This window comes from Amycolatopsis dendrobii, from assembly GCF_014145675.1.
In the GTDB taxonomy this organism is placed as follows: domain Bacteria; phylum Actinomycetota; class Actinomycetes; order Mycobacteriales; family Pseudonocardiaceae; genus Amycolatopsis; species Amycolatopsis dendrobii.
Genome location: NZ_JACGZW010000011.1, coordinates 340,458 through 425,113 on the forward strand (window position 1 = coordinate 340,458; position 84,656 = coordinate 425,113).

The 84,656-nt window shown below is 69.2% G+C and carries 93 protein-coding genes (1 of these 93 only partly in view); 22 read left to right on the forward strand and 71 right to left on the reverse strand.

The window, feature by feature from the left end; all coding sequences use genetic code 11:
- On the forward strand, positions 1-660 hold the 3' portion of the coding sequence (locus H4281_RS32100) for an SDR family NAD(P)-dependent oxidoreductase (protein ID WP_182894610.1). Its footprint begins 81 nt before the window's first position; only the last 660 of its 741 coding nucleotides appear in the window; the start codon falls outside the window, past its left edge; the stop codon is at positions 658-660.
- Positions 661-881: 221 nt separating this feature from the next.
- On the opposite strand, the gene groL is transcribed toward H4281_RS32100, so the two are convergent.
- Both groL and groES read right to left on the reverse strand, forming a co-directional pair.
- The gene (gene groL / locus H4281_RS32105; RefSeq protein ID WP_182894611.1) at positions 882-2,495 is read right to left on the reverse strand and encodes a chaperonin GroEL; all 1,614 of its coding nucleotides are present in this window, start codon (positions 2,493-2,495) and stop codon (positions 882-884) included.
- A 98-nt stretch (positions 2,496-2,593) separates the two neighbouring features.
- The gene (gene groES, locus H4281_RS32110) at positions 2,594-2,887 is read right to left on the reverse strand and encodes a co-chaperone GroES (protein ID WP_009072407.1); all 294 of its coding nucleotides are present in this window, start codon (positions 2,885-2,887) and stop codon (positions 2,594-2,596) included.
- Positions 2,888-3,234: 347 nt separating this feature from the next.
- Between groES and H4281_RS32115 the strand changes: the two genes are divergently transcribed.
- Positions 3,235-5,151, forward strand: a complete 1,917-nt coding sequence (locus H4281_RS32115; protein ID WP_182894612.1) for a peptidoglycan recognition protein family protein — start codon at positions 3,235-3,237, stop codon at positions 5,149-5,151.
- A 46-nt stretch (positions 5,152-5,197) separates the two neighbouring features.
- Here H4281_RS32115 and H4281_RS32120 read toward each other — a convergent pair whose 3' ends face one another.
- A complete protein-coding gene (locus H4281_RS32120) occupies positions 5,198-6,583 on the reverse strand; it encodes an XrtP-associated glycosyltransferase (RefSeq protein WP_512699001.1) in 1,386 nt (461 codons plus the stop codon).
- Positions 6,580-7,086 (reverse strand): exosortase P, encoded by a 507-nt coding sequence (gene xrtP, locus H4281_RS32125; protein WP_182894613.1) that lies wholly within the window; start codon positions 7,084-7,086, stop codon positions 6,580-6,582. The genes H4281_RS32120 and xrtP overlap by 4 nt, the downstream gene beginning before the upstream one ends.
- A 391-nt stretch (positions 7,087-7,477) precedes the next feature.
- On the opposite strand from xrtP, the gene H4281_RS32130 reads away from it, so the two are divergent.
- The 3 genes from H4281_RS32130 to wecB all read left to right on the forward strand — a co-directional run bounded on the left by H4281_RS32130 (position 7,478) and on the right by wecB (position 9,664).
- Positions 7,478-8,230, forward strand: a complete 753-nt coding sequence (locus tag H4281_RS32130) for a choice-of-anchor protein CoaP (RefSeq protein WP_304504537.1) — start codon at positions 7,478-7,480, stop codon at positions 8,228-8,230.
- A 21-nt stretch (positions 8,231-8,251) separates the two neighbouring features.
- Entirely contained in the window at positions 8,252-8,431 is a 180-nt protein-coding gene (locus H4281_RS32135) for an LAXTG motif-containing small protein (protein ID WP_067588006.1), read from the forward strand.
- A gap of 69 nt (positions 8,432-8,500) precedes the next feature.
- Positions 8,501-9,664 carry a non-hydrolyzing UDP-N-acetylglucosamine 2-epimerase gene (gene wecB, locus H4281_RS32140; protein WP_182894688.1) on the forward strand — a complete coding sequence of 388 codons (1,164 nt, stop codon included), beginning with the start codon at positions 8,501-8,503 and terminating at the stop codon, positions 9,662-9,664.
- Here wecB and tsaD read toward each other — a convergent pair.
- The 3 genes from tsaD to tsaB are packed head-to-tail and all read right to left on the reverse strand — an operon-like array spanning position 9,645 to position 11,835.
- The gene (tsaD, locus tag H4281_RS32145) at positions 9,645-10,691 is read right to left on the reverse strand and encodes a tRNA (adenosine(37)-N6)-threonylcarbamoyltransferase complex transferase subunit TsaD (protein ID WP_182894614.1); all 1,047 of its coding nucleotides are present in this window, start codon (positions 10,689-10,691) and stop codon (positions 9,645-9,647) included. The genes wecB and tsaD overlap by 20 nt on opposite strands.
- Positions 10,691-11,173 carry a ribosomal protein S18-alanine N-acetyltransferase gene (gene rimI / locus H4281_RS32150; RefSeq protein ID WP_182894615.1) on the reverse strand — a complete coding sequence of 161 codons (483 nt, stop codon included), beginning with the start codon at positions 11,171-11,173 and terminating at the stop codon, positions 10,691-10,693. The genes tsaD and rimI overlap by 1 nt, the downstream gene beginning before the upstream one ends.
- Positions 11,170-11,835 carry a tRNA (adenosine(37)-N6)-threonylcarbamoyltransferase complex dimerization subunit type 1 TsaB gene (gene tsaB / locus H4281_RS32155; protein WP_182894616.1) on the reverse strand — a complete coding sequence of 222 codons (666 nt, stop codon included), beginning with the start codon at positions 11,833-11,835 and terminating at the stop codon, positions 11,170-11,172. Before tsaB ends, rimI begins: the two co-directional genes overlap by 4 nt.
- Positions 11,836-11,914: 79 nt before the next feature.
- Between tsaB and H4281_RS32160 the strand changes: the two genes are divergently transcribed.
- The 8 genes from H4281_RS32160 (at position 11,915) to H4281_RS32195 (ending at position 20,327) form a co-directional block, all read left to right on the forward strand.
- Positions 11,915-12,460, forward strand: coding sequence for a DUF3558 domain-containing protein (locus H4281_RS32160; protein WP_182894617.1), 546 nt, complete (start codon positions 11,915-11,917; stop codon positions 12,458-12,460).
- A gap of 113 nt (positions 12,461-12,573) precedes the next feature.
- Complete coding sequence (locus tag H4281_RS32165; protein ID WP_182894618.1) at positions 12,574-13,065, forward strand: hypothetical protein; 492 nt, start codon at positions 12,574-12,576, stop codon at positions 13,063-13,065.
- A 4-nt stretch (positions 13,066-13,069) separates the two neighbouring features.
- On the forward strand, positions 13,070-13,663 hold the full coding sequence (locus H4281_RS32170; protein WP_182894619.1) for a DUF3558 domain-containing protein: 594 nt from the start codon (positions 13,070-13,072) through the stop codon (positions 13,661-13,663).
- Positions 13,663-14,958 (forward strand): WXG100 family type VII secretion target, encoded by a 1,296-nt coding sequence (locus tag H4281_RS46385; protein ID WP_182894689.1) that lies wholly within the window; start codon positions 13,663-13,665, stop codon positions 14,956-14,958. The genes H4281_RS32170 and H4281_RS46385 overlap by 1 nt, the downstream gene beginning before the upstream one ends.
- 2 nt (positions 14,959-14,960) lie before the next feature.
- Positions 14,961-15,707 carry an ESX secretion-associated protein EspG gene (locus tag H4281_RS32180; protein ID WP_182894620.1) on the forward strand — a complete coding sequence of 249 codons (747 nt, stop codon included), beginning with the start codon at positions 14,961-14,963 and terminating at the stop codon, positions 15,705-15,707.
- 109 nt (positions 15,708-15,816) lie between these two features.
- Entirely contained in the window at positions 15,817-17,238 is a 1,422-nt protein-coding gene (locus H4281_RS32185) for an acyl-CoA synthetase (protein ID WP_182894621.1), read from the forward strand.
- The gene (locus H4281_RS32190; protein WP_182894622.1) at positions 17,235-18,551 is read left to right on the forward strand and encodes a carboxyl transferase domain-containing protein; all 1,317 of its coding nucleotides are present in this window, start codon (positions 17,235-17,237) and stop codon (positions 18,549-18,551) included. Before H4281_RS32185 ends, H4281_RS32190 begins: the two co-directional genes overlap by 4 nt.
- A 366-nt stretch (positions 18,552-18,917) precedes the next feature.
- Entirely contained in the window at positions 18,918-20,327 is a 1,410-nt protein-coding gene (locus H4281_RS32195; protein WP_182894623.1) for an MFS transporter, read from the forward strand.
- A gap of 135 nt (positions 20,328-20,462) precedes the next feature.
- On the opposite strand, the gene H4281_RS32200 is transcribed toward H4281_RS32195, so the two are convergent.
- Complete coding sequence (locus tag H4281_RS32200) at positions 20,463-21,530, reverse strand: neutral zinc metallopeptidase (protein ID WP_237597970.1); 1,068 nt, start codon at positions 21,528-21,530, stop codon at positions 20,463-20,465.
- 397 nt (positions 21,531-21,927) lie between these two features.
- Between H4281_RS32200 and H4281_RS32205 the strand changes: the two genes are divergently transcribed.
- Entirely contained in the window at positions 21,928-23,586 is a 1,659-nt protein-coding gene (locus tag H4281_RS32205; RefSeq protein ID WP_182894624.1) for a DUF2207 family protein, read from the forward strand.
- 21 nt (positions 23,587-23,607) lie between these two features.
- Here H4281_RS32205 and tsaE read toward each other — a convergent pair whose 3' ends face one another.
- The 8 genes from tsaE to glmS form a co-directional block, all read right to left on the reverse strand.
- Entirely contained in the window at positions 23,608-24,072 is a 465-nt protein-coding gene (gene tsaE, locus H4281_RS32210) for a tRNA (adenosine(37)-N6)-threonylcarbamoyltransferase complex ATPase subunit type 1 TsaE (protein WP_446680393.1), read from the reverse strand.
- Positions 24,060-25,148, reverse strand: coding sequence for an alpha/beta fold hydrolase (locus H4281_RS32215; protein ID WP_182894626.1), 1,089 nt, complete (start codon positions 25,146-25,148; stop codon positions 24,060-24,062). Before H4281_RS32215 ends, tsaE begins: the two co-directional genes overlap by 13 nt.
- Positions 25,145-26,266, reverse strand: coding sequence for an alanine racemase (gene alr, locus H4281_RS32220; protein ID WP_182894627.1), 1,122 nt, complete (start codon positions 26,264-26,266; stop codon positions 25,145-25,147). The genes H4281_RS32215 and alr overlap by 4 nt, the downstream gene beginning before the upstream one ends.
- A gap of 131 nt (positions 26,267-26,397) precedes the next feature.
- Complete coding sequence (locus H4281_RS32225; protein ID WP_182894628.1) at positions 26,398-27,498, reverse strand: ABC transporter ATP-binding protein; 1,101 nt, start codon at positions 27,496-27,498, stop codon at positions 26,398-26,400.
- 3 nt (positions 27,499-27,501) lie between these two features.
- Complete coding sequence (gene xylB / locus H4281_RS32230; protein WP_182894629.1) at positions 27,502-28,935, reverse strand: xylulokinase; 1,434 nt, start codon at positions 28,933-28,935, stop codon at positions 27,502-27,504.
- Positions 28,925-29,749 (reverse strand): DeoR/GlpR family DNA-binding transcription regulator, encoded by an 825-nt coding sequence (locus tag H4281_RS32235; protein ID WP_182894630.1) that lies wholly within the window; start codon positions 29,747-29,749, stop codon positions 28,925-28,927. Before H4281_RS32235 ends, xylB begins: the two co-directional genes overlap by 11 nt.
- 50 nt (positions 29,750-29,799) lie before the next feature.
- Complete coding sequence (locus H4281_RS32240; RefSeq protein ID WP_182894631.1) at positions 29,800-31,242, reverse strand: NAD(P)H-hydrate dehydratase; 1,443 nt, start codon at positions 31,240-31,242, stop codon at positions 29,800-29,802.
- A 17-nt stretch (positions 31,243-31,259) separates the two neighbouring features.
- Entirely contained in the window at positions 31,260-33,122 is a 1,863-nt protein-coding gene (glmS, locus tag H4281_RS32245) for a glutamine--fructose-6-phosphate transaminase (isomerizing) (protein ID WP_182894632.1), read from the reverse strand.
- 194 nt (positions 33,123-33,316) lie between these two features.
- Between glmS and H4281_RS32250 the strand changes: the two genes are divergently transcribed.
- Complete coding sequence (locus H4281_RS32250; protein WP_182894633.1) at positions 33,317-34,153, forward strand: dienelactone hydrolase family protein; 837 nt, start codon at positions 33,317-33,319, stop codon at positions 34,151-34,153.
- Here the strand turns inward: H4281_RS32250 and H4281_RS32255 are convergent, their stop codons facing one another.
- From H4281_RS32255 to rplM, 6 genes are all read right to left on the reverse strand, one after another.
- Positions 34,154-34,603, reverse strand: a complete 450-nt coding sequence (locus H4281_RS32255; protein WP_182894634.1) for a hypothetical protein — start codon at positions 34,601-34,603, stop codon at positions 34,154-34,156.
- 16 nt (positions 34,604-34,619) lie between these two features.
- On the reverse strand, positions 34,620-37,286 hold the full coding sequence (locus H4281_RS32260) for a WXG100 family type VII secretion target (RefSeq protein WP_182894635.1): 2,667 nt from the start codon (positions 37,284-37,286) through the stop codon (positions 34,620-34,622).
- Positions 37,286-37,600 (reverse strand): hypothetical protein, encoded by a 315-nt coding sequence (locus H4281_RS32265; RefSeq protein WP_312872217.1) that lies wholly within the window; start codon positions 37,598-37,600, stop codon positions 37,286-37,288. The genes H4281_RS32260 and H4281_RS32265 overlap by 1 nt, the downstream gene beginning before the upstream one ends.
- 128 nt (positions 37,601-37,728) lie before the next feature.
- Positions 37,729-39,066 (reverse strand): phosphoglucosamine mutase, encoded by a 1,338-nt coding sequence (gene glmM, locus H4281_RS32270; protein WP_182894636.1) that lies wholly within the window; start codon positions 39,064-39,066, stop codon positions 37,729-37,731.
- Positions 39,067-39,270: 204 nt separating this feature from the next.
- The gene (gene rpsI, locus H4281_RS32275; protein WP_009072362.1) at positions 39,271-39,759 is read right to left on the reverse strand and encodes a 30S ribosomal protein S9; all 489 of its coding nucleotides are present in this window, start codon (positions 39,757-39,759) and stop codon (positions 39,271-39,273) included.
- 11 nt (positions 39,760-39,770) lie between these two features.
- A complete protein-coding gene (rplM, locus tag H4281_RS32280; RefSeq protein WP_009072361.1) occupies positions 39,771-40,223 on the reverse strand; it encodes a 50S ribosomal protein L13 in 453 nt (150 codons plus the stop codon).
- Between the two features lie 291 nt (positions 40,224-40,514).
- Here rplM and H4281_RS32285 point away from each other — a divergent pair, with 291 nt between their 5' ends.
- Together H4281_RS32285 and H4281_RS32290 are read left to right on the forward strand one after the other, a co-directional pair.
- The gene (locus H4281_RS32285; protein ID WP_237597962.1) at positions 40,515-41,381 is read left to right on the forward strand and encodes a hypothetical protein; all 867 of its coding nucleotides are present in this window, start codon (positions 40,515-40,517) and stop codon (positions 41,379-41,381) included.
- 52 nt (positions 41,382-41,433) lie between these two features.
- Positions 41,434-42,123, forward strand: coding sequence for a DUF4333 domain-containing protein (locus H4281_RS32290; protein WP_182894637.1), 690 nt, complete (start codon positions 41,434-41,436; stop codon positions 42,121-42,123).
- A 161-nt stretch (positions 42,124-42,284) separates the two neighbouring features.
- On the opposite strand, the gene H4281_RS32295 is transcribed toward H4281_RS32290, so the two are convergent.
- The 5 genes from H4281_RS32295 to eccCa form a co-directional block, all read right to left on the reverse strand.
- On the reverse strand, positions 42,285-42,575 hold the full coding sequence (locus H4281_RS32295) for a WXG100 family type VII secretion target (RefSeq protein WP_182894638.1): 291 nt from the start codon (positions 42,573-42,575) through the stop codon (positions 42,285-42,287).
- Positions 42,576-42,639: 64 nt separating this feature from the next.
- Positions 42,640-42,963, reverse strand: coding sequence for a WXG100 family type VII secretion target (locus H4281_RS32300; RefSeq protein ID WP_009072357.1), 324 nt, complete (start codon positions 42,961-42,963; stop codon positions 42,640-42,642).
- 241 nt (positions 42,964-43,204) lie between these two features.
- Positions 43,205-43,564: a hypothetical protein gene (locus tag H4281_RS32305; protein ID WP_182894639.1), complete on the reverse strand. Its 360-nt coding sequence runs from the start codon at positions 43,562-43,564 to the stop codon at positions 43,205-43,207.
- Between the two features lie 14 nt (positions 43,565-43,578).
- Positions 43,579-45,630: a type VII secretion-associated protein gene (locus H4281_RS32310; RefSeq protein WP_182894640.1), complete on the reverse strand. Its 2,052-nt coding sequence runs from the start codon at positions 45,628-45,630 to the stop codon at positions 43,579-43,581.
- Between the two features lie 40 nt (positions 45,631-45,670).
- The gene (gene eccCa, locus H4281_RS32315; RefSeq protein ID WP_182894641.1) at positions 45,671-49,684 is read right to left on the reverse strand and encodes a type VII secretion protein EccCa; all 4,014 of its coding nucleotides are present in this window, start codon (positions 49,682-49,684) and stop codon (positions 45,671-45,673) included.
- A 328-nt stretch (positions 49,685-50,012) separates the two neighbouring features.
- Here eccCa and eccD point away from each other — a divergent pair, with 328 nt between their 5' ends.
- On the forward strand, positions 50,013-51,413 hold the full coding sequence (eccD, locus tag H4281_RS32320) for a type VII secretion integral membrane protein EccD (RefSeq protein WP_182894642.1): 1,401 nt from the start codon (positions 50,013-50,015) through the stop codon (positions 51,411-51,413).
- Between the two features lie 8 nt (positions 51,414-51,421).
- Positions 51,422-53,083: a S8 family serine peptidase gene (locus H4281_RS32325; protein ID WP_182894643.1), complete on the forward strand. Its 1,662-nt coding sequence runs from the start codon at positions 51,422-51,424 to the stop codon at positions 53,081-53,083.
- Positions 53,084-53,257: 174 nt separating this feature from the next.
- Here the strand turns inward: H4281_RS32325 and H4281_RS32330 are convergent, their stop codons facing one another.
- The 3 genes from H4281_RS32330 to eccB form a co-directional block, all read right to left on the reverse strand.
- Complete coding sequence (locus H4281_RS32330; RefSeq protein WP_182894644.1) at positions 53,258-54,283, reverse strand: WXG100 family type VII secretion target; 1,026 nt, start codon at positions 54,281-54,283, stop codon at positions 53,258-53,260.
- Entirely contained in the window at positions 54,280-54,588 is a 309-nt protein-coding gene (locus H4281_RS32335) for a hypothetical protein (protein ID WP_182894645.1), read from the reverse strand. The genes H4281_RS32330 and H4281_RS32335 overlap by 4 nt, the downstream gene beginning before the upstream one ends.
- 90 nt (positions 54,589-54,678) lie before the next feature.
- Positions 54,679-56,307, reverse strand: coding sequence for a type VII secretion protein EccB (gene eccB / locus H4281_RS32340; protein WP_182894646.1), 1,629 nt, complete (start codon positions 56,305-56,307; stop codon positions 54,679-54,681).
- A gap of 804 nt (positions 56,308-57,111) precedes the next feature.
- Between eccB and eccE the strand changes: the two genes are divergently transcribed.
- Together eccE and H4281_RS32350 are read left to right on the forward strand one after the other, a co-directional pair.
- Positions 57,112-58,344: a type VII secretion protein EccE gene (gene eccE / locus H4281_RS32345; RefSeq protein WP_182894647.1), complete on the forward strand. Its 1,233-nt coding sequence runs from the start codon at positions 57,112-57,114 to the stop codon at positions 58,342-58,344.
- An 82-nt stretch (positions 58,345-58,426) separates the two neighbouring features.
- Positions 58,427-59,146 (forward strand): hypothetical protein, encoded by a 720-nt coding sequence (locus H4281_RS32350; protein WP_182894648.1) that lies wholly within the window; start codon positions 58,427-58,429, stop codon positions 59,144-59,146.
- Between the two features lie 77 nt (positions 59,147-59,223).
- Here the strand turns inward: H4281_RS32350 and truA are convergent, their stop codons facing one another.
- From truA to H4281_RS32540, 38 genes are all read right to left on the reverse strand, one after another.
- Complete coding sequence (gene truA, locus H4281_RS32355; RefSeq protein ID WP_220508103.1) at positions 59,224-60,060, reverse strand: tRNA pseudouridine(38-40) synthase TruA; 837 nt, start codon at positions 60,058-60,060, stop codon at positions 59,224-59,226.
- Positions 60,061-60,132: 72 nt separating this feature from the next.
- On the reverse strand, positions 60,133-60,678 hold the full coding sequence (gene rplQ / locus H4281_RS32360; protein WP_182894649.1) for a 50S ribosomal protein L17: 546 nt from the start codon (positions 60,676-60,678) through the stop codon (positions 60,133-60,135).
- 42 nt (positions 60,679-60,720) lie between these two features.
- Positions 60,721-61,794, reverse strand: a complete 1,074-nt coding sequence (locus H4281_RS32365) for a DNA-directed RNA polymerase subunit alpha (RefSeq protein WP_009072342.1) — start codon at positions 61,792-61,794, stop codon at positions 60,721-60,723.
- A gap of 103 nt (positions 61,795-61,897) precedes the next feature.
- A complete protein-coding gene (gene rpsD / locus H4281_RS32370) occupies positions 61,898-62,503 on the reverse strand; it encodes a 30S ribosomal protein S4 (protein ID WP_009072341.1) in 606 nt (201 codons plus the stop codon).
- A 23-nt stretch (positions 62,504-62,526) separates the two neighbouring features.
- Positions 62,527-62,931, reverse strand: coding sequence for a 30S ribosomal protein S11 (gene rpsK, locus H4281_RS32375; protein WP_009072340.1), 405 nt, complete (start codon positions 62,929-62,931; stop codon positions 62,527-62,529).
- 18 nt (positions 62,932-62,949) lie between these two features.
- Positions 62,950-63,135, reverse strand: coding sequence for a hypothetical protein (locus H4281_RS32380; RefSeq protein ID WP_009072338.1), 186 nt, complete (start codon positions 63,133-63,135; stop codon positions 62,950-62,952).
- On the reverse strand, positions 63,132-63,512 hold the full coding sequence (rpsM, locus tag H4281_RS32385) for a 30S ribosomal protein S13 (protein ID WP_009072337.1): 381 nt from the start codon (positions 63,510-63,512) through the stop codon (positions 63,132-63,134). Before rpsM ends, H4281_RS32380 begins: the two co-directional genes overlap by 4 nt.
- A gap of 198 nt (positions 63,513-63,710) precedes the next feature.
- Positions 63,711-63,824 (reverse strand): 50S ribosomal protein L36, encoded by a 114-nt coding sequence (gene rpmJ, locus H4281_RS32390; RefSeq protein ID WP_004558882.1) that lies wholly within the window; start codon positions 63,822-63,824, stop codon positions 63,711-63,713.
- Between the two features lie 37 nt (positions 63,825-63,861).
- The gene (gene infA, locus H4281_RS32395) at positions 63,862-64,083 is read right to left on the reverse strand and encodes a translation initiation factor IF-1 (RefSeq protein WP_004558881.1); all 222 of its coding nucleotides are present in this window, start codon (positions 64,081-64,083) and stop codon (positions 63,862-63,864) included.
- A 229-nt stretch (positions 64,084-64,312) separates the two neighbouring features.
- Positions 64,313-65,089, reverse strand: coding sequence for a type I methionyl aminopeptidase (gene map, locus H4281_RS32400; RefSeq protein ID WP_182894693.1), 777 nt, complete (start codon positions 65,087-65,089; stop codon positions 64,313-64,315).
- A 44-nt stretch (positions 65,090-65,133) separates the two neighbouring features.
- On the reverse strand, positions 65,134-65,688 hold the full coding sequence (locus H4281_RS32405; protein WP_182894650.1) for an adenylate kinase: 555 nt from the start codon (positions 65,686-65,688) through the stop codon (positions 65,134-65,136).
- Complete coding sequence (gene secY, locus H4281_RS32410; RefSeq protein ID WP_182894651.1) at positions 65,685-66,992, reverse strand: preprotein translocase subunit SecY; 1,308 nt, start codon at positions 66,990-66,992, stop codon at positions 65,685-65,687. Before secY ends, H4281_RS32405 begins: the two co-directional genes overlap by 4 nt.
- Before the next feature lie 745 nt (positions 66,993-67,737).
- On the reverse strand, positions 67,738-68,184 hold the full coding sequence (gene rplO, locus H4281_RS32415; protein WP_009072329.1) for a 50S ribosomal protein L15: 447 nt from the start codon (positions 68,182-68,184) through the stop codon (positions 67,738-67,740).
- Positions 68,181-68,366: a 50S ribosomal protein L30 gene (gene rpmD / locus H4281_RS32420; RefSeq protein WP_004558875.1), complete on the reverse strand. Its 186-nt coding sequence runs from the start codon at positions 68,364-68,366 to the stop codon at positions 68,181-68,183. Before rpmD ends, rplO begins: the two co-directional genes overlap by 4 nt.
- Before the next feature lies 1 nt (position 68,367).
- Positions 68,368-69,009: a 30S ribosomal protein S5 gene (rpsE, locus tag H4281_RS32425; RefSeq protein WP_009072328.1), complete on the reverse strand. Its 642-nt coding sequence runs from the start codon at positions 69,007-69,009 to the stop codon at positions 68,368-68,370.
- A 31-nt stretch (positions 69,010-69,040) separates the two neighbouring features.
- Positions 69,041-69,442, reverse strand: coding sequence for a 50S ribosomal protein L18 (gene rplR, locus H4281_RS32430; RefSeq protein ID WP_037816260.1), 402 nt, complete (start codon positions 69,440-69,442; stop codon positions 69,041-69,043).
- Positions 69,442-69,981, reverse strand: coding sequence for a 50S ribosomal protein L6 (gene rplF, locus H4281_RS32435; RefSeq protein ID WP_182894652.1), 540 nt, complete (start codon positions 69,979-69,981; stop codon positions 69,442-69,444). The genes rplR and rplF overlap by 1 nt, the downstream gene beginning before the upstream one ends.
- Before the next feature lie 16 nt (positions 69,982-69,997).
- Positions 69,998-70,396 (reverse strand): 30S ribosomal protein S8, encoded by a 399-nt coding sequence (rpsH, locus tag H4281_RS32440; RefSeq protein ID WP_020662789.1) that lies wholly within the window; start codon positions 70,394-70,396, stop codon positions 69,998-70,000.
- 106 nt (positions 70,397-70,502) lie between these two features.
- The gene (locus H4281_RS32445; protein ID WP_009072321.1) at positions 70,503-70,688 is read right to left on the reverse strand and encodes a type Z 30S ribosomal protein S14; all 186 of its coding nucleotides are present in this window, start codon (positions 70,686-70,688) and stop codon (positions 70,503-70,505) included.
- Position 70,689: 1 nt separating this feature from the next.
- Positions 70,690-71,253: a 50S ribosomal protein L5 gene (gene rplE, locus H4281_RS32450; RefSeq protein ID WP_009072319.1), complete on the reverse strand. Its 564-nt coding sequence runs from the start codon at positions 71,251-71,253 to the stop codon at positions 70,690-70,692.
- 1 nt (position 71,254) lies between these two features.
- The gene (rplX, locus tag H4281_RS32455; protein ID WP_009072317.1) at positions 71,255-71,569 is read right to left on the reverse strand and encodes a 50S ribosomal protein L24; all 315 of its coding nucleotides are present in this window, start codon (positions 71,567-71,569) and stop codon (positions 71,255-71,257) included.
- Positions 71,569-71,937 (reverse strand): 50S ribosomal protein L14, encoded by a 369-nt coding sequence (rplN, locus tag H4281_RS32460; protein WP_004558867.1) that lies wholly within the window; start codon positions 71,935-71,937, stop codon positions 71,569-71,571. Before rplN ends, rplX begins: the two co-directional genes overlap by 1 nt.
- A 75-nt stretch (positions 71,938-72,012) precedes the next feature.
- Entirely contained in the window at positions 72,013-72,291 is a 279-nt protein-coding gene (gene rpsQ, locus H4281_RS32465) for a 30S ribosomal protein S17 (RefSeq protein ID WP_037816263.1), read from the reverse strand.
- The gene (gene rpmC / locus H4281_RS32470; RefSeq protein ID WP_009072314.1) at positions 72,288-72,533 is read right to left on the reverse strand and encodes a 50S ribosomal protein L29; all 246 of its coding nucleotides are present in this window, start codon (positions 72,531-72,533) and stop codon (positions 72,288-72,290) included. The genes rpsQ and rpmC overlap by 4 nt, the downstream gene beginning before the upstream one ends.
- Positions 72,533-72,949, reverse strand: coding sequence for a 50S ribosomal protein L16 (gene rplP / locus H4281_RS32475; RefSeq protein WP_009072313.1), 417 nt, complete (start codon positions 72,947-72,949; stop codon positions 72,533-72,535). The genes rpmC and rplP overlap by 1 nt, the downstream gene beginning before the upstream one ends.
- Before the next feature lie 3 nt (positions 72,950-72,952).
- Positions 72,953-73,798, reverse strand: coding sequence for a 30S ribosomal protein S3 (gene rpsC, locus H4281_RS32480; RefSeq protein WP_037360238.1), 846 nt, complete (start codon positions 73,796-73,798; stop codon positions 72,953-72,955).
- Positions 73,798-74,211, reverse strand: coding sequence for a 50S ribosomal protein L22 (gene rplV / locus H4281_RS32485; protein WP_009072309.1), 414 nt, complete (start codon positions 74,209-74,211; stop codon positions 73,798-73,800). The genes rpsC and rplV overlap by 1 nt, the downstream gene beginning before the upstream one ends.
- 28 nt (positions 74,212-74,239) lie before the next feature.
- A complete protein-coding gene (gene rpsS / locus H4281_RS32490) occupies positions 74,240-74,521 on the reverse strand; it encodes a 30S ribosomal protein S19 (protein WP_003102083.1) in 282 nt (93 codons plus the stop codon).
- A gap of 18 nt (positions 74,522-74,539) precedes the next feature.
- Positions 74,540-75,373, reverse strand: a complete 834-nt coding sequence (gene rplB, locus H4281_RS32495; RefSeq protein WP_037816266.1) for a 50S ribosomal protein L2 — start codon at positions 75,371-75,373, stop codon at positions 74,540-74,542.
- Positions 75,374-75,388: 15 nt separating this feature from the next.
- Positions 75,389-75,700: a 50S ribosomal protein L23 gene (gene rplW, locus H4281_RS32500; RefSeq protein WP_009072304.1), complete on the reverse strand. Its 312-nt coding sequence runs from the start codon at positions 75,698-75,700 to the stop codon at positions 75,389-75,391.
- The gene (gene rplD, locus H4281_RS32505; protein WP_037816268.1) at positions 75,697-76,386 is read right to left on the reverse strand and encodes a 50S ribosomal protein L4; all 690 of its coding nucleotides are present in this window, start codon (positions 76,384-76,386) and stop codon (positions 75,697-75,699) included. Before rplD ends, rplW begins: the two co-directional genes overlap by 4 nt.
- A 2-nt stretch (positions 76,387-76,388) precedes the next feature.
- The gene (gene rplC / locus H4281_RS32510) at positions 76,389-77,039 is read right to left on the reverse strand and encodes a 50S ribosomal protein L3 (RefSeq protein ID WP_037816269.1); all 651 of its coding nucleotides are present in this window, start codon (positions 77,037-77,039) and stop codon (positions 76,389-76,391) included.
- A 30-nt stretch (positions 77,040-77,069) separates the two neighbouring features.
- On the reverse strand, positions 77,070-77,375 hold the full coding sequence (gene rpsJ / locus H4281_RS32515; RefSeq protein ID WP_003102098.1) for a 30S ribosomal protein S10: 306 nt from the start codon (positions 77,373-77,375) through the stop codon (positions 77,070-77,072).
- A 401-nt stretch (positions 77,376-77,776) separates the two neighbouring features.
- On the reverse strand, positions 77,777-78,970 hold the full coding sequence (gene tuf / locus H4281_RS32520) for an elongation factor Tu (protein ID WP_037816270.1): 1,194 nt from the start codon (positions 78,968-78,970) through the stop codon (positions 77,777-77,779).
- A gap of 127 nt (positions 78,971-79,097) precedes the next feature.
- Positions 79,098-81,197, reverse strand: a complete 2,100-nt coding sequence (gene fusA, locus H4281_RS32525) for an elongation factor G (RefSeq protein ID WP_182894653.1) — start codon at positions 81,195-81,197, stop codon at positions 79,098-79,100.
- Between the two features lie 63 nt (positions 81,198-81,260).
- Positions 81,261-81,731: a 30S ribosomal protein S7 gene (gene rpsG / locus H4281_RS32530; RefSeq protein ID WP_009072291.1), complete on the reverse strand. Its 471-nt coding sequence runs from the start codon at positions 81,729-81,731 to the stop codon at positions 81,261-81,263.
- Positions 81,731-82,105 carry a 30S ribosomal protein S12 gene (gene rpsL / locus H4281_RS32535; protein ID WP_003102113.1) on the reverse strand — a complete coding sequence of 125 codons (375 nt, stop codon included), beginning with the start codon at positions 82,103-82,105 and terminating at the stop codon, positions 81,731-81,733. Before rpsL ends, rpsG begins: the two co-directional genes overlap by 1 nt.
- A 635-nt stretch (positions 82,106-82,740) precedes the next feature.
- Positions 82,741-82,893, reverse strand: a complete 153-nt coding sequence (locus tag H4281_RS32540) for a hypothetical protein (protein WP_101436018.1) — start codon at positions 82,891-82,893, stop codon at positions 82,741-82,743.
- 83 nt (positions 82,894-82,976) lie between these two features.
- Here H4281_RS32540 and H4281_RS32545 point away from each other — a divergent pair, with 83 nt between their 5' ends.
- Positions 82,977-83,456, forward strand: coding sequence for a GNAT family N-acetyltransferase (locus H4281_RS32545; protein ID WP_376771980.1), 480 nt, complete (start codon positions 82,977-82,979; stop codon positions 83,454-83,456).
- Here the strand turns inward: H4281_RS32545 and H4281_RS32550 are convergent.
- The 3 genes from H4281_RS32550 to H4281_RS32560 form a co-directional block, all read right to left on the reverse strand.
- Positions 83,449-83,940 (reverse strand): MmpS family transport accessory protein, encoded by a 492-nt coding sequence (locus tag H4281_RS32550; protein WP_182894655.1) that lies wholly within the window; start codon positions 83,938-83,940, stop codon positions 83,449-83,451. The two genes, H4281_RS32545 and H4281_RS32550, sit on opposite strands and share 8 nt — an antisense overlap.
- 67 nt (positions 83,941-84,007) lie before the next feature.
- Positions 84,008-84,241, reverse strand: a complete 234-nt coding sequence (locus H4281_RS32555; RefSeq protein ID WP_182894656.1) for a hypothetical protein — start codon at positions 84,239-84,241, stop codon at positions 84,008-84,010.
- A gap of 18 nt (positions 84,242-84,259) precedes the next feature.
- Positions 84,260-84,656: hypothetical protein (locus H4281_RS32560; protein WP_182894657.1), on the reverse strand; the 397-nt coding region annotated here is incomplete at its 5' end.

Genomic DNA, 84,656 nt, shown 5'->3' on the forward strand with positions numbered 1-84,656 from the left:
GAGGACGGCGCAGACGTCGCGATCACCTACGAACGCGCCGCGGACCGGGCGGCGGACGTGGTCGCGTCCATCGAAAAATTCGGCAGGCGAGGTCTCGCTCTCCAGGCCGACGCCGCGGACGCGGACGCGGTGACCAGCGCGGTCGACCAGACCGCGGCCGAACTGGGCGGACTGGACGTGCTGGTGAACAACGCCGGGGTCTTCCTGGCGGCACCGATCGACGAACTGACCACGGAGACGATCGACCGCACGCTGGCGATCCATGTGAAGGCACCGCTGGTGGCGGCCCGGGCGGCGGCACGGCACATGAAGCAGGGCGGCCGGATCGTGTCGATCGGCAGCGACCTGGCGGAGCGCATGCCGTTCGTCGGATTGAGCGTGTACGCGGCGAGCAAGGCGGCGCTGGTGGGGATGACCAAGGGCCTGGCGCGCGACCTGGGACCGCGCGGGATCACGGCGATGGTGGTCCACCCGGGCTCGACGGACACCGAGATGAATCCGGCGGACGGCCCGCACTCCGGGGACCAGCTGGCGCATATCGCGTTGGGGCACTACGGAAATCCGTCGGACATCGCGGCCGCGGTGGCGTACCTGGCAGGCCCGGACGGCCGGTATCTGACCGGAACGTCGATCACGGTGGACGGCGGCTTCACGGCCTGACCGGCCCAGCCCCCACCCTCCACGGGGGGACGCCCCAGCCCAATTCTATCGGCCCCTCGACCCTGGACCCGGTCCTCGACCGCAGTTGTCCACAGCACCGCGGAGTTGTGGAGGCCATGCGAAGCGGGGCGGCACCCCCACAGCACCGCGGAGTTGTGGAGGCCATGCGAAGCGGGGCGGCACCCCCCAAGGGAGTGCCGCCCCGCCAAAAACAACTTGCGTCAGTGCGAGTGCCCGTGGCCAGCGGCCTCCGGCTCTTCCTCGACCGGCTTCTCGACCACGGAGCTCTCCGTGGTGAGCACGAGCCGGGCGATGGACGCCGCGTTCGCGACGGCCGAGCGGGTCACCTTGACCGGGTCGACGATGCCGCCCGCGATCAGGTCGGTGAGCTCGCCGGTGGCGGCGTTGAAGCCCTGGCCCCAGCCCTGCTCCTGGACCTTGTTCACGATGACCGCGCCCTCGTGGCCCGCGTTCGTCGCGATCCAGTGCAGCGGGGCGGTGAGCGCGTCGCGGACGATGGCGACACCGGTCGCCTCGTCGCCGGTCAGGCCGAGGTTGCCCTCGAGCTCCTTGACCGCGTGCACCAGCGCCGAACCGCCGCCGGGCAGGATGCCCTCTTCGACGGCCGCCTTGGTCGAAGCCACGGCGTCCTCGATGCGGTGCTTGCGCTCGTTCAGCTCGGTCTCGGTGGCCGCGCCGACCTTGATCACGGCCACGCCGCCGCCGAGCTTCGCGAGCCGCTCCTGCAGCTTTTCGCGGTCCCAGTCGGAGTCGGTGGTCTCGATCTCCTTGCGGATCTGCGCGGTCCGCGCGGCGATGGCGTCCTTGGTGCCCGCGCCGTCGACGATCGTCGTGTCGTCCTTGGTGACGACGACCCGGCGGGCCTTGCCCAGCGAGCCGAGGTCGACCTCGGACAGCTTGCGGCCGATCTCCGCGGAAATCACCTCGCCGCCGGTCACAACGGCCAGGTCGTCCAGGAACGCCTTGCGGCGGTCGCCGAAGAACGGGGCCTTGACCGCGACCGCGGTGATCGTCTTGCGCAGCGAGTTCACCACGAGGGTGGACAGCGCCTCGCCGTCGACGTCCTCGGCGATGATGAGCAGCGGCTTCTTCGCCTCGACGACCTTCTCCAGCACCGGGAGCAGGTCGGCCAGCGCCGAGATCTTCTCGCGGTGCAGCAGGATGTAGGCGTCCTCGAGGATCGCCTTCTGGTCCTCCGGGTTGGTCGCGAAGTGCGCCGACAGGAAGCCCTTGTCGAACTGGACGCCCTCGGTGATCACGAGGTCGGTCGCCAGCGTGGACGACTCCTCGATGGTGATCACGCCGTCCTCGCCCACGCGCTCGACGGCCTCGCCGAGCAGCGCGCCGATCGTCGCGTCACGCGAGGTGACGGTGCCGACCTGGGCGATGTTGTCGCGGCCCTTGACCGGGGTGGCCTTGGCCTTGAGGACCTCGATGACCTTCTCCGCGGCCGCCTCGATGCCCTTGCCAACCGAAGTCGGGTTGGCGCCGGCGGCGACGTTGCGCAGGCCGTGCTTCACCAGCGACTGGGCCAGCACCGTGGCGGTGGTGGTTCCGTCGCCCGCGACGTCGTTGGTCTTGGTGGCGACGCTCTTCGCGAGCTGCGCGCCGAGGTTCTCGAACGGGTCGTCGAGCTCGATCTCACGAGCGACGGTGACGCCGTCGAGGGTGATCGTCGGGCCGCCGAACTTCTTGTCGAGGACGACGTGGCGACCGCGCGGGCCGAGGGTGACCTTGACCGCGTCGGCGAGCTTGTTCACCCCGCGCTCGAGCGCGCGACGAGCGTCCTCGTCGAAACTGATCTGCTTGGGCATAACGCTTTCCGCTTACCTTTCGGTTGTCGTGCGACGCAAAACGCCCCGCACCCCGGCATGAGCGGGGCCCGGGGCGTCCTTGCGCTGCGAGTGACGCGTCAGTTGATGACGGCCAGCACGTCGCGGGCGGAGAGGATCAGGTAGTCCTCGCCGTTGTACTTGACCTCGGTGCCGCCGTACTTGGAGTAGATGACGACGTCGCCGACAGCCACGTCCAGCGGAACGCGGTTGCCCTTGTCGTCGATGCGGCCCGGGCCCACGGCCAGAACCTTGCCCTCCTGGGGCTTCTCCTTGGCGGTGTCGGGGATGACGAGGCCGGAAGCGGTCGTCTCCTCGGCCTCGCTCGTCTGGACAACGATCTTGTCCTCGAGCGGCTTGATGTTCACGCTCACCGGGTTGACCTCCACGGTCGTCGAAAGCGTCGGCATGATGACTGGTTACGGCTCATACCACCCCCGCCGTCGCGGGTGCCGGGGCGTGTCCGGGCCGTTCGATTAGCACTCTAGCCATGTGAGTGCCAGCTTCGCAAGGAGGGTCCGCCGGACCTGGCGAAATGCCAGGCGGAAGCCGCTGACCGGCCACTTTGTTCCAGGGCGCGAGCGAGCGTCCGGCACGGGGCGGCAGGCGGCCGGGGCATCGCCGTGTGCCCGTTCGGCCGCATCCGGCGGATAAACCCCACTAACTCCCCCGGCAGCTGGTTGGATCCGCACAGACAGGCATCTCACCCCTGGAGCCCTCTATGCCCCGCTCACTCCCGTGGCGCCTGGCCGCTGCCACCACCGGGCTGCTGGCATTGGTCGCCGCCGCCGTGCCCGCCTCCGCTCAGCCCGCCAACGAAGCCCGCCAGCGCGCGTTCGCCGGCGCAGCCTCCGAATTCGGCGTCCCGGAGGACGTCCTGCTGGCCGTCTCGTACCTGGAATCCCGCTGGGATACTCATTCCGGTGCGCCCAGCACCGCCGCCGGGTACGGACCGATGCACCTCACCGACGTCCGCACCACCGGCCTGCGGACCAGCGAATTCGACAACCCCGACGAAGACCCGCGCGGCGACGACTCTCGCCCGGCCTTGCGCCTGCGGCCGCTCGAAGCCCCGACTCCCCCGCCCGGCAGCCAGACCATCGACAAGGCCGCCGAACTGCTGCACACCGACGCAGCGAAGCTCCGTACGGACGCCGAAGCGAACATCCGCGGCGGAGCGGCACTGCTGGCTGAGTACCAGCGAGAGTTGGGCGTCAAGAGCGACAACGCGAAGGACTGGTACGGGGCCGTCGCGCGCTACAGCGGCCCGGAGGACGTCACCGGCGCGCGTACGTTCGCCGACGAGGTCTTCGCCACCATCGCCAGCGGCGTCGCGCGTACGACCGATGACGGGCAGGCCGTCAAGCTCGCCGCGACCTCCGGCCTCACCCCGGACCGCGCGCAAGCGGACCGTCTCGGCCTGCGTGCCGGAAAGCCGCCGGCCACCGAGTGCCCGAGGTCGCTGTCCTGCGAATCGGTGCCCGCGCCGTTCCAGAAGATCGGCGACAGCTACGGCAACTACGACAAGGCCGACCGGCCGCGCGACCAGAAGATCGACTACATCGTCATCCATGACACCGAGGGCTCCTGGGACTCGGTGATGAAGCAAGCCCAGACCCCTGGCCAGACCGCGTGGCACTACACGGTCCGCTCCTCGGACGGGCAGGTCGCCCAGCACGTGCCGACCAAGGACGTCGGCTGGCACGCCGGGAACTGGTACGTGAACGAGAAATCACTCGGCGTCGAGCACGAGGGCTTCGCCGCGCAGGGCACCTGGTTCACCGAGGCGATGTACCGCCAGTCCGCGAAGCTCGTGCGCTACCTCGCGCACCGCTTCGGCGTTCCGCTCGACCGGGCGCACATCCTCGGCCACGACAACGTGCCCGGCCCGAACGCGGACAAGATCAAGAGCATGCACTGGGACCCGGGCCCGTACTGGGACTGGGCGCACTACTTCGACCTGCTCGGCGCCCCGCTGGAGCACAGCGGCGACCCGGATTCCGGGCTGGTCATGATCGCGCCGGAGTTCTCCGCCAACCGTCCGGCGTTCACCGGCTGCGACAAGATCGGATCCGGAACCCCTTGCCCGGAGCGGAGTTCGGGGGCGGTCGTGCTGCACACCGAGCCGAGCTCGTCCGCGCCGCTGCTGTCCGATGTTGGCATGCACGGGCCTGATCCGTCCACAATGGATGTCGCGGACATCGGCAGCCGCGCGGCCACCGGCCAGAAGTACGCCGTCGCGGACACCAAGGACGGCTGGACCGCGATCTGGTACCTCGGCCAGAAGGGCTGGTTCCGCAACCCGGGCGACGCGCCCACCGCGTATCCGGCGGACGGATTCGTCGCGACTCCCAAGCAGGGCAAGGCGACCGTGCCGGTCTACGGGAGCGCGTACCCGGAGGCCAGTGCGTATCCGAAGGACGTTCCGGTGCAGGAGCTCAAGCCGTTGCCGTACCAGCTCGGCGCGGGCCAGAAGTACTCGGTCGGCGGGCTGACCGGCTCGGAGTACTACTCGGCGTCCTTCGACGTCGCGACCAACAAGGTCGTGAAGGGCAAGGCGAAGTACGTGGAAATCCAGCTCGGCCACCGCGTGGCTTACGTCAGCCGCGACGACGTCGACCTCGAACCGGCGTCCTGACCGCGGACTCGTGAGTGGCTGTGCCGGTTAGAACCGGCACAGCCACTCACGAGTCCAGAGCCACCTTCACGCCCGCGCTGGCCTCGGTGTTGCGCCGGGTCTTGGCCCAGCCGTTGCGACCGCGCACCAGCCGGAACAGCGCGCGCCAGGACGTGATGTAGAAGGTGTAGATGTAGGCCGCGTACAGCAGGCCCATGCCGAGCCCGCGGAAGATATTCTTGCTGCGCAAGCATTTCATCTGATAGATCGGGCCCCACACCACGAACGGCAGCAGCCCGAACGAACCGTAGATCGCGAACAGGATCCAAGCGCCGCCGGTGAACCACGTCCACACCTGACCCGGATCGCCCGCGGTGCTCACGAGCAGCATGACGAACGGAACCGGGTACAGCAGCGAGCCGAGCAGCTGCATCCAGGGCTGCGCCAGGTAGTACATCATCTCGGCGGCGCCCAAAGTGGACACGTGCGGCGAGTCCCAGATCCGGCGCAGGTACCGCATGCACTGCATGGTCCCCTGACCCCAGCGCGTGCGCTGCACCAGGAAGCGGCGAAGACTGTACAGGCCTTCTTGCGCCACATGAGAATCCGGCGTGAACCCGGTGCGCCAGCCGGCGGTGAGCAGGTGCACGCCGAGTTCGAAGTCCTCCAGCAGCGAACCGCGCCACGGAGCGAGTTCGTCGCCCGCGATCGAGTCCAATGCGGACAGCCGGGTGAACTGTCCGTTGCCGCCCATGGAGATCGTGCCGGTGAAGCCGCGCGACGTCTGGATCGCCGCGATCGCGGTGCGGAACTCCAAGTCCTGCAACTGGGCGAGCTTGAGCCCGAAGGCGCGGGAGAACCACGTGCGACCGGGCGGTCGGCTGCGGAAGTTGCTCATCCGGACGTCGAGTTGAACGGCACCAACGGTTTCGTCGCCGAACAGATGGTCTGCCGCGCATACTTCGAGGCAGTTGGGCGCGGGACGGCCGTCCGCGTCGACCACCACGACCACTACCCGGTCCCGGTCCGCGTCGGGACCGAGCCAGTCGTCCAGCTCGCGGTAGGCGGCGTTGAGCGCGTCTCCCTTGCCCGTACGCGCTTCCGGGCGCTGGCGCGCGACGAGGTGCAGATTCGGGTCGTAGCCGCCGTTGCGCCGCCACACCGAGCGCACGACGCGGGCGGTGCGGTCGTCGGAGTCGTCGTCCACGACCCACACGTGCGCGCGGCGGAAGGTGCTGCGCAGGTACTTCACCGTCTCGCGGATCACCACCTCCTCGTCGCGGCAGGGGACGAAGAAGTGCCAGGAAAAGTCGGCCGGATCGCCGACCGGAGCGGGCTTGCGGCGCAGGTACGGCACGACGATCACCACGACGTACACGAGGAACGCGACGCTCATGGTGAGCGCGAACGCCTGCGTGACCGACAGCAGGATCTTCAGGCCGGAGCTGCTCACGCCGCGGCCCGTTTCTCAGCCTTCGTCTTCCGCGTCGCCAGCCACACGAACAGCACCAGCGAGATCGCGCCGCCGATGACGCTGACCAGCGAACCGAGCAGCGTGTGGCCCCAGTAGTAGCCCTCGTCGGTGCCGAGCCCGTTGACGAGCCCGACGATGGTGAGAATCCGTAACTGATTAACCAGAATCACCGTGATCGCGGAAATTCCCAGCGAGAAAAAGAGCCTGCGGGCATTCTGTGGCCGGAACCACAGAAGTGCGGCGGTTACTAAAAGCAACGGCAGCAGAAGGAATACCGACGAGCATTCCGGAGTCATCCGCAACCCGAATGGAGTATCGCCGGACAACCCGAAGTAGACCGATTCCCGGTTTCCGGCCACATAGACCCCCGATGAGGTGATGACCCGGAGGATGACCCCGGCCAATTGCACCTCCAGTTCCCGGTACCCGCGTTCCACGAGCACCAGCACCACCCCCGCGGCGAGCACCCCGAACACCGCCATACGCAGCGGAAACCGGGATGCGCCTGACACCGGCGCGTTGACTGCTGTCACGACGACCCTCTCGAGAAGAAACCCAGCGGAACCGGGGCGGACCCGGCCACGGTCGTGTCCGCGGCGGCTTCCGCCCTGCGCCGGGCAGTCCCATTCCGGGGACACCCGAGCAGCTTTCGGCATATTCTTACGCAAGCTTGCTACTCCGTTGGAGTGATGCTTCACGCAACCTGGGGAAAAGCGAATTCTTATCACCCGATGTGGTGATTGAGGGCAAAAACTGTGCTATTTCGGAAACCTCCGGCGATAACCGATCCGCGTGCCGACTCTTGCTCACCGGGATTCGTCCGTGCAGCGGCTCGCCCTGAGAAAAATCGGAGGACCAGTGAAGAGACACCTCGTGCGACGAGGCGGAATGCTCGCCGTTGTCGTGGCGAGCATCGCCTTGGCCGGAGCCGCTCCGGCCAGCGCCGCTCCCGGCGACGGGTCGGCCTACGGCGTCAACGTCGACGTGACGCTGCTCGGCCAGCCCGCGGTGCACCTCGGCCCGCTCGCGGCCGCGAACACCAACGGCCCGACGGAAAGCACCGCGGTCTCCGCGAACGTTCCCGGCGTGCTCACCACCGGCGTGATCAAGACGTCCGCCGTGCGCGACGACAACTCCGGCGCGGTCACGTCGAAGGCGTCCGTCGCCGACGTCGGACTGCCGCTGCTCAAAGCCGCCGTGGGCAATGTGGGTGCCAAGGCGGTCGAAGCCGTCTGCACCGCGACCCAGGAAGGCGTCAAGGGCAGCACGACGCTGGTCGGCGCGAACCTCGGCAGCCTCGGCAACGTCGACGCCACCCCGGCGGCGAACACCGAACTGAAGGTCCAGGTCGGCCCGCTGCACGTGGCGACGTTGATCCTGAACGAGCAGATCAAGAACAAGGACGGCAGCCTCACCGTCAACGCCCTGCACCTGAAACTGCTCGGCGGCGACGCGCTGGGCGCGCTCGGCTCGGGCGACGTGATCCTGTCCTCGGCGACCTGCGGCCCGGCCGCCCCGCCGATGCCGCTCGCCTCGGGCGCGGGCATGTGGATCGGGTTCGGCGTGGTCGCCGCGATCGCGGTGCCGGTCGGCCTGCGCTTCTCCCGGCGTCGTTCGGCTGCCTGACCCCGGTGAGGTGATGGAGCGATGTACAAGATGCCTGGCGCCGGGGTCGGCGTGGCCGGTGGCGGGGTGGGTACCCTCGCCGCCACTGGCGCTGACGTCGGCTGGTGGCTCGCGGTCGGCGTGGCGCTGGTGATCCTCGGGATCGCCGCTCTGATCGCCGTCCGCCGCCGGAATCGGCGGTTCTCCCGCCTGGACGGCTGAAGAATCCGGGCTGCCGGCCCGATCCCGCCGGCAGCCCGGATTTCCGGGACACTCGAAAGGGTGAAAACGTTGGACGTGATGCTGCTGGCCGGGACGCGCCCGGAGGCGGTGAAGCTCGCGCCGCTCGCGCTGGCCCTGGAGGCCCGGCCCGGGCTGCGGCCGCTGGTCGTGCACAGCGGTCAGCACCAGGGCATGGTCGAACAGGCGCTGGCCCCGTTCGAGGTTGGGATCGACGCGTGGCTCGACGTGCCGCCACGGGTGTCCGGCACGCAGGCGGAACTGGTGTCCGGCCTGCTGCCCGCGCTCGATGCCGCGCTGCGCCGCTACCAGCCGTCGGCGGTCGTCGTGCAAGGCGACACCACCACCGGACTGGCCGGCGCGCTCGCCGCGTTCTGGCTCGGCATTCCGGTGGTGCACCTCGAAGCCGGACTGCGTACGCACGACTTGGCGTCGCCGTTCCCCGAGGAGGGCACGCGGCAGATGATCTCGCGGATCGCCGCATTGCACCTTGTCCCGACAGCGGCCGCGGGCGCGGCATTGGCGGCCGAGGGCGTGCCTTCGGAGCGGATCACGCGTACTGGCAACACCGTCGTCGACGCTGTGCTCGCGGTGGCGGCGCGTGACCTGCCCGCCCGCGATCCGGCGCTTGCCTTGCTGGAGATGGGAATCGCCGAAGCGGGCGAGCAGTTGGTGCTGGTGACATCGCACCGCCGCGAGTCGTGGGGCGAACCGTTGAAACGCACGCTGACCGCCGTGCGCCAGATCGTCGACGCCCATCCACGCGTGCAAGTGCTGTTCCCGGTGCATCCAAATCCGGCCGTGCGGGAACAGGTCGAGGAAGTGCTGGGCGGGGTCGCGCGAGTGACCGTCACCGAGCCGTTGGAGTACCCGGACCTCGTGCGCGCACTGCGGTTGGCGTCGCTCGTGTTGACGGATTCCGGTGGTATTCAAGAAGAAGCGCCGACCTTCGGCACCCCCGTGCTGGTGCTGCGTGACACGACGGAACGCCCGGAGGCCGTCGAAGCCGGCTGCGCTTGGCTGGTCGGCACTGACACCGAGCTGATCACCGATACCGCCGCGCGCATTCTCCGCGGCGAGATCAGTGCTGCCGAGTCAACGAATCCGTACGGAAACGGTTCCGCGGCCGCACGGTCAGCTTCGGCGATCGAGGCGCTGCTAGGAGTGTCCCTTGATGCCGCTGCCCTGGTGAGTCCTAAAGGGACACAACATTGACCGGCAAGCCTGGGTTCGCCGAGAAGTCCAGCGGTGCCACGGATCGACCGGCCGCTACCACGTGCGCACCCAACGCCGCGATCATCGCGCCGTTGTCCGTGCACAGGCGCGGCCGCGGCACACGCAGCTCGATGCCTGCCTCCGCGCAGCGCTCCGCGGCCAGCTCGGAAAGCCGTGAATTCGCTGCCACGCCACCGGAAATGACCAACGTGCCGATGTTGTGTTCACGCGCGGCGCGGATCGCCTTCGCGGTGAGCACGTCCGCGACCGCTTCCTGAAAGGACGCCGCGACGTCGTTCACCGGCACCTGGTCGCCAGCTCGCTCGGCGTTCTCCACCCAGCGAGCCACTGCCGTTTTCAAGCCAGAGAAGGAAAAGTCGAACTTCGCGTCGCGCGGACCGGTCATCCCGCGCGGGAACGCGATCGCCTTCGGGTTGCCCTGTTTGGCTGCCTTGTCGATCGGCGGCCCGCCCGGGTACGGAAGATCCAGCACGCGCGCGACCTTGTCGTACGCCTCGCCCGCCGCGTCGTCCACAGTGGACCCGAGCTCGGTGATGCTCGACGCGATGTCGTCCACTCGCAACAGTTGCGTGTGGCCGCCGGAAACCAGCAACGCCAGCACCGGCGTCGGCAACGGACCGTGCTGCAACGTGTCCACCGCGATGTGCCCGGCAAGGTGATTCACGCCGTACAGCGGCACATCCAGCGCGGTCGCATACGCCTTCGCCGCCGAAACGCCCACCAGCAACGCACCAGCGAGACCCGGCCCGGCCGTCACCGCGATCGCGTCCACATCGGACAGTTTCAGCCCGGCCGTGGCGAACGCGCGCTCCGCCGTCGGCACCATCGCTTCGAGATGCGCGCGGCTGGCGACCTCCGGCACGACCCCGCCGAAGCGAGCGTGCTGGTCGACACTGGACGCGACCTCGTCGGCGAGCAGCTCCACCGTGCCGTCGTCGTGCAGCCGGACGAGGCCGACCCCGGTCTCGTCGCAGGAGCTTTCGATGCCCATGATGACGCGCGCCATCAGCCGGCCACCTCGTCTCGTGCCGGGGCCTGCGCGGGGCGGGCCATGGTGAACGCGTCCGCGCCGGAGGGCTGGTAGTAGCGCTTCCGGATGCCGAGCTTCTGGAAACCGTGCGCCTCATACAGGTTCACGGCGGGGTCGTTGTCCGTGCGCACTTCGAGGAAGACCGCCGCGTGCAGCTCGTCAGCGCGCGTCAGCAACGCACGCAGAAGGGCCTTGCCGATGCCTTGCCCCTGCGCCTCCGGCACGACGCCAATCGTGTGAACGTTCGCTTCGTAGTCCCCGCGGCGCCCGACCACCGCGAGCCCCGCGTACCCAAGCAGCGTCTCCCCGTCGTCCGACCGCGCCGCCAGGTAGTAATGCCCCTGGTCAAGCTCGGAATGAAACGCGCGCGCACTCCACGGGTCATCGCCGGGAAAGAGGATCTTCTCGATCTCCGCGCACCTCGCGACGTCAGCGCGGCGCAGTTGGTCGAGCTTCACAGCGCAGTCACCCTCTTGCGCGCCGTGGGCTCGACAGCGTCCGGACGACGCAGGTACAGCGGCGTCAACGGCTCCGGCTCCGCGCGTTTGAGAAGCGCCGTACGCGCCACGCGCACCAACCCAGCCGGCGACGGAAACCGCGGCTCGATCGGCACCACGCCCACCGCTGCCGCGTACTGCAACGCACCGTCGCCCGCCGCGACGCGAATGTCAGTCTCGATGTCCGCGGGCCGCTGTACGTGGGGACCGTCCGTGCGCGCGCCCGAAGCGTCGTACGCAGCCCAGTAGACCTCGCGGCGCCGCGCGTCCGTGAAGACGAGAAACGGCTTCTCCGTGCGTACGACGTCCGCCGCGATCGCGTCGAGACTGCACACCGGGTACGCCGGGATGCCGAGCGCGTGCGCGTACGCAGCCGCCGTGGCCATGCCAGCGCGCAGTCCGGTAAACGGGCCCGGCCCGACGCCGCACACGATCGCGTCGAGCTCGCGAAGCGTGACCCCAGCCTCCTCGGCAGCGGCCAGCGCATGCGGGGCGATCAGCTCGCCGTGCGCCCGAGGATCCACCGTGACGCGGTCCGCCCGGGTGACAAGCTCAGCCTCGTCGACGGCGACGATGCCCGCCGTCACCGCCGGAGTAGCCGTGTCGATCGCCAATACCAGCACGATTTCCCAGGATAGCTCTGGTCCGATGGGGACCGGGGAGCGGGCGGGTCGGTTTCCGAGGTCCGGAAAGATACGTTCCGTGACTAAGCTGTCTTACGCGGCCCTGGTGGGCATGGCGCTGGTTTTGGCTGGTTGTTCGGCCCCTCCGGCTCCTCCGGCGGAGTCTTCCGCCCCGCCCGAGGCGCCCCCGCTGCTCAACGTGCGGAAATACGAACAGGACCCGTGCGCGCTGCTCCCGCAGGCCGCGGAGGTCTTCAACGCGGTCCGCAATCGCGAGACCACCGGTGCCGTCATGCCGTCCTGCACCTGGACCGACAGCAAGAACAGCACCCTGACCATCGGCTTTGCGGGAGCAGTAGGCGGCCTCGCCGCCATCGGCCAAAACCGGAGCAGCACCGGCTACTTCGACCCAGCCCCCGCGATCGACGGATACCCGGCGGCTTACACCAACGTCCTCGACAACCGAGGGCAAGGCGGCTGCCAGGTCGCGGTCGGTGTCCGCTCCGACGAGACGTTCACCAGCTCAGTCGTCCTCCACCCGCGGTCCCCGTCCTACGACGACCCCTGCGCGGTCGCCCTCAAAGCAGCCACGGCGGTCGTCGCCACCCTCAGGTCAGCTTCCTGAGACCTGCCCGGCTTGGGGGATTTTGTCCACACGCGGAACCTCGACCGATTAAGCTCAGTCAGAGCATCGGCAGTCGCAGACAGTGCCGCCGGGAGCCGAGGGGGAGCGTCATCGTGGGCAATGGGCAGTCGTCCAGCAGCAGCGAGCCGTCGGACGGGCGTGCTGGGTACGTCGACCCGGAGGAACAGGCCAAACGCGACCGCCAGGACAAGCAGTTCGGCGAAGCGATGAACTCCACCGGCACGCGGGTCTACCAGCAGCGCGCGGCCGAAGACGCCAAGGTCAACGCGGCCGCGGCGGGCGGCGGGTTCAACATGGACGTCGACGCGATGCGGAAGCTGCAGCCCAAGTGGCAGGGAATCGCGGACAAGCTCAGCGACGCGACCCAACTGGCCACTCAGCTGCAAGCTGTGCAGAAGCCCGCCGACGACGACGCGAGCGGCCTTCAGAAACAAGCTGCCGACCGGCACGCCGCGGCGTACCTGGCCAGTCTCCAGCAGCAGCTGAAGTATGCGCAGGGTTACGCCGATCAGCTGAAGAACGCCATCGCGAAGTACGAAGGCCAAGAGCACGCCAACACGGCCGGCCTTCGTAAGCAAGGATGACCCGGTGAAACCGATCGCCACTGCCGCGGGCGCCGCGAGCATCCTGCTGGTCCTTACCGCGTGCTCCTCGCCTAACGGCGGCCAGCCTGCTCCGGCGTCGTCGAACCCGCCCGCGTCCTCCAGCAACGCCGCGTCAGACGTGCCCAAGGTGCCAAACCCGCTCGACGTCGCCAAGTACGAGCAGGATCCCTGCTCGGTTCTCACCCAGGCTCAGGCGGCACAAGCGTTCAACGCGGTCCGCAACCGCAAGATCGCAGGCAACGTCGCCCCGGTCTGCACCTGGAACGACAGCGAAAACAGCTCCCTGGCCATCGGTTTGCTCCCCGGACAGGGCGGCCTCGCCACCGTCTACAAAAACCGGAGCAGCACCGGCTACTTCGAACCGGCCCCCTCGATCGACGGGTACCCGGCGGTGTTCACCAACGTTCTCGACAACCGTTCGGACGGCGGTTGCCAGGTCGCGGTCGGCGTTCGCGCCGACGAGGCATTCACCAGTTCGGTCATCCTCTTCAAACAGTCGCCGTCGTACGGCGACCCGTGTTCGGTCGCCCTCAAAGCAGCCGGAGCGGCTTTAGCCACGATCAAGGCGGGTGCGTGATGGGAACGACTTACACCCCTCAGCAAATTGTCGATTTGGTCAAGCGCGGGAGCGGCTCCGGCGGCATGTTCGCCGGCGGCGGCACGAGCAGTCAGCTTTCGGAATTGCACCAAGACATCGCCAATGAAATGCGTCAGCTGCAAGGCTCGATGAGCGAATACTGGCAAGGAGACGCCGCCGGTCAGGCGTACACCGGCGCTGGACCGCTGGTCCAGGCCAGCCAAGTCAGCGGCCAGCACTTGCAGCAGGCCCAGAACTTGTACCAGGGGCAAGGCGAGTCGTTCAATACCTTGTACGCCAAGGTCCAGTCAGTCGGCGACGTCGGCGACAAACCCTCCGACGACTGGGTTTCCGGAACTCCTCTTTCCTTCCTCTCCAACCGGCAAGACGAGATTGACGACTGGAACCGGAAAGCGCAGGCGGTCACCGAAAGCTACAGCGCGTACCACCAGCAATCGACGGACAACTCGAGCCGCTGGGCGGACCCGTCGCAATACGGGCAGCTCGCGCTTCCCTCCGCCGGCGGTGACTTCACCATCACGCAGCCCGGCGGCACCGGCACGGCGCATCTGCCCACGCACTACACCCCGGGCGGGCCGGGCGGCACCGCTGGCACCTACTCCGAGGGCGGGTACGTCGGCGACAGCACCGGCAGTACCGGCGGCAACACCAGCCACGGCGACCACACCAACGATCGCACTGGGCCGCCGGGAACGCTGCCTCCCTCGGAGACTCACCGGTGGGATCCGGAGCGCTACACCCCGCCGCCCGGTAATCCGCCGGAGTCGGGGCATCATGTGCCGCCGCCGGGCAACCTGCCGGACGAGACTCGGACGTCCAGTTACGTCCCGCCGGATCTGACGAGCGTCAACAACCCCAACAGCACCAGCAATCCCCATTCCTGGTCGTTCAACAGCAGCAACCCCAACACCACCGGCGGGGGCGGCGGGTTGTACACGCCGGGGCTTCCGGGGATCGGCGGAGGCAGCGCGGGCAGCCTCGGCAACGGCGGCGGCAACGCGGGCAACGCGGGCAACAACGTCGGCCGAGGAGCGGGAACTGGCACTGGGACGTTCGGCAGCGCCGAAGCCGCCGGGCGAGGCGGGGCGGCAGCGGGGGCCAACGGGCGTGCCGGAGCACCGGGCATGGGTGCGGGCGCGATGGGCCGCGGGCAGAAGGGCGAAGGGGAAGAAGACCTCGTCCACGAGACCGCCGACTATCTGGTCGAACAGGACCCCGACGCCGCGCTCATCGGGGAGCTTCCGAAGGCGGTTCCGCCGGTGATCGGGCTCTGACGATGCTCGTGCTCGCCCGCGAGGTGGTGCTCCCTGCCGACTGCTTGCCCCTCGCGGCGGAACTGGCTGGGGTTTCGCTCCCGGCCTCGCTCGCGCCCGACCCGCTGTGGCGCGACCCGGAGGAGACGCGCGCGTATCGCGAAGCTGCGGTAAGCGCCATGGCTGACCAAGGCGTGTGGGGGCGCGGCGGTCTGGACGAGACGTTCGTCCGGACCATGACCGTGTTGTGTCGCGGGGCCAGCGAACTGTCGGCGACCGTCGAGAGCGGGCGGGATCGGCGGTATCAGCTGGTCGTCGCGGCGCTCAACAAAGACGCGGTGCTCGCCTGCCACATGCCGTCCACCAGCACGGTGGTGCTGCGGCCGGCCCGGGCGGATGCGCTGGCTGAGGATCTGATCCGGGAGTTGCCGCGCGTCCAGCCTGCGCGGGGGCAGGCGGTGTCGGTGCCGGAATCGGCGTTGAACCTGGCGATCGACGGCGGTCCGGCTCGGCAGGACGTCCGGCATTTGCTTGACGTCGCCGCACTCCCCCGCATCGGCGGCGGGCAGATCACCGCGGCCGTCCGGGACGGGCTCGGCGGGCGGCGGATCAGCGGGCGCGACATCTGCACGTATTACGACACCGAGCACGGCCGCTACCTGTTCTCGTTCTCCGAAACCGAGGGCGGCGAACGGTACGTGAACGTCGCCCCGGCCCGGCACGAAACGATGGTCGAACGCGTGCGCGCGCTGCTCGATAATCTCGCCTGAACCTGGGTACCCCTGACAATCAGGATCTGTGAATCGCGTCGCAGGTGGCGGCCGCCACAAGGCGGTACGGTGCGGTTCCAGGTGCCGGTGACGCAGGAGGTCCGCGAAAGTGCCCGATCCGCTGTTTCCCGCAGTCGCCGCCGGATCCGGCAAGGAAGCGCTGCGCTTCGGCGACCGAAAACTCACCTACGCCGAACTCGGCGCAGTAGCCGGGGCGCTGGCCGCCGAACTGCCCGCTGACCGCCGGGTCGCGGTGTGGGCGACGCCGACGCTGCACACCAGCGTCGCGGTGGTCGCCGCGCTGCTCGCCGGGGTTCCGGTGGTGCCGCTCAACCCCAAGATCGGCGAACGCGAACTCGGCCACATCCTCGCCGACAGCGAGCCCGCGCTGGTGCTCGCCGAGCCCGGCGTCGACCTGCCTGCCGCGCTTGACCTGCCGCGCCACGACATTCCGCTGGCGGGCGACGGCAAGCCGCCGGCCAGCGAGCCGGACGCGGAAGCGCCCGCGTTCATCGTCTACACCTCGGGCACGACCGGTCCGCCCAAGGGCGTCGTACTCCCCCGCCGCGCGATCGCGACCACGCTCGACGCGCTCGAGGACGCCTGGCAGTGGACGGCCGACGACGTACTCGTCCATGGCCTGCCGTTGTTCCACGTCCACGGCTTGATCCTGGGCATTCTCGGACCGCTGCGCCGCGGCGGAACTGTGCGCCACCTGGGGCGGTTCTCCCTCGAAGGCGTCACCGCGGAACTCGCGAACGGCGCGACGATGCTGTTCGGCGTCCCGACGATGTACCACCGGATCGCCGAAGCGGTCGCGACCGACGAAGCTCTCGCCGGCGCGCTCAAGTCCGCGCGACTGCTGGTTTCCGGCTCGGCCGCGTTGCCGGTGCACGACCACCAGCGGATCACCGCCGCGACCGGACAGCAGGTCGTGGAGCGCTACGGCATGACCGAAACCCTGATGAACACCAGCGTCCGCGCCGACGGCGAGCGCAAGCCGGGTTCGGTCGGCGTCCCGCTCGCCGGGGTCGGCCTGCGGCTGGTCGACGAGGCCGGAGCCGAGGTCAGCGAACCCGGCACCGTCGGCGAGATCCAGGTCCGCGGGCCGAATCTGTTCACCGAATACCTCAACCGCCCGGACGCGACCGCCGCCGCGCTCGACGGCGGCTGGTTCCGCACCGGCGACATGGCCACCCGCGACCCCGACGGCTACGTCCGGATCGTCGGGCGCAAGGCCACCGACCTGATCAAGAGCGGCGGCTACAAGATCGGCGCGGGCGAGATCGAGAACGCGCTGCTGGAACACCCGAACGTCGCCGAGGTGGCGGTGACCGGCGAACCGGACGACGACCTCGGCGAGCGGATCGTCGCGTGGGTCGTGCCGGACGGCGCGCGCCCGACGGTCGAGGAACTCGCCGGCCACGTGTCGAAGCTGCTCGCCCCGCACAAGCGCCCGCGCGTCGTGCGATACCTGGATGCCTTGCCGCGCAACGACATGGGCAAAGTCATGAAGCGAGCGCTGGGATGAGGACCACCGCGCGCGAACTGCTGTCCGGCCTCTCCGCCGGGTTCACCGACCTGCCCGTCGCGGACACTCCGGCGGACGATCCGCTCGGCTGGCCGGGGTACCCGGAGGCCAGGGCGGCCGCCGCCGCGCGCACCGGCGAGACCGAATCGGTCGTCGTCGGAGAGGCGAAGATCGGCGACGTGCCCACGGTGCTGATCGCCTGGGAGTTCGGCTTCCTCGGCGGTTCGATCGGACAGCAGACCGGCGACCGCGTCGAAGCCGCCTTCGCCCACGCGAAAGAACGTGGACTGCCAGTGGTTTCGCTGGTCGCGACGGGTGGCAGCCGGATGCAGCACGGCATGCGCGCGCTTTCCCAGCTCCACCGAATCGCCCGCGCCGCCGCGGAAGCACGCGCGGCGGGCGTGCCGCAGATTTCCGTTCTCCGCGATCCGTCCACCGGCGGTGGCTGGGCGACGCTCGGCGCCGGTTCCGACGTCGTGTTGGGCCTGCCAGACGCCCAAGTGGGCTTCGCCGGCTCCCGCGTACGGCCTGCGACGTCTCCGGCAGAGGCGTACACCGTCGAAGCGAAGCTCGAGTGGGGTCAGGTCGACCGTCTCGTTGAAACAGCCGAGCTAGGTGACGTACTCGCGCGATGGCTACAGCTGTTGGCTTCGCCGTCGGCAGAGCCTGCTCCCCCGCCGAAGGCCCTTCGCGACGCCGCGCTGCCCGAAACCGGCTGGGACGCTGTACGAGCCGCACGCGCGTCTTCGCGAGCGCGCGCACCCGAGTACCTCGACGCGTACTTCGACTGGCGAGAGAACGTGCAAGGCGACCGTGCTGGTCACGTGGACGAAGGCGTCCAATGTGGCTTCGGCTGGCGAGAAGGCCGGACGATCGCGTACGCAGCACAGTGCGGCACCGCGACGCGCCCGGCCGGCTTTCGCACCGCAGCACGGCTCGTGCGGCTGGCGTCCCGGCTAGGGATTCCGGTGCTGACTCTTGTGGACACTCCCGGCGCGGCAAACGACGCGGAAGCGGAAGAAGGCGGGATCGGACCAGCGATCGCGGAGCTGTTCGAGGCGATCGCCACCGCCGCTGTCCCGGTCACGACGCTGGTGATCGGCGAAGGCGGTTCCGGTGGCGCGCTGGCTTTCGCCGCTTCGGGTGCTATGTGGATCGCCCCGGACGCCTACTTCTCGGTCACTTCCCCGGAAGCGGCGGCGGCGATCCTGAAACGCCCGATGACCGACGTGCCGGCCGTGGCCGGCCAGCTGCGGTTGCGCCCGCAGGATCTGGTCGGCCTCGGCCTGGCAGCCGGGATCGTCGAGTCCTGACGGGTCACGCCTCGACGGCGCGGACCCGCCACTTGCGCTGCGCGTAGGACGCGAGGGTGGCCGCTACAGCGACTCCCGCGGTTGCACAGCTTGCGATGGCCACGAATACTGCCGTCATTGCGGCTCCTCCTCACGGGTTGCGCGCGTCAAAGTGCCGTCGGCGAATCCGGATGATCCGCTGGCCGACGCGAGCGAGTTGATGGGGTTTTACAGGTATCTACCTGCTACAACGCATGCTCCCCGGTCTGCGTTACCTCCGCTACCCCCGAGCGGGAGTGAGACGTGTCACGTTAGGCTTTGGACCGCTCGCGGTAGGTGATGTCGGGGGCTCTGCGCAGTGAGTCCTGAAAACGCGAAGGGAGCGATGTGACAGAGGCAGCAGACGGGAGGGGGCCGTCGGGCGGCGCCACCGTCACGGACGACGCGACAATGCGCCGGGCGGTCGGCGCGGCCGCGGTCGGCAACATCACCGAGTGGTTCGATTTCGGGGTCTACGGCTACCTCTCCACCACCATCGAGGCACAGTTCTTCCCGCCCGGCAATCCCGCGCTGGCCCAGCTCGCGACGTTCGCGACCTTCGCCGTGGCGTTCCTGGTGCGCCCGCTCGGCGGCCTGTTCTTCGGCCCGCTCGGCGACAAGATCGGCCGGACCAAGGTGCTCGCGGTGACCGTCATCCTGATGGCGACCGGCACGTTCCTCATCGGACTGATCCCGTCGTACTCCTCGATCGGGCTGGCCGCGCCGATCCTGCTGGTGTGCGCGCGGGTCCTCCAGGGCTTCTCCACCGGCGGCGAGTACGCGGGCGCGATGACGTTCATCGCCGAGTACAGCCCGGACCGCCGCCGCGGCTACTTCGGCAGCTTCCTGGAGTTCGGCACCTTCATCGGGTACGCGCTCGGCGCGACCGTCTCGTCCGTGCTCCCGCTGGTTTCCACTCCGGCCTTCATGGACACCTGGGGCTGGCGGATCCCGTTCATGGTGGCGCTTCCGCTCGGCATCGTCGGGGTCTACCTCCGGACGAAGCTCGAGGAGACGCCTGCCTTCCAGCAGCTGCTCGACGAGTCGGGCAAGCGCGAGGACGCCGAGGCCAAGCACGTGGTCCGCACGATCTTCGCGAAGTACTGGCCGACGATGCTGCTGGCCGGCGGGCTCGTGGTGACCTGGAACGTCACCAACTACATGCTCACCAGCTACATGCCGACCTATCTGAAGGACGACCGCACGATGTCCGCGAACGGCGGGCAGGCGATCTCGGCGACCGCGGCGGAATGGCTGCAGATCGGCGTGCTGTGGCTGGGTGTGCTGCTCATCCCGCTTCTCGGGCGGCTCAGCGACAAGATCGGCCGCAAGCCGATCCTGTGGGTCGGCGCCGGCGGGCTGATCGTGCTCGGCCTCCCGATGGTGCTGCTGCTCAAGAGCGGGTCGCTGATCTCGGTGCTGCTCGGCCTGGTCCTGATGGGCCTGCTGCTGATCTGTTTCTCCTCGACCTGCCCGTCGACGCTGCCCGCGTTGTTCCCGACCGAGGTCCGCTACGGCGGGCTGTCGATCTCGTTCAACATCTTCGTGTCGGCGTTCGCCGGGACGGTGTCGCTGGTGATGAGCGCGCTGGTGCTGGCGACCGGGGATCTCAAGTGGCCCGGGTACTACCTGATGATCGCCGGCGTGGTCGGCGTGCTCACGCTGCTGAAGCTGAAGGAAACCGCGAAGAAGCCGTTGCCGGGGTCTGCTCCGTCGTTGTCCGCTTCGGAGGACGCGGCGGCCAAGGCCAGCAAGTAACCGCCTGACGAGCTGCGAAGGGCCCCTCGCGTTCGAGGGGCCCTTCTTGGCGTTCAGGCCGCTTGCAGCTCTTCGACCCGGGTGGTCCAGGAGCCGTGCGTTCCCGCACGACGGTCCGGGTGTCGTCGTCGCGGGTCAGGCCACGTCGGAGGAGTTCGCCGCCCAGGTGTTGCACTGCTGGGCGCGGTTCTTCGTCGCGCCCTGGCGCCACCAGGAGGCGGAGTGCTCGTCGGTGCCGTGGTCGCGAGGACCGCCGCCGTGGTCCCCGCGGTCCTCGGAGTTCCAGGCCTCGTTGTAGATGTTGCGGTCGATCGAGCCGCCCGCGGCCGACGACGCACCGAGAAACATGCCGGAGAAGCACTGCGCCTGCAGTTCCAGACGGCGGGACAGTTCCAGCCCGGCGTCGGAGTCGGCACCCGCGTCGTACCGCTGTTCGCTCATCGCCTCCTCGACGCCGGACAGGTTCTGCACGTGGTGACCGTATTCGTGGGCCAGCACCGCGAGGTAGATGCCGGGATGCGCGCCGTATTCCTCGATCTGGAGCTTGTCCATCGGCATGTAGATGGTCTCGTTCGTCGGGCAGTAGTAGGCGGCGAAATTGTCACCGGACGAACTGCACGGGCTTTGCATCTGGCCGGACTGCGCGACCACCAGGTTCGGGCTCTCGAACGGAAGACCGGCGTCGCCGAGCACCGGCGCCCACACCGAATCCAGGCAGCGGATGCCGGACTGGAAGAACCGTTCCGCGCCGGCCCGGTCCGAACTCCAGCGGCTGAGCGTGCACGCCACGTTCTGCAATCCGGCGTCGGCGCTGGCGAACAGCGGGTTCCGCGCGGTCTCCTTCACCGGTCGCGGGCCGCGGGGCGCCGGCGGGGCCTCGGACGCCGGTTCCGAGTCGCTGGTGGTTTCGCGGGTTTCCCTGGTTGTCGAGGTGGCAGTGGTCGAAGTGCTGCTTTCGGTGGTGTACCGGGTGGGCTGCGTTTCCCTGGAGATCGAGGAATACGTCGGCGGCGTGGTGCTCGCCGCGTCGACGCGCTTGTCTTTGTGCACGGCCGCACCGATCGCTGCCAGTCCCCCGACGACCAGCACGATCGCGCCGAGCACCGACACCAGCACGATCACCCCGGCGTGCGATTTCTTCGGCGGTCGCCCGGCGCGGTAGCCGTCGAACCGGGCGACCGGACCGAATTCCGGCTGGGGCACACCAGGGGACGCGGCGAATGGTCCCGGCGCCGGAGCGACCTGCGGTGGCGGCAACGGCGCGGCAGGCGGCGGCAAAGGAACTGCCGGTCCGGCAGTGGGAACCGGCGGTCCGGGAGGGAACTGCTGTGCCAGCGGAGTCGGCGGCCCGCCCGGAAACTGCTGGCCCGGCGGCATCCCCGGCCCCGCCATTCCGCCGCCTGGCATCCCGGGGCCCGGCGGCATCCCGGGCGGCAGCGGCCGCGGCGGCGGGAGCGGGACGGCTCCCGGCGGAACCGGATAAGGACCGCCTTGCGGTGGCCAGGTCATCGTTCCCCCTGCGATTGCGTGATTCGCGTAATCCGGCTTTTTCCACTGCCGGGGCACCCAGCCTAGCCGGTGTGCTCTAGGCTCTGCTGCCGTGGCGAGGAAATGGGTTTCCGCGGCGGCGATCGCGGCATTGGCGGTATTATCCGGTCCGAGTCCGGCGGCGGCCTTCTCCGGAACCGGGTGGCATTCCGAGAATGCGCAAGCGTCCCCCGAAGCGACTGCGGAAATCGCATTGAAACTGTTGCGCGACGGCGGCTTCCAGGTCACCGAGAAGGTGACTGTCCCAGGTGGACAACGGCTGGTGTCCACGTTGCCGCTGCGGCTGCCCGCCGACGACGGGCAGGACCTCCGCTACACGGTGCGGGACGCGAAGGCCACCGGCGGCAGCGCCGTCGCGCAGGCCGACGACCAGTTGACGCTCACCTTCGGCGCGGGCGAATCCACCGTCGTCTACACACTCGCCGGCGCCCTCGCCGACCAGGGCGGCGGCCAGCAGGTGCGCGCGCTCGTCGCGGGCGGCTTCGACCAGCCGGTGAAGGAAATCAAGGCGTCCTTCCTCGCCCCGGCCCGGCAGATGGCGCCGGTGACCTGTTCGATCGGCGCGAACCAGCCGTGCACGCTGTCCGAGGTCGACCACACCGGCGTGCTGCGGCTGCAGCAGAACGATTTGCCGCCGGGCGCGCGGATGGAACTGTCAGTCGGGCTGCCGCCAGGCACCGCGCCGGCGAATGCCGATTTCGTGCCGGCCAGCGCATTGGCGGCGGCATTCTCGCTCACCTTGCCGTCCGTCATCGGCTTCGCCGTGGTTGCCGTTTTGCTGATTGCCACCGCACTATTCGTATGGCGGCGCCGAAAGCAGGACGAACTCGCGACCAGCGTCGGCGATACCACAATCGAAGTTCTTTTGCAGGAAAACGGCCGAACTTGGTTCGCTTCTCCGGACGGGGTGCTTCCCGGGCAGATCGGCACCGTGATGGACGAGTCGGTGGACCCGGTGGACATCGCGGCCACCGTCGTCGATCTGGCGGTGCGGAATTACCTGTGGCTGGCCGAGCTTCCCGGTCCGGACTGGCAGATCTCCCGGCGGAACCCGCCGGACGAGCACCTGCGCGATTTCGAGCGGGTGGTCTGCGAAACGCTGCTGCCGGAAGGTACCGACACCGTCCTGCTGTCCCGGCTGCACGATCTCGACGCGGCACCGATCCAGGACTCCATGTACCGGGACGTCGTTGCCAGCCAATGGTTCTCGCGTCGTCCGGACACCTCGCGCGGGGTGCTGGCGCTGCCCGGCGTCCTGCTGTTCGTGCTCGGCTTGGTCGCGACGGCGGTGCTTTCGTTCACCGTCGGGCACGCGCTGCTGGGCGTCGCGGTCGCGCTCGCCGGCCTGGGTCTGGCCGCGGCTCGCGCGCTGCTGCCGTCCCGCACCGCCCGCGGCCGCGCGGTCGCCGGCCAGATCCGCGGGCTGTTGCACTACCTGCACCGTCTGCGCGCGGAAGACATCGAACGCCCGGCGGACCGCGAGATGGTGTTCTCCCGTTCTCTGCCGTACGCGGTGGTGCTCGGCGACACCGAACGCTGGCTCGGCGCGTTCGCCGGCTTGGACCCGGACGCCGACGGCCAGGCCGGCCTCTCCTGGTACGGCGGCGTCGAACAGGACAATGACCTGCGTCGCTTCGGCCCTCGGCTGCTGGCCTTCCTGACCGCGCTCAACCACGCGCTGACGAAGGAACCGTCGAAAACCGGGTCGTAGAGGATTGCCGGACGGTAAGCGCTAGGCCGCTTGCAACTCGTCGACCCGGGTGGTCCAGGAGCCGTGCGGTTCCAGCACGACGGCCCGGGTGTCGTCGTCGTGGCGGGTCAGGCGAACGACGAGGTGGTCTTCCGACAGCCGTTCCGCGCTGCCCTCGCCCCACTCCACGACCACCGCGGACGATTCCAGGTCAGTGTCCAGATCGAGGTCGTCCAACTGGGACAGATCGCCGCCGAGCCGGTATGCGTCCACGTGGATCAGCGGCACCCCGGCCGCACCCGCGGCGTGCACCCGCGCCAGCACGAAGGTCGGCGAACTGACGCGTCCGCCGACGCCGAGGCCGTCCGCGATCCCCCTGGTCAGCGTCGTTTTGCCGGCCCCGAGCGGACCGTCCAACAGCACCAGGTCGCCCGCGCGCAGTGCCGCGCCCAGCGTCCGCCCGAAGGCCATCGTGTCCTCGGGGGTTTCCAGAATCACCTTGTCCACCACCAGTTTCGCCGGTTCGGCGCGGCGCTGCCACCACAGCGCTGCAGCAGGTCGATGAGATGGCTGTTCACCAGCTCGGGCTGTTCGAGCTGCACCATGTGCCCGGCTCCGCGCACCCGCACGAGCTCCGCGTCCGGCAGCTCGGCGGCGATGCGCTCGGCGTGCGCGAACGGGGTAAAGCGGTCCGCGTCGCCGCCGATGACCAGCACTTGCGCGTGTTTGAGCCCGGCCAGCACAGCGTAGCGATTGTGACTGCCGAGAGTGTCCACGAAGTTGATCAGCCCGCGCACCGGCGTCACCGCGAGCATTTCCAGCATGAAGTCGACCAGGCGCGGCGAGACGTCACGGCTGCCGAACGCGAGCCGTCGCACTGCCTGCCGGGTCAGCTGACCGCCTGCCGCGCGCACGAACTCCACCAACCCGGGTTGCCATCCGGCCAGCTCGCCGACGCCGCGCGTGAGCGGGTTGTGCTTGGACAGCAACGGCCTCGGCAACCCGCGTGCACCGACTTCGCCCGCCGCGGTCGCGATGAAAGCGACGCCGCATACGCGGTCTTCGAAGAGGTCTGGCCGTTGCGCAGCCAGTTCCATGATCACCATGCCGCCCATGGAATGTCCCATGAGGACGATCGGTCCTTCGGGCACTAACGCGCGCAGCACGCTGTCGAGATCGTGCGCGAGCTGTTCGATCGTCGACGTCTCAGTGGACGCTTCTCCGGACAGACCGTGACCGCGATGGTCGAAGTAGACCTGCCGTACGCGCGGCAGCCGCAGCGAAGCGACGTCGCGGCGCTGGAAGTGCCACGAGCGCCGCGAAAGCGCGAAGCCGTGTACTCCGACGAGAGTCAGCTCCGGCTTCTCGCCGTCCTCAGGGTCGATCTCCTCGACCGACAGCGGCGTGCCGTCTTCAGCCGCGACAGTGGACGTCCGGTCCGGCTTCAGCTCGCCTAGCGGTTCGTCGGCGAACGGGTCCTCGGTCGGTTTGCGTTGCTGCGACGCGACAACTGCCGCTGCCGCGCCCGTCACTACCGCTCCGACTCCGCCGACGATCGCCCACAGCCGCGCCGACGGAGTCACGCCCGCTCCCCCACGTACCGGCGGTGCACCCGCGGCCGGTACATCGAGGTGACGATCTCGTAGTCGATGGTGCCGATCTTGTCCGCCCATTCGCGCGCGGTCGGCTCGCCCGAGCGGCCCGCTCCGAACAGCACGACCTCGTCGCCCACCTTGGGCACGTCCTCGTTGCCGACGTTGACCACGAGCTGGTCCATGCAGACCCGCCCGACGACCGGCCGCCGTTTCCCGCCGAGCCAGACGTCCATCCGGCCGGACAGCGTGCGCGGCACCCCGTCGGCGTACCCGGCGGGCACGAGCGCGAGCGTGGTGTCCTCGTGCGCGGTCCAGGTGTGTCCGTAGGAGACGGATTCGCCTGCCGCGAGCGGCTTGGTGAGCACCACGGTGGAACGGAAGGTCATCACCGGACGCAGGTCGTCGTCGGTGGGCACCGGGTTGAGGCCGTACATCGCGATACCCGGGCGAACCAGTTCGAAGTGCAGGTCGGGCCGGGTGAGCGTGGCCGCGGAGTTCGCCAGGTGCCGGATCGGGTCGAGACCGGCGGCGCGAGCCGCGTCGTAGGCCTCGCCGAACAGCTTCGCCTGCGCGTCGATCGACGCGTGCCCCAGCTCGTCGGCGCAGGCCAGGTGCGACCAGACGGCCACGACCTCGACGCCGCGCGCCTTGGCCGCCGCCTCGACCAGCGCGGGCCAGTCGGCGGGCGGGCAGCCGTTGCGGCTCAGCCCGGTGTCGATCTTGAGGTGCACACGGGCGCGCTTCCCGGCGCGCGTCGCCGCGGCGTCGACCCTGGCCAGCTCGCCGAGGGAGCTGACGCCGAGGTCGACGTCCGCCTCGATGCCGGGCGTGAAATCCAGCTCCGGAACGTCCAGCCAGCTGAAGAGCGGCACGGAAAGGCCCGCGGCCCGCAGGTCGAGAGCTTCCCGCAGCGAACAGGTGCCGAGCCAGCTCGCCCCGGCCTCGACCGCGGCGCGGCCGACGGGAATCGCGCCGTGGCCGTACCCGTCGGCCTTGACCACGCACATCACGGCCGCACCGGGGGCCCGGGCGGCCAGCAAGGAAACGTTGTGCCGCAGTGCGCCGAGATCGATCACGGTCTCGGCGTGCGGAGAACTGGCAGTCATAACGACTGCCAGTTTCCCACGTTGCCAATTCGGCCAAAAGTAGGCCGACCCCCACGCGGCACGCAACCGTCGCTACGAAGTCATTCGGCCGTAGCTGTGGCCGAATTGGCAATAATCGGCGCAGTATCGGCTCAGGAGAGACGCTGGCCGGACGTGCCGGAGAACACGTGCAGCTCGTCCGGACGGATCCGCAGGTGCAGGGTGTCACCCATGCCGGGCGGGGTACGCGGGTCGACGCGCGCGACCACGTTGCGTGACGAACCCTCGGCACTCTCCTCGACGCCTGCCCCAAGCTTGCCGTAGACGTAAGCGTCCGAGCCCAGCTCCTCGACCAGTTCGACCTTGATCGGCAGCGCGCCGGCGGTGTCGGTGGTGACCTCCAGCGACTCCGGGCGGAAACCGATGGTGACCGTGTCGCCGTCGGCCGCGGACCGGACCTCGGGCTTGAGCGGCACCTGCACGCCGCCGACCTCGGCACCGTCCGCGGTGAGCTTCGCGGCGACCAGGTTCATCGCCGGAGAGCCGATGAAGCCCGCGACGAAAACGTTTGCGGGCCGGTCGTACAGCGCGCGCGGGGTGTCGCACTGCTGCAGCAGACCGTCCGACAGCACCGCGACGCGGTCACCCATCGTCATGGCCTCGACCTGGTCGTGGGTCACGTACACGGTGGTGACGCCGAGCCGGCGCTGCAGCGCGGCGATCTGCGTACGGGTCGAAACGCGCAGCTTCGCGTCGAGGTTCGACAGCGGCTCGTCCATGAGGAAGACCTGCGGCTCGCGCACGATCGCACGGCCCATCGCGACGCGCTGACGCTGACCGCCCGACAGCGCCTTCGGCTTGCGGTCCAGGTACTGCTCGATGTCCAGCAGCTTCGCCGCGTCGAGCACCTTCTGCTTGATCTCCGACGCGGGCCGCCCGGCGATCTTCAGCGCGAAGCCCATGTTCTGCGCGACCGTCATGTGCGGGTAGAGCGCGTAGTTCTGGAACACCATCGCGATGTCGCGCGAACGCGGCGGCAGCTGGGTGACGTCGCGGTCGCCGATCCAGACCGCGCCCTCGTCGATGTCCTCCAGTCCGGCGAGCATCCGCAGCGCGGTGGACTTGCCCGAGCCCGACGGCCCCACCAGCACGAGGAACTCGCCGTCGGCGATCTCCAGGTCCAGCGCGTCGACCGCGGGACGCTCGGTCCCGGAGTAGCGCCGGGTCGCCTTGTCGTAGGTGATGCTGGCCATCGGTCAGTCCTCTCCCAATTTCGCGGAAACCCCGTGCGCGGCCTCGCGCGCCTCGAGGTGGCGTTGCTGGATCTCGATGCCCGCGGCGCGCAGCGCCCCGGTCGGCTCGTCCAACCCGAGCTGGTTCTTGGTTCCGGTCCACGCGGGCGGTTCGGCGGCGCCAGAAAGCGCCCAAGCGGCCTGTCGAGCGGCCCCGAGCGCGACGTACTCGCCGACCTCGGGGATCACGACAGGCAGGCCAAGCACGATCGGCGCGATCGCGCGGACCGCGGCGGATTGCGCGCCGCCGCCGATGAGCAGCACGCGCTTCACGGCCATGCCCTGCGCGCGCACCGCGTCGAGCCCGGCGGCCAAGCCGCAGACCATGCCCTCGACGGTCGCCCGCGCGACGTTCTCCGGCGTCATGTTCGCCCTGGTCAGACCGTGCAGCGAACCGGTCGCGCCGGGCAGGTTCGGGGTGCGCTCGCCGTCGAGGTAGGGCAGCAGCGTGAGGCCGCCCGCACCCGGTTCGGCGGCCAGTGCGAGCCGGTCGAATTCGGCCAGGTCCACCCCGAGCATCGCCGCGCCCGCGGTGAGCACGCGGGCGGCGTTGAGGGCGGCGGTCAGCGGGAGGAACCGGCCGGTGGCGTCGGCGAATCCGGCGACCAGGCCGCTCGCGTCGGCCGCGCCGGTCTCGGTGACGCCGAAAACCGTGCCGCTGGTGCCGATCGAGATCACCGCGTCGCCAGGGGCCAGTTCGAGCGCGAGGGCGGCGGCCATGTTGTCGCCGGTGCCGGCGGAGACGAGCATGCCCTCGCTGGTGTGCCCGGCGACGTCGGACGGGCCGAGCACCGTCGGCAGATCCGGGGTGCGGCCGCCGAACGCGTGCGCGAGAACGTCGGGGCGGTACGTGTTGTCCGTGGGCGAGAAGTAGCCGGTGCCGGAGGCGTCGCCGCGGTCGGTCACCGCGGTTTCCGGACAGCCGAGCAGCCGCCAGGTGAGCCAGTCGTGCGGCAGCAGGACGCGCGCGACCCGGTCGGCGTTCTCCGGTTCGTGCTCGGCGAGCCAGCGGAGCTTGGTGACGGTGAAGCTCGCGACCGGGACCAGCCCGACCGACTTCGCCCACACGCCGGGTCCGCCCAGTTCCTCGGTCAGGTCCTTGGCTGCCTGCGCGGAGCGGGTGTCGTTCCACAGCAACGCCGGGCGGACCACCTCACCGGCCTCGTCGAGCGTGACCATGCCGTGCTGCTGACCGCCGACGCCGATCGCCTTGACGCCGTCGAGGACGTCGCGAGTGGCGTCCGCAAACGCTTGCGCCCACGCTGCGGGGTCGACCTCGGTGCCGTCCGGATGCGGCGCCCGGCCGGTGCGCACGATCTCGCCCGTGCGCGCGTCGCAGACCACGACCTTGGTCGACTGGGTCGACGAATCGACCCCGGCCACCAGCTCAGCTGTCATAGGGCTGCCCCTCCTCGACGTACTCCGCGGCCTCGACCGCCGTTCCTTCGTTCAGCGCGGCCTCGATCTCCTCGGTGGGAGTGGCTTCGCTGGTGATCAGGAGGTCGTAATCGCCGACGGTGCCGTGCGCGTACGTCGCGGTGCGGCCGAACTTCGAGTGGTCGAGGACCAGCACGTTGCGGTTCGCGGCGCGCAGCACGGCCTTCTTCAGCTCGGCGTAGTCGCGGACCGGGTGGAACAGCCTGCCCACCGCGACCGCGCTCACCGAGACGAACGCGATGTCCACGCGGATGCGCTCGAGCAGCGCGAGCACGTCGGGGCCGGAGCAGGAGTCGTACTCGGGGTCGTAATGCCCGCCGGCGAGGACGACGTCGACACCGGTGCCCAGCAGCCGTGCGGCCTGCAGCGAGTTGGTGATGACGGTGAGGCGCTCGATCCGGGCCAGCCGCTCGACCAGCGGGAACAGCGTGGTGGAGTCGTCCACGAACACCGCCTGGCCGGGTTCGACCTGCTGAATCGCGAGGTCAGCGAGGGCTTCCTTCTCGGCCGAGTGCAGCGTGAACCTGCTGGCGGTCTCCATGGTGAGCGCCGGGTACGCCTCGACCTTGCCGCGCAGCTTCCGCAACAGCCGCTTGTCAGCGAGTTCGTCGAGGTCGCGGTGCATCGTCATGAGGCTCACGCCGAACCGGGCGGTGAGGTCGTCGATGCGGACTTCGCCCTGGTCAATGACGTAGTCGAGGATCTCCTGGCGCCGCTGCTCCACCGCGGCGTCGGACGGGCGCGTCTTCGGCCGTCCTGGCGTGTCTCGACTCACATCTCGTTCTTACCAGATATCGCGAGTCGAGTTAACACGTAACTCGATAACTATGCGGTCGCGCGAACCAACCGGAGCGCGGCGGGGATGGCGTCGACCAGACCGGACGCCGACGTCGGCACGTCCTCAGCGGCGAGCGCGCCAGCCAGCGAATGGACCTGCGCAGCAGCGGCGGCGGCCAGCCACGGATCGAGTCCGGCGGCCAGCAATGACCCGACCAGGCCGGTCAGCACGTCGCCGGAGCCGGCGGTGGCCAGCCAAGACCCGCGCGGAGTGTTCACCGCGACGCGGCCGTCTGGAGCGGCGACGACCGTGCAGTGGCCTTTCAGCAGCACAACCGCGTCGTACTTCTTCGCCGCTTCCCGCGCCGCTGCGACGCGATCCGAGCCCGGACGGCGGCCCATCAGGCGTTCGTATTCGCCAGCGTGCGGGGTGAGCACGAGCGGAGTGTCCGGATCGCGGGCGTCGAGGACTTCGGGGGTGTTCGCGATGATCGTGGTGGCGTCGGCGTCCGCGCACACCGGGACGCCCTGGCCGAGGATGTGCCGCAGGATCTCGCGGCCTTCCCCGCCAGTGCCGATGCCAGGACCGACCACCCATGCCTGCACCCGGCCCGCGTCGGTGACCGAGCCAGTCGCGACGATCTCCGGCCAGCGCGAGCGCACGACGTCCGCGGCGTGTCCGGCGTAGCGGACCATGCCCGCCGTCGCGCGGACCGCGGAACCGGACGCGAGCACCGCCGCGCCGGGGTACGTCGCCGATCCGGCCGCGATGCCGACTACGCCCTGGCTGTACTTGTCGTCCTCCGGGCCGGGGATCGGCCACACCTCGGCGACATCGGCCAGGTCAAGGCGGTGCAGATCCGGCTCGTCCAGCCAGGGTCGCAGGCCGATGTCCACCAGCACGACCTCGCCGCATTCCTCCGGAGCCAGCACGTGCACGGGCTTGAGCGCCCCGAAGGTGACCGTGCGCGCGGCGGTGACGTGCGGACCGTCGACCGCGCCGGTGTCCGGGTCGACGCCGCTTGGCAGATCCACCGCCACCACGGGCGCTTCGATCCGCGCGACCAGCTCGGCCGCCTCCGGACGCAACGGGCCGCGAGCCGAAATGCCGACGATGCCGTCCACGACGACGTCCGCTCGTTCGATCCACTGTGGACTGTCCGCAGTGGACACCACGCGACCGCCAGATCGCCGCAGTGCGGCCAATCCGGCCGGATGCGCCTTCTCCGGCTTCAGCAATACCGCGGCCACCGCGACACCGCGCCGACGCAGGAAAGCCCCAGCCCACAACGCATCGCCGCCGTTGTTGCCCGAACCGACCAGCAGCACTACCCGACGGCCGGAGACGCCGCCGGTGTACTCGGCCAGCAGCCCAGCCACCTCGGCGGCGAGGCCGAAGGAGGCCCGGCGCATCAGCTCGCCGTCCGGGGTGCGCGCGAGCAGCAGGTCCTCCGCCGCGCGAATCCGTTCTGTAGTCCAGATTCCTTGCACGGCGGCGGCCTCCGGTCTTACTCGACGGTGACGGACTTCGCCAGGTTACGCGGCTTGTCGATGTCGTACCCGCGCGAACTCGCGATCTCCGCGGCCAGCACCTGCAGCGGCACGGTGGAAACCAGCGGCTGCAGCAGCGTCGGGACCGCGGGCACCTCGATGAGCTCGTCGGCGAACGGGCGCACGGTCTCGTCGCCCTCCTCGGCGATCACGATCGTGCGCGCGCCCCGGGCCTGGATCTCGCTGATGTTCGACACCAGCTTCGAGTGCAGCACCGCGCGGCCCTTCGGCGACGGCATCACGACGACGACCGGAAGGCCCTCTTCGATCAGCGCGATCGGACCGTGCTTCAGCTCGCCCGCCGCGAAACCCTCCGCGTGCATGTACGCGAGTTCCTTCAGCTTCAGCGCGCCTTCCAGCGCCACCGGGAACCCGACGTGGCGGCCGAGGAACAGCACCGCGCGCGAGTCGGAGATCCGCCGCGCGATCTCGCGCGTCTGCTCCACAGTGGACAGCACCTTCTGCACCGCGGCAGGCATGGCTTCCAGCTCGGCGAACTCGCGGGCGACCTCGTCCGGGTACTTGGTGCCGCGCGCCTGCGCCAGCGCGAGGCCGACGAGGTAGTTCGCGGCGATCTGCGCGAGGAACGCCTTGGTCGACGCGACGCCGATCTCGGGCCCGGCGTGCGTATACAGCACGGCGTCGGACTCGCGCGGGATCTGCGCGCCGTTGGTGTTGCAGACCGCCAGGACGCGGGCCTTCTGCTCGCGCGCGTGCCGCACGGCTTCGAGGGTGTCCGCGGTCTCGCCGGACTGCGAGACGGCGACGACGAGGGTGTCGCGGTCGAGAACCGGGTCGCGGTAGCGGAACTCCGACGCCAGCTCCACCTCGACCGGCAGCCGGCACCAGTGCTCGATGGCGTACTTGGCGACCAGACCGGAGTGGTAGGCCGAACCGCAGGCGACGACGAACACCTTGTCGACGTCGCGCAGGTCCTGGTCGGAAATACGCTGCTCGTCGAGGATGATCCGGCCGGCCTCGAAGTGCCCGCGCAGCGTGTTCGCCAGCGCCTCCGGCTGCTCCTCGATCTCCTTGAGCATGAAGTACTCGTGGCCGCCCTTCTCGGCGGCCGACAGGTCCCAGTCGACGGTGAACGGCTTGGCCTGCGCCGCGTCGCCGTGGAAGTCGGTGACCTGGTAGCCGTCGCGGGTGATGACGACCAGCTGGTCCTGGCCCAGTTCGACGGCCTCGCGGGTGTGCTCGATGAACGCGGCGACGTCGGAAGCGACGAAGTGCTCGCCCTCGCCGACCCCGACCACCAGCGGCGACGACCGGCGCGCGGCGACGATCGTGTCCGGCTCGTCCGCGTGCGTCACGACGAGCGTGAACGCGCCCTCCAGCCGGCGGCAGACCGCGGCGACGCTGGCCGGCAGGTCACCCTTGGTGTCGCCCTCGGTGTAGGCGAGGGAAACCAAGTGCGCGGCGGTTTCGGTGTCGGTGTCGCTGGCCATCTCGATGCCCGCGGCCTCGAGCTCGGCGCGCAACGCGGCGAAGTTTTCGATGATGCCGTTGTGCACCACCGCGACGCGGCCGGTGGTGTCCCGGTGCGGGTGGGAGTTCCGGTCGATCGGAGCCCCGTGCGTGGCCCAGCGGGTGTGGCCCATGCCCGCGGTGCCCGTGAACGCGTCGCGGCCGACCTCGTCGAGCCGGGCCTCCAGGTTGGCCAGCCGGCCGGCTTTGCGCTCGACAGTCAGCGCACCGGCGCCGTCCAGCACCGCCACGCCAGCCGAGTCGTAGCCCCGGTATTCCATGCGGCGGAGCCCACCGAGCACGACGTCCAGAGCCGGGCGGTGTCCGACGTATCCCACGATTCCACACACGCGAACTAGCGTAACGAGACAAGTCCAGTCCCCTACTCCGGTCCCTAGAGCGGGGTTTTCAGTGCCGCTGAGCTGGGCGAGCGACCTTCCGGACAACGCTTGACCGGGTGCCGGCGCAGTCCGGCGGCGGACCCCTAAACCGATCGGGGTGGCGCACCGGGCCGGGGCGGGGCACGGGCAGTAAGGTCACGCGCATGGCCAGCAAGCCCAAGCAGCTGCTCGCGGAGCTGTCCCACCCGGGTCCGCACGAGGTCGTGCGCGGCAACCTCGCCCTGGTCGGACTGCCCGGCGTCGTGTTCACCCCGCGCCAAGGCCTTGGCCTGCCCGCCATCGCGTTCGGGCACGGCTGGATGCAGCCCGCCACCCGCTACCGGCAACTGCTGCACCACCTCGCGAGCTGGGGCGTGGTCGCCGCGGCCCCCGCGACCCAGCTCGGCCCGCTCCCGTCGCACCGCCTGCTGGCCGGCGACCTGCTGACGACGCTCGACATCATCACCACAGTCCGCCTCGGCCCGGACGGCATCAGCGTCGACCCGGAGAAGCTGGGACTGGCCGGCCACTCCACCGGCGGCGGCTCGGCAGTGCTGGCAGCCGCCCAGTCCGCCGGAGCAGGCGACGACGCCCGCCCGAAGGCCCGGGCAGTGGCGACAGTGGCCGCGGCACAGACCTTCCCGCCCGCGACGGAAGCCGCGAAGGTCATCAGCGCCCCCGGCCTGCACCTGGCCGTGGACGGCGACCTGGTCGCTCCGGCGGTCGGCCACGCAGACGCGATCGCGCAGGCGTGGGCCGGTCCGGTGCAGCTGCGGACGCTGGCGAAGTCGTCCCACCTGGCGGTCACCGAGGGTCGGCACTGGAGCCAACTGCTGTTGCAGGGCAAGCCGCAGCGGGCGACTCAACAGTTGACGAAGGCGCTGTTCACTGCGTTCTTTCTCACGCATTTGACGGGTACGGACAAGTACCTGCCGCTGCTGGACGCCGATGTGAAGCGCGCGCCGATCGAGGTTCCGGAGGACGAGGAACCGGCTGCCTGATCAGGTAGCCAGCCAGTCAGTGTTCGTGAAGTCGTCCTCGTCGTGGTGCACGCCACGACGGTGCCGTCCCGACGGAGGCGCAGGCGGTGCCGGAGCGGGCGTCGGCGGAGGCGTGCTCGGTCGCTGCGGAGCAGGCTCGGACGGCCCGTAATCAGCGCGACGTTCCTTCTCCGCTTCGTCGTCCTCGAAACCGAAGCTGACCTCGCCCTTGGACTTGTCGCCGACGGTCGACTCCATCACCCAGCCGCCGGCTTTCGCCGCACGGCGGGCGTTCTCCTGCACGCGGACGATCACCTGGCCGACCGTGCGCAGCTGCTTGTCGCTGGCCTCTTTGCTTTCCTTGAGGTCCTTCCGGACCCGGCTGCCGATCAACGCGAGCCGTTCCTCCGCCTCGCGTTCGATCTGGGCCATCTTGTGGCGGAATCCCGCTCCCAGGTCTTCGCTGCTCACCGCGTCCTCCCCCGTCCTAACGGCCAGGCTGATCGTCGTCGAGCAGCGAACCGCTGATCCGGTTCGAGTTGGACTGCGAGCCGAAAAGACCGCCGTCGACCCGGTACGCGCTCGACGAACGTTCCTGCTCCTGTCCGCCGCCCGGCGCGTTGCCGAGCCCGCCCATCATGCCGCCGCCCATCATGGCCGGGGTGCCGGAACCGCTCGCCTCGTGGTGCACCGGCGCGGTGCCGAGCTGCGAGGTGTCGGTCGGCGGGGCGTCGCCTGCTGAAGCGGCCATCGGATCGCCGGTGTCGCCGAGACCGTCGTGCGGAACCGTGCCGATCCCGGGATCTGACGAGAACGGGTCGAGCACCGATTGGGCAGTGGTCGACTCGTCCGGTCCCGACGCCGCCGCGGCGGGTTCGCTCGCCGGCTCGTGAGTCACGGGCAGCTCGTGCGAGGGCGGCTGGCCAGGGACGATCCGGTGTTCCTGCGCGCCTGGCTGGTCAGGAACAGCCTGATGGCTCTGCGCAGCGGACTGCTCGGGAACGACCTGGTGGCCCTGCGCGACGACCTGGTCCGGAACGGCCTGGTGAGCGGCAGCGGCAACCGGCTGGCCCGCTGCGGTCGCTGCGTCCGGCACCGGCGTTCCGGGAGGCGTCGGCCCGCCCGGCGTGGCCTGCCCGCCGACCGCGGCTCCACCGCCGGCGCTGTGACCGCTGGGGTTCAGCGCACCGTCGTCACCGAGGGTGTACTTCGTCGGATGGCCCGAGCCGTCGTCGATCGTCACGACCGTCGGACCGTCGGCCCCGGACGGCCGCTCGGCCACGATCGACAGCTTGCCGTCCTGGATGTGGATCTTGCCGTCCGGACCTGGTTGGTACTTCTGCCCGGCGCCCTGCGCGCCGTCCTGGTTCTTCGCAGCGTCCTGGCCAGGGGTTCCGTCGTGGCCCTGTCCGGTCCCTTGCGCACCGTCGTGGCCTTGCGCACCGTCGTGGCCTTGCGGTCCGAAGCCGCTCGCCGGGTCCGGATGCTGCTGCCCGGCCACGGGAGTCCCCGGCGGCTGCGTCGCATCCGGCTTCGCCGGGTCGCCGAAGTCGAGGTCATAGGTCTTCTGCTTGCCCGTGCCGTCGTCGACGCTGATCCCCATGTGCCCGTCCTTGCCGGGTTCGGACATGGAGATCTTGTGGCCGTCGTGCTCGACGGTCATCGTCTCGGGCTCTTCGGGCTTGAGCGCCGCGCCCGTCTTCGGGTCGATCGGATACGGCTGGCCCGTCTTCGGATCGACCTCGAGCGGCTGGTGAGTGACCGGGTTCAGTCCCTCGGCCGACTGCGGCTGAGTCTGCGGCGTCTCCGGCATCTTGGGCGTCTGCGCGGCGGCCGGGGTCGGTCCGGAACCGCCAGTGCTCGGCATTCCCGAGTCCTTGCCGCCGCCGGAGGACGACGGCGTGGTCTGCTGGCCGCCCCCGTCCGACTGCTTCCCGCCGCCCTCGTCAGCGGGCTTCGACGACGTGGTGAAGAGGTCCTCGCGGGCCTTGCCCAGCGAAGCGCCCAGCTCGTTCCACACCTGGTCGACGCTCGTGCGCGTGTGCTCGCAGACCTGTTGCCAGTTCGTGACGTGCTTGTCCATGAACCCGCAGAACCCGGCGAGCCACTTCTTGGCCCACTCCTGCCCGGCGTCCTTGGTGTCGTCACCGAGGTCGCAATTGTCGCTGTTGACGGTGTTCTTCAGGTCCTCCGGCATGAACCGAACGAAATGCTTGAAGTCGTCGTCGCTCGCGTTGCGCCCCATTTCGGCGACTCGGATCAACCGGTCGATGTCGCCGGGCGAGAAGTCGCCCTTGTTGGGGTACTCGGTGATGTAGTAGTCCTGCAGCCACTGGCATTTCGCCCGGATCAGCTTCGCGATCGAGGCGATGCTGCGGTCGATCAGGCCCGCCCCGTCCTTCAGGGTCTGCTCAACGGCCTTGGTGCCGTCGGTGATCCCTTTCCAGGACTGCTGAGCCGAATCCCGCGCGTTGCCCGACCAGTTGGCGAACACGGTCGCCATCCGGTTGTCCTGGTCCGCCGCGGCGTCCACAATGGACGCGTTGACGTCCGTCAGTTCCTTGGCAGCCGCCTTGAACTTGTCGAACGGGATGTCCCGCTGCTCGTCGAACGGGTCTCCGACATGCGGCTGGAACGGGTGCTCGGGAAGGTTCTGCGCGACAAGGCCGCGGGCACGATTGTAGAGCGGCAGCAGGTTCCGGAACGGCTGCAAACCCGAGACACCGAGGTCGAGGATCTCGTTCGAGTTCGCGACGCCCGGGTCGGTGTCAGTGTTCTTGGCACCCTGGTCTTTCAGCTTTTGCTTGTCGCCGTCGACTGCCTGCTGCTGTTTGTCCTGCGCCGCCTTCGCGCCTTTGTCGGCTTGCTCTTTCGCCTTGCCGTACCAATCGCGGACGTCGCCACCGCTCGACCACTCCCAGTCCATGTCCCCTTCGGAGATGGACAGCTTGTCCTTGTAGTAGTCGCGCCAGTGGTTGCGGTCTTCGTCGCTCTGGAAGCCGTAGCTCTGCGCTTCGCCGTCGTCGTCTTCGTCCTCGACGTAGTCGAAATAGCGAAGCGCCAGACCCCGTTTGGTGTTGCTGTCGACACTGGGGTCGTTCATCAACTGCTGGAACTCTTGGAAAGTCGGGATATCCCCGTTGCGCTCGGCCATCAGCGCTTGCCGCTCTTCGTGATGGAGTCCGAGCTGCTCGCCTCGTTGGCGGTGTACTTCTTGCTCGCCGACCCGAGGTTGTTCCCGAAGTCCTCAGACGCCTTCACGTAGCTGTCGACGCATTTGCCGACCGCTTCGATGCCGGTCTTGTACAGCTGGAACGAGCCGTGGTGCTTGCGCCCGAAGTCCGCCTCGGTGATCTGCAGCTGCTTCAACGCGGGCAGCGTCGTCTGCAGCCGGTCCTTCGCCGCGTCCCGGACAAATCCGCCCGCCGTTTCCAGCATCTGCGGATCGACGTTCTGTCGGTTCCCCACGCTCGCCCCTCCTCGACTGCCGAGTGCTTCCGGACGTTGGACGCACGGAAGCCGTCGACGGTGCCGGACACTCGTCTACGGAATGTACCCGGAGAGTGACGAGGGGCGCAGCGATTCGGGCAGTTCGGTCAGGAGACCGCCGACACGACCCCAGCCAGCCGGTCCGCCGCCGCCTGGGCGGTGGAATGGGCCGGGGCTTCGACCATCACCCGCACCAGTTGCTCGGTCCCCGACGGGCGCAGCAGGACGCGGCCTTCCTCGCCGAGTTCGGCTTCGACCTCGCCGACCGCGTCGCGGACCTCGGCCGAGCCCGCTACCGCCGCTTTGTCCGCGACCGGGACGTTGACCAGGACCTGTGGCAGCCGGTTCATCACCGCGGCCAGTTCGGCCAGCGGTTTGCCGGTGGCGGCCATCCGGGCCATCAGCCGCATCGCGGTCAGCAGGCCGTCGCCGGTCGTGGCGTGGGCGGGGAGCACCACGTGGCCGGACTGTTCGCCGCCCAGGGCCAGGCCCGAGGCGCGCAACTCCTCCAGCACGTAGCGGTCGCCCACCGCGGTCGTGACGACCGTGATGCCGTGGGCCTTCATCGCCAGGTGCAGGCCGAGGTTGCTCATCACGGTCGCGACCAGGGTGTCCTTCACCAGCGCGCCTTCTTCGGCCAGCGCCAGCGCCAGGACGGCCATGATCTGGTCGCCGTCCACCAGTTCGCCAGCGGCATCGACAGCGACACAGCGGTCGGCGTCTCCGTCGTGGCCGATGCCGAGGTCGGCACCGTGTTCGACGACTGCCGCGCGCAGCAGGTCGGGGTGGTTCGAGCCACAGCTGTCGTTGATGTTGATGCCGTCCGGCTCCGCGTGCAGGGCCACGACCTCGGCGCCGGCCCGGCGGTACGCCTCCGGCGCGGCCGCGGACGACGCGCCGTTCGCGCAGTCCACCACGACCTTCAGGCCGGTCAGCGGATGCGGCGTCGCGGCGACCAGGTGCTCGATGTACTTGTCGAGCGCGTCGGGGACGTCGGTGACGCGGCCGACGCCGTCGCCGGTCGGGCGGGTGACGCCGGTCGCGTCGAGGCCGGATTCGATCTCGTCCTCGATGCTGTCCGGCAGTTTGTGCCCGCCCGCGGCGAAGAGCTTGATGCCGTTGTCCGGCATGGGGTTGTGCGAGGCGGAGATCATCACGCCGAGGTCCGCCTCCAGCGCACCGACGAGGTACGCGACGGCGGGCGTCGGGAGGACGCCGAGCCGCAGGACGTCCGCACCGGCCGACGCGAGGCCCGCCACGACGGCGGCCTCCAGCATCTCGCCGCTGGCACGCGGGTCACGGCCGACCACGGCCACCGGACGGTGCGAACGGTCATGGGCCGCCAGCACCCGGGCGGCGCTCGCCGCGACCGACAGGGCCAGCTCCGGGGACAGGTCGGCATTGGCCAGACCGCGTACCCCGTCGGTGCCGAACAGTCGAGCCATCTCGACCTCCTTGTCTTGATTCACCAGCCTCGGGGCGCGCCCGGCCTCGACAAACCTAGCGCCGGGCCCGGCGGGGGTGATCCCCTGCCCTACCCCAAGACAGTCGTGCCAGTGGCGAAGAACGCATCATCAGGCCCGGAAAACGCCGGAAGCGCCCATCCGATGGACGGATGGGCGCTTCCAGGGTTGCGCCAGGCGCGGAAATCAGCGCTTGGAGTACTGCGGAGCCTTGCGGGCCTTCTTGAGGCCGTACTTCTTCCGCTCCGTGGCGCGCGCATCACGGGTCAGGAAGCCGGCCTTCTTGAGGGCCGGGCGGTCGTCGGCGTCGACCTCGACCAGCGCACGGGCGATGGCGAGACGCAGCGCGCCCGCCTGGCCCGAGATCCCGCCGCCCTTGAGGTTGGCGAAGATGTCGAAGGAGTCCGGCTTCTCGACGGTCACCAGCGGCTCGCGGATGAGCTGCTGGTGCACCTTGTTCGGGAAGTACTGCTCGAGCGACTTGCCGTTGAGCTTGAACTCACCGGTACCCGGCACGACGCGGACGCGGACCACGGCCTCCTTGCGGCGGCCGACCGTCTGCGCGTTGCCACCGGCGGCACGCGACGGGCGCGGGGCGGCGGCGGACTCGCTGGTCGCCACGGCCTCGGCGGGGGTCTCGGTCGAAGCGACGACCTCGGTCTCGGTGCTGGTCAACTGTTCCTCACTCACTGCGCGACCTGCGCGATCTTGGTGATCTCGCGCGCCTGCGGCTGCTGCGCGGCGTGCGGGTGCTGCGGGCCGGCGTACACCTTCAGCTTCTTGGCCATGGCGCGGCCGAGCTTGTTCTTCGGCAGCATGCCCTTGACCACCTTCTCCACGAGGTGCTCGGGCTTGGTGTCGAGCAGCTCGCCGAAGGAGCGCTTCCGCAGACCGCCGGGGTAACCGCTGTGCCGGTACGCGAACTTCTGCTCGCGCTTGTTACCGGTGAGAGCGACCTTCTCGGCGTTGACGATGATGACGAAGTCACCGGTGTCCACGTGCGGGGCGTAGGTCGGCTTGTGCTTGCCGCGCAGCAGCGTGGCGACCTCGGTCGCGAGCCGTCCGAGCACGACATCCTCGGCGTCGATCACGTGCCAGGCACGAGTGACGTCGCCGGGCTTGGGGCTGTACGTGGGCAAGGGTCTACCTCGTCGTCATTGCGTGTGGGTAATGTGCGGGCCGAGCGCTGACGCGCCGCAACGCACAACGACATATGAAGATACCCCTGTGGTCCCGCCTGTTGTGCAGCGGGGGTGCGAAGACGCCTCGTCGGCCGGTCACAGCGTACCCGACCGGTTCCCGGAACCACCACGCCGCCGCGCGGGTCGTAGCAGGATGAGACGATTCCGACGCGCGGCCGCGCGAGCACGACGAGCATCTGGGGACAGCAGTTGAAGACACGAGCGAGGACGACCCGACCCGCACGGACGGTGTGCGCCGCCGTCGCTGTGCTGGCACTCGCGACGGCCTGCGGGCAGGCCCGCGCCGGAACCGCGCTGCCCGACGGCGACCAGGCCGCCGCGTACGTCGGCGCGAAGTTCGAGAAGGCCATGTCGAAGCTCGCGGACACGATCGTCGAGCCGCGCAATGTGACCAACTCCGCTGACCGGTACTTCAAGTTCGACGACAAGTACCTGCACAACATCGTCACCTCCGCGCGCACCGGCAGCCCGGAAAGCCGCATCGTGCACAACCGGTCGCAGAAGAACCCCAACGAGTTCCTCGACTCGTTCACCCCGGCCGACGGCGCCGTCGAGTACCTCTACCTCGGCCCGGCCTACAAAACGCTCGCGCCGACGCCGTGGGTCTCGATGCCCAAGCCGGAGGCCGGGCTCGTCCAGCCGTGCGCGTGGGGCGGGGTGCAGATCGCGTGCAAGATGGGCGACGCGGTCGACAGCGCGTACAAGGCGGACAAGAAAGCGCTGCGCGGCGCGAAGAGCTCCGCGGACGGCACCGAGCAGCTGACCGTGAACGTGCCGTTCCCGATCTTCCTCGACCGGCGCGTCGAACTGCTCCCGGACAAGGTGCTCAACCAGGTCGGGCCGGAACTGCGCAAGGCCGTCGTGCCGAGCACGATCACGCTCAAGCCGGACGGTTCGCTCGCCGCGTTCACCATGGGAGCCAAGTTCGAGGGCGACGGGCACAAGGTCGAACTGCGCTACGAGTTCAAGTTCACCGGAGAGGCCACCTCCTCGGACCTGCCGACGGTGCCGGACGCCTCGCAGGTCACCGTCCTCGCGGACGACGCGGCCAAACAGGACTTCTACCGCAGGCTCGGCGAACTGCAGGGGCGCTGATGCGCGCCGTTGCGCCGACCCCCGCGCCGACCGACCTCCGAGGTGAGCACCGATGACCCAGCCTCCCGACCAGCACCCGCAAGGGCAGCCGCAGTGGTGGCAGCCGGGGACGAACACGCCGCAGCAGCAGCCGGGCTACCCGTCCGAAGCGGACAGCTCCGGCTGGCAGGGCGGCCAGTGGGCGCAACCTCCGGCGCAGCAACAGTTTCCGCGGGCTCAGCATCCACCGGCGCAGTATCCGCAGCAGGGTTACCCGGCCCAGCCCTACGGTCAGCCGCAGAGCCAGCCGACGCCCGCGCCGTACGGCGGCCCCGGCCAGGCGCCCAGTCAGCCGACCCCAGTACAGCCGGGAAACCCTTACGGCGGTGGGTTCCAGCCGTCCGAGTACGGCGGTCTTGGCGCGTTTTCCTCAGCCAAGCCAGGGAAACCGCGGTCGAAGAAACCGTTCCTGATCGCCGGGGCTGTCGTGGTGGTGCTGGCTGCCGCGGCCGGGATCTCGTGGGCGACCGGAGTGTTCGCCGGGGACACGCTCGACCAGAAGTCGTTGCAGGAGGGCGTTTCCCGGGTTCTCAACGAGAACTACGGCGAGCCGGACGTGAAAAACGTCGCGTGCCCGTCGGGACAGACGATCGACAACGGCACCACCTTCGACTGCACCGTGCAGGTCGGCGGCCAGCCGAAGAAGGTGACCGTGCGGGTGCTCAACGACAAGCCGGAATATTCTGTCGGCGCACCGCACTGATCACCGGAGTTTCAGCGGGGACGGCGGCCGTTCGCGCGCTTACCGGCTAGCCAGAATATTCCGTCGGTGCCCCGCGCTCCCCCCGAAAAGCCTCTCCAGAAAACGAAAACGGCGGGCCGGCACCCGAAGGTGCCTGGCCCGCCGTGGTTTCGGAGCTTGGCTCAGAACAGGTTCTGCACCGAGCGGTCCGTCGCCTGGTAGCCGTCCGCGATCTGCGGCAGCACGGCGGCGATCTGCGCCAGAAGCTGGGTGAACTCGTCGAACTTCTGGTCCCACTCGTTCTGCGCCTGGATGTACTGGTCCTTCGCTTCACCGGTCCAGCTGTGGGTCAGCGGGTTGAGGTCGCTCTTCAGGTTGTCGAAGAGGGTCTTCAGCTCGCCGCCGGTGGCGGTGCAGTCCTCAGCGGCGCGGTGGATGGTACCCGGATCAACAACAATGCGGCCGTCAGGCATGTCGAACTCCCGTCAGAAGAAAGAATGAAAGATGAAGGCGAATCTGGTACGGAAAAGAACTGGATCAGCCGAGAACGCCGAAGCCCTTGTTGAGCGAGTTGATGTGCTCGTGCTGAGCCGCCTCGCTCTTGGCGTAGGTGGATCCCGCTTCCTGGAGCAGCTCACCAATGCGGTGCAGCGCGTCGTTCAGGCCGCGACCGCAGTCGTCAAAGCGGCGCATGACGTTGTCGAAGGCACGCTGGGCGTCGCCTTCCCAGCCCGCGCGGGTCGCTTCGATGTTGGAGCGCAGGTCGCTCAGGTTCTTGTTCATCCGGCTGGTCGCGTCGACGACGCGCCCTTCCGCCGCGGTGAATTCCTTCGGATCCCCAGTGAAACCGCCAGCAGCCATGGGAGCTACCCCCTTCGTCAGTGGTTGTGCGCGCCGGCTGGTGTTTCCGGCACTGCACCTACGACGAAGACATTGCCAGTTCGGTTCACACTTGTCGCGACTTCTTCGCAAGTAGTTGCTTGCGTGAACGCGCCATCGGGGAACCGCCCGGCAACGGCCGGGTTAACGGCTTACCGATGACCACGAAAAAACCTTGTCCACCAGCGTGGTTAGCACACGCACAGCCGGTTCCCGGGAATTTTCAGGAGCCCCGGCTCATGATTCGCGACTGCGAAAAGTCCTCGTCCTCTTCACCCGTCCGTGTCTGTTCGGGCGAAATCTCGGGACGAACGGGAACCGGCTCGGGCGCCACGGGCTCGGCGGGCATCGGCAATCCGCGGGCCGCGCGGAACCGCCGGGCGGCCCCGCGCAACGCGGACGGCGCGGGTTCCGCGGCGCCGGAAAGCCGCCGCCTGCCGAACTCCTTCAGCAATTCCCGGTTTTCGCTGCGATGCCGTTCGCTGCGCGCGAGCGCGGTGCCCGCGACGCGGCGCGAGAAGGTGACGGCGTCCTGTCCCGCTCGGGTGAAGGCCGCCGGCGCGGATTCCGGTTCGGACGGCACAGGCGCTCGCTCCTTCAGCTGGTGATCTTCAGCGTGCGCACCACTTGCTCGCACGCGGCGTCGACGCGCTGCTGCACCGCGGGTGATTGGTACTGGCAGCCGACGTGCACGCGGATCCGCCCCTGCACGAGCACATACCAGCGGACGGTAATCCGTTCCGGTTTGCTCTCGACGTAGCCGATCACGTTCCGGCCACCGTAAGTCAGATCGGGGCTGAACGCAGTGTAGTTCGCGTTTCCGCTGACCCCGGACCGCAAAGCGTCGACGAGTTTCTGCCGGTCGGCCGTCGCGTCGTAGTCCATCACGAACTCCTGCGCGAGCACGAGATCGTTGCCTTTGTCGGCGTCCTGCGGATGCAGGATGACCTGCCGGTCGGCGACCTCGTCGGTGGTCTGGACCCAGTCGCTCGGCGCGACGAGGCTGAAGTCGTATTGGGAGAACGAACGGCCTTGTTCCGAGCTGTCCCCGCTGCTGACGAAGTACCCGACTCCGCCCGCGATCAGCGCCACGACCGCCACCGCCGCGGTGATCAACCACAGCCGACGGCGTTTCTTCGCCTTCCCGCCGGAGTCGCCCGGCGCGTCCGCGCTGGGAACGGCGAACGCCCCGTTCCCGGAACCGTTCTGCCCCAAGGAGTTCTTGCCCGGTCCGGTCTGCAATGGACTCGGACCGGCGGGCGCCGCGACGCCGAACGGCGCGCTCTGCGGTCCCCTGGCCGGATCGGCGGACGAGAACCCGCGCGGCGGCAATGGCTGCGCCGGAGCGTTCCGCGGCGGCGCGTTCAGTGCGTTCGGCAAATTCGGCGCATTCGGCGCCGGAGGCGGACCGCGGCGGATCGGCGCGTCCCCGCGGACGATCTCGGTGCGGTGCTCGGATTGTCCCGGGATCGACGAACCGGGCAGCACGCCGGTGCGGTCCGGTTCCAGCAGCACCGCACGGAGCGCGCCGCGGGCCACGACCGTCTCCGGCTGGTCCAGGCTCGTCGGCACTACGCCGGTGCGCTCGTGCACGAGCCGGGAGATCATCGGGATCCGGCTCGAACCGCCGACGAGGAAGATCGCCGCGAGCTGCTTCGGACGCAGGCCGGAATCCGCGATCGCGGCACTGGTCAGCTCGACCACCCGGCCGAGCGGAGCCCCGATCAGCCGTTCCAGGTCCACCCGCGTCACGTGCGCGTCCGCGAACGGCGGCGGCAACGGCACATCGGTGTACGTGTGCCGCGACAGCGTTTCCTTCGCGCCGCGGACGTCCTGGCGCAGCACCCGGCGCCGCCGGCGCTCAGCCAGCTCGCGGCCCTCGACGAGTTGCTGCCACGCCTGCGGATCGGTGCCGGACACCAGCGACCCGACGTGCTCCAGCAACGCCTGGTCGATGTCGGCCCCGCCGAAGCTCGGATCTCCTCGCGTGGCCAGCACCTGGAACCCGCCCCGCTGCGGCGGCGCACCCGGCACTCGGGCCGCGCGCGCGGCCTCCGGCGACCGCTGGACGACGCTGACGTCTACCGTGCCGCCGCCGAGATCGAGCACCGCCAGTGCGTCGCCAGGACGGCCGGAGAACTCGACCGTCCGACCGCCCGGCGAGACCTCCGGGGCGAAGGTGGCCGCGTGGTACACCGCCGCGGCCACCGGTTCCGGCACCAGCGCCACCTCGCGCGCCAGCCTGCCCGCGGCCTGGCGCAGCAGCCGGGTGCGGATCGCGCCCCAGTCCGCCGGGTGGGTGAGCACCAGCAGATCCACCTCGACGTCGCCCGCGACGCGCCGCGCCTCGGCGACCGCCCGGTCCAGCACGGCGTGCACGACGTCGATGACCCGCAGCACCGAATCGCCGAGCAGCAGATCGCCCTCGTCGATCCGCCGCTTCGGATTCGGCTCGTACCGCGACGGGTCGACGGCAGCCTGCCGCTCGGCCTCCTGGCCGACGAACAGGGTGCCGTCGGACGCCGCGTACACCGCCGACGACATCAGCGGCTGCCCGTCGATCACCACGACCTGCGGCTCGCGGCCGTTGACCGACAAGACGACGCAGGTGCTCGAGGTCCCGAAGTCGACCGCGACCCGCACCGTCACCGGGCACCCCTTCCGTCAGCCGCGACGGCTCCCCGGTCGGTCAGTCGGGCTGGATCCACGACACCTGCACGAGCTGCTTCCCGTTCTTGCGGCTCAGCATGTTGCCCCGGCCCGGAGGCATGGCGCTCGGCCGGATGTTGCCGATCAGGTTGCCCTCGTCGCGGGAACCGTTCATCACCATGCCGGTGGCCGCGAGCTCCTTGAGCTTGCCGATGACCGGGTCGTACGCCGCCCGCGACGCACCACCGGTGCGCCGGACCACGATCAAGTGCAGGCCGACGTCCTTCGCCTGGGCGAGGAACTCCGACAGCGGCTTGAGCGGGTTGGTGGACTGCGTCGCCACCAGGTCGTAGTCGTCGACGAGGACGAACAGCTCCGGACCGGTCCACCAGGACCGGGTCTTCAGCTGTTCCTGGGTGACGTCCGGACCCGGCAGCCGCCGCGTCATCGACCCGTGCACGTCCTGGACCATGCTGTCCAGCTGCGCCGACGACACGGCGTAGCCGAGCAGCGAATCGCCCTCCAGGAACCCGAGCATCGTGCGCCGGTAGTCGACCAGCAGGATCACGGCCTCCTGCGGCGTGTAGCGCTCGGTGATGCCGCGCGCGATCTGCCGCAGCAGGTTCGTCTTGCCGGACTCGCCGTCGGCGAACGCGAAGAAGTGCGGGTCCGCGTCGAAGTCCAGGTAGATCGGCTGCAGGTCTTCCTCGTTGACGCCGATCGGGACGAGCTTCGTGTCCCGCTTCTGGTCGATCCGCAGGACCTCTTCGTAGGTGATCATCTCCGGCAGCAGGCGCACCTGCGGAGCCACCCGGCCGCGCCACGCGCCGCGGATCTTCGCGACCGCGTCCGCGACGCCCGCCGCGACCGTCTCCGGATCGCTCGACCCGTCGATCCGCGGCAGACCGGTGAGCAGGTGCAGCTTGTCCCGGGTGAGGCCGCGTCCCGGCCGGCCTGCCGGGACGTTGACCGCGATCCGGCGGTCCATTTCGGACTCCGTCGGGTCACCGAGGCGCAGCTCGAACCGCGTGCCGAGCATGTCCTTGATCGCGGGCCGCAGGTCGGCCCACCGGTTCGCCGAGATGATCACGTGCACGCCGTAGGCCAGACCCTGCGTGGCCAGCCGCGTGATCGACGTCTCCAGCTCCTCGAAGTCGTCGCGCAGCGCCCGCCAGTTGTCCACGATCAGGAACGCGTCGCCGAACGCGTCCTGCTCCGGCGTGATCTCGCCGCGGCGCTTCCGGTTGCGGAACTCCGTCATCGAGTCGACGCCCAGCGCGCCGAACCGGCCTTCGCGCTCGGTCAGCAGCGTGGTCAGCTCGGCCACGATCCGGCGCGCCTTGTCCGGCTCGCGCCGCGCCACCGCGACCCCGCCGACGTGCGGAAGGTCCGCGAGACCGGCGAGGGTACCGCCACCGAGGTCGAGGCAGTAGAACTGCGCTTCCTCGGGGGTGTGGGTGAGCGCCATCGACATGATCAGCGTCCGGAGCATCGTCGACTTGCCCGACTGCGGGCCGCCCGCGATGACACCGTGGCCCTGCGCACCGGAGAAGTCCGCCCACAGCAGGTCGCGCCGCTGCTCGTACGGCCGGTCGACGATGCCCATCGGCACCTGCAGCCTGCCGTTGCCGAAGAACCCGACCGGGGACAGACCGCGGTCGTCGGTGGGGTTGAGGTTCGGCAGCATCGTGTCGAGCGAGTTCGGCTCGTTCAACGGCGGCAGCCACACCTCGTGCGCCGGCGGGCCCTGCCCGACCAGGCGGCCGACGATGACGTCCAACTCGCTGGGCTCGACAGCTTCTTCGGACTCCTGCTGTTTCGGAGCCTCTTCCTCGACGACCGGTTCCGGCTCGGGTTCCTTCGGCAGTTCCACGAAGTCCGGCACGAACAGCTGCGGCCGCTTGTCCGCACGCACCACCGTGGCGGCCGGACCGGCCGCCTTGATGCCCGCGGGCCGGTACGGGCCCGAAACGTAGGAGGCCTTGAACCGCACCAGGGTCGAGGTGTCGTACTTCAGGTAACCGCCACCGGGGACCGACGGCAGTTCGAACGCGTCCGGCACGCCGATCGCCGCGCGGGATTCCGCCGCGGAGAACGTCTTCAGGCCGATCCGGTACGACAGGTGGGAGTCGAGACCGCGCAGCTTGCCCTCTTCCAGCCGCTGCGACGCGAGAAGCATGTGCATCTGCAGCGACCGGCCCAGCCGGCCGATGGCGACGAACAGGTCGATGAAGTCCGGCTTCGCCGCCAGCAGTTCGGAGAACTCGTCACAGACGATGAACAGCGCGGGCAGCGGGTCGAGGTCGGCGCCGTTCTCGCGGGCCTTCTCGTACTCCCAGACGTTCTTGAAGTTACCGCCGTTTTTCAGCGCTTCCTGGCGGCGGTTCATCTCGCCGGCCAGCGCGTCCTTCATGCGGTCGACCAGCGTGACCTCGTCCGCGAGGTTGGTGATGACCGCGGACACGTGCGGGGCCTTGTCCAGGCCCAGGAACGTCGCACCACCCTTGAAGTCGACGAGGACGAAGTTCAGCGTGCTCGACGAGTGCGTGGCCAGCATGCCCAGCACCAGCGTGCGGAGGAACTCCGACTTGCCGGAACCGGTCGCGCCGATGCACAGGCCGTGCGGGCCCATGCCCTCCGCCGCGGCTTCCTTGATGTCCAGTTCCACCGGCTGGCCGTACTCGCCGACGCCGAACGGGACGCGGTAGCGGTCGCGGATCGGCCGGGGCCGCCACGCCTGCTGGACGTCGAACGTCATCGGGTCGCCGGGGATGCCGAGCAGTTCCAGCAGCGACGGGTTGGACAGCAGCGGCTCTTCCTCGCTGACGTCAGCTCCGCCGCCCCCGCCGACGCGGTACGGCGCGATGAGCCGGGCCAGCGCCTCGACCTCCACGACCGACAGCGAGTCCGGACGGCCGAACCACTCGACCCCGCCGGCGCTGCGCGCGCCGAGCCGCTCCTCTTCGACCACGAGCCGCAGGCCGCGCCGCGCGGCGAGGTTGCCGATCGAATCGGAAAGGTCGACCAGGGTGACCCCGACCAGGCCCTCCTCGAGGATGATCTGCTCCTCGCGGGTGACCTCGGCGTCGTCGATGATGATCACGACGTGCGGCTGGTCCGGCGCGGGCGTCGCGTTCCGGGAGAACCGCTGCCGGTCGCGCAGCTCCTCGTCCAGCCAGTCCTCGATCTGCTTGAGCGAGCCCGCCATCATGCGCAGCTGGCCGATGCCGTCCGACAGCGTGGGGTGCTGGGTGTGCGGGAGCCACTTGGCCCACTCCCACTCCTCCTTCGCCCGGCCCGCGGTCGCGACCGCGATCATCACGTCGTCCGGGCTGTGGAAAGCCACCAGCTGGGCCAGCATCGCGCGGGTCAGCGCCCGGGTGCGGTGGCGCTCGCCCTGCATGCTGACCGCCGCGAACCCGCGGAGGGTGATCTGGGTGGGCAGGTCCGGCACGATCGAGTGCGCGCGCACGAACCGGCGCAGCGCGAGCGTGGCGATCGGCTCCAGTTCGTCCACCGGGCCGGTCTGGGGCGGGACCAGCCGGGTGGCGAGACGGTGCGAGCTCCGGCCGACGCGCAGGTGCAGGAAGTCCTGGTCGTTCTGCCTGCGCTCCCACATCCGGCGGCTGGCCGCGAGCGACCACAGCGACTGCGGATCCGGGTGCACCCATTCGAGCGCGGCGCGCTGGTCGACCATCGCCTCCCGGGCACGGTCGCGCATCTGGCCGAGATACCGCAGGTAGTCCTTGCGGTCCTCGTCCATCTCGGCCTTCTTCTGGCCACCGCCCTTGCCGCCGCCTCCGGCGAGCATGCCGACGGTGCCCATCAGCATCATGCCGCTCATCATGATCGTGGTCGGGTTTTTCCCGCCCATGGTGAACATGAAAACCATCATCCCGAGCGACGCGAAGATCATCACGCCCGGAATCGCCTTGGCGACGATGTTGCCCGGGATCGTGCGGGGCACCTCGGGCGGCGGCTCGAGATGCACCTCGCCGCCGGGCGGGCGCGGCGCGGCCAGCCGCGGCGACTTCTTGAACTGCAGCGTGCTCATCTCGAAGGACCCCTCTATTCCTGCTCGACGCCTGCACCCGGGTGCGCGGGACAACCTATCGAACGTCGCCCCGGAAATCCGGCCAACTCCAGGATCGGCACCTCGCACCCCCTCCGCGGGCCCCGGCGGGACCCGTCCTCCGACTGCGCCCGAGTGTAAGGACCGCCACCGACAGTTATCGGACCAGGCGGACGAACCCGCTGGTCGATCTGGCCCAACCCGGCCTGGACGGGTACTTTCGCCGATGATTTGCGGAGACGCGCTGAAACCTGTCACCAGGTTCGGTATAAGTTCCCCCGGGAGCTGACTCTTCAGAGCGGGGGATCTAGTGGCAACGGGCACGACGGTATTCAGCAGGGTCACGGTGGTCGCACCGACGACACGCATCGACGTCGCGCTTCCGGCCGACGTGGCGGTGGCCGACCTGCTGCCCATGCTTCTGGAGATGGCCAAGGAGGTCACTCCGGACGGCGGGGCCCGGCACGGCGGATGGGCGCTGGCCAAGCTCGGCGACGCCCCGCTCGACCCGAGCCGGACGCTCGCGTCCCTCGGCGTGGTCGACGGCGAGCTGCTGCAGCTGCGCAAGCGCAACGAGAACCCGCCGCCGCCGATGTACGACGACGTGGTCGACGCGATCGCGGAGTCCGATCCGGACACCTTCCGTCCATGGACCAAGGAAACCGCGCGCCGGTTCGGCCACGCGGCGGGCGGGCTCGCCCTGTTCTTCTCCGCGCTGGCCCTGTTCTTCAGCGGTTCCCTCTACGGCGGTTCCGCGCTCGGCCCGGCGATCGCGGGCGGCCTCGGCGCCATCGCCTGCGTCGCGGTCGGCGCCACGCTCGCCAAGGCCTACCAGGCCGAGGCCACCGGCGTGCTGATCGCCTCCGCGGGCGGCCTTCCGCTGGCGTTCGTGAGCGGGTTCTACATCGTGCCCGGACTGTCGGTGCGGGCGAACCTGCTGCTCGGCGCGGTGCTGGTGCTGATCGTCTCCGCGGTCTGCATCCTCGTGGTCGGCGCGGGCATCCGGGTGTTCATCGCCACCGCCACCGCGGGCGTGTTCGGCGCGCTCGCCTTCCTCGTCGCGACGCTCGTGACGAGCGCCGACACCTCGTCGGTCGCGGCGGGCACGGTCGCCGTCGCGCTGGGCTGCATCTCCTTCCTGCCGCGCGCCACCATCTGGCTCGCCAAGCTGCCGCTGCCGTACGTGCCGAGCACCGCCGAGGAGCTGAAGGAAGACTCCGGCTTCCCGGACTACCAGGCGATCGAGCAGCGCACCGCGGTCGCGCACGACTACATGACCGGCCTGATGATCGGCTGCGGGGCCACGACGGCCGTCGCGGCGGTCCTCGCGGCCACCGCGCCGAACGTCTTCGGCATCATTCTCGGCGTCGTCGCCACGCTGGTCCTGCTGCTGCGCGCCCGTGCCTACGCCAACGGCGCGCAGGCCATCGCGCTGCTCACCACCGGCATGGTCGCCGGGGCGGGCATCCTGCTCGGCTGGCTGTTCTTCTCCGCCACCGCGGAGCAGCGGCTGCTGTACGTCTTCGGCGCGCTGATCCTGATCGCCGCGGCCGCTCTCGTGGTCGGCGTGATCTTCCCGGACCAGCGCTTCTCGCCGCCGCTGCGGCGCACCGTGGAAATCATCGAGGCGATCTGCATCGCCGTGGTGCTGCCGCTCGCCCTCGGCGTGATGGACCTCTACTCGACGCTGCGCCACCTCAACCTCAAGTGAGCCGCGCGATGGGCTCCCGACGTACTTTCTCCCGCAGGCTCGGCGTTCCCGGCCGGGCCGGGGTGGCGTTGTTCGCCGCCGGGCTCGGGCTGATGTCGCCGTTCGCCGCCGCTCCGGCGTCGGCGCAGACGGCGGACGCGCCCGCGGGCACCTGGGCCACCCCGCCGCCGCTGGGTCCCGGCGACGCGCCGCCCGCCGACAGCGGCCACCCGGACACCACGTACAAGAAGAAAAACGAATGCGTCCAGCGCAGTCTCGGACAGGACGTCAAGATCAACTTCCGCCCGTGGGGCCAGGACTACCTGCAGCTGGACCGGGCGCAGCAGATCGTCCGCGCGGCGACCGGATCCGTCGGCGGCAACCAGAAGGTCGCGGTGATCGACACCGGCGTCACGCCGCATCCGTGGTTCCAGGACCGGGTGGAGAGCGGCGGGGACTACGTCGCCACGCCGGACAACGGCGCGCAGCCGGGAATGCAGGACTGTGACGGCCACGGCACCGAGGTCGCCGGGATCATCGCGGGCAACCCGAAGGATCCGCAGGTCGGCTTCATCGGCGTGGCCCCGGACGCGCGCATCGTGTCCTACCGCCAGCTGAGCGAGAACTACGCCAAGGACGACAGCCCGCAGCAGCCATCGGCTCCCCCGTCCGGCGGGACCGGCGCACCGCCGTCGGGCGGTGAGAGCCAGCAGCCCCCGGCTGGCGGCAGCAGCAACAGCCAGTTGCCCCCGTCCTCGGGCGGCGGCACCGGCAGCGGCAGCGGCACCGCGCCCCAGCAGGACAACAAGGGCGACAGCCGGGATCTGGCGAAGCAAGGCACCGCGGGCACGCTGAACACGCTCGCGCAGATCATCCGCGGCATCGCCGACACTCACCGCGCCGGCGTGATCAACATGTCGGTCGACCACTGCCGTCCGGGCACCGCGCCCGGCGACATCCAGGAGGGCGAGCGCAAGGTACAGGCCGCGGTGCGTTACGCGGCCGACAACGACATCGTGGTCGTCGCGGCCGCGGGCAACGTCTCGGAAAACTGCCCGCAGAACGACCAGGCCGACCCGAACAAGCCGAAGTCGATCGTCACCCCGCCGTGGTTCTCCGACGACGTGCTCTCCGTCGGGGCCATCCAGGAGGACGGCGGCGTCGCGCCGTTCAGCGTGCACGGCCCGTGGGTCGGCGTCGCCGCGCCGGGCACCAAGATCGTGTCGCTCGACCCGGCGGAGCATTCGAACGGACTCGCGAACCTCACCATCGCGAACGGCAACCCGTCGCCGATCCAGGGCACCAGCTTCGCCGCGCCGTACGTGGCGGGCGTCGCCGCGCTGGTCCGCTCGATGTTCCCGCACATGAAGGCGCGCGACGTGGTGAAGCGGCTCAAGGCGACCGCGCAGCACCCGGCCGCTCCTGGCGGGCGCGACAACTTCGTCGGCTACGGCGTGATCGACCCGGTGGCCGCGCTCACCGCGAACCTGCCGGGCGACACCGGCAACCTGTCGCTGCCGAAGCCGGTGGTGCAGGAGGCCAAGCTGCCGCCTGCCGACGGCATCAGCTCGACCCCGATGATCGTCGCGCTCGCCGGCACCGGCGGCGGGGTGGCGGCGCTGCTGATCACGCTGTTCGTGATGCACACGATCCGGCGGAACCGCGCCAGATCGTCGCCCCCGACGAAATAGGCGCCCCCTGCACCTCGGTGCTCGGCCTGTCAGCTCAAGTCGCTGACCTTGCACCGGTGCCAGAAAAGGGGCCGCTTCCCGCGATCGCAGCGGGGAGCGGCCCTTTTTTGCGGACCGGGTTCCAGGCCCGCAAAAGGCCGCTCACCGCTGATGTCGCGGCGGCGGCCTCCCAGGTCACTTTCCGGGTTTCGGCGGCTTCCCGTCCTTCTCCGGCCGCCGCGCGGGCGGGTCCTGGCCGATCACCGGCGGCGTCACCTGCGCGGGCTCGCCGAAGATCTCGGACGTCTTCGCCGCCGTGCGCTGCCGCGGCTTGTGCTGCGAACTGCCGCCGCCACCGCCTCCGCCGCCCATTCCGGCGAAGCCCATCATCGGCATCATCGACGTGCCCGAGCCCTGGTTCGCCGCCGCGGGCTGCGCGGCCGGGGCGACCGGCTCAACGGGCGGGACGCCCGCCTGGCCTTGCTCCAGCCGCGGGTCGGCACCGGTTTCCTTGCCCTGATGGGAATTCTCCGCGGCGGACGGGCTCACCGAATCGTCCGAAGAGGACGCCGAAGAGGCCACAGTGGACTCCCCGGCAGCGGCCGGACCGGTTCCCGCGGGTGCGTCGGCGTCGTGCAGCCGGAACTGCTGCGCCGGATAGTGGTGCCGCAGTTCGATGCTCGACGGGCTCCCGGCCGGTGCGTCCACTCCGGAGCACAACCGGCCGAACTCGCGCAGGACGTCCTCCGCGGCCTCGTGCAAGGACTTCAGCGACTGCTCGGTCTCCCGCATCTGCGACCGCGCCCGGGAGGCGCCGCCCTTGGGCAGCATCGCCGATTCGGACAGCAGATCAGCCGCGTCGACCAGCACCTCCTCCGCCGCGCCGGTGATCTTGCGCAGCGATTCGGTGAGCTGGTCGATCGAGTCGGCGAGCGCGTCGAGCGCGTCCTCCGCGCCTTCGCTCGCGGCGCGGATTTCACCCAGATAGGCGACAAACGCGTCCGCGTCGGGACCGGACCACGACGCGTCGATCCGGCCGAGGTCCTCCGCGAGGTCCGTGGACACCCTCGCCGCCGTGCGGGCCGCGGCGCGCAGGCTCTCGGCCTCCGCGTCCAGCTCCTCCCAACGGCCGGTGAGCGGCCGGTAGTAGGCGGCGACCGGATCGGTCACGCCCAGCTCGCGGGCGAGCTCGGCCACATACGCCAAAGACGGCTCCGTCACGAGATCCTCCCGGCGCGCTCGATCCGCTCGGCCGCGTCGGCGTCCCGCTCGGCGTGGCCGGTGGTGAGCTGCTCCAGCGCCGCGGTGACCGACCGCAGTGCGGCCACCCCGGCGGTGAGCTGGCCGCGCAACGCCTGCGAGGCCTGTGCGTACGACTCCGGCACGCCCAGCCGCGCGGCCGCCTCGCCGTACGCTTCGGCGGTGGTCGCTCCCGCGCCCACCTCGCCCGCGGCGGCCTCCAGTTCGTCGGCCGCCCGCGCGACTTTCGCCGCGTAGCCGCCGACGACCGCGCCGTCGATCCGCACGGCGCTTGTTCCCGGACTGCTTCCCGGCGCTGCCACGTTCAACCCTCCGCTCACCCGGCTATGTCCGAGTGTGACGGACGGAACCCGCCGTCAGTTCCCGGCAGGTTGCTGCTGTCCGGCCGCCTGCTGCTTGTACGAGCCCGCGTTCGGATCGATCGGCACCGAGTCGAACTGCTTCATGACGTTCTGCACGTTCAGCGACGCACCGGTCGGCAGGAGCCCGATGATCGACTCCGGTGCGGGCAGCCGGTTGTTCAGCCCCAGTTCCTCCGCGGTCGCCGCGTCCGGGACGCCGTAGCGGATGCCGCGGTCGGAGATCAGCTGGATCGGGCCCTTGCCGAAGGTCTTTTCGGATTCGGTGGCCGACTGCACCACCGCGCCGTACCCGGTCGGCATGTAGAAACCGGTGATCGGCACGCCGTTCGGGCCGGTGTTGCTGACGCTGATGATCTTCGAAGTGCCGTCGGCGTTCTTCTCGACCGGAATCTGCTTGTTGACGTAGACCGAGGTGTGCGCCTGGGTGTGGTCGGCGCTGAGCGTCCACCCGAGGCACGCCACCGGGGTGGGAACGGCGTCGAGGACGGTCGGGACGACCTTCGGATAGGTGTCGACGTCCACGTAGTCAGGGTCGCCGTTCTGCAGCACCTTGACGTTGTTGATCTTGTCGAGAGTCAGGGTCGGCGTAATGGCCGAACCGCCGCTCTTGGCCGTGCGCACGATGTCCGCGACGGCGGGCGACACCTTCTGGATGCCGCTCTTGGCGATGAGCCAGAACTCCAGCGCGCCGCCGGAGGGCTGGGTCGAGAAGACGCTGCCGACGGTCAGGCCGTCGAAGTTGTTCGACGGCGCCGTGTTCTCGCCGGCCACCAGCGGCGGCACCAGCTTGGTGACCTCGGGGATCGCGTTGAGCAGGGCCTGCGACACCTTGCGCGACTTCGTCGGCAGATGCAGCGCGGCCCGCACCGGGTCGCTGCTGCCGGACGGCACCTCGGCGCGCACGGTGTTCGCGTTCGGGTGGCTCTGCGTCGCGGGCAGCCGGTAGATGAGATACGTCTTGCCGTTGCCCGTGTCGCCGAGCAGCGCCTGGTTCTCCTGCAGCTCGGTGCCGAGCTTGTCGATGCCGGCGATCACGTCCGTGTTGGTCTTGTTGACCGAGTCCTGCTGCGGCAGCGACGGGTCGAGCACGACCTCGTCGCACACCGCCCAATTGGGCGCAGTCCGCTGGTCCATCGACGGGAGCAGCTGCGGGCCGTCCGGGATGCCGGTGAGCTTCTCGCGCGGCATGTTCTTCAACTGTTCATCCGAGACGACAGTCGGGTTCTTCGCCTCGGCCGCCTGCTGCTGGCCGCCTTGGCCGCCCTGCTGTCCCTGTCCGCCCTGCTGCTTCTGCGCCATGAGGATCAGCCGCGCCGACGCGAGGTTGAACGTCGGGATCAGCCGCGCCGGATTCCCCGTGACGACATACACAGTGCCGGACTGCTCGCCGATCACGATGTTGTCCGACGACGGCACCGACGGCGCGGGGCTCAACAGGCCCCACAGCACGAAGACGACGGCGCCCAGCACACCGAGGATCACGCCGACCGCGGTCGCGCGCCCGTGGGAGCGCATCGGGTCGTGCAACATCACCGCGTCGCGGCGGACCAGCGCGGACTGCATCCGGCGCAGGACGAACTTGTATGCCTGAACCTGAGACTTAGTCGTGGGTGTTGATGGCATTCTCGACCTACAGTCCTCCCCGTCGCGGTACGGTTCCGCAGGATAGCCGTACGGGGACCGTCTGGTGTGGGGTTTCTACCAACTCCGGTTAGGGTCAGGCATCCCGGGACCGGCTTTCCGGGTACGCAGCACTCACGAGGGGAAGAGAACGCGCGGATGTCCGTCAGCACGCCTCCACGTCCGCCTGGTCCGCAGGGGCCGCCGCCGCCTCCCGGGGGACGCCCCCCGGGCCCGCCGCAGCGGCCCGGAAGAACCGGCGGCCCCGGCGCGGCTCCCGGCGGACCCGGCATGCCCCCTCGCACTCCCGCTCCCGGCGGCCCGGGCGGTCCCGGCGGACCTGGTGGTCCCGGACGCCCCGGCGGACCGGTCACCCCCGGGCCCGGCGTTCCCAAGCCCGGCGGCCCGGGTGCTCCCGGGGTTCCCGGCGCTCCCGGTCCCGGTGGGCCCAAGCCCGGTGGTCCGGGCGGTCCCGGCGGTCCCGGCGGGCCCAAGCCTCCTCCCGGCGGTCCCAAGCCCGGCGGGCCTGGCGGTCCGGGCGGCCCCACCGGCCCGAGGACGGGACGTCCTGGCGGCGGCGGACCTAACGGTCCGCGCCCTGGTGGTCCCGGCGGCAACGGTCCAGGCGGACCCGGTGGACCTGGTGGTCCAGGCGGACCCGGTGGACCTGGTGGACCCGGCGGCGGCGGGCCTGGCGGCCCCGGTGGCCCCGGTGGTCCCGGCGGCCCTGGCGGTCCGAACAGCGGCGGCGGCCCGGAAAACAGCGAACCCGCACCGACCGGCGGCGCCGCCGCGACCGCGCTCCGGATGGCCCCGCCCTCGCGGCGGCGCTCCGGCGGCATCTCGCTCGGCCCGCTGCCCGTGGTCAACCTGGTCGTGCTGGAAGTCGGCGTCGCGATCGGACTCGTGCTGCTGGCGATCAACATGCAGCTCAAGTACGTCGCGATCGGTGTCGCGGCGGTCGGCCTGATCTTCGCCTTCCTGCGGGTGGGCGGGCGCTGGTTCACCCAGTGGCTCGCGCTGACGCTGCGGTACCGGTTCCGCTCGCACGGTCGCGTGGCGACCCCTCCGCCGCCGACCAGCATCGAGGAACTCGCCGAGGAAAGCGCGGTCACCGGCCCGGAGGACGCGCGCGTCAGTCTCTTGCGGCTGGCCGTGCCGGACCTCGTGGTGGCGCACGCCGTCGACCACGAACGGCAGGAGGTCGGCATCGCCTGGAACGACGGGACGTGGACCGCGGTCCTGCTCGTCGAGCCGATGCCGGCGATGATCTCCCAGGCGGGCGGCGCTCCCAGCCTTCCGCTGTCCGCGCTCGCGCCGTGCCTGGAAGACCGCGGCGTGCTGCTGGACTCCATCCAGATGATCTGGCACAGCTACCCGGGTTCGGCCGCGATGCCCGCGGACGCCCCGGCGCTCAGCTCGTATCTCGAGGTGCTCGGCCCGCTGCCCGCGGCCGCCCGGCGGACCACGTGGATCGCGGTCCGGCTCGACCCTCGGCGCTGCCCGGAGGCGATCCGGGAACGCGGCGGCGGCGTCGTCGGCGCGCACCGCGCGATGATCGGTGCGCTGTCGCGGGTGCGCAACGCACTGGAGTCCCAGGGCGTGCCGACCCGGCCGTTGGACCCGGACGAGCTGCTGCGCGCCAGCATCTCGGCGGCCGAGCTCACCGCGGTCGCCGGTTCGAACGAGAAGGTCAGCCTGCAAGAGAGCTGGACCGGCGTCACCGCGGCAGGCATCGGGCACTCCAGCTACGCGATCACCGGCTGGCCCAAGGGCAAGATCAGCGGCAGCCTCAACGGGCTGACCAGCGTGCGCGCGCTTTCCGCGACGGTCGCCATGGCGATCTCGCCGTCGGCGGACGAGGGCCGCATCGGCCTGCGCGGCGTGGTGCGGCTGAGCGCCCGCAACCCGCGCGAGCTGGACGCCGCCGACCAGCGGCTGCAGAGCATCGCGGAGCGGCTGGACGTCGACCTGACCCCGATGAAGGGCATGCAGATCTCGGCGTTCTCCGCGACGCTGCCGATCGGAGGGACCGCATGAGCGCCGCTCGCAAGCGAATCATCGTTATTCATGCCGTCGTCTCCCGGGCGACCAGCGTGAAACTCCTTAAGGAGGCGGCGGCATGAGCACGCGAGTTCGTGACGCTGGCCAGAACAACGGCGTCGCCCCGGAGTTCACGGTCGACCCGGCCATGCTCGACGCGATCAGCCCGTCCGGCGACCGCGGCGGCGTCGTCCTCGGTTCCGGCCTCAAGGGCGAACCGCTGACCGTCTCCGCATTGCGCTCGCAGCCGACCCGCATCGTGCTCGTCGGCGGTCTCTACCTGGCCCGCCAGGTCGCGATGCGCGCCATGGCGACGGGCGCGTGGGTGGTTGTGGCCACTGGACGTCCCGCGGCGTGGCAGGTGCTGCAACAGGCCGCCGGAAGCCGCGACGGACGCCCGTCGCCGCTGGTGCAGATCCGTCGGCTCTCGCCGGTCGAACTGCCGCGCCCGTCCGAGGACGCCCCGCTGCTCGTCGTGACCGACGGCGGACCGACCCCGCAGGACCTCTTTCCGCCCCGGTCGCCCTGGCAGACCACGGTGTACGTGCTGCCCTACCTGCACCCGCAGGCGGGCACGACGGCGAACGCCGCGGACCTCGTCCTGATGCAGCGACTGCCCGCCGGACAGGCCGAATTGGCGGCCCGGATCTGGCGGCTGCCGCCGCAGATGATGCGCCAGCTGACCACGCTGAAGGACGACCAGGTCGTCGCGCTGGGCACGAATCTGTGGCGTCCGCTGCGGCTGGTCACGACGCAGAAGGAACAGCAACTGCTCGGGCCGGTTCGCCGAGGCGACTGACTTTCGACAGCGAAAAGTCCGTGAGGGCCTCCTTCAGGGAATCTGATTCCCTCAACGAGGCCCTCACGGCTTTCCGGCTACAGCTCGGTCGACGACCGCACATTCCGAGTCTGCTCCGCCCGCGCGGCCAGCAGCTCGTCCGGCGGGTAATCCACCGCCGTCAGCGTCAAGCCGTGCGCCGGGGCGACCGCGCTCTCCCGCGAGCCGCTCGCCAGGACCTCACCGGGCCAGCCGGTTCCACGGCGCCCGTCCCCTACCAGCAGCAAGACCCCGACCAGGCTGCGGACCATCGAATGGCAGAACGCGTCCGCGCTCACCTGGACTTCCAGCAGATGCTCGTCGATCCGAGTCCACTCCAGACGCTGCAGCTCGCGGATCGTCGTGCCGCCTTCGCGCTGTTTGCAGTACGCGGCGAAATCCTGCAGCCCCAGCAGTTCCGCGGCGGCGGCGTTCATCCGCTCTGTCGACAGTGGACGGCCCCAGGCCAGAGTGTCGTTGCGGCGCAACGGGTCGACACCCCACGGAGCATCGGAGACCCGGTAGCGGTAGTGGCGGCGGATGGCCGAGAACCGGGCATCGAAACCCTCGGGGGCCACACTCGCCTGCAAAACCCGCGCATCGGCGGGCAAAAGTTTGTTCCAGCGCCCGCGCATGCGCGTCAGGTCCGGGATCCCCCGTTCGTCCACCGGAATCCGGCCCGGCGCACCGGGCGCGAACGGGACGACGTCGACGTGCACGACCTGGCCCGTCGCGTGCACCCCGGCATCCGTGCGGCCCGCGACGACCACGGATTTCGGCACCGACTCCCCCGGTGGCTGACGCTGCAGCGCCTGCTCCAGTTCGGCCTGCACGGTGCGCCGGCCGGGCTGACGCGCCCAGCCGGAGAAGTCCGTGCCGTCGTAGCTCACGTCCAAGCGCAGACGAACGAGCCCGCCCTCCCCGTGGGGAGCGGCGGGCTCGTCCGATGTAGACAGTGCCGGCAGGACTCAGTCCTTCTTGGCGTCGGCGTCGCTCTCGGAGGCAGCGGCCTCGTCAGCGGCCGGAGCCTCTTCGGCAGCCGGGGCCTCTTCGGTCGCGGCAGGAGCCTCCGCGGCTTCCTCGGCGACCGGAGCGGCGGCGACCTCGTCCTTGGCGAACTTGGTCTTGCGGGCCCGCTCGGCCTCCGACGTCACGGTCTTCTCCGCGACCAGTTCGATGACGGCCATGGCGGCGTTGTCGCCCTTGCGCGGCATCGTCTTGGTGATGCGGGTGTACCCGCCGGCGCGCTCCGCGAAGTGCGGGCCGATCTCGGCGAACAGCTTGTGCACGACGTCCTTGTCCCGGACGACCTTCTGCACCAGGCGACGGTTGTGCAGGTCGCCCCGCTTCGCCTTGGTGATCAGCTTCTCAGCCAGCGGGCGGACCCGCTTGGCCTTGGCCTCGGTCGTCGTGATCTTGCCGTGCTCGAACAGCTGAGTGGCCAGGTTGGCCAGGATCAGCCGCTCGTGCGCGGCAGACCCGCCGAGCCGGGCTCCCTTGGTAGGGGTGGGCATGACTTTCTCCTAGTTCAGCTCACAGCGTCCGGGCACGAGGCCTCAGAGCTGCTCGGTCTCTGCGTAGTCCTGGCCATCGTCGTGGCCGTCGTCCGAAATCCCGCCGCCGATGCCGGCGACCCCTTCCGACCAGCCCTCGCCGTCGTAGCTGGTGGCAGCCGCGGACGGGTCGAACCCGGGCGGGCTGTCCTTCAGCGCGAGGCCGAGGCCGACGAGCTTCAGCTTGACCTCGTCGATCGACTTGGCGCCGAAGTTGCGGATGTCGAGAAGGTCCGCCTCGCTGCGCGAGACCAGCTCGCCAACGGTGTGGATGCCTTCGCGCTTCAGGCAGTTGTACGACCGGACGGTGAGGTCCAGGTCCTCGATCGGCATCGCGTAGGCGGCGATGGTGTCCGCCTCCTGCGGCGACGGGCCGATCTCGATGCCCTCGGCGTCGACGTTCAGCTCGCGAGCGAGACCGAACAGCTCCACCAGCGTCTTGCCCGCCGAGGCCACCGCGTCGCGCGCGGTGATCGACGGCTTGGTCTCGACGTCCAGGATCAGCTTGTCGAAGTCGGTGCGCTGCTCGACACGGGTGGCCTCGACCTTGTAGGTCACCTTCAGCACCGGCGAGTAGATCGAGTCGACCGGGATCCGGCCGATCTCCGCGCCCGCCTGCTTGTTCTGCAGGGCCGGAACGTAACCGCGGCCGCGCTCGACGACGAGCTCGATCTCGAGCTTGCCCTTGCCGTTCAGCGACGCGATGTGCAGATCCGGGTTGTGCACGGTGACGCCCGCGGGCGGCACGATGTCGGCAGCCGTGACCTCACCCGGGCCCTGCTTGCGCAGGTACATGGTGACCGGCTCGTCCTCTTCCGAGGACACGACCAGTTCCTTCAGGTTCAGGATGATGTCGGTGACGTCTTCCTTCACCCCGGGAACGGTGGTGAATTCGTGCAGCACGCCGTCGATGCGGATGCTCGTCACGGCCGCGCCCGGGATGGACGACAGCAGCGTGCGCCGCAGCGAGTTGCCGAGCGTGTAGCCGAAGCCGGGCTCCAGCGGTTCGATGGTGAACCGGGAGCGGGTCTCGTTGACCGTCTCTTCGCCGAGAGCCGGCCGCTGGGAAATCAGCATTCCTTAATTCCTTTCCAGACGACGCCCGCCATATGACGTCGAAGGGATGGCGTGGCGGCGGCGCACTGGACGCCGCCGCCCCGTAACCAGTCGCAGAGACCGGTTACTTCGAGTAGAGCTCGACGATCAGCTGTTCCTGAACCGGAACGTCGATCTGCGCGCGCTCCGGGAGCTGGTGGACCAGCACGCGGAGGTTCGACGGCACGACCTGCAGCCAGGCCGGGACCGGGCGCTCGCCGAAGGCTTCCTTCGCCGCCACGAACGGCAGCATGCCCATCGACTTCGGCCGCACGTCGATGATGTCCCACTTGGTGACCTGGTAGGACGGGACGTTGACCTTGACGCCGTTGACCAGGAAGTGGCCGTGGCTCACCAGCTGCCGCGCCTGACGGCGGGTGCGGGCGATGCCGGCGCGGTAGATCACGTTGTCCAGGCGGGACTCAAGGATCTGCAGCAGGTTCTCACCGGTCTTGCCAGGACGCCGCACGGCTTCCTTGTAGTACCGGACGAACTGGCGCTCGAGAACGCCGTAGGTGTAGCGAGCCTTCTGCTTCTCCTGCGACTGCAGGAGGTACTCGGACTCCTTGATGCGCCCGCGGCCGTGCTGGCCCGGCGGGTAGGGGCGACGTTCGAACGCCTGGTCGCCGCCGATGAGGTCAACCTTGAGGCGACGCGAAATACGCGTCGCGGGGCCGGTGTAACGAGCCATTTCTTAGTACTCCTCCCCGTTCCTCAGACCCGGCGCCGCTTGGGCGGGCGGCAGCCGTTGTGAGGCTGCGGGGTCACGTCCTGGATGGTGCCGACCTCGAGGCCGGCCGCCTGCAGCGAGCGGATCGCCGTCTCGCGGCCCGAACCCGGGCCCTTCACGAAAACGTCGACCTTCTTCATGCCGTGCTCGGCCGCCTTGCGGGCGGCGTTCTCGGCGGCCATCTGCGCGGCGAACGGGGTCGACTTGCGCGAGCCCTTGAAGCCCACGTGGCCACTGGAGGCCCACGCGATCACGGCACCGGTCGGGTCCGTGATGGAGACGATGGTGTTGTTGAAGGTGCTCTTGATGTGCGCGTGACCGTGCGCGACATTCTTCTTTTCCTTGCGGCGGACCTTCTTGGCCCCCGCAGTGCGGGACTTGGGTGGCATTGTCTGAGGGTTCTCCTGTTAACGCGCGTTCTCTTGGTGAGCGGCGACCGCTTCCTGCTGCCCGCGCCGGATGATGGATCCGGCGTCGGTGTAGAGGTTCCGCAGCGCCATCGGGCGGGCGTAGAGCGCCTTGGGCGAGACACAAGCCGTGGAGCGCCGGACGGAACCGCCCATGCGAACGACCTTCTTGCCCTGGGTGCTCACTTCTTGCCAGCCTTCTTCTTGCCGGCGACCGTCTTCTTCGGGCCCTTGCGGGTGCGGGCGTTGGTCTTGGTGCGCTGCCCGCGCACCGGAAGACCGCGACGCCAGCGCAGACCCTGGTAGGTCCCGATCTCGATCTTGCGCCGGATGTCGGCGTTCACCTCACGGCGAAGGTCACCCTCGACCTTGAAGTTTTCGTCGATGTAGTCCTTCAGCTTGACGAGATCCTCGTCGCTGAGGTCCTTGACGCGGGTGTCGGCGTTCAGCTCGGCAGCAGCGATCATCTGCTTCGAGCGGGTACGGCCGATCCCGTAGATGTAAGTCAGCGCGATCTCCAACCGCTTCTCGCGGGGGAGGTCGACGCCAGCGAGTCGTGCCACTGGTGCTCCTTCTTCGGGTTCGTCTTCAGGTCTGCTCCCCGTCCGGTTCCGGAACCGACTCGCCTGTCGTGCCCGCGGCTTGCGCCGCGGGTGTCCCGGCCCCGGCCTGAAGTCCGGGGGTGCACCGGACCGCTTTCGCGGCCCGGCAGGTACGGGGAGGGTGGGTTAGCCGTCAAGCGGCCTGCTGCAGTGCGGTTCTCAGCCCTGACGCTGCTTGTGACGCAGGTTCTCGCAGATCACCATGATCCGGCCGTGACGGCGGATCACCTTGCACTTGTCGCAGATCTTCTTGACGCTCGGCTGGACCTTCACGTCTTCCTGCTTCCTGCTCTGCTCGGCTCTGGCGTGATCACTTGTAGCGGTAGACGATGCGACCACGGGAGAGGTCGTAGGGCGACAGCTCCACGACGACCCTGTCTTCGGGCAGGATGCGGATGTAGTGCTGCCGCATCTTGCCGCTGATGTGTGCCAGGACCTTGTGGCCGTTCTCCAACTCGACGCGGAACATCGCGTTGGGGAGCGGCTCGACCACGCGGCCTTCGACCTCGATGGCCCCGTCTTTCTTAGCCATGTCCTCCGCAATCCCTGATGCACGCTTGATGTGCACAGCGTGATCGGTTTTGAGCTCGAGTCCTTGCTTACTGGGTGGTGCTCGGCCACACTCGGCCCCGGGTCCATGAGGTTCGCGAGAATTCACGAGCATGCTGGAACCGGCGCATGAGCGCGCCGACTTGACAGTGTACGCAACCCGTGCAGTACCCCGTCGACCGGGGTGTAAGTAGACCCGTGTGAGTGGCCGCTCAGGCCTCTTCGGGCAGGGTGAGCACCCAGGGACCGTCCTCGGTGATGGCGACGGTGTGCTCCCAGTGCGCGGCGCGCGAACCGTCGATGGTGACGACCGTCCAGCCGTCTTCCAGTTCGAGGGTTTCGCCGCTGCCGCCGGTCAGCATGGGCTCGACCGCGAGCGCCATGCCGGGCTTGAGCCGGGGGCCCTTGCCGGGTTTGCCGACGTTCGGCAGGAACGGCTCCATGTGCATCTGCCTGCCGATGCCGTGGCCGCCGTATTCGAGGATCTCGCCGTACTCGCGGCCGTCGTCCTCGCCGGCTTGGCGGGCGGCGGTCTGCACGGCGAACGAGATGTCGGTGAGCCGGGAGCCCGCGCGAACGGCCTCGATGCCCGCCCACATGGCGCGTTTGGTCGCCTCGGACAGCTGCCGGTCCTTTTCGCTGACCTCGCCGATTTCCAGCGTCACCGCAGAGTCGCCGTGCCAGCCGTCGAGGATCGCGCCGCAGTCGACCGAGATCAGGTCGCCCTCGGCGAGCACCTGCTTGCTCGACGGGATGCCGTGCACGATCTGCTCGTTCACCGACGCGCAGATCGACGCCGGGAACCCGTGGTAGCCCTTGAACGAGGGCACCGCGCCGGCGTCGCGGATGGTCTGCTCGGCCAGTTGGTCGAGCTCGGCCGTGCTGACCCCGGCCCGCGCGAGTTCGCGCACGGCGGCCAGGGTGCGGGCGACGACGAGTCCGGCCGCCCGCATGGCCTCCAGCTCGCCGCGGGTCTTGACCTCGATCATGCGCCCGCGGCGGAGCACTTGCAGAACACGCAATCCTCCGAGGTTCACGTGCGGTCGCGCAGCGCTTTCAGCACGCGGTCCGAGATCTCCTGCACCTCGCCGACGCCGTCGACCTTCACCAGGATGTCGGCGTAGTACTCCAGCAGCGGCGCGGTCTCCGACACGTACACCTGCTGGCGGCGGCGGATGACGTCCTCGGTGTCGTCCGAGCGGCCGCGCGACATGAGCCGGCCGACGACGACGTCCTCGGCCACGTCGAGCTGGATGACCGCGTCGAGCTTGGTGTCGGCCTCGCTCAGCATCTCGCCGAGGACCTCGGCCTGCTTGGTGTTGCGCGGGAACCCGTCGAGCAGGAAGCCTGCCTTCGCGTCCGGTTCGGCCAGCCGCTCGCGGACCATTTCGTTGGTCACCGAGTCCGGCACCAGTTCGCCCGAGTCCAGGTACCGCTTGGCCTCCTGGCCGAGCGGGGTCTCCTGGCCGACGTGCGCCCGGAAGAGGTCGCCCGTCGAGATGTGCGGGATCCGCAGCTGCTCGGACAGGGCAACCGCCTGCGTGCCTTTGCCCGCGCCGGGCGGTCCGACGAGAACCAGTCGCGTCACTTCAAGAACCCTTCGTAGTTGCGCTGCATCAGCTGGCTTTCGATCTGTTTCACGGTGTCGAGCCCGACGCCGACCATGATCAGCACAGCCGTGCCACCGAACGGGAAGTTCTGGTTGTTCCCGCTGCCGGTGAGGGACAGGAAGAAGTTCGGGAGGATCGCGATGATGCCCAGGTACAGCGAGCCGGGGAGGGTGATCCGGCCCAGCACGAAGCTGAGGTACTCGGCGGTGGGACGGCCGGGCCGGATGCCCGGGATGAAGCCGCCGAACTTCTTCATCTCTTCCGCACGCTCGTCCACGTTGAACGTGATCGTGATGTAGAAGTAGGTGAAGAAGATGATCAACAGGAAGTAGAGCAGGATGTGCACCCAGCTGCTCTGGTTGACCAGGTAGTTCTGAATGAACGACTGCCAGCCCGCGTTGCTGTTCGGGTCGCCGATCAGCTGGCTGAGCAGCTGCGGCAGGTACAGCAGCGACGAGGCGAAGATGACCGGGATGACACCGGCCTGGTTCACCTTGATCGGCAGGTAAGTCGAGGTGCCGCCGTACATCCGGCGGCCGACCATGCGCTTGGCGTACTGCACCGGGATCCGGCGCTGGCCCTGCTCGACGAAGATGACGCTCGCGATGATCACCAGACCGAACGCGAGGACCACGACCAGCGCGATGCCGCCGCCGTTGCTGATGATGTTGGCGCCCTCGGCCGGGATGCGGGCCGCGATGTTCAGGAAGATCAGGACGGACATGCCGTTGCCGACACCGCGCTCGGTGATGAGCTCGCCCAGCCACATCATCACCGCGGTGCCCGCGGTCATGGTGACCACGATCAGCGTCAGCGAGTAGATGCTGTTGTCCGGGATGATCGGCTGCGAGCAGCCCTGGAACAGGGTGCCGCGGTCGGCCAGCGCGACCACGCCGGTGGCCTGGAGGATCGCCAGCGCGATCGTGAGGTACCGGGTGTACTGGGTCAGCTTGTTCTGGCCGGACTGGCCTTCCTTCTTCAGCTCCTCGAACCGAGGGATGACCACGGTGAGCAGCTGGATGATGATGCTCGCGGTGATGTAGGGCATGATGCCCGTCGCGAACAGCGACAGCTGCAGCAGCGCACCGCCGCTGAAGAGGTTGAGCAGCTGGTACACGCCCTGCTGGTCGGCCTGTGCGGTACAGGCCTGCACGGCGGCGAACGAGACCCCCGGAGCCGGGATGGTTGCACCGATCCGGTAGACCGCGACGATGGCTAGCGTGAACAGGATCTTCTTGCGTAGATCCGGCGTCGCGAGAGCCGAGCGGAATGCGCTGAGCACGCGGGGGACCTCCTCGGCGTCGTCGGTCGTCCCAACCGACGATCGGCTTGGCCGGTACGAGACCGGCGGGATGTCTGACTCACTGGCAAGCCAGGAACGCTTCAGGGCAAACAGGCCCGGAAGCGTGCCGCCGACTCTAACAGCTTCGCATGGGCCGCCCGCAGCGCGTGTGCGTTTTACGTCTCAGTGCGCGGCACTCCGGCAGCACTGAGCCGCAGGTAGGGCCGGTCGGAGCACAGATGATCACCTGTTCGGCCCGCACCGTTAGGCGGGATTCCGCGCAGCAGCACGGAAAACCAGCAACCTTGGCAAGTCGTAAGGGACCCTCATGGACCCTGATTCCCTCCAGGGTTCCCCACAGGACCCGCCCAGTCGCACCACACCCGACACCGCCCCAATGTGGCGTTGGGTGCATCCCACGCACCCAATGTGGCATTCGGTGCATCTGACGCACCCAATGCCACATTGGGGCGCAAGCCCCACCACCTACGACACCGCAGCCGACACACCCAACCAGCGAGGCACCCAGCCCCTCCCCCAACCCCGATACAAAGCCGCCCTGCGGTTCGGGGGTGCTTGTCAAGGCATCTTTCCCGCCTTGACAAGCACCCCCGAACCGTCAGCACAATCGGCTAACGGGGTGCCCCACGCAACCACCGCGGCAATGTCGCCGCCAGGCGACGAGCCGAAAACAAAGCGGGCCCGCCCGGAAAACCGGACGGGCCCGCTCTAAAACGCAGCCAGATCAGCTAACGGTGGCCGAACCACCAGCAGCCTCGATCTTCTCCTTGGCGGAGCCGGAGAAAGCGTGCGCGGTCAGTTCGAGCTTGACCCCGTTCAGGTCCCCGTTGCCGAGAACCTTCACCAGCTTGCCCTTGCGAACAAGCCCGTTGGCGGCCAGCTCCTCCGGACCGACCTTGCCACCATCGGCGAACACGCGGGCGATGTCGCCCACGTTCACCGGCTGGTACTCGGTGCGGAACCGGTTCTTGAACCCACGCAGCTTCGGCAGCCGCATGTGGATGGGCATCTGCCCACCCTCGAACCCGGCGGGCACGTTCTTCCGGGCCTTGGTGCCCTTCGTGCCGCGGCCCGCCGTCTTGCCCTTCGAGCCCTCACCACGGCCGACGCGGATCTTGTCGCGCTTGGCGCCAGGAGCCGGACGAAGGTGGTGGATCTTGATGGCGGTCATGCCTGGACCTCCTCGACCTCCACCAGGTGGCGGACGGTGTGGATCAGGCCGCGCACCTGGGGGGTGTCCTCACGCACGACGCTCTGGCGGATCTTGCGCAGCCCGAGGGTGCGCAGCGACTCGCGGTGAGCGTGCTTCGTGCCGATCTTGCTCTTGACCTGAGTGACCTTGAGCTGAGCCATGTCAGACCCCCTGGCCGGCACGCTGACGCAGCATCCGGGCCGGGGCGACGTCCTCGAGCGGCAGACCGCGGCGAGCGGCCACCTCCTCCGGACGCTGCAGCCCCTTCAGGGCCGCCACGGTCGCGTGCACGATGTTGATGGCGTTGTCGGAGCCGAGCGACTTCGACAGCACGTCGTGGACGCCCGCGCACTCCAGCACCGCGCGCACCGGACCGCCGGCGATGACGCCGGTACCAGCGGAGGCGGGACGGAGCAGCACGACACCGGCGGCTTCCTCACCCTGGATCGGGTGCGGAATGGTGCCGGCGACGCGCGGAACGCGGAAGAAGTTCTTCTTCGCTTCCTCGACGCCCTTGGCGATGGCCGCGGGAACTTCCTTGGCCTTGCCGTAGCCGACGCCGACCTGACCGTCGCCGTCGCCGACGACCACCAGAGCGGTGAAGCTGAAGCGACGACCGCCCTTGACGACCTTGGCGACGCGGTTGATCGTCACGACCTTCTCAAGGTGCGGGGTCTTGTCCTGGGCCGCCCCGCCACGGCCGCCGTCGCGCCGGTCGCGACGGTCCCGACGGTCACCGCGGTCGTTGCCGCCCTGACCCGGTCCGCCCTGGCCGCCGCCGAATTGCCGTGTACGTCCCGGCATCAGGCTTTCCTTCCATTCACGAGCATGTGCATCAGAACTTCAACCCCGCCTCGCGGGCGGCGTCGGCGAGCGCGGCGATGCGGCCGTGGTAGGCGTTGCCGCCACGGTCGAACACCACGGCCTCGATGCCGGCGTCCTTGGCGCGCGAAGCGACCAGTTCGCCGACCTTCGCCGCCTTGGCCTTCTTGTCGCCCTCGAAGGACCGCAGGTCCGACTCGAGGGTGGACGCCGACGCCAGCGTGTGACCGGCGAGGTCGTCGATCACCTGCACGGTGATGTGCCGCGAGGACCGCTTGACGACCATGCGCGGACGCACCGGCGTGCCGCTGATCTTCTTGCGGAGACGGAAGTGCCGACGGGTCTTGGCGACGCGGCGGCGGGTCGAGATGTCCTTGCCGACCGGCTTGCGCTTCGTGGTAGTCGTGTCGCTCATCACTTACCCGTCTTTCCGACCTTGCGGCGGATCTTCTCACCCTCGTAGCGCAGGCCCTTGCCCTTGTACGGGTCCGGGCGGCGCAGCTTGCGGATGACCGCGGCGGTCTGGCCGACCTTCTGCTTGTCGATGCCGGACACCGAGAACCGGGTCGGCGACTCCACCTTGAAGGTGATGCCTTCCGGAGCCTCGATCTTGACCGGGTGGCTGTAGCCGAGGGCGAACTCGAGGTCCGAGCCCTTGGCCTGCACGCGGTAACCGACGCCGTGGATTTCGAGCTTCTTCTCGTAACCGGCGGTGACGCCGACCACGAGGTTGTTGACCAGCGTGCGGGTGAGACCGTGCAGAGCCCGGCTCGTGCGCTCGTCGTCCGGGCGCTTCACCAGGAGCGCGCCGTCCTCGCCGCGCTCGACGATGATCGGCTCGGCGACAGTGTGCTCCAGGGTGCCCTTCGGCCCCTTGACCTTGACGTTCTGGCCGTCGATGGTCACCTCGACCCCGGAGGGGACGGCGACCGGCAGCTTTCCGATGCGTGACATGTCTGTGCCCCCTTCCTTACCAGACGTAGGCGAGGACTTCGCCGCCCACGTTGTTGCGCTTGGCCTGCCGGTCGGTCTGCAGGCCGCCGGACGTCGAGATGATCGCGACGCCGAGGCCGCCGAGAACGGACGGCAGTTCGGTCGATTTTGCGTAGACCCGCAGACCCGGCTTGGAGACGCGGCGAAGGCCGGCGATGCTCCGCTCGCGGTTGGGGCCGTACTTCAGCTCGACGACCAGGTTCTTGTGCTTCTCGCCCGGCTCGTCGCGGTAGCTCGCGATGTAGCCCTCGCGCTTGAGGATCTCGGCGATGTTCGCCTTGATCTTCGAGTGCGGAAGCACGACCTCGTCGTGGTACGCCGAGTTCGCGTTGCGCAGACGGGTCAAGAAGTCTGCGATCGGGTCGGTCATCGTCATGGTGACCTGTCAACCTTTCTCGCCTGGTTCCCCGCCTCGCCCGGCCGGAGAGGTCTCCGGCCGGGTCGGCGGGGCCTGTGGCGAACTGGGAATAGAGTTTCGAGCCTTACCAGCTGGACTTGTGAACGCCGGGCAGTTCGCCCGCGTGCGCCATCTCCCGGAGGCAAATCCGGCACAGGCCGAACTTGCGGTACACCGAGTGCGGACGACCGCACCGGTTGCAACGGGTGTAGGCGCGCACCGCGAACTTCGGCTTCTTCGAGGCCTTGCTGATCAGCGCTTTCTTGGCCATCTCAGTTCTCCTTGAACGGGAAACCGAGCTTGCGCAGCAGCGCCCGGCCCTCGTCGTCGGTGGTGGCGGTGGTGACGACGGTGACGTCCATGCCACGGGGGCGGTCGATGTCGTCCGGGTTGATCTCGTGGAACATCGACTGCTCGTTGAGACCGAACGTGTAGTTGCCGTTGCCGTCGAACTGCTTGGCCGAGAGGCCGCGGAAGTCGCGGATACGGGGCAGCGCGATGGTCAGCAGCCGGTCGAGGAACTCCCACATCCGGTCGCCGCGCAGCGTGACGCGCGCGCCGATCGGCTGGCCCTCGCGCAGCTTGAACTGCGCGATGGACTTGCGGGCCTTGCGGATCTCCGGCTTCTGCCCGGTGATCAGGGCGAGGTCGCGGACCGCGCCGTCGATCAGCTTGCTGTCCCGGGCGGCGTCCCCGACACCCATATTCACGACGATCTTCACGACGCCGGGAATCTGGTGCACGTTGGGGATGGAGAACTCCTTCTGGAGCTCGCCCTTGATCTCTTCGCGGTACCGGGTCTTGAGACGCGGCACGATCTTCTCTGCGGTGGTCATGTCAGATGTCCTTGCCGTTCCGGCGCGAGACCCGGACCTTCTTGCCGTCCTCGCCGATGCGGTAGCCCACCCGGGTCGGCTTGCCGTCCGAGTCCACGACCATCACGTTCGAGACGTGGATGGGCGCTTCCTGGGTCACGATGCCGCCGGACTGCGCGCCGCGCTGGGTCTGGGTGATCCGGGTGTGCTTCTTGATCCGGTTGACACCTTCGACCAGAACGCGCTCGCGGTCCGGGTAGGCCTGGATGACCTTGCCCTTGGCGCCCTTGTCCTTGCCGGCGATAACGACGACCGTGTCGCCCTTCTTCACCTTCATCACAGCACCTCCGGCGCGAGCGAAATGATCTTCATGAACTTTCGGTCGCGCAGCTCGCGGCCCACCGGGCCGAAGATGCGGGTGCCCCGGGGCTCGTTGTCGTTCTTGATGAGCACGGCGGCGTTCTCGTCGAACCGGATGTAGGAACCGTCCGGACGACGGCGCTCCTTCACCGTGCGGACGATGACGGCCTTGACGACATCGCCCTTCTTCACCCCGGCGGCCGGGATGGCGTCCTTCACGGTGGCGACGATGATGTCGCCGATGCCGGCGTAGCGCCGCCCGGATCCGCCGAGCACGCGGATGCAAAGGATTTCCTTCGCGCCCGTGTTGTCGGCAACCCGAAGCCGCGACTCCTGCTGGATCACGTCAACTCCTGTATGTCGCGCTGGTTCTCGCCTGTCGGCGAGCCTTGCGGAACCAAGGACTCCGAGGAGCCCTGCTTACTTGGCCTTCTCCACGACCTGCACCAGACGCCAGCGCTTGGTCGCCGACAGCGGCCGGGTCTCCATCAGGGTGACCCGGTCGCCCACGCCCGCCTCGTTGTTCTCGTCGTGCACCTTCACCTTGGAGGTGGTGCGGACGACCTTCGAGTAGCGCGGGTGCTTCTTGCGGTCCTCGAGCTCGACCACGATCGTCTTGTCCATCTTGTCCGAGACGACGTAACCCTCGCGGACCTTGCGGTAGTTCCGGGCGGTCTTCTCGGTGGCAGCCTCGCTCATGCGGCACCTTCACTTTCGGCGTCGGGAGCCACGGACAGGCCGAGCTCGCGCTCGCGCATGACCGTGTAGATCCGCGCGATGTCCGTGCGGACGGTGCGCAGCCGACGGTTGTTGTCCAGCTGCCCGGTCGCCATCTGGAAGCGGAGGTTGAAGAGCTCCTCCTTGTATTCCTTCAGACGCAGCACGAGCTCTTCGGCGGTGAGCTCACGCAGCTCGGATGCCTGTGCGGCTCCGTTAGCCATCAGAACTCACCTTCCCGGGTTACGATGCGGCACTTCATGGGCAGCTTGTGGATCGCGCGGCGGAGCGCCTCGCGGGCGGTCTCCTCGTTCGGGAAGCTGATCTCGAACATCACGCGGCCCGGCTTCACGTTGGCGATCCACCACTCGGGCGAACCCTTGCCGGAACCCATGCGGGTTTCCGCCGGCTTCTTGGTCAGCGGGCGGTCCGGGTAGATCGTCGTCCACACCTTGCCGCCACGCTTGATGTGACGGGTCATGGCGATACGAGCGGACTCGATCTGCCGGTTCGTCACGTAGCTGTGCTCAAGCGCCTGGATGCCGTACTCGCCGAAGTTGACCTTGGTACCGCCCTTGGCGGCGCCGTGGCGCTTCGGGGAGTGCTGCTTGCGGTGCTTGACCCTGCGCGGGATGAGCACGTCTCAGCCCTCCGTCTTTTCTGCGGTCTCAGCGGCCGGAGCCGCTTCGGTCGCGTTGTCGCTCTTCGCAGCGGCAGCGGCGCGGCCGGCCTCGGTCGAGGTCGGGGTCGTGCCCGACGAGCCGGAGCGGCGCGGCCGGGAAGGCCGGTCGCCACGGTCGCGGCGCGGTGCGCGGTCCGCTGCCGACGCGGCGGCGTCGCGCTCGGCGCGCGCCTTCAGTCCGCCGACCAGCTCGCCCTTGTAGATCCACACCTTCACGCCGATGCGGCCGAACGTCGTCTTGGCCTCGAAGAAGCCGTAGTCGATGTCGGCGCGCAGCGTGTGCAGCGGGACCCGGCCGTCGCGGTAGTGCTCGGAACGGGACATCTCGGCACCGCCGAGACGACCGCCGCACTGCACGCGGATGCCCTTGACCTGCGGCGAGCGCATGGAGGTCTGGATCGCCTTGCGCATCGCGCGGCGGAACGCCACGCGGTTGCTCAGCTGCTCCGCGACACCCTGGGCGACCAGCTGCGCGTCGGCCTCGGGGTTCTTCACCTCGAGGATGTTCAGCTGGACCTGCTTCTTGGTCAGCTTCTCCAGCGCGCCGCGGATCCGGTCGGCCTCCGCGCCGCGGCGGCCGATGACGATGCCCGGCCGGGCGGTGTGGATGTCGACGCGGACGCGGTCACGGGTGCGCTCGATCTCGACCTTGGAGATGCCGGCGCGCTCCATGCCGGTGGAGAGCAGCTTGCGGATCTTGACGTCCTCGGCCACGTACTCCGCGTACTGCTTGTCGGCGTACCAGCGCGACTTCCAGTCAGTGGTGATACCCAGGCGGAAGCCGTGCGGGTTGATCTTCTGGCCCACTACCGGCCACCTGCCTTCTTGTTGCTCTTCTTCTCCGCAGGCCGCGACTCGACCACCACGGTGATGTGGCTGGTGCGCTTGCGGATCCGGTACGCACGGCCCTGGGCACGCGGACGGATGCGCTTGAGGGTCGGGCCCTCGTCGGCGGTCGCGGACTTGATCCAGAGCGTCTCCGGGTCCAGCTGGAGGTTGTTCTCGGCGTTGGCCGCCGCGCTGGCGATGACCTTCGCGAGCGGCGTGCTGGCCGCCTGCGGCGCGAACCGGAGGACGGCCAAGGCCTCGCTGACGCTACGACCCTTGACGAGCTCGATCACCCGGCGCACCTTCATCGGCGCGTCGCGGACAAAGCGAGCCCGCGCGACGGCCGTGGGCAGCTCTTCTGCCGTGGCCGTGGCGTTTGACTGGGCGTTCATCTGCTTCCCTTAACTTTCTCTGGCCCGCTCAGCGGCGGCGCGACTTGCGGTCGTCCTTGATGTGGCCCTTGAAGGTCCGCGTCGGGGCGAACTCGCCCAGCTTGTGACCCACCATCGCCTCGGTGACGAACACCGGGACGTGCTTGCGGCCGTCGTGCACCGCGATCGTGTGACCCAGGAAGTCCGGGATGATCGTGGAGCGCCGCGACCAAGTCTTGATCACGGTCTTCTTGCCCGATTCGTTCAGCGCGTCCACCTTCTTGAGCAGGTGGTCGTCCACGAACGGGCCCTTCTTAAGGCTGCGTGGCATGTGCTTCTACCTCCCTGCTCAGCGCTTCTTGCCGGTACGCCGGCGGCGGACGATCAGTTTGTCGGACGGCTTGCTCTTGCGGGTGCGGCCTTCGGGCTTGCCGTTCGGGTTCACCGGGTGGCGGCCACCGGAGGTCTTGCCCTCGCCACCGCCGTGCGGGTGGTCGACCGGGTTCATCACGACACCGCGGACAGTCGGGCGCTTGCCGCGCCAGCGGTTGCGGCCCGCCTTGCCCCAGTTGATGTTCGAGTGCTCCGAGTTGCCGACCTCGCCGACGGTCGCGCGGTTGCGCACGTCCACGTTGCGGATCTCGCCCGAGGGGAGACGCAGCTGGGCGTAAGGACCGTCCTTGGCGACGAGCTGCACGCGGGCGCCGGCGGACCGGGCCATCTTCGCGCCGCCGCCGGGGCGGAGCTCGATCGCGTGGATCACGGTGCCGACCGGGATGTTGCGCAGCGGCAGGTTGTTGCCCGGCTTGATGTCGGCGCGGGGGCCGTTCTCAACCGTGTCGCCCTGCTTCAGCTTCTCCGGCGCGATGATGTAGCGCTTCTCGCCGTCGGCGTAGTGCAGCAGCGCGATGCGCGCGGTGCGGTTGGGGTCGTACTCGATGTGCGCGACCTTGGCCGGCACGCCGTCCTTGTCGTGGCGACGGAAGTCGATCACGCGGTAGGCGCGCTTGTGGCCACCGCCCTTGTGCCGGGTGGTGATCTTGCCCGACGCGTTGCGGCCGCCGGTCTTGCTCAGCGGACGCAGCAGCGACTTCTCCGGCGTGGACCGGGTGATCTCGGCGAAGTCCGAGACGCTCGAACCGCGACGACCCGGGGTCGTCGGCTTGTACTTGCGGATGCCCATTGTCAGCTCAGTCCTTTACGCGGTGGGTCCGCCGAAGATCTCGATCGCCTTGCTCTCAGGCGAAAGAGTCACGATGGCGCGCTTGGTGTCCTTGCGCTTGCCGAAGCCGGTACGAGTCCGCTTCCGCTTGCCCTGGCGGTTGGCCGTGTTGACGCTGACGACCTTCACGCCGAACACCTTCTCGACCGCGATCTTGATCTGGGTCTTGTTGGCGTCCGGACGGACGATGAACGTGTACTTGTGGTCCTCGAGCAGTCCGTAGGACTTCTCGGAGATCACCGGCGCGAGCAGGATGTCGCGGGGGTCCGGGATGGCGACCGAGCTCACTTCTCGTCACTCCCTTCCGAAACCTCGCTCGAACGCGCGAGGGCCTTGACGACCTTCCCGCGGACGGGACCTGCCACGAACGCGTCGTAGGCGGCCTTGGTGAACACGACGTCGTCGTTGACCAGGACGTCGTAGGTGTTGAGCTGGTCAGCCCAGATCAGGTGCACGTACGGCAGGTTCCGCGCGGACACCCAGGCGAGCTCCTCGTCGCGGTGCAGGACCACGAGAACGCGCTTGGCCTGGGTCGCGGCGGCGATCGCCGACTTGGCGGTCTTGGTCGACGGCTTCTCGCCGGTGACCAGTTCCGTCACGACGTGCAGCTGGCCGGCGCGAGCCCGGTCGGAGAGGGCGCCACGCAGAGCGGCGGCCTTCATCTTCTTCGGGGTGCGCTGGGTGTAGTCGCGCGGCGTGGGGCCGTGCACGACGCCACCGCCGGCGAACTGCGGCGCCCGGGTCGAACCCTGGCGGGCGCGACCGGTGCCCTTCTGCCGGTACGGCTTCTTGCCGCCACCGGAGACCTCACCGCGGGTCTTCGTGTCGTGCGTGCCCTGGCGCGCGGCGGCCAGCTGGCCCACCACGACCTGGTGCATCAGCGCGACGTTGGCCTGCACGTCGAAGATCTCCCCGGGGAGCTCGACGGTGCCGTCGGCTTTACCGGCCGGAGTCTTCAGCTCGACGCTCGTCATCGTCAGTTTCCACCCTTCGCGGCGCTGCGCACGAACAGCAGGCCGCCCTTGGGACCGGGCACCGCGCCCTTGATCAGCAGCAGGCCGTCCTCGGCGCGCACGGCGTGCACGGTGAGGCCCTGCGTGGTGACCCGGTCGCTACCCATCCGGCCCGCCATGCGCAGGCCCTTGAACACGCGGCCCGGCGTGGCGCAGCCGCCGATCGAACCCGGCTTGCGGTGCACGGCCTGCGCACCGTGGCTCGCGCCCTGGCCCTTGAAGCCGTGGCGCTTCATGACACCGGCGTAGCCCTTGCCCTTGCTGGTACCGGTCACGTCGACCGAAGTGCCGGCCTCGAACACCTCAGCGGTGATCTCCTGGCCGACCTCGTAGGTCTCGGCGTCGGTGGTGCGCAGCTCGGCGAGGTGCCGGCGCGGCGTCACGCCAGCCTTGTCGAAGTGGCCGGTGCGCGGCTTGTTCACCTTGCGCGGGTCGACCGCGCCGAACGCCAGCTGCACGGCCGCGTAGCCGTCTTTGTCGGTGGTCCGGACCTGGGTCACCACGTTCGGACCGGCCTTGACGACAGTGACCGGGACGACCCGGTTCTGCTCGTCGAAGACCTGGGTCATGCCGAGCTTGGTGCCCAGGATGCCCTTCATTTGCCTGTCAGACATGAGTTCTTATCTCCGCCGCTCGCCCAACGCTTACTGGATGTTGACGTCGACGCTCGCCGGGAGGTCGATGCGCATGAGCGCGTCCACCGTCTTCGGCGTCGGGTCGAGGATGTCGATCAGACGCTTGTGCGTGCGCATCTCGAAGTGCTCGCGCGAGTCCTTGTACTTGTGCGGCGAGCGGATGACGCAGTAAACGTTCTTCTCGGTAGGCAGCGGCACCGGCCCGACAACACGGGCGCCGGTGCGCGTGACCGTTTCCACGATCTTGCGCGCCGAGGTGTCGATCGCCTCGTGGTCGTAGGCCTTGAGCCGGATGCGGATCTTCTGTCCCGCCATGGTGGCTGCGTTCCTTGTCGTCTCGTGCCGCTTTGTCTCGTCAACCTGGGCCGGAGCCCGGGTTTCAGCAGTTCAACGGCCCTGTCCCCGGTCCACGCGGTCGGGCGTGTCGCGCCCGCCGCACAGACGGATCCCTAAGGATCGTCGTCTTGCCTGGTCTTCCTCTACGTGAGGAGGCCGCGGGCCGACACAAGGTCGTCCCTACTGGCCTTGCCCGCTAGCCTCACCCGAAGGACGAGCTCCACGGACCGTGGCCGCTCATACCAGGGCGGCCGGAACCCAGTCGATTGAAAACCGATAAGGATTCGGCCGCCCCAGGACGAGCAACCTGAATAGTGTCGCACACGTGAGTTGACGCCCTGAACTCGGGGGTGTATTGACCCGAATTCAGGGCGCCGACGTCACTTGTTGATCTTGGTAACCTGGCCCGCGCCGACGGTCCGGCCACCCTCGCGGATGGCGAAGCGCAGACCCTCGTCCATGGCGACCGGCTGGATCAGCACGACGCTGATGTCCGTGTTGTCGCCCGGCATGACCATCTCGGTGCCCTCGGGGAGGGTCACGACGCCGGTCACGTCCGTGGTGCGGAAGTAGAACTGCGGGCGGTAGTTGTTGAAGAACGGGGTGTGCCGGCCGCCCTCGTCCTTGGACAGGATGTAGACCCGGCCCTCGAACTCGGTGTGCGGGGTGGTGGTGCCCGGCTTCACGACGACCTGGCCGCGCTCGACGTCCTCGCGCTTGATGCCGCGCAGCAGGAGGCCGACGTTGTCGCCCGCCTGGCCCGAGTCGAGCAGCTTGCGGAACATCTCGACACCGGTGACGGTGGTCTTGGTCGACTTCTCGCGGATACCCACGATCTCGACCTCTTCGTTGACGTTGACCTGGCCGCGCTCCACGCGACCGGTCACGACGGTGCCGCGGCCGGTGATCGTGAAGACGTCCTCGATCGGCATCAGGAAGGGCTTCTCGAGCTCACGCACCGGGTCCGGCACGTTGTCGTCGACGGCGTGCATCAGCTCGAGCACGGCGTCGGCCCACTTCTGGTCGCCCTCGAGAGCCTTGAGGCCGGAGACGCGCACGACCGGCGCGTCGTCGCCCGGGAACTCCTGCGAGGACAGCAGCTCGCGGACCTCCAGCTCGACGAGCTCGAGGATTTCCTCGTCGTCGACCATGTCGGCCTTGTTCAGCGCCACGACGATGTAGGGCACGCCGACCTGGCGGGCCAGCAGCACGTGCTCGCGGGTCTGCGGCATCGGGCCGTCGGTGGCCGCGACCACCAGGATCGCGCCGTCCATCTGCGCGGCACCGGTGATCATGTTCTTGATGTAGTCAGCGTGACCGGGGGCGTCCACGTGCGCGTAGTGACGCTTCTCGGTCTGGTACTCGACGTGCGAGATGTTGATCGTGATACCGCGCTGCTTCTCTTCCGGCGCGTTGTCGATCTGGTCGAACGCACGGGCCTCGTTCAGCTCCGGGTACGCGTCGTGCAGAACCTTGGTGATCGCCGCGGTCAGCGTGGTCTTGCCGTGGTCGACGTGACCGATGGTGCCGATGTTGACGTGCGGCTTGCTCCGCTCGAACTTCGCCTTCGCCACTGGAATGTCCTCCTGGACTGGATTTGCTTTGTGCTCGCGGGGCGGCGTGGCTGCCACCCCGCGAATGTTCCTTCGTCGTTGCTGCGGACGTTCAGGAGAGTCCCTTAATGCCCGCGAGCGGAGGGGATTACTCCCCCGTCGCCTTCGCGATGATTTCCTTCGCGACGTTCGCGGGAACCTCGGCGTAGGAGTCGAACACCATGGAGTAGTTCGCCCGGCCCTGGGTACGGGACCGCAGGTCGCCGACGTAGCCGAACATCTCCGACAGCGGGACCAGTGCCTTCACGACACGGGTACCGGCGCGCTCCTCCATGGCCTGGATCTGGCCACGGCGGGAGTTGAGGTCGCCGATCACGTCACCCATGTAGTCCTCGGGAGTCGTGACCTCGACGGCCATCATCGGCTCGAGGATGACCGGGCCTGCCTTCTTCGCGGCTTCCTTCATCGCCATGGAACCGGCGATCTTGAACGCCATCTCGGAAGAGTCGACCTCGTGGTACGCGCCATCCAACAAGGTGAACTTCAACCCGACGAGCGGGTAGCCGGCCAGCACGCCGTACTGCATGGCGTCCTGGGCGCCCGCGTCGACCGACGGGATGTACTCCCGCGGCACGCGGCCACCGGTGACCTTGTTGTCGAACTCGTAGAGAGCACCGTCGGTGCGCTCGAGCGGCTCCAGCTTCACGATGACCTTCGCGAACTGGCCGGAACCACCGGTCTGCTTCTTGTGGACGTAGTCGAGCTTGTCCACGGTCTTCTTGATGGTCTCGCGGTAGGCGACCTGCGGCTTGCCGATGTTCGCCTCGACCTTGTAGTCGGACTTCATCCGGTTGACCAGCACCTCGAGGTGCAGCTCGCCCATGCCCGCGATGATCGTCTGGCCGGTGTCCTCGTCCAGGTTGACCTGGAACGTGGGGTCTTCCTCGGCCAGCTTCTGGATCGCCAGGGAGAGCTTCTCCTGGTCGGCCTTGGTCTTCGGCTCGATGGCCACCTTGATGACCGGGTCCGGGAAGGTCATGGACTCGAGCACGACCGGGTTCTGCGCGTCGGCAAGGGTGTCACCGGTGGTGGTGTCCTTCAGGCCGATGACCGCGTAGATGTGGCCGGCCAGGGCCTCGTCGACCGGGTTCTCCTTGTTGGAGTGCATCTGGAAGATCTTCCCGATGCGCTCCTTGCGCTCCTTGGTCGCGTTGACGACCTGCGCGCCGGAGGAGACCTTGCCCGAGTAGACCCGGATGTAGGTCAGCTTGCCGAAGAACGGGTGCGCGGCGATCTTGAACGCGAGCGCGGAGAACGGCTCCTCGGTCGTCGCGTGCCGGGTGACCGGGGTCTCGCCGTCGGGCAGCAGACCCTCGACCGGCGGCACGTCCAGCGGCGACGGCAGGTAGTCGATGACCGCGTCCAGCATCGGCTGCACGCCCTTGTTCTTGAACGCGGAGCCGGCGAGCACCGGGAACGCCTCGCGGGTGACGACCAGCTTGCGGATGCCGCCCTTGATCTCGTCCTGGGTCAGCTCTTCGCCCTCGAGGAACTTCTCCATCAGCGCGTCGTCGGTCTCGGCGACGGCCTCGATCAGCTTCTCGCGGTACTCGGCCGCGCGGTCGGCCAGCTCGGCCGGGATGTCCTCGACGGAGTAGTCGTCGCCCTTCTGCACCTCGCCGCGCCAGACCAGGGCCTTCATCCGGACCAGGTCGATGACGCCCTCGAACTCGTTCTCCGCGCCGATCGGCAGCTGGATGGCCAGCGGCCGGACGCCGAGACGGTCCGAGATGGTCTGCAGGGTGTAGTAGAAGTCCGCACCCAGCTTGTCCATCTTGTTGACGAAGCAGATGCGCGGGACGTCGTACTTGTCCGCCTGCCGCCAGACCTGCTCGGACTGCGGCTCGACGCCTTCCTTGCCGTCGAAGACGGCGACCGCACCGTCGAGCACCCGCAGGTTGCGCTCCACCTCGACGGTGAAGTCGACGTGCCCGGGGGTGTCGATCAGGTTGATCTGGTAGTCGTTCCAGAAGGTGGTGGTGGCAGCCGAGGTGATGGTGATACCCCGCTTCTGCTCCTCCTCCATCCAGTCCATCGTGGCGGCGCCGTCGTGGACTTCGCCGAGCTTGTAGTTGATCCCGGTGTAGAACAGGATCCGCTCGGTGGTGGTGGTCTTACCGGCGTCGATGTGCGCCATGATGCCGATGTTGCGGACCTTGTTGAGGTCGGTCAGCACTTCACGTGCCACGAGAATGTTCCCCTGTCTCGAACGTGGGGCCCGGCATGGCTTCTATCGGCAGCCGGGCGGTCATCACCAGCGGTAGTGCGCGAAGGCCTTGTTGGACTCGGCCATCTTGTGCGTGTCTTCGCGGCGCTTGACGCTGGCGCCAAGGCCGTTGCTCGCGTCCAGCAGCTCGTTCTGCAGGCGCTCGATCATCGTCTTCTCGCGGCGCTGCTGCGAGAAGGAGACCAGCCAGCGCAGCGCCAGCGTGGTGGAGCGGCCGGGCTTGACCTCGATCGGCACCTGGTAGGTGGCGCCACCGACGCGGCGGCTCTTCACCTCGATGGTGGGCTTCACGTTGTCGAGCGCGCGCTTCAGCGTGACGACCGGGTCGGTGCCGGTCTTCTCGCGAGCGCCTTCCAGCGCGCCGTAGACGATGCGCTCGGCGAGGGACCGCTTGCCGTCCTTCAGCACCTTGTTCACCAGCTGGGTGACCAGCGGGGAGGCGTAGACGGGGTCGGAGATCAGCGGCCGCTTCGGCGCCGGACCCTTGCGAGGCATTAGCTCTTCTCCTTCTTCGCGCCGTACCGGCTGCGCGCCTGCTTCCGGTTCTTCACACCCTGGGTGTCGAGCGAACCGCGGATGATCTTGTACCGAACACCCGGCAGGTCCTTCACACGACCGCCGCGCACGAGCACCATCGAGTGCTCCTGGAGGTTGTGACCCTCACCGGGGATGTATGCGGTGACCTCGATGCCGCTGGTCAGCTTCACACGAGCAACCTTGCGCAGGGCCGAGTTCGGCTTCTTCGGGGTCGTGGTGTACACGCGGGTGCACACGCCACGACGCTGCGGGCTCCCCTTGAGGGCCGCGGTCTTCTGCTTGGCAGCCTTGTCCTGGCGGCCCTTGCGGACCAGCTGCTGGATCGTGGGCAATGGACCAGCTTCCTGTCGTGATCTTGCTTCTTCGTGTCTTCACCGGTCCCCGCGGTCGGGCGTGTCGGCCCGCGTCACGGTCTCGCGACCGGTAACTTCCCGGAGGGATTTTCCGTCGGAACCCCACGTGGCGAGGCCGGTGAACCGGGTGCAAAAGCACCCCGCTCATGCCCAACGGCACGCGGAGCGGCCCGACGCCTGCCGGGCACGGTCTCCAAAGATACCCGTCCACTCGCGGAGCGGTCCGGGCGGGGGGTCGCTACGGTCGCCGACCGGTCATCGTAACCCCAGATCGGGGCCTTGGGACGGCGCCGCGCGGGACTTCCCGAGATGCAGAACGCCAGGCTCCGGGACGCTATTCCCGGACGGGTTCCCGCGGTCAGAGCGCATTCGGCTCGCCTGCCGGGACGCGGCGACCAATGAATGGACCGGCGCCGGCTCCTCGGCTGCCCGCCGGGAGACCCGGCACGGCTCGCGCGGGCCGCGTTAAAAACGCGAGAGAAATTCTTCGGCGGCAAGGAGAAGCGCCGCCTGCTGTTCCACAATGGACCTCGTCCCCGGGGTGACAATCACCTCACCGGGGCGGAACCGCGAAACCCGGCCCGGCGGCGTGCACCCGCCGGGCCGGACCGGGATCAGTCCTCGTCCGGCTTCGCGTGGTCGGGCTTGCCCGGGTTGGGGTCGCGCGACAGATCGATCAGCGGGTGCACTCCAGCCCCCTCCGGCGCGGCATGGCTGCCGCCGGTCTTCTTGTCCCCCGGCTGGTCGACGTTCTCGCTGCCGTCCATGTCGCCTCCTCGTTCGGTTCCCCTGCCGGTCTGCACGGTACCTGCCGGGGAAATCGGTGGACGGACTCCCCAAGATGAGGGACGTGGACTGGAAGATCAGCGAAATCGGGCCCGGACAAGCCGAAGCCTCGGCGATCTTGCGCGAGTACATGGACGAGGTGGCGTCGCGGTATTACGGCCGCCCGGCCACCCGCGCCGAGGTGGACGCGGCGCTGGCCGACGAGCCCAGCGCCGATCTCGTCGCACCGACCGGCGCGTTCCTGCTCGCGTACCGGGACGGGAAGCCCGCGGGCTGTGTCGGGGTCCGGATGGTCGAGCCGGGGCTGAGCGCGTTGACCAAGGTCTACATCCGCCCGGAGCATCGCGGGCACGGCGGCGGCAAGCTGATCGTCGCGGCGGCCGAAGAAGCGGCGAAGCGGCTGGGCTCGGCCCGGATGCGGCTCGACACCCGCGACGACCTGGTCGAAGCACGCGCGCTGTACGCGGCCATGGGTTACGCGGAGGTCGAGGCGTTCAACGACGACCAGTACGCCGAGCACTGGTTCTCCAAAGACCTCAACTGAGCCGTCCCGCACAACTGGCGACCTCGCCGTCGGCGGCTTTCGCGGACCGCGCCTGCACGCCGTTGACCGAGATCCGGCATTCGACCGGGCCGCTTGACTGGCCCATCAGCTGCACGGTCGGCGCGACGGCGGTCTTCGGCCAGGTCAGAGTCTTGCGCCAGGGCAGGGGTACGGACAGTTCCTGGTGCACCAGGCCGAGGCCGTTGTCGTCGTAAACGACGGTGGCGGTGCCAGAGCCCGCGAGTTCGTAGGTGATCTGCCAGCTGGACGGCACGGGTGCGGCCGGTGCGGTGGACGTCGTCGGGGCCAGAGTGCGGGTGACAGTGCGGTCTGGGGCGCGCTGCGGCACTTCGGCGGTCGGCGCGGAAACTGCGACCGGGGCAGGTGCGGGGTCGTCGCCGGTGCCGAGGATCACTACGGTCGCGGCGACGGCGGCCACCGCGATGCCGGCGATCGCGAGCCGGCCGATCAGCTGTCTGTCCATGGTCCTCGTTCTTTCCGGGTCCGCCGGCGGTTCCCGGGGACGAGGGGAACCGCCGGCGGAAGCTGGGTCAGCCGGGCAGGATCCGGCCGGGGACGCCGTTCAGCGACTGGATCAGGCCCAGCACGGGCACGCCGAGCGGCGCGAACGTCCAGATGTTGTTCAGATTCGACGTGTCCGGCTCGTCGACGACGGTGACACCGGGCTGGTCCTGGGTCGCGGCCAGCGCGGGCGCGGCGGCGCCGAGCACCGCGGCTCCGGCGAGCGCGGTGGCGGCTACGGCGCGGACGACGGTCTTCTTCACGGGTTTCTCCTTCTGTGCTCAGGAAACGGCGGTGATGGCGTTGAACACCGGCGCGAGGAGCTGCGCCGGGGCCTGGGCGGCCGGGCCGAGGAGGCTGCCCGCGTCGAGGCCGGGGACGACCCAGACCGACGGTCCGCCGCCGGTCGGTGCTCCCGGGACGCCGGGCAGGCCCGGGGTGGGCAAGTTCGGCACGGAAGGCAGCGAGGGCAGGCCGCCGGCCGGGAGGGACGGGAGGCCGCCCGTCGGGAGCGAAGGCAAACCGCCGGTCGGGAGCGAAGGCAATCCGGCGGACTGGGCGGGCTGAACGGCGGCGGACGGGTCCGGGGTGGCGGCGCTGGCCGCTCCCCCAGCGAATCCGGCGAACGCCCCGGCCGCGGCGAGCGGCAGCAGGATCCGGGCGGCAGTGCGTTTCATC

Bases quoted from the DNA above. Each gene is read 5' to 3' on its own strand.
- groL (WP_182894611.1), bottom strand. From the start codon at position 2,495: ATGCCCAAGCAGATCAGTTTCGACGAGGACGCTCGTCGCGCGCTCGAG.
- H4281_RS32115 (WP_182894612.1), top strand. From the start codon at position 3,235: ATGCCCCGCTCACTCCCGTGGCGCCTGGCCGCTGCCACCACCGGGCTG.
- xrtP (WP_182894613.1), bottom strand. From the start codon at position 7,086: ATGGCGGTGTTCGGGGTGCTCGCCGCGGGGGTGGTGCTGGTGCTCGTG.
- H4281_RS32135 (WP_067588006.1), top strand. From the start codon at position 8,252: ATGTACAAGATGCCTGGCGCCGGGGTCGGCGTGGCCGGTGGCGGGGTG.
- tsaD (WP_182894614.1), bottom strand. From the start codon at position 10,691: ATGGCGCGCGTCATCATGGGCATCGAAAGCTCCTGCGACGAGACCGGG.
- H4281_RS46385 (WP_182894689.1), top strand. From the start codon at position 13,663: ATGGGAACGACTTACACCCCTCAGCAAATTGTCGATTTGGTCAAGCGC.
- H4281_RS32180 (WP_182894620.1), top strand. From the start codon at position 14,961: ATGCTCGTGCTCGCCCGCGAGGTGGTGCTCCCTGCCGACTGCTTGCCC.
- H4281_RS32190 (WP_182894622.1), top strand. From the start codon at position 17,235: ATGAGGACCACCGCGCGCGAACTGCTGTCCGGCCTCTCCGCCGGGTTC.
- alr (WP_182894627.1), bottom strand. From the start codon at position 26,266: ATGACTGCCAGTTCTCCGCACGCCGAGACCGTGATCGATCTCGGCGCA.
- H4281_RS32225 (WP_182894628.1), bottom strand. From the start codon at position 27,498: ATGGCCAGCATCACCTACGACAAGGCGACCCGGCGCTACTCCGGGACC.
- xylB (WP_182894629.1), bottom strand. From the start codon at position 28,935: ATGACAGCTGAGCTGGTGGCCGGGGTCGATTCGTCGACCCAGTCGACC.
- H4281_RS32250 (WP_182894633.1), top strand. From the start codon at position 33,317: ATGGCCAGCAAGCCCAAGCAGCTGCTCGCGGAGCTGTCCCACCCGGGT.
- H4281_RS32260 (WP_182894635.1), bottom strand. From the start codon at position 37,286: ATGGCCGAGCGCAACGGGGATATCCCGACTTTCCAAGAGTTCCAGCAG.
- glmM (WP_182894636.1), bottom strand. From the start codon at position 39,066: ATGGCTCGACTGTTCGGCACCGACGGGGTACGCGGTCTGGCCAATGCC.
- H4281_RS32290 (WP_182894637.1), top strand. From the start codon at position 41,434: ATGACCCAGCCTCCCGACCAGCACCCGCAAGGGCAGCCGCAGTGGTGG.
- H4281_RS32295 (WP_182894638.1), bottom strand. From the start codon at position 42,575: ATGCCTGACGGCCGCATTGTTGTTGATCCGGGTACCATCCACCGCGCC.
- H4281_RS32300 (WP_009072357.1), bottom strand. From the start codon at position 42,963: ATGGCTGCTGGCGGTTTCACTGGGGATCCGAAGGAATTCACCGCGGCG.
- eccCa (WP_182894641.1), bottom strand. From the start codon at position 49,684: ATGAGCACGCTGCAGTTCAAGAAGTCGCCGCGGCTGGCCGCGCCGCGC.
- H4281_RS32325 (WP_182894643.1), top strand. From the start codon at position 51,422: ATGGGCTCCCGACGTACTTTCTCCCGCAGGCTCGGCGTTCCCGGCCGG.
- eccB (WP_182894646.1), bottom strand. From the start codon at position 56,307: ATGCCATCAACACCCACGACTAAGTCTCAGGTTCAGGCATACAAGTTC.
- eccE (WP_182894647.1), top strand. From the start codon at position 57,112: ATGGCCCCGCCCTCGCGGCGGCGCTCCGGCGGCATCTCGCTCGGCCCG.
- H4281_RS32350 (WP_182894648.1), top strand. From the start codon at position 58,427: ATGAGCACGCGAGTTCGTGACGCTGGCCAGAACAACGGCGTCGCCCCG.
- rplQ (WP_182894649.1), bottom strand. From the start codon at position 60,678: ATGCCCACCCCTACCAAGGGAGCCCGGCTCGGCGGGTCTGCCGCGCAC.
- H4281_RS32365 (WP_009072342.1), bottom strand. From the start codon at position 61,794: ATGCTGATTTCCCAGCGGCCGGCTCTCGGCGAAGAGACGGTCAACGAG.
- rpsD (WP_009072341.1), bottom strand. From the start codon at position 62,503: ATGGCTCGTTACACCGGCCCCGCGACGCGTATTTCGCGTCGCCTCAAG.
- rpsK (WP_009072340.1), bottom strand. From the start codon at position 62,931: ATGCCACCCAAGTCCCGCACTGCGGGGGCCAAGAAGGTCCGCCGCAAG.
- infA (WP_004558881.1), bottom strand. From the start codon at position 64,083: ATGGCTAAGAAAGACGGGGCCATCGAGGTCGAAGGCCGCGTGGTCGAG.
- map (WP_182894693.1), bottom strand. From the start codon at position 65,089: ATGATCGAGGTCAAGACCCGCGGCGAGCTGGAGGCCATGCGGGCGGCC.
- rplO (WP_009072329.1), bottom strand. From the start codon at position 68,184: ATGACCGCCATCAAGATCCACCACCTTCGTCCGGCTCCTGGCGCCAAG.
- rpmD (WP_004558875.1), bottom strand. From the start codon at position 68,366: ATGGCTCAGCTCAAGGTCACTCAGGTCAAGAGCAAGATCGGCACGAAG.
- rpsE (WP_009072328.1), bottom strand. From the start codon at position 69,009: ATGCCGGGACGTACACGGCAATTCGGCGGCGGCCAGGGCGGACCGGGT.
- rplR (WP_037816260.1), bottom strand. From the start codon at position 69,442: ATGAGCGACACGACTACCACGAAGCGCAAGCCGGTCGGCAAGGACATC.
- rplF (WP_182894652.1), bottom strand. From the start codon at position 69,981: ATGTCACGCATCGGAAAGCTGCCGGTCGCCGTCCCCTCCGGGGTCGAG.
- rpsH (WP_020662789.1), bottom strand. From the start codon at position 70,396: ATGACGATGACCGACCCGATCGCAGACTTCTTGACCCGTCTGCGCAAC.
- H4281_RS32445 (WP_009072321.1), bottom strand. From the start codon at position 70,688: ATGGCCAAGAAAGCGCTGATCAGCAAGGCCTCGAAGAAGCCGAAGTTC.
- rplE (WP_009072319.1), bottom strand. From the start codon at position 71,253: ATGACCACCGCAGAGAAGATCGTGCCGCGTCTCAAGACCCGGTACCGC.
- rplX (WP_009072317.1), bottom strand. From the start codon at position 71,569: ATGAAGGTGAAGAAGGGCGACACGGTCGTCGTTATCGCCGGCAAGGAC.
- rpsQ (WP_037816263.1), bottom strand. From the start codon at position 72,291: ATGAGCGAGGCTGCCACCGAGAAGACCGCCCGGAACTACCGCAAGGTC.
- rpmC (WP_009072314.1), bottom strand. From the start codon at position 72,533: ATGGCTAACGGAGCCGCACAGGCATCCGAGCTGCGTGAGCTCACCGCC.
- rplV (WP_009072309.1), bottom strand. From the start codon at position 74,211: ATGAACGCCCAGTCAAACGCCACGGCCACGGCAGAAGAGCTGCCCACG.
- rpsS (WP_003102083.1), bottom strand. From the start codon at position 74,521: ATGCCACGCAGCCTTAAGAAGGGCCCGTTCGTGGACGACCACCTGCTC.
- rplB (WP_037816266.1), bottom strand. From the start codon at position 75,373: ATGGGCATCCGCAAGTACAAGCCGACGACCCCGGGTCGTCGCGGTTCG.
- rplD (WP_037816268.1), bottom strand. From the start codon at position 76,386: ATGACGAGCGTCGAGCTGAAGACTCCGGCCGGTAAAGCCGACGGCACC.
- rplC (WP_037816269.1), bottom strand. From the start codon at position 77,039: ATGTCTGACAGGCAAATGAAGGGCATCCTGGGCACCAAGCTCGGCATG.
- rpsJ (WP_003102098.1), bottom strand. From the start codon at position 77,375: ATGGCGGGACAGAAGATCCGCATCCGGCTCAAGGCCTACGACCACGAG.
- rpsG (WP_009072291.1), bottom strand. From the start codon at position 81,731: ATGCCTCGCAAGGGTCCGGCGCCGAAGCGGCCGCTGATCTCCGACCCC.
- H4281_RS32540 (WP_101436018.1), bottom strand. From the start codon at position 82,893: ATGGACGGCAGCGAGAACGTCGACCAGCCGGGGGACAAGAAGACCGGC.
- H4281_RS32550 (WP_182894655.1), bottom strand. From the start codon at position 83,940: ATGGACAGACAGCTGATCGGCCGGCTCGCGATCGCCGGCATCGCGGTG.